Here is a 115,343-nt window from a genome sequence, read left to right as displayed (position 1 = left end):
CTATTTTAGGAGAAAGTATAGAAAAAGAAACTATATTTTCATGTGTACATCTAAATATTGAATCTAAAGAAATCATATCAGATATTATTTTACAAACCTTTAAAAATAATAAAAAGCCCTTATTAGTAATTCAAGATTTAACGACGCACTATAATAATTACCAAACGACTGCTCAAGTAAGAAATGAATCGGTTATTAATTCTCAAATCCTTGAACTTAAAAATACTTATTTAAAAGAAAAAGAGGCTTTTAAAAATACATTTATTGCTAATTTTAGTCATGAATTACGTGATCCTTTAACCGGTATACTTACATTTTCTAATATTTTAAGTAAAACAAAATTAGACCCAAAACAGAAGGATTATATACAAATTCTTAACTCTACTTCTAGTTTTTTAAAGAAAATGATTGATGACATTTTAGATATTTCTAAAATTGAATCGGGTAAACTAGATTTAAGTATCGAGCCTTTTAATTTTAAAAAACTGCTAGACGAAATAAAATTTAATTACACGATTAAGGCTAAGCAAAAAGGTTTAGAGTTCAACTATAATTACGATCATAAATTACCAGAAGTTATTGGAGGTGACGCTAAACGTTTAAGACAGGTAATTACTAATTTATTAGATAATGCTATTAAATTTACACATAATGGTAGTGTAACATTTAATGTTTCTCTAAACCAAATAAGAGCACAAAAAGCTAGTATACATTTTGAAATTATAGATACAGGAATAGGTATTAAAGAAGAAAATTTTGAAGATATTTTTACCAGTTTCAATCAAGTAAATAAAAATGAATCGTACAAAGGAACTGGTTTAGGTTTAGCTATTGTAAAATATTTGGTAGAATTAACAAATAGTAAAATTAAGGTCGTTTCAAACTATGGTAAAGGGTCAACTTTTTCTACAAATATAAATTTCATTTCAAATCCTTCATTAAAAGTTACTAAAGAAATAGACGCAACTAAAGTTGTGTTTAATCCTTCTAAAAAATATAATATTTTACTTGTAGAGGATTCAGAAATCATTCAATTATCCGTACTTAAAATACTTGCAACTCGTGGTCAATTTTTCTTAGATATTGTTTCTAAACCAGAAGAAGTACTAACTAGAATGGTAGACTATGATAATGAAGTAGATCTTGTTTTAATGGATATAAAACTTAAAGAACATAGAGGAGACGAAATAGCTAGACAAATAAGAAAACTTCCTGAACCTCATCAAAGAAAAGTACCAATTATTGCTATGACTGCTAAAGTTTTTAAAGAAGATTTAAAACTATATAAAAAGGCAGGAATTAATGAGGTGTTGAAAAAACCTTTTGATGAAAATCAGCTTTTAGAAATAATTGCAAAACACTTAGAATAAGCACTTTTCCTCTAATCTATACTATTATAAAAAAAAGTGTATATTTATTTAGTATAATAAATATCGCTTGTTCCTTAATTAATGCTTACTAACTACAATTTTTTTCACAAAAAACAAACAAACCAAATACTCTTAATTAACAAACAAGGTATCATAATTGACTCTGAATCTGATTTGTTTATTGATAGTAAAGGAAAACACTTAAGTGATTTACATCCTTTTTTTGATACTATTATCCCTTTATTAAATACCACAAATAAGCAATATAATTTTGATTGCATTAATCTAACTATTGGTAAAAACACACGAACTGTAGATGGCATTTTAAATACAGAGGATGAACATGCAGTTTTCGTTTTTCAAGATTTAACAGAACAATATATACTATACCAAAAAGTCGCGCAGCTTAGAAATGAAGCAGAAATAAAATCGCAACTTTATTACCATATTAATTATTTACTAAAAGAAAAGGAAGCTTTTAAAGATGACTTTATTGCTAACTTCACTCATGCAATAAGAATGCCTGTAAATACAATAAGTGGTTTTACAGCATTATTAGAAGACTCAAATTTAGAGCAAAGTCAACGTTATAATCTGAATATAATTAAGAATACAAATGAAAAACTAAGAGTTATGATTAATGAAATTTTAGATATTTCTAAAATTGAATCTGGTCATTTCACTATCAATTCTATACGTTATAATTTATTAAATGAGTTCGACGAAATTATAAGCATATACACAAAAAAATGTGAGAAAAAAGGATTAAAACTCAATTATAAAATTGATGAAAAATGCCCTAAATATGTTATTGCAGATAAATACAGATTAGCTCAAATAGCTAGTAATCTTATTGGTAATGCCATAAAATTCACAGAACAAGGTAGTATAGATTTAAATGTAGTATGTAAAACATTAACTAAAGATAAAGCTACTATTCAATTTAGTATTACAGACACTGGTATTGGTATTGAACAAGATCAGCTAGAAGTTATTTATAAAAGTTTTTACCAAGTAAGTAATAAAATAAGAAATGATGGTTCTGGTTTAGGTCTTGCCATTGTTAAAGAATTAGTAAATGCACTAGATGGAACTATTGAGGTTAATAGTACGTTAGGTGAAGGCACAACCTTTACTGTTACTTTAGATTTTGAAATTGACAAAAATCAAAAAGAAGATAAGCATATTACAAAAACTAATAAAACAACAGCTAATTATGAATTTAAAATTCTTTTGGCTGAACCTTCAAAAAGAGATCAAGCTATATTTTTAGAGAGTGTAAGTAAGTCTAAAAAATTCGATGTTGTAATAGTAGAAACAGGAGACGACGTTGTAGAAGAACTTCATAAACAACCATTCGATATCGCTATTTTTAACCTTAAACTGCCAACAATGGACGGTTTGGATACTGCACGTTATATAAGACATTCAGATTTTGAAAATTTTAAGCAAATTCCAATAATGATCTTATCTAAACATCCTTCTAAAGAAGAAGAACAATATTGTAAACAAAGAAGAATAAACAGTTATTTAGGAAAGCCATATGATAAAGATGTGCTCTTAAGAAAAATTAAATATTTGATAAAAAAAAAGCAAGCTAATTAAAGCTTGCTTTTTTTTATAGTATAAATATACTATCTATTCATTTGTTTAACTTCTTCAATAAAAGTATCTAAATCAACACCGTTACTAACTAAAGTTAATGCTTTATCTACAACATACTTTGCATTTTCAGGATTAAAACCTAAACCAACAGCTATTTTTCTTAATAAAACCTCTTCGTGATCACCTTTAATATGATCTACATAAACCATACGAGATAAATCGAATAAACGCTCTAAACGTCTATCGTAAGATGTTGGAGGATTAATTGGATGCGACTGATAATTTTTTAAAATCTCAGCATAATTAGCCTCACTAATCTCTAAATTACGCGCCAAACGGTCTAAAAACGCTTTCTCATCATCGGTAATAATTCCATCATCCATTGCCACTCTAACTATGGCTGCAAAATGGTCTTCATTACGCTTTTTAAATCCGCTATCAAATAAATCTGAAAATGACATATATCTTTTAATTTTTTAAGTGCCGCAAAGATAGTTAAACTTAAAATCTTTTAAAATTAAAAAGGGCTTTTTTTGGGCTTTCATTCTGCTTCTTTTTTAAAGAAGTATAACACTTCCTCTTCTACATTCAGTGCTATAAATAATTATAACAATACTTCAATCTCTAATAACTATTACTATCGCTATTTCTTAAACTGGAATTTAATTTAGAAATCAAGAATTCTAAATCAAGAATTACCAATTCATAATTCTATAACTTATATTTGCTATCCAATACAAAATACGTGAGCAAAACACTAATCTCGCAAACTTATTTAAAGTCTTTGCAACTGCAAAAACTTCAGGATTCTATTACCCAAACACAAGCTTTTAACAAAACTCAAGACAATGCAAAATCACATTTAAAAGGTCTTGTTGGGTCTGCATTATCATTTGTTGTAAGTGAAAGTTTTAAAAATGCACAAAAGCCCTTTTTATTAATTTTTAACGATAAAGAAGAAGCTGCTTTTTACCTTAATGATTTTGAACAATTATTAAATACAAAAGATGTATTATTCTATCCTGGAAGTTACCGCAGACCATACCAAATAGAAGAAACAGATAATGCTAACATATTACTTCGAGCCGAAGTATTAAATCGCATTAACTCACAAAAAAAACCTGCACTTATAGTTACTTATCCAGATGCTTTATTTGAAAAAGTAGTAACGCGAAAAGAGCTAGAACGTAATACATTAAAAATTAATGTAGGTGACGATTTAAATATAGATTTTGTAAACGAAGTGTTATTCGAGTACAAATTTAAACGTGTAGATTTTGTTACAGAACCAGGAGAATTTTCCGTTCGCGGTGGTATTGTTGATGTATTTTCTTTTTCTCATGATGAACCTTATCGTATTGAATTTTTTGGAGATGAAGTAGATAGTATTAGAACATTCGATGTAGAAACGCAACTCTCTAACGAGCAAATCAAAAAAATAGGTATTATACCAAATGTTGAAAATAAATTCTTAGAAGAGTCTCGTGCCAGTTTCTTAAAATACATCGCGCAAAAAACAGTAATTTATACTAAAAATATAGATTTATTATTTTCAAGAATTGATAGTTTTTTCATTAAAGCGGAAGATGCTTTTAAAGAGTTATCGTCAGATTTAAAACACGCAGAGCCAACAGAATTGTTTTGTAATTCAACAATATTAAAAAAGCAATTGTTAGACTTTAATGTTGTAGAATTTGGTAGTGATTCTTGGCTAAGTACTAAAGAAAACATTGTATATAATACAACACCTCAACCTTCATTTAATAAGCAATTTGATTTATTAATAGACAATTTAAATAGTAATCATAATAACGGTTATAAAAACTATATTGCTTGTATAAGTGAACAACAAGCTAAACGTTTTCATGATATTTTTAATGATGTAGAGCAAGACGTACATTACGAGACTATTATTATCTCCTTATTTCAAGGGTTTATAGATCATGACCACAAAATAGTATGTTATACAGATCATCAAATTTTTGAACGCTACCATAAGTTTCACTTAAAAAATGGCTATGCAAAAAAGCAAGCTATTACTTTAAAAGAATTAACCAATCTAGATATTGGAGACTATGTAACACACATAGACCATGGTATTGGGAAATTTGGAGGACTTCAAAAAATTGATGTAGAGGGCAAAAAACAAGAAGCCATAAAATTAGTTTATGGAGAACGAGATGTACTTTATTTAAGTATCCATTCTTTACATAAAATCACAAAATTTAATGGTAAAGATGGTAAACCTCCAAAAGTATATAAACTTGGTAGTAAGGCATGGAAAACATTAAAACAAAAAACCAAAGCTCGTGTTAAGCACATTGCTTTCAATTTAATAAAACTATACGCTAAGCGTAAACTAGAAAAAGGCTACCAATATAACCCAGACAGCTATTTACAACATGAATTAGAAGCCTCTTTTATATACGAAGACACACCAGATCAAATTACTGCTACTGCAGATATAAAAGCAGATATGGAGAGTGAAAGACCTATGGATCGCCTTATTTGTGGAGATGTAGGTTTTGGTAAAACCGAAGTTGCTGTTCGTGCTGCTTTTAAAGCTGTAGATAATGGTAAGCAAGTTGCTATTTTAGTGCCAACAACTATTTTAGCATTTCAACATCATAAAACATTTAGTGAGCGTTTAAAGGAATTCCCTGTTACTGTGGATTATGTTAACCGTTTTCGAACAGCCAAACAAAAACGTGAGACTTTAGAAAGACTTGAAAAGGGTCATGTAGATATTATTATTGGTACACATCAATTAGTAAATAAAAATGTAAAATTTAAAGATTTAGGACTACTCATTGTAGATGAAGAACAAAAATTTGGAGTTGCTGTAAAAGAAAAATTAAAAACATTAAAAGATAATGTTGATGTATTAACATTAACGGCAACACCTATTCCAAGAACCTTGCAGTTTAGTCTTATGGCTGCCAGAGATTTATCGGTTATTACAACGCCACCGCCAAATCGCTATCCTATTGAGAGTAATGTTATTCGTTTTAACGAAGAAGGCATTAGAGATGCTGTAAGTTATGAAATACAACGTGGAGGTCAAGTATTCTTTATCCATAATCGTATTGAGAATATCAAAGAAGTAGCTGGTATGATTCAGCGCTTGGTCCCAGATGCAAAAATTGGTATTGGTCACGGCCAAATGGATGGTAAAAAACTAGAAGAATTAATGCTATCTTTTATGGATGGTGCTTTTGACGTTTTAGTAAGTACTACCATTATTGAAAGTGGGCTAGATGTACCAAACGCAAATACTATTTTTATTAATAACGCGAATAATTTTGGTTTAAGTGATTTACACCAAATGCGTGGTCGAGTAGGTAGAAGTAATAAAAAAGCGTTCTGTTATTTTATTACTCCAGAATATTCTGCAATGACAAATGATGCTAGAAAACGTATTCAAGCATTAGAACAATTTACTGCACTAGGTAGCGGCTTTAATATTGCAATGAAAGATTTAGAAATTCGTGGCGCGGGAGATTTATTAGGTGGCGAACAAAGTGGTTTTATAAATGAAATTGGCTTTGATACTTACCAGAAAATATTAAATGAAGCTATTGAAGAACTTAAAGAATCTGAATTTAAGGACTTATACGATGAAGATATTGAAAATAAAGAATACGTAAAAGACATAACTATTGATACCGATTTTGAATTATTATTCCCAGACGATTATGTAAATAATATTGCCGAAAGATTAAACCTATATACGCAGCTTAATAATTTTAAAACAGAAGAAGAATTAAAGACTTTTGAAGCTGAACTTATTGATCGTTTTGGAGAATTACCAACGCAAGTTGTAGACCTTTTAAATAGCGTGCGTTTAAAATGGATTGCCACTAAATTAGGACTTGAAAAGGTTATTATGAAACAAGGCAAACTAATAGGCTACTTTATTAATGATCAACAAAGTAGCTTTTACCAAAGTCCAAATTTCACAAAACTATTACAGTATGTACAAAAAAATCCAGCTGCAGGTAAGATGAAAGAAAAGCAAACTAGAAATGGTTTACGATTATTACTTACCTTTGAGCGTATTAAAACAGTAAAACAAGCCTTAAAAGCACTGGAACCAATTTTGGCTTAGTTTTTGTCTTAGTTGAATAAAAAACCATTATAATGACTAAAAAATTACTTTTTGTATTCGCTATTTTACCAGCTATGTTATTTGCTCAACATAGCGTAAAAGGTACTTTTTCTCCTGCAGATCAATTTAAATTTGCTTTCTTATATCGCGTTACAGCAGAAACTTCTCTTTTTGTTGGTAATGCAGATGTTGATGAAAACGGGAAATTTGAAATAAAATTAGACTCTACAGCTGTTCCTGGAACCTATCGTATTGTATATGCTCAGCCTCAAAATGAATATAATTTCGATTTATTAGTTAACGGAAAAGAAGATGTTGAACTTTCCTTTGATTTAGAAAAAGGACTAAGTTTTCAAAAATCTAACGAAAATAAAATCTATAAATCTTATAATAGAAGTATTGCTTTAGTGAATAAAAGTATACGTAACTATTACGGTTCTGGTGATACAGACAAAAAAGGATTTTCTAAAATATTTGAAGTTTTAACTAAAACGCAAAATGAATTTGAATCTGCTTCAAAAGGCATGATTGCTAATCATTTTATAAAAGCCTGCAAACCATACATTCCATCAGAATATGAAGATGTATTAACATTTTCAAAGAACATAAAAGACAATTATTTTAAGAATATAGATTTTGGAAACGAGCAGCTTCAAAATTCAAATTTTTTAATTAATAACTCTATTAGTTACGTCTTCAATTTTGTTGATAGGAACAATCCAAATCAGTCTTATCAAGATAATCTAGATATGCTTATTAAAGCCATGGGAAATAACCCTAAGGTTAAAAAGACTATATTAGAAATTTTATGGAATAAATTTGAAGGCGAAAAAAATGAAGTTTCAGCTAATTATTTAGCCTCTAAATATTTACTTCCTATTGCTAAAGCAGAGAATGACAAAGAGTTAATAGATAATTTAACGTATTTTGAAATGTCTTCTATTGGAAAAATAGCTCCAGATTTTGATATTGAAATAAAAGACAAAAAGGACAAAATAAAAAAGACAAAATTAAGCGAATTAGATAATGCAGAAAACTACTTAGTTATATTTTGGAATTCTACCTGCTCACATTGTTTAGATGAATTACCTATATTAAAAGAATATGCTGCTAGTTTAGAAAAAGGGAAATTACAAGTTGTTGCAGTAGCGTTAGACAATGATAAATACCGTTGGAAAAACATGACGTATGATTACCCAGATTTTTATCACGTATATGGTGAAGGCAAATGGGAAAACGAAATTGGGAATAGATACAATGCTAAAGCAACACCAAGCTACTTTGTTTTAGATAAAAACAAGACCATATTAGCTAAACCTTATGATTTTCCAGAATTTAAACCGTATTTTGATGGTTTATTAGAACATAAAAAAGAAAACTAATTATAAAAACCCAAATATTATGAAAAATATTTCAAAATCATTTTTAAGTGTTCTTTGTTTGGCAATAGCTCTGCTAACGACAACACTTACTTCTGCTCAATCAAAATCTAAAGAAAAAGATTTTGTTATTAGTATTAAAAAAGATGCACAAAATATGACTCTTAGATGTATTAGAGGTTGTGCATGGACAAATTTAGAATTTGATTTAAATTCAGTTAAAACAGTTGATCAATATGGAACCGTTTCTGCAGATTCTAAATCACAAAACCAAGACCCTAAACTTGCAAGTTTTCAATTTAGTATTGACTTTGTTAATGGAAAATTTGTTTTAAAAGGCCTTAAAGGGACTGCATGGAATACATTAAATTTTGAATCAGAAATAATTAATAAAGACGGTGTTTTACCTAAATCTTAATATTTTAATTAACACAAAATAAAAAGCGAAGTAAATTTTACTTCGCTTTTTTTGTATTCTAAAGCAGTTATTTTTTATCCACAAACACTACAATTTAAAATTGTACGCTCAATGTATAAGCTAGAATATTAAATATTATAAAGCACTATTGTTTTATAAATTTTTTATTAATAGTATGATTATCCGTTTTAAAATTTATAAGATATAAACCTGCCGTTAAGTCCTCAACGTTAACTTGAGTAACTCCTTCATTTATATCTATTTTTTTTACAATTGCTCCTGTTATAGCATGTATTGTTACCGTTTTTATTTTTGCATTATTATCCGTTTTCCAATTAAGATTATTTTTTACTGGGTTTGGATAAATACCTGTATTTGATAAAGCAAAAGAATCAGTAGATAAAGCAAAATCATAACCAACTTGTATATCATCAACTCCTATACCTTCTCCTCCAAAAAAACGTACTTCAAGAGAAACATTTGAAGGGTTTGAAAAAGTTGGAAGATCTAGTGTTATCTCTGTCCAATTATCGCTAACATTAAATTCACTACTAAACTCACTACTAGTTGTTCCATCACTTACTATAATAGCTAAATGATTTCCTGCTGACCACCCTAATGTAGAAGTCTTATAATACTTTAAGCGTAATTTCACAGGAGATGTTGCAGAAGAAGTATTTATTGCTGTTGTTGTTATAGCACCTTTATTATAATAACCTCCACAAATTTCTGGGTTAATAGCCATAAATTTACTTGAATTTTGACTAATTTTAAAATCAACGTTAGTACTATTAAAATCTGTAACAATACCTCTGCCTAAATCTCCACATCCAGGAGCTCCTTCAACAATTGTTGTTGCTCCTGAAACTGAACCATCTCCAAAAGAAGTTGATAAAGTAAATGTAGGTAATGGACTTACAGTGGTTTCAAAATCTTCTTCAAAAAAAATAGTTTGTGATAAAGCCAAATTTGTAAATAATAAAATACTGCATACTAGTATTTGTTTTGTAATTCTTTTCATAATAATTTCAATTAATTTTTCAAGCAAAAAAAGAGTAATTAAAATATTATACACTTAAATACTATCTTTCAAATACTTTATAACGCCTTACAAAAACTTACAAAATACCGTAATTACCTTATTTTCAGATCAATAATTATTTATGAAATTAAAGAAATCTTGTTTGTCTTGAGTGCAGTTTAATTTTTTTCTAAGCCTTGTTTTTGCAACATCTATAGAATTTATTGATTGCTTAGTAATCGTAGCGATATCTTTAGTAGAAAGATTGAGTTTTATAAACGCTGCAATGCGTTTATCATTAGCAGTAAGATCTGGAAAATCTTTTAATAGTTTGCTATAGAAATTTGGATTAATAGCATTAAATCTATATTCAAATTCTGTCCATAAATTAGTACTTTGTCTAAGTTTAAGTTCAGAAATTAAATCGTTTATTGCTGTTTTAGATTTTACTGAAGAAGCTCCTAATTGTATTTTTTTTAATGCAGTAACGGCATGTTCTAATGCTGTGTTATTTTCTGTTAGTTTTATATTATTAGTTAAAAGCTCTTTATTTTTTAATTCAACATCTGCTTTGAGTAGTATTGTTTTATTTTGGAAACTTACTTTCTCATTTAAAGTTTTTACTAATGCGTTCTTCTTTCTTATATAAAGTAATAATAAAACACATATAATAGCTAAAGAACAACCTATAATAAGTAATTGAGTAAAACGAGAGTTCTTAGTTTCTATTTCTTTTTGCTTTTCAATGATTTCAAGTTGTTTTTTTTGCTCTATAAAATTAAGTCCTTCTTTATATTTTATATTTGAATTACGATTAGCTATTAAGTTAAGGCTATCTATTGCATTTACGTAACCTTCATGATAAGTCAAGGCTTTTTTAAAATCGTTTTTATTTTTATAATATTCACTTAATATATATTGAGAAACTTTATAGTTTTCCCAGTCTTTTTCTTCTTTAAAAACAGCTCCAATCTCTTTTATTTTTTTTAATGATTCTAAATCATTTTGACTTGATATTTTAGCAGAATAATACCTAATTTCGGTATCATTAATAAATCTTTTAAGTCCAGTTTTATGAGCATACTTAATAGCTTTTTCATAAAAATAAGAAGCTGAATCCATTTCTTTTTCAATAAATGCATATACACTAGCTAGATTCATATAGCTATTAGAAATAAGCTTATTATCTGTATATTTTTCTGCTATTACAATAGCTTTTTTTAAATAATATTTAGCTGAATCTTGACCTCTCATGAAATTTATAGTGCCAATACTTGACCATAAATACGCCGCAACGTTAGAACTGTCCTTTATCTTAAGTATTTTAGATTTGGAAAGGTTATGAAATTTGGAACTTTCAGTTTTATTGCCTAGACTATAATTTACGTTACCTAGATGGATTTCTATTTTAGCCTGTTGAAGACTATCATTAAATTCTAATGCATCGCTATAAGCTTTTGAAAATTTATCATGTGCATTTTTATATTCAAATGAGTTTGATAATACAATACCCCATTCAATTAAAATTTTACTTTTTAAATAATTTAGGCTTTGTGATTCTACTTCCAACAGCGCTAATTTAAATGCTTGTTCAGCAGCAATTACGTTACCATTATTTGCAAGTGTTTTGGCTTTATCAACAGCAATACGAATCTCATCATTATCTATATCTCTTTGACAAAAACTATAATTAATAATTAACAAAAAGAAACAAAAAAAATAATTTTGCAACTTAAATAGTATTTTTTCTTTTTTCATAAACTTAAACATATGCATTTTCCAAGCTTAATCTTTACTTAAAAAAACCAGTTGTTTTTTTCTAGTCTTTAATTCTAACTAGTCATTAAAAATGATAAAACGCATCTTCTAAATGCTCTATTGTAAAGTTTTTACCATCTTTTACGATAGCAATAATATCAAAACGCACTTCAACATCTAAACCATTTACAGTAACATATTCATCTACTGCTTTTACAAGACGCTGTATTTGTTTTGGCTTTACAAAATCTTGAGGGTTTCCAAAATCGATTGTCGATCTTGTTTTTACTTCTACAATAGCTAAAGTCTCTTCAATTTGGGCAATAATATCAACTTCGGCTTTATCAAAACGATAATTACGTTCAATAATGTCGTAGCCTTTTTTTAATAAAAAATCGGTAGCGAGTTGCTCTCCTTTTTTCCCAAGCTCATTATGATGCGCCATTTTAATTATTCTTCAAAAACAATAGTACTTTTTTCTTTACTAACTTTTAATTCTATTGTTCGCCCTAAAATCATTGCTCGATTATCTTTTTCATGACCAGCAGGCATATTAAATACTATAGGAAAATCATATTCAGATAAAGCATCCAAAATAAGCTGCTCAACGCTTGTACCCCATAGTGTTGTATTCTTTCTCAACTTACTCATATCTCCCACAATAACACCTTTACAATTATTAAAATAACCTGCACGTTTCATACTTTGCAACATACGATCAATATGATATTTATACTCTCCTATTTCTTCTATAAATAAAATTTTATTGTCTACATCTAAACTAGTCTTAGAGCCTAACATGGTATGTAGCATTGTTAAATTTCCTCCTATTAATTGCCCTTTAGCATTACCAACTTTATTATACTTAGAGCCTTTTAAATTGTACTGTAATGGTTTTCCAAAAATGGTTGATTTAAAAGTTTCTATACTTTCTTTAATTTCATTTAGATCTTTTGTTAAACTTACGCACATTAAAGCATGAATACTCTCTACGCCTTTAGTATGAATTTGATTATGTAAAGCTGTAATATCACTATAGCCAATTATCCATTTAGGGTTTTCAAGAAATTTACTATAATCTAATTTATCTAAAATTCTAACTGTACCATAGCCACCACGTGCGCTCCAAATAGCCTTAATATTAGGGCTGTCTAACGCATTTTGAAAGTCTTCACAACGCTCAGCATCTGTACCTGCAAAATGATTGTCTTTACTAAACACATGTTTTCCTATCAAGACATTTAATCCCCAGCTTTCTAATAATTTCTTTGCTCTTGCGACTTCATCATTTCTATTTTTTAAAATCCCTGAAGGCGCAACAATAGCAATTGTATCGCCAGTTTTTAAATATTGAGGTTGTATCAATTCGATATTATTTTTTTGTGATAGTGATGGTTGTCCTGAAACATTATAATTTCCAAAGAAGAATACAATACAAAACAAGCATAAAATAAGCGCTTTATTAATCATATTGTAAAAATACATCAATTTATTAAACTGTTAAATAGTCATATTCATTTCAAAAAAATAAACTTTTTGATAGTTTCAAAGTCCTAAATGTAAATAATTTACGTATCTATTTTATCTGCTTATACTAAAATAGCAGATAATTAAGTTATCAAATAACTTGTTTTCTCTAAAACCAACGCAATTAAATTGCGCCTAAAATACTAATAGCCTATGCAAACTTCGACTTCTTGCAATACGAGTAGCCTTTCAGTCTATGTACCTAGTGCAGCTAATCCATGGAATGCTGAAAAGGCAAATCATTTATACCGAAGATTACATTTTGGAGCATCTAAAACAGAAATTGACGCTGCTTTAACACAAACTCCAGAAACCGTTATTGATGCCATTATTGACAATGCATTAGCAATGCAACCTACTCCCGATCCTTCTTGGGCAAATATGTCATATCAAGATTATGAAGACGCAGGTTTAGATCCAGATGAGCAAATACAAAATAATCATGATGAAATTAGGTTAGATGCCTTTAATCGTTTTTTAAACGATGGGCTTTTTGCGAGATTAACTCTGTTTTGGAGTAATCATTATGTAACTGAATTATCAGAATACTATTGTTCCAGTCAACTTTTTGAATATTATAAAACATTACAAACGTATGCTTTAGGTAATTTTGAAGATTTTACTAGGGCTATAGGTACTACTGGAGCCATGCTAGTTTATTTAAACGGTCTTGATAACACTGCTAATAGTCCTAATGAAAACTATGCTAGAGAATTATATGAACTTTTTACTTTAGGTGTTAACAATGGTTATACGCAAACAGATATCGTAGAAACAGCTAAAGCGCTTACTGGTTATAATGGATGGAATGGCTACTGTGCTCCTATAGATTTTAATACTAATACATTTAATAATACCAATAAGACTATTTTTGGGCAAACAGGAAATTGGGGCTATGACGATGTTATCAATATTCTATTCCAAGAAAAAGCACCTTTAATTGCAAATTTTATATGTAAAAAACTATATAAATACTTTGTTAGTCCTAATGTAAATGACACTATTGTTTCTCAAATGGCTAGTGTCTTTGTAGTGGATTTTAATATTTCAAATGTGCTTAGAACTTTATTTAAAAGTGAACATTTCTTTAATACTTTAAGTTTAGGCACTCAAATTAAAAGTCCTTATGATTTAACTATTAATTATTTAAAAATTACTGGCTTTTCAATAACAGATGAGTTTAAAAGTAGCCTGATGTATTTATCTGGTGTTGCTGGACAAAATTTATTTAATCCAGTAGATGTTGCTGGTTGGCAAGGTAATCATGATTGGATTAATTCAAGTACGTTAACCGGAAGATGGGAAATCATGCAATATATGATTTGGCAAACTTGGAACGAAGATCCAGAAGCGCTTAGAACATTTGCTCTAGAAACTGCTGGAGATATTAGTGACCCATATATTATTACAAAAGCGATTATAGATAGGTTTGTTCCAAAAGAATTACATACCCTAACAGATTATGATATTGCTACAGATATTTTTAAATATAATATCTCTGATGGCTATTATGAAGACAATATTTGGTCCTTATATTGGCAAGAAGCACCGTATCAAGTAGTACTCTTGTTACTTCACATTATTCAAATACCAGAATTTCAAATTAAATAACAAAGACTATGTGCGATACTCATAAAAAACCACAAACAAAAGCAGAAATTCATGTGCAAGAACATAAAAAATGGAATAGACGTTCTTTTTTACAAGCTTTAGGATTAGTTGGAGGCGGAACAATGATGCTTGGAGGAACACCAATAACAGCATCTAAACCATCACCATTAGCAGCTGCACTAAGTCAAAGTGAAAGTGATCGTGTTTTAGTATTAATAAGACTTAAAGGAGGAAATGATGGATTAAATACTATTGTTCCTTTAGATCAATATGGAGAATATGAAATGCTAAGACCTACAATAAAACATAATTTAAATGATTTATATAATTTGTCTTCTAATGTTGCAATGCCAAATTATATGACAGAGCTGCAAACGCTTTGGGGTAATGGAGCTATGAAAGTTGTGCATGGTGTTGGTTATGAAAATGCTAGTCTATCGCATTTTAGAGGATCTGATATTTGGGCATCTACAGATGCCGAAAACACAATCGCTACTGGTTGGTTTGGCCGTTATTTTGAAGGCCTTTACCCAGATTATATTGTTAATCCTCCAACTATTCCTGCCGCTATTCAAATAGGTAGTATAGGTAATTTAATTTTTGATGGTAATGATAATAATTATGCGTTTTCTGTTGCAAATCCTAATCAATTAGAAACCATTGCACAAAATGGGACATTACACGATATGAGTAGTCTTCCTACTTGTACATATGGCGAGCAACTAGGATTTATACGTGGGACTACAAATACAACATTTACTTATGCAGAAACCATTCATAATGCTTACATAAGTTCTTCAAATGATGTTAATTATTTACCTCAACGACTAGGTAAGCAATTAGCTAATGTTGCTAGAATGATTAAAGGAAACTTAGGCACAAAGGTTTATATGGTTACACTTGGAGGTTTCGATACGCACGCAAACCAAACTGTGAGGCAACAAGAAATATTAATGAATTTATCTAATTCAGTTAAATTATTTTTTGATGATTTAGCAGTTACAGGTCATGATCAAGATGTATTAGCTATGACTATTAGCGAATTTGGAAGACGTCCAGATGAAAATGGTTCTAATGGTACAGATCATGGTGCAGCAGCTCCATTACTTATGTTTGGACCAGGACTTCAAGGTAACGGCTTTATAGGCAATCATCCCAGCTTAACAACTCTAGATGATAATGGAAATTTAATTTATAATGTAGATTTTAGAGAAGTTTATGCTACCGTTATGCAAGAATGGTTATGTATTAGCCCGACAGTTGTTAATCAAGCCTTACTAGGGCAAAATTATAACACCTTAGATATAGGTTTTGCTTGTAGTGCTCTAAGTGTAGACAATTTTGATACTGCAGAAGGTTTTTCTCATTATGTACTTATGGATAACAACAATACCATTATTAAATTCAAAAACCATAATACTCAACATATAGATATTAAACTTTATGATATTTTAGGCAAAGAAGTTACTACCCTTAAAAATGAATTACTATTCCCTGGCGAATATAGTTTAGATGTAAAAAAAGAAGCGCAAACTAGACTAAGTAACGGACAATATATTTATCGCATTTCTATAGGAAATCAAAATTATAGTAAGTCTATAATTCTAAGATAAAAAGCACTTCTTTTATTTTTTAAAAGCCTTTAGTTATCTAAAGGCTTTTTCTTTACAATAACTTCAGCTAAAATCCTTAATTTTACGGCTTCAAAAGAACAAAAGATGTCAAAAAGATATACAATTACTGCAGCATTACCATATACTAATGGCCCAATACATATTGGGCATTTAGCTGGTGTTTATGTGCCTGCAGATATTTATGCACGTTATAAAAGATTAACTGGAAATGATGTTGCTTTTATTTGTGGAAGTGATGAACATGGCGTTCCAATTACTATTAAGGCAAAAAAAGAAGGTGTAACACCTCAAGATATTGTTGATAAATACCATGCTATAATTAAACAGTCTTTTGAAGATTTCGGAATTTCTTTTGATAATTATTCGCGTACGTCTGATAAAATTCATCATGATACAGCATCAGAGTTTTTTAAAACATTATATGATAAAAACGAATTTGTAGAAGAAGTTTCAGAACAATTGTATGATGCAGAAGCTAATCAGTTTTTAGCAGATCGTTTTGTTATTGGTACTTGCCCTAAATGTGGCAATGAAGAAAGTTATGGCGATCAATGTGAAAAATGTGGTACTAGCCATAATGCAACAGATTTAATTAATCCAAAATCTGCAATTACAGGAAATGTACCATCTTTAAAAGAAACAAAACATTGGTTTTTGCCATTAAATAAACATGAACAATTTTTAAAAGAATGGATTCTTGAAGGTCATAAAAAAGACTGGAAACCTAATGTATACGGACAAGTAAAATCTTGGATTGATGATGGTTTACGCCCAAGAGCAGTTACAAGAGATCTAGATTGGGGAATTCCTGTTCCTGTTCCTGGTGGTGAAGGCAAAGTATTGTATGTATGGTTTGATGCTCCAATTGGATATATCTCTGCTACTAAAGAATGGGCAGCAAGAGAAGGTAAAGATTGGAAACCATATTGGAAAGATGAAAACACCAAGTTACTTCATTTTATAGGTAAGGATAATATTGTTTTCCATTGTATTATTTTTCCTGCAATGTTAAAAGCTGAAGGTTCATATATCTTACCAAATAATGTTCCTGCTAATGAGTTTTTAAACTTAGAAGGGAATAAGTTATCTACATCTAAAAATTGGGCAGTTTGGTTACCAGAATATTTACAGGATTTCCCAGACAAACAAGATGTATTGCGTTATGCATTAACAGCAAATGCACCAGAAACAAAAGATAATGATTTTACTTGGAAAGATTTTCAAGCGAGAAACAATAATGAGTTAGTAGCTATTTTTGGAAACTTTATTAATAGAGTGGTTGTTTTAACAAATAAATACTATAATGGTATAATACCTACTCCAAGTGAGTTTTCTAAAGTAGATGAAGAGACATTAGCTGCAGTAAAAGCATATCCAAAAGTTATAGAAAGCTCGTTAGAACGTTACCGTTTTAGAGAAGCTTCTCAAGAATTAATGAATTTAGCTAGACTAGGGAATAAGTATCTAGCAGATGAAGAACCATGGAAACTAGTAAAAACAGATGAAGCACGTACACAGACTATTATGTATGTTGCATTACAAATAGCAAGTGCCTTGGCTACGCTATGTGAACCTTTTTTACCGTTTACATCTTCAAAACTAAAAAATATACTTAACGTCAGTTCGAGTGATTCGACTCAGGAGAATAGTCTCGAGAACACTTGGGCAGATATTTCAACTAAAGACATTTTAATACCTGCAAGCCATCAAATTGCAAAAGGAGAATTATTGTTTTCTAAAATTGAAGATAAAGAAATACAAGCACAATTAGATAAATTAGAAGCTAGTAAAAAAGCTAATGAAGCAGCAAATAAAGCAGTAGAACCTCAAAAAGACACAATTACTTTCGACGATTTTACAAAACTTGATATTCGTGTTGGTACCATTTTAGAAGCAGAAAAAATGCCTAAAGCTAAAAAACTTTTAGTCCTTAAAGTGGATACCGGTATTGATGTAAGAACAATTGTATCTGGTATTGCCGAAAGCTTTACAGCTGAAGAGGTAGTAGGTAAAAAAGTAACTGTATTAGTTAATTTAGCACCAAGAGCATTACGTGGCGTTGAAAGCCAAGGGATGATTTTAATGACAGAAACACCTGAAGGCAAATTAGTATTTGTAAATCCCGATGATGCGAATGTTTCTAATGGATTACATATAAGTTAAAAAGATATAAATAAATTATAAAAAGGCCCAAATAACAACTATTTGGGCCTTTTTTTATTCAATTAACATTTTTACTACAGGTTCTAAATACATATTACTTCCAGATTTGCCTAAACGTATTATAATAATATTTTCTTTTGGAGAGACAAAAATAATTTGACCAAGTATTCCTAAAGCATAAAAATCTTCTGAACAATTATTACTATACCATTGGTATTGATAACAATCATTTTCTTTATTTCCTATTACAGATTTCTCTACCCAATTTTTAGACACTATTTGCTTACCATTAAATTTACCTTTATTTAAATATAATCTCGCAATTTTTGCTAAATCTATAGCTGTTGTATTTAAGCAACAGAAAGCTTTAGTATTTCGTCTTGTTTCGTCATCTATACTCCAAGTTGCTGGGTTTTCCATTTGTAAAGGTTTCCATATTTTTTCTTCAAGATATTTCCCTAATTCTTTTTTAGTAACACGCTCTATAGCTATCCCTAGTAATGTTGTACAAACACTTTGATAATTATGTACAGTACCTGGATTATGTTCAAATTTCATTTTTTTAATTTGTTGAATTTGATTTGTACCATAATACAGTTTGCTAACTTCATCAAAAGGACTACTATAAGTTTCCTCAAATTTTAAACCTGAACGCATATTTAATAAGTGTTCTAGTGTTAGCTTATTAAACATTTTATTGGCTTCAGATAATTCTGGTATATATTTAGTGATAGGATCGTTAACATTTTCTATTCTGCCTTCATCTATAGCAATTCCTAATAGTAATGAGGTTACAGATTTTGATACCGAGAATATGTTAGAAATAGAATCTCTTTTATAACCTTCAAAATAGTTTTCTGAAATAATACTATCATTTTTTATAATGAGATACGCAGTAGTTTCTGTTTGTTTATCTAATACTTCTTTTATTCGTATACGTTTATCTTTTTTTATTACTGTTAACGTATCTATCCGTTTAGCGTATTTAGAATTTGTTCCATCTTTAAAATAAAATGTTTCTTCTCCTGTATTAACTTCTGTATATGGGAAAATTTTATGATCATCAATATCTGCTTTATAATATTTAATCATGCGTCCAATATGACAAGATTGAAAGGATAAAACAAACAAAGAAATAGTTATAATAAAGAGAAATAATACTGACTTTTTTAACATTTTTAAAATACATTTTTAGTTTTTAATGCTTCAAATGTATTAGACTAAAAATTCTTAAGGCACAATAAAAACTGGTATTGTGGCGAAATGTTACTTGTTTGTGGTTGGTTGTAACTTATTTTTTATAGCCATTTGTAAATTTCTAGAAACTGGAATAACATTTCCAAAGCCTAAATCTAAAAACAGTTTTTTATTTTCTGTTTTAAACTGAATAAAATGTAACTTATTTATTAAAAATGAACGATGTGTTTTTAATAATTCAGGAAAAGACTTTTGAACTTCAGAAATTGTTCCTCTCATTAATTTTTTATGAACTACATTATTTTGAATAAAATTAACTTCTATATAATTATCTGACGATTGAATAAATAATAATGATTCAAATTTTAAAGTTATAAAATCGTTTTTCCCTTTTCCTTTAATTGTTATCTTATTACTTACATTTTTTTTATTATATAATTTTCCTAGAATTATTCTACTAATAATAACAAAAGGTAATATAATAGTAACTGCTGGTAAATAAATCCATTTAAAATATTGAAAAAAAGAATACGTCTCAGGATCATTATTAACAATAACAACGTTATAAAATAAAAAATTAATAAAGGCACCAATGCCAACTAATAATATTAAAAAAGCTAACTCATTTATAAACAGCCATTGTTTTCTTTTTCTATAAATAATAGATTGATACACTAAAGGAATACTATAACAAACACCTTGTATTAAACCATAAATTGGTAATAAAAATATTTTCTCTTTTTCAGAGAACTTATTTATATCAAAAGGCTCAGAAAAGTATAAAAATAAAAAGACCCAAAATATGAGGCCAAAAGCAATCCATAAATGATTTTGTAGCTTAGAATGAAACGGATAAATTTTATGCATAAACTTTATTTCTCCTATCAAATCTAATAAACATATATAAAAACACAACTTAGTAGAACTGTATTATTGAGGTTTAATCTCATACTTTTTTGTTATGTAATCTATTAGATTTTTTAAACGTGGCTTAATCAATTCTGGTCTAGCCCAAGCAATTTCATGTCCCGTATTTGGTATTGTAACTATTTCAATATTATTAAACTGTTTTTTAGTATAATTTATATTGCCATAAGGTACAATATCGTCAACATCTCCATGAATATGTAAAACAGGAACGTTTACCTGTTTCCAATCGTTTTCTATTAATTGTAATTCTTTAGCATGCACTGTTTTTTCATCGCCAGCAACACGATACCCTGTTGGTACCAACCAACGCGTAATCCACCATTGCGTTAATCTTGATCCCCAAATTTTCTTTTCTTGCTTTGGATCTATAGCAGGCGATATCATAACCACACCTTTTACATTTTTATTAACAACTGCCAATCTAGCTGCTAATGGACCACCATAAGAAGATCCAACTACAATAACATTTTCCAGTTTATACTCATTAATTAAACTGCTCATAATACGAGCTTGTTTTTTAATAGAAGCCATTTCATCTCCAAAATTAGAATAGCCGTATCCAGGTCTATCTATAGCATATAGATTAGCTTCTTTAATAAAAGAAGTGTCATTTAAATAGCCATTCCATGCAGATAAAGAACTTGGAGAACCATGAAAAAATACCAGATTTACATTCTTTTTAGAGGCTTTAACTTCTAGCACTCTAATTTTAATATCTAAACTATCTACAGTATGATAAGAAAGTTGATTTGGAATTTCTTTTTTATTGAAATAATTTTTTATTTCAGCATCCGAAGAACGCCATTGTAACACAGTACAAGATGAATTTAAAACAGCTATAAGAAGTATTAAAATGCACTTTGTTAAAAAGCGCCTAGATGTTTTAAAATAGTAATTTTTAGGCATTCAAAATCTTATTTATCGTTTTAAAATAATAAAAAGCTGCTTGTTTACTAATTAATAATTAGTTTTTTAATCTCTTGTTTATCATTTATATCGATCGCTTTCAATAAATAAACACCTTTTTTAATATTAGAAACATTCATTTTAATAATACTTTTATTAAAAGTATGTATTTCTACTCGCTTGCCAAATTCATCAATAATTTCTATCGTTTTAAGCTTATGTGTTCCCAAAATAAATAAATCTTCTTTAACTGGGTTTGGGTAAAATTTAAATACTATTTCTTTAGATAGAAGCTTTTTTTTCTCTTGAGAATAAGATTTATTACACACAACTACAACAGAAACAATAAACAGTATTTTTCTCATATCAATTATATATTTTGTTATAAAAGCAGGTATAATAATAACGAGAAGTAAAATTATTAATTATACAACAATCAAAATATGTGTAATCCTTCTCCAACAAAACATGTCTTTAAGCCAATAATTAAGTCCGATTATCTATTAAGCTCGTATATATCATTAAATTATAAATTGATCATTTTCTAAGAAACTATATTAGACTTAATAAATTAATTCAAAAAAATAAACATGAAAAAACTAATGCTTTTCATATTTGCTATCACGCTTTTTAATTGTGGTGCATCAAAGACTGTACGTCTTTCAAAAAAAACAATTAAGGGACAATGGGTTATGAATTCTATAAATTATAGTGAAGCAGGAACTTATAATGTTACTTTATTAAACGACACGACAAAGGAATGCTTTGAACAAAGCACATGGCAATTTATTCCAAATAATAATACTGGAACATATAATATTGTTAATGACAATTGCTCTAATGGTGAAAGAAACTTCATTTTTACTATTAAAGAAGTAGATGAAACTACAGGGCTTTATAGTTTTCTTTTAAAACCAACAAATGCTAAGGGCAAAAGTGAAACTAATCAAGGTTTTAGATTAAAGTTATCTACTTTATCTGAAACAAATATGCAATGGCAACAAACAGTTTCTTTAGAAGGTAAACCTTTTACAATTAATATGAACTTTTCAAAATTATAATAACTATGAAATCTATAATAAATAAACCTATAATTACTTTATTTTCATTACTTCTAATTATAAATATATCCAGCTGTAATGCAGTAAAGAATGCTAATAACAAACAAAAAGGGGCTGTAATTGGTGCGACTGGAGGTGCTATTTTAGGTGCTATAATAGGCAATAACGTTGGAAAAGGAGGCAATGGAGAATTAGGCGCTGTTATTGGAGGCGTTGTTGGTGGTGGAGCCGGAGTACTTATTGGAGCAAAAATGGACAAACAAGCTCAAAAAATAGAAGAAGAAATTCCTGGTGCTGTAGTAGAACGTGTGGATGATGGCATTGTTATTACTTTCGATGAGAATAGTGGTGTATACTTTGATACTGCTAAATATAATATTAATGCTGCCTCTCAAGAAACTTTAAATAAATTAACAGGTATTTTTAGAGAATATCCTGACACTAACATTTTAGTTGTTGGGCACACTGATAGTGTTGGTAGTAATGAAAACAATATGAAGCTCTCAAAAAACAGAGCATATGCAGTAACAAACTATCTAACAGGAAAAGGATTAAGTAGTGGTCGTTTTACAACTAATTGGTTTGGAGAATCTCAACCAATACATGATAATACTTCTGCTTCTGGAAGAGCAAAAAACAGAAGAGTAAACGTAGCTATTCTTCCAAATGACAAAATGATAAATGATGCGAAAACACAATCTGGAGGAAATTAAATATTTTTTAAATTTTTATTCGAAAAATTAACGAGAGTTAAATATATTACAAGACCTTATTATTAATAAATAAGGTCTTTTTTTATGCTTTTAAAATACATTATATCACATACACAATTAAAAGAATCTTCTGTAAAAAATACAATAGATTTATTAAACGAAGATTGTACCGTACCTTTTATTTCTCGTTATAGAAAAGAACGTACTGGGAATTTAGATGAAGTTCAAATTGGGGATATTGTAAAATTTAAGGAACAATATGAAGCTTTAGAAAAACGAAAAACCACCATAATAAAAGCTTTAGAAGAGCAAGCCGTTTTAACTGAAGAATTAAAACAAAAAATAGAATCTTGTATAGACTTAACAACTCTTGAAGATTTGTATTTACCATACAAGAAAAAAAGAAAAACTAAAGCAGAAACTGCTAGAAAAAATGGTTTAGAGCCATTAGCAAAAATAATAATGAGTCAAAATGCTAACGATGTAAAGTCAATAGCTTTTAAATATGTAAAAGGAGAAATTACAACTACAGATGATGCTTTACAAGGTGCGAGACATATTATCGCAGAGTGGATAAATGAACGTACAGATATTCGAAACAACTTAAGAAATCAATTAGAGCGACATGCTCAAATTTCTACCAAAGTTGTAAAAACAAAAGCTGAAGATGAAAAGGCTCAAAAATTCAGAGATTATTTCGATTGGTCTGAAAGTTTACAACGTATTCCGTCGCATAGATTATTAGCTATTCTAAGAGCAGAAAATGAAGGATTTATTCGCGTTAAAATTGAGATTGATGACATTCGTGCTTTAGAACGTATTGATAATAAAATTATAAGAAGCAATAATGCTTGTGCAGACCAAATAGAATTAGCCATTTCTGATGCTTATAAACGGTTGTTGTTTCCATCATTAAGTAACGAAGCACTACAAAATGCTAAAGAAAAAGCAGATCAATCTGCTATTGCTGTTTTTGCTAAAAACTTAAAACAATTGTTATTAGGTTCTCCAATAGGTGAAAAACGTGTTTTAGCTATAGATCCAGGATTTAGAACAGGTTGTAAAATTGTATGCCTAGATGCCCAAGGCACATTATTACATAACGAAACCATATATCCACATCCACCAAAAAGTGATAGTATTGGTGCAATAAAAAAAATAAGCTCTTTAAGTGAAGCTTATAAAATTGAAGCCATTGCTATTGGAAATGGTACAGCTTCAAGAGAAACAGAAGCCCTAGTAAAAAAAGTGCACTTTAAAAATAATGTCGAAGTGTTTGTTGTTAGTGAAGCTGGAGCAAGTATCTATTCTGCATCAAAAATTGCTCGTGAAGAATTCCCCAATTACGATGTTACAGTTCGCGGTTCTGTCTCTATTGGTAGACGCTTACAAGATCCATTGGCAGAGCTTGTAAAAATTGATGCTAAATCTATTGGTGTTGGACAATACCAACACGATGTAGACCAAAACAAACTACAAAAACAATTGGATGTAGTGGTAGAAAATTGTGTAAATGCTGTAGGTGTAAATATTAATACAGCGAGTACTTCTCTTTTAAGTTATGTTTCTGGAATTGGTCCAAAATTAGCAGAGAATATTTTTAATTATAGAAATGAAAATGGTGTTTTTAAATCCAGAAATGACATAAAAAAAGTACCTCGCCTTGGAGGTAAAGCTTTTGAACAAGGCGCTGCTTTTTTAAGAATTAAAACTGCAAAAAACCCTTTAGACGATTCTTCAGTGCATCCAGAAAGCTATAAAATAGTTGAAAAAATGGCAAAAGATGAAAATGTCTCTATTTCCGAATTAATAGGAAATAAAAATATTCTTCAAAAAATAGATTTAAAAAAATACTGCACAGAAATCGTTGGCCTACCAACTTTAGAAGATATTATTAAAGAGTTAGAAAAACCTGGATTAGATATAAGGGAACAAGCAAAAGTATTTACATTTAATCAAAATATAAAAACAATTACCGATTTACATTCTGGTCAATTGTTACCAGGAATCGTTAATAATATTACCAATTTTGGTTGTTTTGTAGATGTAGGTATTAAAGAAAGTGGCTTGATTCATGTTTCTAATTTAAGTGATAGCTTTGTTAAAGATGTTAACGAGCATGTGCATCTACACCAGCAAATTATAGTAAAGGTTTTAGAAGTAGATGTGGCAAGAAAACGTATACAATTGAAACTGCATAAATAGATGCTTAAAATAGCATACCATCCAATATATAAACATCCATTACCAGAAGGTCATCGGTTTCCAATGTTGAAATACGAATTACTTCCTGAGCAACTCCTTCATGAAGGTACTTGTATCTCTAGTAATTTTTTTGAACCAGAACGCATGCTAAATGAATCTCCTATTTTGGCAGTTCATGATCCTGACTATTTTTACGATTTACTTAATATCACATTAGATAAAAGAGCAGCAAGGAAAATAGGGTTTCCGTTAAGTGAAATTTTAATTGAACGTGAAATTATTATTGCAGATGGCACTATAAAAGCTAGTCAATTTGCTATCGCCAATGGTATTGCCATGAATATTGCAGGAGGCACGCATCATGCTTATACTAACCGTGGCGAAGCCTTTTGTATGCTTAATGATCAAGCCATAGGCGCAAGGTATCTTCTAAACAAAAAATTAGCAGAAAAAATATTAATTGTAGACCTAGATGTTCACCAAGGCAATGGCACTGCAGAGATTTTTCAAGAAGATACTTCTGTTTTTACTTTTTCAATGCATGGCAAACACAATTACCCTTTTAAAAAAGAACAAAGTGATTTAGATATTGCTTTAGATAATGATACTTGTGATGAAGAATACCTTTCTATTTTATATAGAACACTACCAAAATTAATACAAGAACAACAACCCGATTTTATATATTATTTAAGTGGTGTCGATATTATAGCCTCTGATAAATTGGGTAAGCTTAGTTTAACAGTAGAAGGTTGCAAATCAAGAGATCGATTTGTTTTAGAAATCTGCAAGTCCTATAATATTCCTGTTATGTGTAGTATGGGCGGCGGCTATTCTCCAGATATAAAAACAATAGTAAATGCACATGCTAATACCTATAGGTTAGCGCAAGAACTATTTTTCTAACTTTATTTCCCAATTATTACAATTTCGCTTCCATTTATTACACAACCTATTAATTAACAATAAGATACACTGTATATTTGTCTTGTTAAAATGTAAGAAATAAGATATTAATACACACTACTTATGTATAGCAAAATAGAATAGTTAGTCCCTTAAACTGTTTTATATTTTTAATTGGTTAGATAGCAAAAAAGCCACTTGATATATATCGAGTGGCTTTTTTAATGTATTAATATCAGTTTGAGTGAAATTCTGTTAAGAGTTTTGTGTGAGCCTTTTGATAGACTTAAGATGACTAGTATTTCATTACTAAAAACTATTCTCGATACAATTTTTCTCCATTTTAATACGAAAAATCGCTAGAATTGACGTTTTTATAGTATATCTAATATTAATCTAACTTAGGTAAATAATCGTTCTACTTACAAAGCTTGAAGAAAGACAAAGCCCATTACCATACAAATAAATGGCAATGCTATAAGCAAAGCCAAATTGTACTTTGGGGATTTCTTTTTATTGAATCTAGCATTCATTACTTTTCTTGTTTTACCATTATATTTTATCCAGTTTTTAATATGCAAACCTATTGAGGTTAGTATAAAAAGAATCCAAGTTTTATCACTGGACATAGTCTCAAAGTTCATTTGACTAAAAAAAGCCGCAAAAAAACACCCTAATAAAAAAACTAAGGCTATTTGAAACAAAGATGTATAGACTAAAGCTAATGTGTTAGCTTTTTGTTTAAAACGTGCTTTATATCGTGTGAAAATGAAATAAAAAATTTGATCGAAAACTGTCATGCACTAAAAGTAAAAAACCTGCTAGTATTTACTAGCAGGTTTTTTCAATATTTTACTGAAATAATATTTATTACATTCCTGTAACCTTGATATCATCTATATGGTATCTTGTTTCTGCTCCGCCAGCTGCACCTAAATATTTAAATGCAACATGAACATCTCCATTTAAACATGAGATATTAATATTTGATGCAACAAAATCACCAAATCCACTATCTCCAATTGGAATGTTTGCTTCAAGCTCAATCCACTCAGTAGTAGTAACATCTCCTGTAAAGTTTTCTGTGATGAAAGCTGTAAGAATTTTTCCTGTTTCAAAATTTGAAGATACTTCAAAACTTAATTCTTCATTAGTAGAACCATCTAAATTGATTGCAGGTGTTACTAACCATGCTTCTAATGGGTTTTCACCAGTACCAAAAGCAGAAATTTTCATATAGGTATCTCCACTAAATGAGTTGTCTTCATAACGCTCACTTCCTCCAGATACATTAATATTTGTCCAACCTAAAGCATCTAATTGTGCTTCATTTGTAATTGATTGGAAGTCTTCGTTAAATATTGTAACCGCTGTAGATACTGGATCTGTACATTCTAATACTATAGGATCACATCTATCTGTATTTGAAAAATTAATAGCATTAGTATCATTAACAATTAATACACTAAAATCGTCTCCAAAATCTCTAGAATAGATTCCTTCAATAGTACCTCGTCCACCAGCTAAAGGAAATGATTTAAAGTCTGCAAACGTACTTGTTTGTAATGAAATTGTAGAACCTGTCTCGCAATTCTCTATAGTTCTAAAACCATCAAATTGATCAGTAGATTCTCCAGCATAAGTATTAGTAGCTTCTATTGCTCCTTTAATAAATTGTGCATCTGAAATTTGAATTAAAGTATTTTCATCGTCTTCAGATAAATCTGCAATCGCAACCATTTTAGGAGAAATAGTAGCAACTTCTTGATCTCTAATTACAAAATCTTGATATTCAAAAGGCTCTAACTGCCCTAATGACGTTCCATTTGCTTTACCTAGTGTAAGTACTCCATTAGATTCACCTACAGCTAAACCATTAAGTTTAACATAAACCTTACGCCCATAGTTATAGAAATTACTAAGGTCTCTTACATTGATTTCAACTTTTATACCTTTTCTAGGGTCTCCAGCTAAATCATTTTCATCTGTAGTGTTTTGAATAATAATTTCTTCAAAGAAATTTCCTGCTGCATCACTAGAGATTACATATCCTTCAATATATAAAGGCGCATCAAACTCCCAAGTACCAACATCATCTCCATCTGCTTGCGCATCAGCAAATCTAGAAGCTACAGCTGCAAAAGTTGTTTTTGTTCCCAATGTTGAAATATCTACAGCTGGCACCAATACTTCTGGCACAGTATAATCATCATCTTCAACACATGAATTTAAAAATAGCATAGTTACTAAACCAAGTGCTAACGCTAAAAATTTATTTGTTTTACTCATAACTTTATTTTTTTTGAGTTCGTGAATGCAAAGCATTTCACAATTTAATGTTTTAATTATAATTTTTTCTTTTTCTTTTTTTAAAATCTGTAATATACGTTTACGAAGTAGTTTGCACCACGACCATACCAGTATTTAGAACCAAATACTCTTTTTGGGTTACTTCTATCATCTCTAATTGCTCTATAATCGGCCGTACGCCCTTGCTCAAAACCTCCTGTTCTATACTGTTTATCTAGTAAATTCCCTACACTTGCAAAGAAACCTACAAAGTTTTTTCCAATTTTCCAAGACTTACCACCAACTAAGTTAATTACCATATAATCATCAAACTTTTCTTGACGTAAAAGTTCTCTTGCTACTTCTGGGTCGTAGTCTGCAAACGGTAATCCGTCTTCATCTTGATAAAATTTATTTGAACGCGCTAATGGGCTAATGTCTACATAAGCGTTAGAGAAAAAGTTTGCTGTTGCCCCAAACCACCAGTAATCTGGGTCACGATATTCGAAACCTACGGAGTAAGCACGTTGTGGTCCTCCTGCTACTTTATAATCTTTTAAAGAGGTTTCGTATATTTCACCAGATCTATTAATATCATTTCCATCAACATCTGTATCAATAAAATCTTCAGATGTAGATGTTACATATACAAAAGGATTATTATCGTAAGTAAATTGCCCTACAGAAGCAGCGCCTTTTAATTTAATAGTTGGTGTTATTTGTGCTTCTATACCTAACTCTGCACCTACATGCTTTTTATTGGCATTAGCTACTGTTTCTTGTATAAACCCTGTTGTAGATCCTTGCGTAAAATAAAAAGAGACTTCGTTTGCATCTTCAATCTTTGTGTAGTACCCAGTTAATCTAGCTTTTACTATTGATGAACGGAAAATATAGCTAATATCTGCTGAACTAATTTTTTCTTCTGTTAATTCGATATTTCCTAATTGTTGTCCTTGAAAAACACCCACATAATCATGACTCTCTCTAGAGTTAGTATAGGTATTTCTAATAGTTGGTGCTTGGGTAATATAACCTCCATTAACATCTATTAAGTGTTTACCAGATATTTTATATGTAAACCCTGCTTTAGCACCAATGCCTGTAAAATCTAATTTATCTCCTTTTCCTGAAGAGTTATCTAAAGTAATCTCTCCTGCTGCATTACGTAACACCTGATTTTCGTTTAAGAAAACACCTTCTCTTTGGTAATCTGTTTTTGTTAAACTTCCTGCTAAATAGAAGTCTACTTTATTATACTTAAATTGAGCTTGCGCAAAACCAGATAACTCATTTGCATCTATTTTAAAGTGATATCTAAATTTATCTCCTTCTTGTGCTATTCTATTTGGATTTAATAAATCGAATTGGTTTTGACTAAATGCATCTACGTTAGAAGCTCCAACTGTACTTCCTAATAAATCAATAATTTCTGCAAAATTATCAGAACGTAAACGCCTGTAATTAACACCTGCATTTAAAATAATGTTTTCATTTAATTCTGTATTAAATATAGAGTTAACTGTTAACGTTTTATCATCTGTTCTATCTTCATATAAAGCATATGCAGCTGTATTTCCAGACAAATTTCTAGAATCATTGGCTATAAATAAGTTATTCCAATTTAATTGCCCATCATTTAAAAATTCTTGTTCAGACCCATAAGCTCCTGCGAAATCTGGTCCATCGTCGTCTGCTAAATAAAAACTTGGTAAGTTCTGGTAATATGCAGGACTTGGATTAGCTCCAGAAGCATTGTCTATACGACTGCTTCCTCTTTGTCCAAATTGGTATGCTACATTAGTATTTAATGTGGTTTTAGATGAGATATCCCAAGTGTGGTTTAACATTAATATAGGCTCGATTACCTCTCTTACTCTTGAATTTCTTTTTTTCCCGTCTAAATACCCCCAAAACTCGTTGTATTTAATACCTTTTAAATCGTAAACTTCTTGTGTATTTGCAGAAGAACGTCCTCTTCTGTTTGGTGCGTATATTGATGTGAAGTTTAAGCTATGATTATCATTAATTTTCTTTTCAATAGAAGCAAAGAATGAGTTAGCATCATAAAGTGTTCCATCCTGAAAACCTTCATTACCCCAACGTCTTCCAGCCATGATAGTATATGCCCAACCATCTTTCATTAATCCTGAAGCATAGCTAGCCATTAAACGATTTGTATAACTTCTATTTGATGAAGAATACGTTACACGACCACCTTCTCTATAATTAGAAGCTTTGGTATTAATATTAGTTGTTCCTAAGATACCACCAAAATTATATGCCGATGGTGCTAAACCTGCTGTAAATTCCTGGTTACGAACCACGTCGTTTAATCCTCCCCAGTTACCCCATTGCGGTCTACCAGTATCGAATTTATTCATTTCAATACCATTAATTAGAACGGTACCATTGTCTGAATCTAAACCTCTTACCCTAAAAAACGAAGAACTAAATTCGAAAGCTGCAGTTCTTTGAAACACATCTCTTGACGCTGATAATAACCCGGAGATATTATCTGAACCGGCATCATCGTCACTTAATTCATCTTCAGAAAGTGTAATAGTAAATAAATCTTCCTGACTTCCACGATCTACTTCAAGGGTCATATCTTGAATATCTACTGTTCTTCCTTCATTGACTACAATAGGATATCGTTTAGTTAAAAACCCTATTTTTTCAATTTTTAGCATTTGCTCACCAAGAGGTACTGGTGTCGCAAACTTAAACTGACCTTCACTGTCAGTCGTTTCTGTTTGTCCTGTTTCTTCAACAGTGATTGTAACATCTGGAATGGGTTCATCTGTAACAGCATCTTTAACGCTTCCTTTTACAACTGTTTCTTGGGCAACAATTGTAAAGACAGAAAACATTCCGAATAAAAAAATAAAAAAACCTTTTTTCATACTTGAAATTATAGTTAATAATAGTTTACACGTTAAATATTTATTATTTAAGGCTTGCAAAGGTACATTATTTATTAGAAAGATTTACCTTTGGCAAGCATTTTGTATGCTTGCATAATATAATTTAACTTTTATACTAATGAAAAACCTAAGAACTTGGCTATCAGTAGCTTTAATTACTGCTTTTATAAGTTTAAACGCCCAAGAGAAAAAGAAGTTTAAAATACACACAGTAGCTTTCTATAACGTTGAAAATCTATTTGATACGGTAAATGACCCCGAAAAAAACGATGAAGCCAGCCCAATGATGGAAATTCAAGCTGATCGTGAAGAAATTTACAAGAAAAAAGTACATAATATGGCTCGTGTAATTTCTGATATTGGTAGTGATACTTCTGGGAATTCTCCTGCAATAATAGGATTAGCGGAAATTGAAAATGTAGATGTTGTTGAACATTTAGCGAATGATCCGCTTTTATTAGCTAAAGATTATGGTATTATACATTTCGATTCGCCAGACAGACGAGGGATTGATGTAGGATTGATGTACCAAAAAGATTTATTTCAACCTATTAATAAAAGTACACATACTTTAAAAATATATGATGATACTTCTAGAAAACGTATTTATACTAGAGATCAATTATTAGTGTCTGGAAAATTAGATGGAGAACTTATCCATGTTATTGTAAATCACTGGCCGTCGCGTCGTGGAGGAGAAGCAAGAAGTCGCGCAAAACGTGTTGCAGCTGCAAAGTTAAATAAACGCATTATAGACTCTTTACAAGTTATAGACCCTTATGCTAAGATTATTACTATGGGTGATTTAAATGACGATCCTACAAATGCTAGTGTAAAAGATGTTTTAAAAGCGAAGCGTAAGAAAAAGAATGTGCCCCTTAAAGGAATATACAATCCAATGATTGATTTTTATAAAAAAGGGTTAGGTTCTAATGCTTATAGAGATGCTTGGAGTTTATTTGACCAAATTATGTTGACAAAACCATTTATTGAAAAGGGTTACGATTCTTTTAAATTTTATAAAGCAGGTATTTTTAATAAAAACTATTTAGTAAACAAAAAAGGACGCTATAAGGGCTATCCGAAACGGAGCTTTGCTAATGGTGGTTTTACAGACGGTTTTAGTGACCATTTCCCTGTATATGTTTATTTAATTAAAGAAGTGAAAGAATAAAAACATTCTATAAAATATAAAAAAAGCGATTCTAAATTTAGAATCGCTTTTTTTATATTATAAGGCTACTTACAGCTAATTAAACCATTGGTTCCATGGTAATTTTACAATTACCAAAATTAAAGCGATAGTATAAAATATAGCTAATGGTTTTAATTTACCTGCAGAAGTTAACTTCTTTTTGTGTTTAGAATAACCTATAGTAATTAATGCAACAGCTATAATCATTGTCAAAGGATGTTCTACCGCATTAGAACGTAAAGCAGAATTACTCATCACTTCTTTCATAGTATTCTCTCCAAAATAATCTGAAGCAAACCATAATATTATACCAATTAATAATTGAATATGTGACACAATTAATGTAAATAAGGCTATTCTAAAATCTTTTGCCTCATACTCTTTTTTACCAAAGTGTTTTATTAAAGCATTTGCTGCTGCAATTATCATCATAAAAAAAGCTAAATAAGCCCAATATGAGTGTAACATTTTTACTGTTGAAAGCATAGTTTATATATTTAAAGTTAGTTGTTATACCAAATATAATATAAAATGAATTGTATAGAATTGAAATTTATTTCGATTTATTCAAGGCATAAAATTTAAGTATAGTATTTGCTATAGTTCAATTTTGTAACGACGAAGAAATAGAAAATAAAATTAATTATTAGGCTTATTTTATGTTGTATTTGGTATTAAACAAATGTAATAATTATTAGGCATAAAAAAACCGCTTCAATTGTGAAGCGGTTTTTTAAATGATATTTTTTATTGGTAAACCCAAACGCCACCTTCTTTAATGACTGCAAAATCTTCAGTCCCTGTAGAACCATTATATATTGCTACTGTAACAATATATTTTTGAGCTTCTTCAGCAGAAGGGTTTAAGTTATTAAGCACAATATTTAAAGCTTCTAACACCATTGGATTTGTCCATTCGGCTGCATTACCAACACGTCTTTCAAAGTTTCCAAAATTAGACATACTTGATGTTGGATCTGGGTATTGAGTACTTAATGCTGCAACAATTGCATCATAGTCTCCAGGTACTAATGTATACCTAATAGTATTATCTGGCACCCATTCTCCATTATCAAAACCAAACTGTAATGTAGTTGCAATAATATCTGTATCTCCTACCCATTCTCCATTAGTATAAGTATAAAGATTTCCTTGTCTACTAACACCTCCATCAAAGAACTTATAAATAATATAGATTTCATCTTCCTCTTGAGCAAAAGGATATTTAATATTTAAGAATGTAGGCAAATAGTTTTCTGGCACAACACTATTACTAAAATTATCAAAACGACCTGGCTGACCATTATTTTCTCCCATAGAATCATAATCTGCAGAACTTAAATAGTATACACCATCAGTTAATTCCCATTCCGAACCTGAGTAAGTGTAATATTCTCCTAAATTTTCCGTATTCCCTTCAGCGCCAGCTATTCTAATTGAAAAAGATTGAATTCTCCATCGTGGAGACACTATATCTGTTGATGTATATTTAAATGCAACATGAATAGTTTCACCATCATATGCAGAAAAATCATAATTATCTGAAGTAACAAAATCACCAGATTCTGTTTTATCAATATCAAAAGCTGTCCAAGTTGCTGTTGATAAATCTGAACCAGTAGTATAATTAGTAGATACCATAACATCAAATTGATCTGCTGTACCACCAAATAAACTAACTCTTTGAGTTATTTGAAATTTTAAATCAGATTCGCCTGCCAAATTAATTTCTGGAGAGATTAACCAGTCTTCATTAGCTACAGCTCCTCCAGCGAAACCTGAACCTTGAGCATTATCTGGACCTTCTGTCCATCCTTGAGGTCCAGCAATATCAATATTTTCAAAATCACCAAAATTTGTAGGAAAAACAGCTTCATAAATATTACTAAAACCTACGACAGGAGTTTCTGTATATTGTCTAAAAGTAGCTAAAGCTATTTGATCTGCTACTGGAGTAGTAATTTGAGCATCTAAAATTGCTGGTAAAAAATCTTCTGGTGTTTCATCTACATTGAATGCAAAAATAACATCTGCAAAACCAGGGTAATCTGCATTTTGTAAATTATAAGTATCAGATGTAATAAAATCACTAACACCTTCTGCGTCTCCTACAAATAGATTATAACCAACATTTACTGTTGATCCTTGTCCATAAGTTGGATATAAATCTGATAAAAAAGCTGGTAAAGCTAATTTTGCAGCATCCACTGTTTCGAAATATGTTACATCTAAGTTTAACAAATCCTCATTTAAATAATCATCTTCAACTAATGTATAATCTACATTTCCTACAATAGGATTAGCTTCAGCATCAATCTCATTATTGATATCTTCAATAGGATTACAACCAGTAATGATTATACCTAAAACAATAAATAAATAAACTATTTTTTTCATTTTTCTTTTTTTTAAAATTTAAGTTTAGCACCAACACTAAATGTTCTTCCGAAACCATAGTATACTAATGCTGTTCTAGAATTAGAGCCAGCTCCATCTTGAGCATCTGCAATATATTCTGTATCAAAAATATTATTAATTCTTCCTGTTAACTTTGCCTCAAAAGGTCCAAAATCAAAACTATGAGATAAAGCTGTATCAAAAATACCATAAGCTGGTACTTTCCATGCATCTGGAGCTCCTTCTACACCTCTATCACTTGGATCAAAATCTGCATATAAGTTAGCAAAATAATTATAATCTACAGACAATCTAGTTTTTGGTGTAAACTTATAATTAGCCCCTAAAGCCATAGTTGTTTGAGCTGCATCACCAACATGTAAATCTTCTATAAAAATATCTACTGTATCAACTAAGTTTTGCTCTTCATCACGAATTTGTACATTCTCAACATTATTTTCCCATCTCCAATCTCCTAAAGACACCATACCAGTTATATTAAGTTTATCTGTTGGTTTGTATACAAAATCAACTTCAATACCCTGGTGAATAGCATTTACACCTAAAATATTAGCTGTAGCTCTAGTATCATCTGGTTGTTGGAAACTTACTGTTTCTGTTCTATCTCTCCAAGCCGTTCTGTATAAGTTAACATTAGCAGATAATTTTTCTCCTCTAAACCCGTAACCTAATTCTACACTAAAAATCTTTTGATTTTCTGCATCTGCATTAATGTTATCATTACTAAAATTTTGAAATACAGCATCAAAATCTGCTGCTTTTTCAAAATAACCAATATTCATAAAGACGTTATGGTTTTCATTTAAACGATAGTTAGCCCCACTTTTTGCGCTATAACCTAAGAAATTATAATAATCTGTTTCCTGTAATGGATCAGTATCTAAATAGTTAAAATAATCTATTCTCTTGTAAGATGTGTTAGATGCAGCTACAGATAAAAAAGTATTAAATTTTTCATTAATATCATATTCTGCCTGAGCAAATACGCCAAACCACCCTACTAAACCATCATTATAGTAATTAATTTTATCGCCAACTTGAGCAATTCCTAATGGATTATTTTCATTAGATCCTGCATCAGCATAGTATCTACCTCCTAATAAATCTGTTACTTCTTGAAAGTGTATTCCTTTGTAGTTTCTATAATCTACACCTCCTAGCAACACTAAGTCATCTGTTAAATCTGTCTTTAAAGTAGATAATACTCCATACCAATTATGGTCATTACGAGATGCTCTTAATATTGTTTCTGAACCGTTAGCTCCTAGAGCTTCGTTTTCATCTACAATTACATCAAAGTTTATAGGTCCATAAAGCCCTGTTCTATATGGGCTAACTCCATCTATACCATCTGGGCTAAGCTGAAATTTATTAACACCTCTAATACCGCCTCCACCACCAGATCCAAACGACACGTATGCAGCTGTAGATAAAGATGTTTTATCACTGATATCCCAATAGTGATTTAAAGAAATTTGTGGCTTGTGATAAAAGTTATCTTCTTGAAAAGTTACTTGACCATTTTTATATCCCCAGTCAGAATTAAATTTTCTTCCTCTTTCACTATTTCTATACGTTTCTATTAAGTGTCTATTTTGTCTCTGACCATGACGCTGCTTAGCACCAAAAGCTGTAAAAGACAGTTTATGATCTTCATTAATTTCTTTAGATAAGTTTACGAAATATGATACAGAATTAAACTGGGTTCCATCTACATAACCATCTCCATCTGTTTTTGCGGCAGATACTGTTGCTGCAAAACCATTTTCTAGTAAGCCTGTAGAATATGTTAATCCGAATTTTTTATATCCATCATTTCCTAATGTAGAATATACATTACCTCCAGCTTCAATATCTGTTGTTTTTGAAATAATATTAATTGTTCCTCCAACTGAAGGTACTGCTACTTTAGATGCTCCAAGTCCTCTTTGTACTTGCATAGAACTTGTTACATCTCCTAATCCAGCCCAGTTACTCCAGAATACACGACCATTTTCCATATCGTTAACAGGAACACCATTAATCATAACTGCAACATTTTCTGAGTTAAAACCACGTAAATTAATACGTCCATCTCCAAATCCTCCACCTGCTTTAGTAGCATAAACTCCTGGAGTAGATTTTAAAACTTCTGGAAATTCTTGAGTTCCTAATTTTAATTCAATGTCTGCAGATCTAATTGTAGATACTGCAACAGGCGTTTTTCTATCTACTGCTACAGAAGCAATAATATTTACTTCTTGTAATCCAAATTCACTTGGCGCTAAACTAACTTCTCCAAGATTAGTATCGCTTGTTATTGTGAACTCTTGCGTTAAATACCCTACATAAGAGATTGCTATTTTAGTTTCGCTTGCGTTTGTTGTTAGACTAAAATTTCCGTCAAAATCTGTAGAGACTCCATTAGAGGTTCCTACTTCAATAACGTTAACACCCGGTAAAGGCGTGTTTGTTTCTGGATCTAATACAGTACCTGTTACTGTGCTTTGAGCCATTGTAATTGCAGAACATAGTAGCGTGACTGCAAAAAAGAAAAATTTGAAATTGTTCTTCATTTTGTTAAATTAAAATTGATTGGTTTAAATTTTCGGCAAAAATACGAATAAATTATGCGCGCATATTAACTTAAGGTTAACATATTTTTACATCTATGAAGATAACAACTAAATTACTGATAATAAGACATTAACAAACAAAGCTATTAACAAACCTTTTAACATTATTTATCTTATTTTTTTAAAGAATTCTATAAGATTTTGTGTTGAAGCATCATGATTCGCAATAGTGTTAAAATCAAATTCATTTAAAATTTCACTAGCTAATTGCTTACCAAGCTCCACCCCAAATTGATCATAACTATATATATTCCAGATAATTCCTTGTACAAAAATTTTATGCTCGTACATAGCTATTAATTTTCCTAAGCTTTCTGGCGTTAGCTTTTTTATAAATATAGAATTAGTTGGTTTATTACCTGCAAAAATTTTAAAAGGAGTCAGTTCTTCAATTTTATCTTTAGAAAGGTTTTGACTTTCTAATTGTTTTACAACTTCTGCTTTTGTTTTGCCATTAAGCAAAGCTTCTGTTTGTGCTATATAGTTAGAGATTAGTTTATCTTGATGGTCCTGATTACCATGAAGGCTTTTTCCAAATCCTATAAAATCTGCTGGTATTATTTTTGTTCCTTGATGAATAAGTTGAAAAAAAGCATGTTGAGAATTCGTTCCTGGTTCTCCCCAAATAATAGTTCCGGTTTGATAATTCGTTGGTTTCCCATTCCTATCTATACTTTTTCCATTACTTTCCATTATACCTTGTTGTAAGTATGTGGCAAATTGGTTTAAGTATTGAGAATACGCTATTACAGCTTCACTCTCTGCTTTAAAAAAATTATTATACCAGATTGTTAAAAGAGATAATATTACTGGAATATTAGACTCGAAATCCTCAGTTTTAAAATGGTTATCCATCTTATTAGCTCCATCTAAAAGGCTATTAAAATTATCATAACCAACTGCCAAACTAATAGTTAATCCTACAGCACTCCAAAGTGAAAAACGACCACCTACCCAATTCCACATTGGGAAAATATTAACCTCATCTATACCAAATGCTTTTACTTTTTCAATATTTGTAGATACTGCTACAAAATGTTTTGCAATAGCTTCTTGAGAACCATGATTTAGAAACCACTCACGAATTGTATTCGCATTAGATAGCGTCTCTTGAGTTGTAAATGTTTTTGAAACTATTACAAAAAGTGTTGTTTCTGGGTTAAGTTTTTTTATCACTTCATTGACGTGATCTCCATCTACATTACTTACAAAATGTGTTGTTAAATGATTTTTATAATATTGAAGTGCATCTACCACCATTGCTGGTCCAAGATCACTTCCTCCAATACCTATATTTACAACATCTGTGAATGCTTTTTCTGTATAACCTTTTCTTGTTCCGTTAACAATATTACTTGTAAAAGCTTCAATTTTTGTTTTAACTTCAAAAATCTCAGGCATTACATTTTCACCATCAACTAAAACAGTATCTGTTTTTTTTCCTCGAAGTGCTGTATGCAATACTGCTCTTTCTTCAGTTTTATTAATTACTTCTCCGTTATAATAAGCTTCTATAGCATCTTTTAATTTTACTTCATTTGCTAAACTTAAAAGTAATTTAAAAGTTTCTTCTGTTATTCTATTTTTAGAAAAATCAATATAAAAGTCTTCCCATTCTATAGTATAATCATTCGCTCTATTTTTATTTTTAGCGAATAAATCTTTCATTTCTAAATCCTTTACCGATTTAAAATGTTCTTCTAATGCTTTCCAAGATTTTGTAGTTGTTGGATTAATAGATGGTAACCCCATTTAATATTTTTATGTTAAAAGTTTATTATCTCCAGATTTAATTAATAAACTATCATTTTCTATTTTTTCAATACGAGGCATAGGATAATCTATAGTATCTAGCTGAATTTTTAATGGTTTTATATACTCTAGAAATTCAATTTTTAAACTATCTGAAATTGGTTTTGCTTCTGGTAATTTTTCTTTAAACGGATCTACTTGCCTTCCATTCTTCCAGAAACGATAACACACATGCGGACCAGAAGTATTTCCTGTCATTCCTACATAACCAATAACATCTCCTTGTTTAACAAAATCCCCTACTTTTGCTTTTCTACTTTTCATATGCAGATATTGTGTAGTATATGTATTATTATGCTTTACTTTAACGTAATTTCCATTACCACCTCTTCTAGCAGACTCGACAACTGTTCCATTTGCAGTAGCCATAATTGGCGTTCCAATACTAGCAGCAAAATCAGTTCCTTTATGTGGTCTCACTCTATTACCATACAAAGCAATTCGTCTTTTCAAATTGTATCTTGATGATATTCTACTAAAACTAACTGGTGCTTTTAAAAAAGCACGACGTAAATTTTTAGCTTCCTCACTAAAATAATCTCTTATTCCTAAAACCGAATCTGTTTCAAATTCGAAAGCATAAAATGGTTCTTTATTATGCTCAAAATAAGCTGATTTAATCTCGTGAATACCAGCATATATAGAATCGTCTATATATTTCTCTGTATAAATAACTTTAAATTTATCGTTTTTTTGAAGTCTAGAAAAATCAATAGTCCAAGCATAAATATCGCTCATTTTTAAAGCTAACATAAATGGTTTTCCTTGATCATCCATCGCTTGAGAAATATTAGAAGTAATGATTCCTGAAGCTTCTTTTTCTATATACTTTATTGGCTTAGTGCTAGTATAGGCTTTAATAGAATCTTGAAAATCAATTACAACATACTTTTCTTTATTTGGCTGATATATAAAACACTTTGGCTTTTGCAATGAATCATTAGAACAGAGTAATGTATATGGCTTACCAATTTGTAGTTTTCTAATATCAAAGCTATCCTTTGATTCTTCGGCTATTTCAAATATTTTAGGGTAACTAATATTATTGCGCTCTAAAATTTGCCCAAAACTATCCCCAGATTTAATAGTATCTCTTTTAACAACATAGTCATTAAGGTTAAAACCAAATTCGTAAACATCCTCAGGTTCATCAACTAAAACTGTATCTAAATTTTGTGGTATTACAACATCTTCTTTACAGCTAAAAGCTGTTATAATACAAAATAGTAGTATTAAATATTTTTTCCCCAATCTTCCAATTCTTGCTTGCTCCATAAATCTGGAAAAAAGATTCTTCTTTGATATTTTGGATGCATATATTTTACCCATTCGCTTCCTCCTGTTGCTTCAGCTGTTTTTCCACCAATATTTAGATAGTGATTTGCTGTATTATAATGTGCCATTACCCAAGTAATATTTACTGTGTAGTCATAATGACGCATTGCTTTTACTAAATCTTCATCTTCTCTAACCTCTTGTGGTAGTTTTTTGAAAATAGTCCACAAATTATGAGTGTTAGTGAATTGTGCAAATCTAATAAATTCGTCTTTGTATTTCTCTTCAAAAGCTGTTAATAAATAGCTTTTCTTTCCAGTTTTATAATCTTTTCCTGCTGCTTGCCAATATAAATGCTCAAAAGCATGCTCAAAAGGCGTGTTTCTATCTATGGTTTCTCTAAATCTATTATCTATTAAATTAATAAGCTCTGTTGAAGCAAATTCAATTTTACGATATTGACCACTTTGAAAACCACTAGCTGGTGTTAAGGTATTTCTAAACTTGTTATACTGTTCAACGTCCATACCATCCTTCATAACAGTAAAAGAAGATGTTAACACATCAAAATAACGGCTAATCCTCATCATTTTAGTTTCGAAAAAAGCAGCTGTCATATTTTCTTCATTTGCTACTTGATCTATTTCCCAGAGAATCATTTTAAACAATAACTCATTGACTTGATGGTACATTAAAAACACCATTTCATCTGGTAATGTTGTACGCTGTATTTGAAGGTTTAAAAGCGCATCAGTTTGTATATAATCCCAATAAGTTATTGGTTTACTATGCAACATCCCATCTAAGTGAATGTTTACATTTTGATCTATCGCTTTGTATTTTTCTTCTAGTTTCTCGGTTAATTCTTGGTCTATACTCATTAGTTTTCGACAATAATTTTAAATGGATATTTAAGTCCTTTCCAAGCCACTAAATCTGCTCTTAAAGAACCAACAGCCAAATCTGCTTTGATACGTAAAGGTATCTTATTTTTATCTTTTGTAACCCAAAGTGTTAAACTTTCTTCTTCTTTAAAAACACGTCCTGCCATAACATAGGGTCTAAACATTAGTGATTCTACTTTCTTACCATTTTTTAACTTAACAATATCTTCTCCTAAATATTTAAGTTTAAAACCATAATTCTCTTCATCAAAAAACATATTTGTTTTTATTTCGTCTCCAGGTTTTAATGTCTCGATATCTATATTATTTCTTAAATAATAATACATAGAGACCATATCTTGTACGTTTGGCTCTGTATCTATTGTTTTTTTACTATTATATTTTTTATTGTGAACAAAAGCAGTTCGCTCTTTATGATTAAACTTAATTTCAATGTCTTTTTTATGTCCTCCTTCATCAATTTTTCTAATAAATTTATAAGGAATAATTTTATTAGCGTCAAAATAACTTTCGTATCTATCTTCAACCTTAAAAAACCATTTTATTGCTCCTGTTGTCCACCCTTTTCCAACGACATGAAATACTGGTTTACCATCAAGTTGTTTTTCTTTAACAGAAAGTGTTGCGTTACCCGCTTTCATCCAGCCACTATAACTCATCTTAAACTTAAACCATTCTCCAGATTTAAAAGCACCCACTTGTGCAGATGATAAATTGAAAGCAAAAATTGCAATCATTATAAATGTAAATTTTTTCATAGTCAATGTGTTGTTATAAACAACTTTTAAGCTGAATATTTATTGTTCTATCTAGTAGATTACAATTACTATTCCAAAAATATAAAACAAAAAAACACCACAAAGCTTATTCGTAGTGTTTTTAGTGATTATTTAACTTAAGATTTACAAAGTACCTCTTTTTGCCTGTTCTCTTTCAATAGACTCAAACAATGCTTTAAAATTCCCTGCTCCAAAACCTTGAGCTCCCATTCTTTGAATAATTTCAAAAAATAATGTTGGTCTATCTTCTACAGGTTTAGTGAAAATTTGAAGTAAATAGCCTTCTTCATCTGCATCTACTAAAATAGATAGTTTTTGAAGCTCTTTAATATCTTCTTTCATCATATCCATATGCACTCCTAATCGTCTAGGTATATCATCATAATATGCCTGCGGCGGCGGCGGCAAAAACTCAACACCTCTAGCTTTTAACTGTGCTACAGTTTTAATGATATCATCTGTTGCAACAGCAATATGTTGTACTCCAGAATCTTCGTAAAAATCCAAATACTCTTCTATTTGAGATTTTTTGGCAGCTTTTGCTGGCTCATTAATTGGGAATTTTATACGTCCATTACCATTACTCATCACTTTACTCATTAGCGCTGAATATTCAGTATGGATTTGCTTATCGTCAAAAGATAAAAAGTTAACAAAGCCCATAACATCTTCGTACCATTTAACCCATGTATTCATTTGACCCCAACCAACATTTCCAACCATGTGATCGATATATTTTAAGCCTACTGGCTCTGGATTATAGTCACTTTTCCATTCTACAAAGCCTGGCATAAATGCCCCATTATAGTTCTTACGCTCAACAAACATATGTACTGTTTCTCCATAAGTATATATTCCAGCTCTTACAACTTCACCAAACTCATCCTTTTCAACAACTGGTTCCATATAGGATTTAGCACCTCGTTTAGTGGTTTCCTCATATGATTTTCTTGCATCATCAACCCATAAAGCAACAACCTTAACTCCATCTCCATGTTTTACTATATGATCGTTTATTTTAGATTGGCTATTTAACGGGGTTGTTAAAACCAAACGTATTTTATCTTGTTTTAAAACATAACTAACAGAATCTTTAGATCCTGTTTCTAATCCTCTATAGGCATAAGACTGAAAACCAAATGCTGTTTTATAAAAGTGTGCAGATTGTTTTGCATTACCTACATAAAATTCTACATAATCTGTTCCTAATAATGGCAAAAAATCTTGTGCCTCTTCAAATATTTTTTCTAAACCGTAGTTTACTGATTTTACTTCTTTTTTACTCATGAGTAATATATTTTGATATTCCATGTCTATTTGGAATACGATTTTTAATAATTAAATGGATTCCTGTTTCTATCAGAAATAATATATTTTAGGTTAATGCTCTAACCATGATTTATAGTAATCTTCATCAGCAATTTTCATAGCTTCTTCAGTTACCATTAGCGGCTTAAAAGTATCCACCATAACAGCCAATTCTTCAGTTTCTGTGTGACCAATACTTCTCTCTGTAGCTCCAGGATGTGGTCCATGTGGAATGCCTGCTGGATGCAATGAAATATGACCTTGATCAATATCATTTCTACTCATAAAATCGCCATCAACATAGTACAAAACCTCATCACTATCTATATTACTATGATTATAAGGAGCTGGAATACTTTGCGGATGATAATCGTATAAACGAGGTACAAAACTACAAACTACAAAAGCATCAGTTTCAAAAGTTTGATGTACTGGTGGTGGTTGATGAACTCTACCTGTTATAGGTTCGAAATCATGGATTGAAAATGCATAAGGATAGTTATATCCATCATAACCTACAACATCAAAAGGGTGTGAGGCATAGACCATGTCAAAGATTTCATCTTGTTTTTTTATTTTCATTAAAAACTCACCAGACTCATTATTTGTCTCTAATTCGTATGGTCTGCGAATATCACGCTCACAAAATGGAGAATGCTCTAATAATTGGCCAAACCAATTGCGATAACGTTTTGGCGTATAAATTGGTCTTCTAGATTCGACTATAAAAAGTCGATTATCTTCAGTATCAAAATCTATTTTATATATAATTCCACGAGGAATTAATAAATAGTCACCATATTTAAAATCAAGGTTACCTAAATGCGTTCTTAGTTTCCCCGAGCCCTTGTGGACAAAGATTAACTCATCTGCATCACTGTTTTTATAAAAATAATCTTTAGTAGATTGTTTTGGCGCTGCTAAAATAATAGTACAATCTGTATTTGTTAAAACGGCCTTTCTGCTTTCTAAATAATCATTTTCTGGTTTTACTTGAAAGCCTCTAAAACGATAAGACTGTATATGATTTTTCTTTGCAATTTTTGGAGCAACACTATATTGTTTTTTAATTTGTTTTACTTGCGTTGGTCGTTGTTCATGATACGAGTTTGTACTCATACCATCAAAACCAATGGTTCCAAATAATTGCTCGTAATATAAAGACCCATCTTTTTTTCTAAATTGAGTGTGTCTTTTGGGTGGAATATTTCCTAATTTATGATATAATGGCATAATAATTCATTTTATAATTACACAATAGATTAACTATCAATTATTTAGAATCATTCAGGATTTCTTTTAATAAGAAATTTTAAGAAGGTTAATATGTCTTGCCAATAATATTTCATTACAATACAAATATCGTGATTTTTTTGCAGTTACAGAAATGGTTTTAAAACCAAAAACTATTTGCACTATCTATGAAACTTTTATTAATAATTCCGAAAAAAGTTATGACTCTACTTTTTTAATAGAATTATTTCTTTTTTAGTATGACTCAATATTTTATAATATATACTATTTAATTGTAATACATTTTTACTTATGTTACACGGAACAACTATGGTTTTATGCCTATCATTTACTGCTAACTCAATAGTTTCACAGCTTTTATCATTTATAAATTTAAAGAAATGCCTATATCTCGCAGGAGGCATTTCAAAATAAGTTGTACTTCTATATATTAAAGCTCCATTTGGTAAATCTTCTGAACTTAATTCATAAGCATGAAACCACACTCCTTCTGGGAAATTATTCTTTACGCTTTTATCACAATTGAGTATTAAAAAAAAAGAAAAAAATATGAAAATTCGCATAGTTTAAATATAGTTACGCTAATTTAATAAAATAACTTTATGAAATACTTATTTATCTTTACTTTACATTTTTTAGGTTTAGAGTATAAGTTTCAAATTGGTATTACTAGCTTTAAACCTGCATTGTTTTATCATGGATATTTGTGGCGTACACAACAATTTAATAACGCCGAAACGTTTTCTAAAACTTTAATTCTTCCACAATTCACCACTAAGATTGAGTTTAATAATAGTGAGAAACTAAATTTTAGATATCGATTAAATGCACGTTTTTCTGGCGCTAATCAATTGGCAAATAATTTTGTGCTCTCTAGTTTTAATAGTGTTTATAGAGGCAATAATCAATTAGAGAACCAATTATATCACACAGCCTCTTTAGGCTACTATAAGTTTAGTTTATTTAGAGGTATAAATTTTAATATTAACACTAGTTATAATAAACGTATAGAAACAATTAAAACTACTACAGAACTTAATGGTATAAAATCGTTTAACACACCTATAGGTTTTGACCAGCCAGAACAAAACTTTAGCATTAGTAGTAGACTAACAAAAAAAATTAATAAAATACGTTATAAACTAAGTAGTAGATTCACTTATAATGATTACTTTCAGTTATTAAATGATGACGTAAACCTTAATATTTCAAAATCTATAACTTCCACTATTGGTTTAGAAACCTTGTTTAAAAATTTACCAAATATTGAAATAAACTACACTAAAGATTTTAATAATTACAAGACTCAAAACACAATCAATAAATTTGAAAATGATCGTTTAGAAATTAATTTAGAATATGATTTCTTAAAGGATTTTATCTTTAAAGCTGATTATACTTTTGATAATTACAATAATAAAAACCAAAACATCAATAATACTTTTGATACGGCTAACACCTCTTTATTCTATCAAAAAGAAGATAGCCCTTGGGGTTTTGAGATAAATGCTACTAATTTATTTAATGTGAGATTTAAACAGAAAAACTCTTTTAATTCTTTTTTAGTTAGTGATAGCAGAACTTTTATTCTCCCTAGAATTGCAATGTTAAAACTGAGTTACAAACTGTAAGTCAATATATTAATTCTTTTAATAAAGTTTCTGCTAAAACCAAAACCCAAGATTAAAGAACCAATAGCTTTGTTTAGATTCTGGAGAGTAAGAGTATCTTGCCTCCACAGGGCCAAAAAAAGTTTCTACCCCATAACCTAATGCATAACCAGAATAATCTGGTAATGAAAACCAATCTATATCTTCTGAACTAAATAAATTATTTTTCGCATTTGCATAATTTGCAGAAGCCAAAATATGTTGCTTTTTAAAAAGCTCAAAATCTAAATTTATTGTCGCTTTTAAGAAACTATTTGAAGACACAGATAAGTAATCTAAACCATAAAAAGATTTAAAGTTATTAATAAAGTTATTTCCATAACCTCCTAAGACAAAATTGAAAGGCATATCGTCTCTTTCATTAATTGAAGTTCCAGCTTCTAATAAAATATTACTACTAAATTTTGATGAAAAACTATAGGCATATCCTAATTCTGCCTGTATCACCGAAAATTCTTTAAAATTGTTATTAAAGTCTGAAGAGTATAAATAAAGATGAAAATCACTATTAAAATAAAATCCCTCTTTAGGGTAGTGTTTATTATCAAATGAATCATATTTTAAATTCCCGTAAGCACTTAAATAATCACTTTTATCAAATATTGTTTTATTTTGATCACTAGAAGACAACACTGTTTCAGTAGTAATTTTATAGCGTTTATGTTCTAATCCAAATATTAATGACAAATCATTTTTATATTGTGTTTGCACAAATACTTTATTAGTTAAATCTGATACTTTAACACCTAATTTATTTACTCCTGCACTCTCCAATTGTTCTGGTGATAATAATATTGAAGCTGCCACATCTGTTTCAAATTCATTATATCTTGACTTTAAACCGTAACTCCAATAAATTCCTTTATCTACATAGTATTCAAAATTATATCTTACATTATCTCCTGCTATTAAATCTAGAGACATAATATCACTTTTAAATAGGAATTGTTTTTTTGTAATATTAGCTAATAACGCGCTTTTATATAAACCATCGTAATGCAAACCAAATTTTAATGATGTTGTCTTTTTTGTTTCTCTAACTTCAGCATTAATATTATAACCTCTAACTCCTTCTTTAGTTGCTGGCTGTAACTTATATGTAAAACTATCAAAGTTATTGGTTGCAACTAAATTATTTGTCCCACTAATAAACTTATTATAACTTATTTTTTGACCTGGTCTTAACTTTAATTTCCCTATAACATAAGACCTAGTATAATTATTTAGTCCTTTTATATTTATATCGAGTATTTGTAAACTATCTGGAACTTCATGGCTTTTAAATTTAGGTTTTTTTAAAATTTGTCTTTTTGCCAATTCTTGTAATTCATATGTTTTTAATTTAGCAGCTATTACTCCATTCTCAACAATTTCTTTAGCATAATCAAAAGAAACGACATTAAATTTTGTAATATCCGGCTTAATATAAATATCTGTTTTTGGAGCTTTAATTTTCATGTCATTTATAGTACGAAAATTATTAATTTGAAATAAAATTTCTGGAGCTGAAGACAAGTCCAATCTATTAGATAATCCATCTTGCACATCTACTCCTATAATAATATCCATTCCCTTTGCTTTAAGCTCATCTAAAGGATAATTATTTGTAACTCCACCATCTATTAATAATTGATCATCTATTAAAACCGGTTGAAATAAAGAAGGAAATGCGCCACTAGCTTTTACTGCTTGTGCTAAGTTTCCTTTATCTAATAGTACAGGCTGACCATGTTCAATATCTGTAGCTATACAGAAAAACGGAATAGGAAGTTTACTAAAATCTTCTACTTCATTAACATGCATGGTTAATTTAGACAACAAGTTAAAAGTGTTTTGCCCTCGAGATAATGCTGAAGGCAATTTAACTTCAAAATTATTAAACGGAAGTATTACAGCGTATTTTTCACTATTCTCTCTTTCATAAAATGTTTTTGCCGCTCTTGGAATATCATCGTTAAGAATTTTATCAAAATCTACAACTCTAAAAATTGAATCTAGTTCTTTACCAGAATACCCTGAAGCATATAAAGAACCTACAATAGCACCCATACTTGTTCCTGCAATATAGTCTACCCTAATCCCTAAACTATCTATTACTTTTAATACCCCAACATGAGCTAATCCCTTTGCTCCACCACCACTTAATACTAAGCCAACCCTAGGCTCTTTCTTTTTTATTTCTTGACCATAAACATTAATATTTATAGTTAATAATAGTAAAATTACGATTATAAATAATCTCATTTAATCGGTTTCGTTTTTATGATAATAGCTATATATTTTTTCTGCTCTAGAAACACCAACAACATTCTCTAATTCATCTAATTTAGCATTGGCTATTCGTTTTGCGGATTTAAATACTTTTAATAAATCTACAATAGTTTTTTCACCAATTCCAGGAATAGTTTCCATTTCTGTATTTAACGCTTGTTTGCTTCGTTTATTTCTGTGATGTTCTATTCCAAATCGATGCGCCTCATTTCTTAACTGTTGAATAATTTTTAGTGTTTCGCTTTTTTTATCTAAATATAATGGAATTGGATCATTTGGGTAAAATAATTCTTCCAAACGTTTTGCAATTCCGATGATTGCAATTTTTCCTCGTAATTCTAAAGCATCTAAACTTTTTAAGGCAGAAGACAATTGTCCCTTACCTCCATCTATAATTATAAGTTGCGGCAAAGGCTTTTCTTCCTCTAATAATCGTTTATACCGTCTATACACGACCTCTTCCATAGAAGCAAAATCATCAGGCCCAATAACTGTTTTAATATTAAAGTGTCTATATTCTTTTTTACTTGGTTTTCCATTTTTAAAAACAACGCAAGCTGCCACTGGATTAGTACCCTGAATATTAGAATTATCAAAACATTCAATATGTCTTGGCTCTTCGCTTAATCTTAAATCCTTTTGCATTTGAGCCATAATTCGCTTCACATGACGATCTGGATCTGTAATTTTCACTTGTTTAAATCGCTCCATCCTATAATACTTTGCATTACGAATAGATAAATCTAAAATATGCTTTTTATCTCCTAATTGTGGTAATGAAATTTTCACATCATCGCCAACATCTACTTTAAAAGGCACATAAATTTCTTTAGAGTTTGAATTAAACCTTGCCCTAATTTCTATAATAGCTAGCTCTAGTAATTCTTTATCTGTTTCTTCAAGTTTCTTTTTTATTTCTAATGTATGTGACCTAATAATTGAGCCATAAGAAATTTGAAGAAAATTGATATAACCATAGCTTTCATCACTAACAATAGAAAAGACATCTACGTTACTAATCTTAGGATTAATTATAGTAGACTTTGCTTGATAGTTTTCTAAAACCTCAATTTTTTCTTTTATTTTTTGAGCTTCTTCAAAATGCATAGCTTCTGCCAAATCTTTCATTTGCTGTTTAAACTGGCCTAGAGATTCTTTAAAATTTCCTTTTAAAATCTCCCTAATTGCTCTTACATTTTCATGATAACTTTGCTCTGTTTCTAGCCCTTCACACGCGCCTTTACAATTACCTAAATGATACTCTAAACAAACTTTAAATTTACCTTCTGCTACTTTTTTTTGAGATAATTGATGGTTACAATTACGTAAAGAATATAACCCTCTTATTAAATCCAGTAAGGTTTTTACTGTCTTCATACTAGTATAAGGACCAAAATATTCGCTTCCATCCTTAATCACTCGTCGTGTAGAAAACACTCTAGGAAAACGTTCTTTTTTCACACAAATCCAAGGGTATGATTTATCATCTTTTAATAAGACATTATATCTTGGTTTATATTTTTTAATAAGATTATTTTCTAATAATAAGGCGTCTTTCTCTGTTTCAACTACAATATGCTTAACATCTACAATTTTTCTAACTAAAACTCTGGTTTTACCATTCTCATGGTTTTTGGTAAAATACGATGTTACTCGTTTTTTTAAATTCTTTGCCTTACCTACATAAATAATATTCCCTTCGGCATCATAATACTGGTATACACCAGGAGATGTTGGTAGCGTTTTTAGTTGTATCTCTAAAGCGGTTTTACTCATTACTTCAAAGGTATATTAAATAGTAATATTGAAAAAATACATTAGGTTAATTTATTATATTGCAAAAACAACTAGACACCACAAATGAACATAGTTATTCTTTCCAGAAACGCAAACTTATACTCAACAGATCGTTTGGTTGAGGAAGGCGAAAAAAGAGGACACAAAATTGAAGTTATTGATCCTTTGAAATGTGATATCATTATTGAAAAGGAAAAACCTACTATTTATTACCAAGATCGTTATTTAGATTATGTTGAAGCTATTATTCCTAGAATTGGTGCTTCTGTAACTTTTTATGGCTGTGCTGTAGTTAGACAATTTGAAATGATGAATGTCTTCACAACCGTTACTTCTGATGCAATTTTACGATCACGCGATAAACTAAAAAGCTTACAACGCTTGAGCAAAGCAGGCATTGGAATGCCAAAAACTGTATTTACAAATTATTCTAGAGATGCAAGAGAAGTTATTCAACATGTTGGTGGTGCTCCAGTCATTATAAAATTATTAGAAGGCACCCAAGGTTTAGGTGTTGTTTTAGCAGAAACTAAAAGTGCTGCAGAATCTGTTTTAGAAGCTTTTAACGGCCTTCAAGCTAGAGTTATTGTACAAGAATTTATAAAAGAAGCTAAAGGAGCAGATATACGTGCGCTTATAGTGGATGGGCAAGTCGTTGGCGCTATGAAAAGACAAGGTTTAGAAGGTGAATTTCGTTCAAACCTACATCGTGGTGGCAGTGCCAATATTATCAAATTAAGTCACGAAGAATTAAAGGTAGCTATAAATGCAGCCAAAGCTTTAAAGCTTCCTGTTTGCGGAGTAGATATGTTACAATCTGCAAGAGGTCCATTATTATTAGAAGTGAATTCTACACCAGGATTAGAAGGCATTGAAAGTGCTACAGGACGCAATATTGCTAAAAGTATTATTGGTTTTATTGAAAAAAACAAAAAATAAATGCTGACAAAAAATAAAAACGATTTACATATTTTAGGTGAAACTATAAAACTTGGCGAAAGCAAAGAAGTAAGCTTTAATCTAGCAAAACTACACACTCACACACCAGTTGACGTTCCCGTTATTATTGAACGTTCAAAAAAACCTGGACCTACTATGCTATTTACTGCTGGTATTCATGGAGACGAAGTTAATGGTGTAGAAATTGTAAGGCAGATTATAGCAAAAGGGATTAACAAACCCAAAAGAGGAACTACGATTTGTATTCCAGTGCTAAATATTTTTGGCTTCATCAATATGGAACGAGAGTTTCCAGATGGACGTGATTTAAATCGTGTATTTCCCGGAAGCAAAGGAGGTTCTTTAGCCAGTAGAGTGGCAAATCAATTAATTACCGAAGTTGTTCCTCATGCCGATTTTGTTCTTGACTTTCATACTGGAGGCGCGTTACGTTTTAACGCTCCACAAATTAGAATAGCAAAAGGCAATGAAGATTTTGATATTGCTGCCGAAATTTTTGGAGCACCTTTTGTTCTTTATTCTAAAAACTCTAAAAAAACGTTTAGAAGCGCATGTAATACTATGGGTATTCCCATTTTATTATTTGAAGGCGGAAAGTCTTTTCATATAGATAAAAATGTTACTAACACAGGTGTTAATGGTGCTAAACGCATTCTTAATCATTATGGAATGTTATCTAGTAAATTTAATGTTTCGGAGCCTAAAAAAAGATGTGTTTTTATAGCGGAAAGTAAATGGATTCGAGCCAACTTTTCTGGAATGTTTAAACCTTCTATTATTATTAATGAAAAGGTAGAAAAAGGACAAACCATAGGAAACATAACCGATCCTTATGGCAAATTCAATCATTTTGTAAAAGCAAGTAATGATGGCTTTATCATAAATGTAAACGAATCACCAATAGTATATCAAGGTGATGCTTTATTTCATATTTCAACAAAATTGGCTTAATAAATTTAAAAATGACAAAAGCTCAATTACGAAAAAAATACAAAATGCTTCGTGATTCATTATCTAATGAAGATATTGATTCGTTAAGTATGGCTATTGCTAATCAACTATTACAAGTAGATATTTGGAACTTTAATTTTTATCATCTTTTTCTTTCTATTGAAAAGCAAAAAGAAATCAATACAGATTATATATTAAATATTCTATCTGGAAAAGACAAGAACATTGTAATTCCAAAAAGTGATTTCACAACCTTTACTCTGCAAAATTTTTTACTTACTGACTCTGTAAAAATAAAACTGAATGAATATAATATCCCTGAACCTGTTGATGGTATTCCTATAGAAGACTCAAAAATAGATATTGTCTTTGTTCCTTTATTAGCATACGATAAAAAAGGCAATCGAATAGGTTACGGAAAAGGCTTTTACGATAATTTTCTAGCTAATTGTAATTCTAGCACCTTAAAAATCGGCCTTTCTTTTTATGAGCCTGAAAATGAGATTAAAGATGTCTATCCTACAGATATAGCTCTTGATCTCTGTATTACCCCATACAAAATTTATAAGTTCTAAACTTCATTTCATCGATTAAATGTAATTTTTTATCGTTTAAATGTAATTTTTATTATATTTGAAATTCAAACCCCAAATTACCGCTGTTACAGAATGATAAAGAACACACTATTTAAAAACGTAATCAACGATATAGATATTGGCTATTGGGAACTATATGACAATACCAGTAACTGGTCTGCTGCCTTTATAAAGAAGTTAGGCTATAACCCTGATGATGTAGAAATTAAACTAGATTATTTTCTAAATGATCTTATTCATCCAGATCAAAGAGATGCTTTTAGAGATAATTTTTTTAATTTAGTAAGACACTATTTAGACTTTAAACAAGAAATATCTATTAAATGTAAAAATGGAGAGTACAAAGAATTCATTTGTATTACCAATGATAACCTACCTGTTAATGTTCACGGCGATTCAAAAGTTATATTTTTTAATGAGAAAAAATATATAACAAATAAAAAAGTAAAAAAAGACAATTTTTACTACCAAGAAAGCGCAGAAATGACCTCCACTGGTAGTTGGTATGTAGATTTTAAAAAGCAAAAAAGCTATTGGGATGACCAAACAAAAAAGATTTTAGAATATCCTGAAGATTATACTCCTTCCTTAAAAGACTCTTCTCAATACTATGCGGAAGACCATCAACAATTAGCAGCAGATTGCTTTTTTAAATGTGCAATGGCTGGCAATCCTTTTGATACAGAAATTAAAATGCTAACATCAAAAGGTAGAGAGTTTTGGGCAAAAGCTATTGGTAAAGCTGTATACAATGACGACAATGAAATTATTGGTATACGTGGCGTATTCCAAGATATAGACGAAGAAAAATCTAAAGCCATTACGCTTCAAAAAACATCTGATATTATTGCTTCGCAAAACTCTAGGCTTTTTAATTTTGCGCATATAGTATCTCATAATTTAAGATCTCATTCAAGTAATTTATCTTTAATCACTCAACTTATTGATGATGTAAATTCTATAGAAGAAAAACTTGAACTAATCACTAGTATTAAAGATATTTCTGAAAGTTTAAATTCAACTATAAGCCATTTAAATGAAGTTGTAACAATCCAAACCCAAACAGATCAAAACAGAGTTGAAGTTTGTCTTGAAATGACTATGGCTACTGTTAAAAAATCAATAAGTAGAATTATAAGGGAAAGTAATGCTACTATAAATGTAGATTTCTCTCAGGTAAAATGTTTACCATATATTCCTGCATATATGGAAAGTATTGTTTTAAATTTGTTAACCAATGCAATTAAATATAAACATCCAGAGCGCGACCCTGTAATATCAATTAAAACTTATATAAAAGATAAAAAAACGTATCTTGAAGTTAGTGATAATGGTATTGGTATTGACATGGATAAGTTTGGAAAAAAACTATTTGGTATGTATAAAACCTTTCATTATAATAAAGATGCTGTAGGTATTGGATTATTTATCACAAAAAACCAAATTGAATCCTTAGGCGGTCAAATTTTTGTAGAAAGTGAGGTAAACAAAGGAACAACATTTAAAATACAATTCTAATAATCAATCTACCCTAACCATAATATGAAAACTTCAACTGTTGAACTAGCATGCATTATAGATGATGATAGCGTATATGTTAATCTAGTTAAAAAAATAATTGAGACTAAAAAGCTTTGTGAAAATTTACTAGTTTTTAGTGATGGTAAACAAAGTATAGAATATTTTGAAGCTATACTCCAAAATTTAGAAGCTGAACAAATTCCTGAAATTATTTTCTTAGATTTAAATATGCCAGTAATGGATGGATGGGAATTTTTAGAACGTTTTACTAAAATTAAAAATAAGTTAGATAAAGCAATTACACTATATGTCGTTAGCTCTTCTATAAACCCATTAGATATTAATCGTGCAAAATCATTATCAAGTGTGGAAGACTATCTAATAAAACCAGTAAATATATCTGAACTAGAAAGCATCTTTACTAAAACCGCATAACCTACAATCACAATAATCTACTATTATAAGCATTAAGCGTTTCTTATTATTTAGGAAACGCTTTCTTATTAAAGAAAATTAAAATCCCAAAGCCTATACTTATTGCAACATCTGCAATATTAAAAACTGGCTCAAAAAACACAAAGTTTTTACCGCCATAAAAAGGCATCCATTCTGGCAAATTACCTTGCCATATTGGTAAGTATAACATGTCTACAACATTACCGTACAGCATACTATCATAACCACCATCTTTAGGCAAAAACTGGGCTACTTGCCCATAACTATCGCTAAATGAAATACCATAAAAAACTGAATCTATAATATTCCCCATAGCACCAGAAAATATAAACACTAAAGCTAAAACCAGTACTTTTGAGGCTTCTTTTTTAATTGAAGACACCAACCAATACCCTATACCAAAAATGGCAATAACTCTAAAAAGCGTTAAACTAAACTTTGCTGTTCTATCACTTATAAATGGGATAATATCACTTAGTTTAGTTCCCCAAGCCATGCCATCATTTTCAACAAAGTATATTTTAAACCAACTAAAAACAGTAACAGAATCATGCAACTGGAAATGAGTTTTAACATAAATTTTACTAATCTGATCGATTAGTAAAATAACAATTATAAATAATGACGCTTTTTTTAGAGACATAGAATATATTTCAAACAAAAATAGAATTATTTTTCAGTTTAAATAACGCTAAAACAAATACAAAAGTTGTTTAATATATTTGAAAATAACAAACGCTTCAATAAAAATTGAAGCGTTTGTTATTTTTTAAAAATAGTGAAAATATTATTTCTGCATATTTTTAGCCTCAATACTTAATGTAGCATGAGGTACTAATTCTAATCGTTTAGGATTAATTAATTTCCCTGTGACACGACATACTCCATATGTTTTATTTTCAACTCTAATTAATGCATTTTTTAGATCTCGAATAAATTTTTCTTGCCTAATTGCTAATTGCGAGTTAGATTCTTTACTCATTACCGCACTACCTTCGTCAAATGCTTTAAATTGAGGAGAAGTATCTTCGGTCCCATTATTATGATCATTCATATAAGCACTTTTTATTAACTCTAAATCGTGTTGAGCGCTTTCTATTTTTTCTAATATTATTGATTTGAATTGAGCTAATTCTTTATCTGAATATCTTACTGTGTTTTCTACTGACATATTATGCGTGTTTTTTAATAGCTAATTTGGTATTTATTATATCGAACACAACTTCTATACCATTATCTATTTGATCAACAATTTCAAGACTATCTGTTAATGTTTCTGCCTTGATATATTCTAAATTCGTTTTAACAGCTTGCGTAATTAAATCATCTTTTTGTAGTTGCACACTAATTCTATCTGTTACTTCAAACCCTGAATCTTTACGTAAGTTTTGAATACGATTTACGAGCTCACGAGCAATCCCTTCTTCACGTAATTTTTCAGAAATAGTAACATCTAATGCAACAGTAATAGAGCCTTCATTTGCAACAAGCCATCCTTCGATGTCTTGAGATGTAATTTCAACATCACCGAGTTCTAAAGTAATAATTTTTCCATTACAATCGACATCTATAACCCCATTTTGTTCAACTTTTTTAATATCCTCAGAATCAAATTTCTGTATCTCACTAGCAATCAGCTTCATATCCTTACCAAAACGTGGCCCTAATGCCTTAAAGTTAGGCTTAATCTGCTTTACCAAGATATCTGAAGCATCTTCTAATAACTCTATTTCTTTGATATTTACCTCACTTTTAATCAAATTCTCTACTGCTTGTATCTCTTCTTTAAGTTCAACAGAATCTACAGGTATCATTATTTTCTGTAATGGCTGACGTACTTTTATCTTTTCTTTTGCTCTTAACGATAATACTAACGATGATATTGTTTGAGCATTCTCCATTTTTCTCTCTAAAGACTTATCTATATAATTTAGATCTGCATTAGGAAACTCTGCCAAATGTACACTTTCAAACTGTTCTGTTTGTGTTGTTTTTGTTAAGTCTAAGTAAAGTTTATCCATAAAAAATGGTGCTATTGGAGCTCCCAATTTTGATATGGTTAACATACATGTATATAATGTTTGATATGCAGAAATTTTATCTTGTTGATAATCACCTTTCCAGAAACGTCTTCTACTTAAACGTACAAACCAATTACTTAAATAGTCTTGTGTAAAATTAGAAATTGCACGTGCCGCTTTTGTTGGCTCATACTCTGCATAATACTCATCTACTTTTTGAATTAATGTATGTAATTCTGATAAGATCCACCTATCAATCTCTGGTCTTTGATCTAAAGCAATATTTTTTTCTGCATAAGTAAACTTATCTAAATTAGCATATAATTGAAAGAATGAATACGTGTTGTATAATGTTCCAAAGAACTTACGTTTCACCTCTTCTATACCATCTAAATCAAATTTTAAATTGTCCCAAGGGTTTGCATTAGCAATCATATACCAACGTGTGGCATCTGCTCCATAAGTATCTAAGGTTTCAAATGGATCTGTAGCATTACCTAAACGTTTAGACATTTTCTGTCCGTTTTTATCTAATACTAAGCCATTAGACACTACATTTTTATAGGCTACCGAGTCGAAAACCATAGTCCCAATAGCATGTAATGTATAAAACCAACCTCTGGTTTGGTCAACACCTTCTGCAATAAAATCTGCAGGATATGCCTTTTTATCGTCAATTAATTCTTTGTTTTCAAATGGGTAATGCCATTGTGCATATGGCATAGAACCAGAATCGAACCAAACATCTATTAAATCTGCTTCACGCTTCATTGGTTGTCCATTTGGAGATACTAACACAATCTCATCAACAATATTCTTGTGCAAATCTAGCTTTGCATAGTTCTCTTCGGAATTGTTTCCGACTTCAAAATCTGCAAAAATATCTTCAGCTAAAATACCTGCCGAAACTGCTTTAGCCATTTCAGCTTTTAGTTCTTCAACTGAACCTATACATATTTCCTCCTTACCATCTTCTGTTCTCCAAATTGGTAATGGGATTCCCCAATAACGTGAACGCGATAAATTCCAATCGTTTGCATTTGCTAACCAATTACCAAAACGACCAGTTCCAGTAGATTTTGGTTTCCAATTAATAGTAGTATTTAACTCGTGCATACGACCTTTAACGTCTGTAATTTTAATAAACCAAGAATCTAATGGATAGTATAAAATTGGTTTATCTGTTCGCCAACAATGTGGATAGTTGTGCTTATATTTTTCAACCTTAAAAGCTTTGTTTTCATTTTTTAATTTAAGAGCTAACCTTTCGTCTACACTTAGATATTTTTTTAAATCAGCAATAACTGACTTTAAACTTTCTTTTTGCTTGACTAGTTCTATCGCTTCCTCTTCTTCTTTCAAATATTCAGCTTTCACATATTCTCCTGCAAAACCATATATATCATCTTTAACTTCTAATCTAAAACGACCTTGCAAATCAACAAGTGGCACCAAATTACCATTATCGTCTTTTACCAGTAATGGTGGCACTTCTGGCATTGCTTGCTTTGCAACCAAAGCATCATCTGCACCAAATGTTGGTGCCGTATGTACAATTCCTGTACCATCTTCTGTTGTTACAAAATCTCCAGAAATAACTCTAAAAGCATTTTCTGGATTATCATTAGGTAAAGCATACGGTAATAATTGTTCGTATTTAATACCTACAAGGTCTTTCCCTTTAAATTCTTTTACAATGTAAAATGGAACTTTCTTATCACCATCTTTATATTCCAATAATTCTGGCTTGGTTTCTACTTTATTAAACTTACCATCAAATTGCTTATTTACTAAAGCTTTTGCCAAAATCACATTCATAGGCTTGAATGTATATTGATTATATGTTTCTACTAATACGTAATCTATTTTTGGTCCAACTGTTAATGCGGTATTACTAGGTAACGTCCAAGGTGTTGTAGTCCAAGCTATAAAATGAATATCGCCTTCATTTTGTAAAAAATCTGGCAATGTTTCGTTTAACGCTTTAAACTGAGCTACCACTGTTGTATCTGTTACATCTTGATATGCTCCAGGTTGATTAACTTCATGTGAACTCAATCCTGTTCCTGCTTTTGGAGAGTAAGGCTGAATCGTATAGCCTTTATACATTAAGTTTTTAGTATAGATTTCTTTTAACAGCCACCAAACACTTTCCATGTATTTTGGTTCATAGGTAATATATGGATCGTCCATATCTACCCAGTATCCCATTTTTTGAGTCAGATTATTCCAAATATCAGTATAACGCATTACTGCTTTACGGCAAGCTGCATTATAATCTTCTACAGAAATGGTTTTACCAATATCTTCTTTGGTAATCCCTAATTCTTTTTCTACACCAAGTTCAATTGGTAATCCATGTGTATCCCATCCAGCTTTACGCTTTACTTGAAAGCCTTTCATAGTTTTATAACGTGGAAAAATATCTTTTATAGCACGTGCTAAAACGTGGTGTACACCTGGTAAACCATTTGCACTTGGTGGTCCTTCAAAAAACACATATGGTTCTGCATTTTCTCTAGTAGTTACACTCTTTTCGAAGATATCATTGTCTTGCCAATACTTAAGAATTTCTTCTGCTACGTTTGGTAAGTTAAGTCCTTTATATTCAGGGAATCCTGCGCTCATTTTTTCTAATTTCTTATAAGAAATGCGAAATTAAGGAATTTTGAGAAAAAAGTGAGGTTTATTGGGCGGAAATGGTTAATCTTCTACTTTCAATTCAAATTTTGCTCCATCTGGCAAATCTTTAATTTGTCTTGCTAAATCTCCACTAAATGAAATTAATTCTAAAAAAGATATCTTACCTAAGTTTTCAGCCTCATATTTTCCACCTAATACTCCTGCTAGTTTTAGACAAAATTTTTCTTCTTCTTTTAATTCTCCTAAATAATCTTTTGAGAAATCTACTAAAGTTTTCATTTCCCAGTCTTCAACAAAATCTTTATCTTTTTTTAAAATTTCATATTCCGTTAAATCACTAGATATGACTGAAAATTCTAATTCCTCAGGGCAGATTCTACATATCCACCCTTCTTCTGATAGAAAGATAATATTTCCAAAATCATTTATATCTATAATTCTTTTTGGAATTTGATTAGTCCAACTCCAACTTTCTTTGATTGCGTCAATAATCATGTAATTATTTTTAAACTATAAAATCAACCAAATCTTCAATCTTAGAAATCAATTGAATTTTAATAGCTGTATTTTGAAGAGAGATCTTATTATATTTTGACACAAAAATGGTTGAAAACCCTAATTTTTCAGCTTCTAAAATACGTTGCTCCACACGTTGTACTGGTCTTATTTCTCCAGATAAACCAACTTCGGCAGCAAAACAGTAATTTGCTAATAATGCTTCATCTTCATTAGAAGATAAAATAGCTGCAACCACTGCTAAATCGATAGCTGGATCATCAACAGTTATTCCTCCTGTTATATTTAAAAACACATCTTTTGCACCTAAACGGAAACCTGCTCTTTTTTCTAGAACAGCTAAAAGCATATTTAGTCTTTTAGCATTAAACCCTGTAGCACTTCTTTGCGGCGTTCCATAAACAGCTGTACTTACTAATGCTTGTACTTCTATCATTAATGGACGCATACCTTCTAAAGTTGCAGCGATAGCATTTCCAGAAAGTTCCTCGTCTTTTTTTGATATTAATATTTCACTAGGATTACTTACTTCTCGCAAACCAGAACCTTGCATTTCATAAATACCTAACTCACTGGTAGAGCCGAAACGATTTTTTTGAGCTCGTAAAATTCTAAACACATGATTACGATCACCTTCAAATTGCAAAACAGTATCTACCATATGCTCTAATATCTTTGGCCCTGCAATGTGACCATCTTTGGTAATATGACCTATTAAAACAACAGGCGTATTAGTTTCTTTAGCGTATTTAATAAGTTCTGTAGTACATTCCTTTATTTGCGAAATACTACCGCTAGATGATTCAATATAATCACTATGCAATGTTTGTATAGAATCTATTATAACAATATCAGGTTCTAAAGCTTCAATTTGCTTAAAGATATTTTGAGTCTTAGTCTCTGTAAGAATATAACAGCTATCATTATTAGGGTTAATACGCTCAGCACGCATTTTTATTTGCTTTTGACTTTCTTCTCCAGAAACATACAATGTTTTATACGGTAGTTTTAAAGAAATCTGCAATAACAAAGTACTCTTACCTATTCCTGGTTCTCCTCCTAAAAGTGTTAATGAACCAGGTACTATGCCACCTCCCAAAACACGATTAAATTCTGCATCTAAGGTATCTAATCTAGCTTCTTTAGAGGAATCAATTTCTTTTATTTTTAAAGGTTTCGAAACACGCTTAACGGTATTTGAAGGTGTTTTCCAATCGCTCTTTTCTGGCTTTTGAATAACCTCTTCAACAATAGTATTCCACTCTTTACATGCTGTACACTGCCCTTGCCATTTCGCATATTGCGTACCGCAACTTTGACAAAAAAAAGTGGTTTTTATTTTAGCCATTAATATCCAAAATCTGCTTTAATCTGCTCAGATAATTCTAAAACGTGATCTTTAGTAATACCACCTATCTCTTCTAAAATATATGCAGATTGATATGTTTTCATAGCTTTTTTAGGCTTTCCCGTTTCTTCGTAAAAACGTCCTAAATAATAATTTCCTAACAATGTGTCTGGATATTCCTTTCTTGCTAATTTACCTAACGGCTCGAAATATTCGAATTTTTCTGTTTTTTTAATCGCAGCAGCAATAGCTCTAAAATCATTAACTAAAATAGGTTTTTTAATCCCAAAAAGATCTTCAATCATTCTATACTTCTCAACTAAATAATCTACTGGAGAGTCTTCTAATTTTAAAATAGATTCTTTATACTCTTTCTTTGAAATTGGTCTAAACACAAAGAAAATATCCTCTAAAGCTTGCGGAATAGCATGTGCAGGAAGTGCATAATGCGAAGGCCCTATGAAATCATTAAAACTACTTAATACATTTTTATTATCTACACCTTTAATGGCATCATTTAAAGCCTTTGTTCCTTTTTGAATTGATTTCACATCATTATCTGAAGTTGCTAAATAATAGAATGTTTTATTTTCAATTTTAGGCAACTTTTCAGTTAAAAATGTTGTCATATCTGCAGCTAAATCTGGACTTATAGCTACATATGCATTAAATAAAGGGTTCTCTTTTAACAAGTAATAGTTAATAAAGTTAGCTGTAGTACCATGCCCAATTGCTACCTTAAATTTTTCTGTTCTATATGTTTTTTCAATAAATGGAATAAGCTCCATACTTATAAACTCAAAAAATGCTGCACCAGTTTCTATTGGTAACGAATTTTGTTCAGAATATAAATTATCGGCATCTCGTTTACCATATTGATTTACACCAACTACAATAGCTTCTGGAATATCTTCCCAATACGATGCATAATCTACATTTCCCGAAACTATTTCAAACATATAGTCACCATCTAAAACTAAAATAATAGGGTAACTTTTATCTCCTTTATCATAACTTCTAGGTAATTGAATTTTAATGTCTCTAGCCTCTCCTAATCGAGCTGAATTAAAGTTCTTATAAGTTGCTTGGGCACCAATAAAATGTATCGATATGAAAAAAACGAAAAGGTAAATAATACGTTTCATAGTAGGGTTTTTAAAATTAGAAATGCAATGTACAAATTATTTCTTTCTATTATAAATAGGAAGGTAAAGTAATGATAAACCGCCAAAAAGAATAACCAATGCGGTTTGTGAGGTCCACATTATCCATCCAAAAGCCCGACTTGGGTTTTCAGGTAAGTTAAACAATAAAAAAGCTAAAACTATAGCTTCTGGATATGAACCAATACCTCCATTTGTAGCAGCAATACTAAAACTAGCTAATATAAAAGCTATTAAAATAGCGCCTAATGGTATATTATTTAATTGCGGGATTGCAAAAGTAGTTACATAAAACATCAATACATACATACCCCATATAAAAAAAGTGTGAAAAATAAACGGCCATTTTTTCTTCATTTTAAAAATACTTAATGCGCCTTCTATTAATCCGTTTACAAAACTCTTTATTTTAACAGCTATTTTAGAGTTGCTTTTTTTTATATAAAATATAAAGAAAAAGATTAAAATTATTAAGCCTAAAAAACCTATAATTATTTTAGATGGATTAAAACGTTCTACTAAAAAGTTATAAATAAAATCAAATTCCAAAAACAAGGTTATAGATATAATTAGTATCATTACTAACACATCTGCTATACGTTCTGCAACTATAGTTCCAAAGCCTTTTTCGAAAGGTACACCTTCGTAGTTAGTTAAAATTGATGCTCGTGCTACTTCACCTGCTCGGGGTATAGTATAATTTATTAAATAAGTAGCAAATACTGCCATAAAGCTATTACCAAATTTAATTTTATAACCAAGTGGTTCTAGCATAAAAGTCCAACGGTAAGCTCTTGATAAATGACTTAAAAAGCCTAAAAACACTCCTAAACATATGTATACATAATCAGCAGACTTAAAATAGCTTAATAATTCTTGAAAAGATAGTTTTGAAAGAGAATACCATATTAAAAAAACTCCCAATAAAATTGGGAGTGAAATTTTTAATATTTTAAGTATCGATTTGTTCAATGTTTACTTTAATAGATTTGTTGCTTCATCGGGAAACACCAATGAAGGTTTAAATACTTTTGCCTTTTCAATATCCATAAAGCCATAAGTAATCAAGATTAATACATCTCCTGGAGAAACCAATCTTGCAGCTGCACCATTTAGTGTGATTTCTCCACTATTCCTTGGCCCCGGAATAGCATAAGTTTCTAAACGCGCTCCATTATTATTATTTACAATTTGTACTTTCTCTCCTTGTATAATATTAGCTGCATCCATTAAATCTTCATCAATAGTTATACTACCAATATAATTAAGGTCTGCGCCGGTTACTTTTACTCTATGAATTTTAGATTTTACTACTTGTATTTGCATGGTGCAAAGGTAATTAATTTAGTGCTAAATTATCTATTAATCTTATGTCATCTGCATAAGCAGCAATAAAAGCACGATAGGTTTTAAATTTGGATTTTCTTTTTACTGGCTTTAAGGTTTCAATGTCTGCAATAATAAAATATTCTAATTCTAATAGTTTATGTTTTGCAAATTGTTTTTCAACCCATTCCGTTACTTCATTAGCACTTTTTGTGCCAAACTTTTCTTTTGCATCTTTTAATGTTTTATATATAAAAGGCGCAGCAATCTTATAATTTGGTTTTAGCCTAGTATTTCTTGAACTCATAGCTAAACCACTTGTTTCTCTATGAATTTTACATCCATTTACTATTACTGGTATATTATACTTTTCAACTAGTTTTTTAATGATAGCCAATTGCTGAAAATCTTTCTCTCCAAAATATGAGTTATTTGGTGTTACAATCTCAAATAATCGCTTAACTATAGTTCCAACTCCATCAAAATGACCTTGCCTAAACCTGCCTTCCATTTCAAATTCTAATCCATCGAAACTAAAATGTTCAGCTTTCGCATTATCCCCATATATATCTTTAACACTAGGCGCATAAACGATAATATCTTTAGAAACCGTTTTCAATAGCTTAACATCTTGATCTAAAGTACGTGGGTATTTTTTTAAATCTTCAGCATTATCAAATTGTGTTGGGTTGACAAAAATACTAACAACACAATAGTCATTATTAGCCAATGCCTCCTTTACCAAAGACAAGTGTCCATCATGTAAAGCACCCATTGTTGGGACAAAACCAAAAGTGATTCCTTTTGCTTTTTTTTCCGAAATATGCTTTTGGATTTCAGTTTTATTAGAAAAAACAGTCATTTTTTAATATAAAATTAACGCGTGCAAACTTAACATATTAGTCGCAATCTGCATAAATTTTTGTACTTTTGCGTGTTTTTTATTTTGATTTTTCCATATAACAATGCTCTTAAGTGAGTTTTTAAGGTGAAAAAACAAGAAAAAAAGAAAGATAAAGGCAAACCTAGATAGCCATAAATAAATCTATTAAAACTAACGTATGAAAGATAAGAGAATATTATATGTATCATCTGAAGTGGTTCCATATTTACCAGAAACAGAGATTTCTTCAATGTCGTTTGAAACTCCAAGAATGGTAAATCAACAGGGTGGACAAATTAGAATATTCATGCCTAGATATGGAAATATTAATGAAAGAAGACATCAATTACACGAAGTGATTCGTCTTTCTGGTATTAATTTAGTAATTAATGATTTAGATATGCCATTAATTATTAAAGTTGCCTCTATTCCTAAAGAACGTATTCAAGTTTATTTTATAGATAATGACGAATATTTTAAAAGAAAAGCAACGCTTACAGATGAGGATGGAAACTTATTCCCTGACAATGATGAACGTGCTATTTTCTTTGCAAAAGGAGTTATTGAAACTGTTAAAAAATTAAACTGGTCTCCAGATATAATTCACGTTCATGGTTGGCTTGCATCCTTACTACCATTGTATTTGAAGCAATTTTACAAAGACGAACCTTTATTTAACGAAAGTAAAATTGTAACTTCTGTATACAATCAAAGCTTTGATACAACGTTAAATGAAGACTTAATTAATAAAGTTGCATTCGATAATATTGACAAAGACGCTATTAAGGTATTAGAAAAACCGACATACAACAATTTAATGAAAGTAGCGATAGACCATTCTGATGCATTAATTATAGGGTCTCATGAAATGCCTAAAGAATTAGAAGATTATTTAAAGGACTCTGAAAAACCTGTTTTAGACTTTAAAGAAAAAGATGAGTTTGCTGAAGCTTATACAGAATTTTATAATACCAGCGTTTTACAATAAAGGTTCTTTTTAACTAAGAAAGAATTAAAAAATACTATGAAAAAAACAATTAAAAGTCTAAAATCTATAGCATTACTTGCCTTGATTTTAGTAGTCACAATTGCATGTGACAAAGATTTTGCTAATATAGATAGCAATATAGAAGGCATAAAGAATTTTGATGCTACAAGTAGAGTTTTCCCTTTAGTAACTTACACACAATCTGTAACACCATACAATCCTTCTGGTAATCCAGATATGACTGGAGTACAAACAACAGAGCTCTCTACAAACTTATTAGGTGTATATAAAGATCCAAACTCTGAATTTGGTACAACATCTGCAAGTATAATTACTCAAGTTATTCCAAGATTCTTTGGCCCTGATTTTGGAACAGATCCTGTTCTTGAAGGAGTAAAACTAACAGTTCCATACTATTCAATATTAGAATCAACAGATGATAATGGAGCTAACACTTATAGCTTAGATTCTATTTTTGGTAATCCAGAGGTTGCTTATAAACTATCTATCTATGAATCTAAATATCTAATAAGAGATCTAGATCCAAATACAGAATTTGAAGAACAACAATTTTATTATTCTAATGAAGAAGAATTGTTTTGCAATCAAATTGGTCAACTATTATATGAAAGCACAACCGCAAATCCTTTTAGACCTAGTCCTCAAGAAATTCTTGTTCTAGATGATGATGGTGAAGTTTCACAACGCTTATCTCCTAGATTGGAATTAGAACTTTTTAATCCTAATTTACCAATTGATGATCCTACTAATGCTTTTTTACAAAATTTATTTTTTAGTGAAGAAGGTAAAGCAGCTTTTGACAATGCAAATGGTTTTGTTGATTATTTTAGAGGTCTTATTTTTAAAGTTGAACCTATAACCAATGATGGTAGTATGATCGTATTAAATTTTGGTTCTAGTGAAACAAACATTATAGTTGACTATACTAATGAAGAAGAAATAGCAGGTACTGCTCTAGGCAGCACTGAGTTCACCTTAAACTTTAATAGAAAAAGAGTTAATACTTTTAATACTACTGGAGTTACCACAGATTTAAACGGAGACGCTATAAATGGTAATGAAAATTTATACTTAAAAGGTTTAGATGGCTACATGGCAGTTGTTGATCTATTTGGAGATGAAGAAGCAGAATTTAGAAGTAAAAAAGACAAATGGTTAATTAATGAAGCTAATTTAATTTTTCATGTTGATGAAACAAAAATTACCGACAATGAAAATGAGCCGACTAGACTATTATTATTCGATTTAAAAAACAATGTTCCTGTTGTAGATTTTTTCTTAGATGGCTCTACAAATACAACAAATCCTAATAATTCTAAAATAGTTCACGCTGAAGCATTGAGTGAAGGAAAATATAAGTTTAGAATAACAAACCATATTAATAATATACTAAAAAGAGATTCTACTAATACTAAATTAGGATTATACGTGAGTTCAAACGTTAATTTATCTCAAAACTCAAAGATTCAAAACGCAGTTGAAGACGAAGACGATGAAACTGTACTTAGCTTAATCCCAACTAGTAGCATCCTTCAAGCAAAAGCAACCATTTTACATGGAAATCAATCTTTAACAGTTGATAAACGTCCCGAATTTGAAATCTTTTATACAGAACCAGAAAACTAATCACATATGTGCGGAATTGTAGGATATATAGGAAAGAGAGAAGCTTACCCAATTATATTAGAAGGCCTAAAACGTTTAGAATATAGAGGTTATGATAGTGCTGGAATTGCACTTTATGACGGAAACTCTATTCAACTATCTAAAACAAAAGGAAAGGTAGTAGATCTAGAAAATCGTGTCAATAATGAAATAGAAACAACAGGTTCTCTTGGAATTGGTCACACTAGATGGGCGACTCATGGCGTTCCTAATGATATTAACTCACATCCTCATTACTCAAACTCTGGTGATTTAGTTATAATTCATAATGGAATTATAGAAAACTATGCTTCAATTAAAAAAGAATTAATTAAAAGAGGTTATACTTTTAGTTCTGAAACTGATACTGAGGTTTTAATAAATTTAATTGAAGACGTAAAAAAGAACGAACAAGTTAAGTTAGGAAAAGCAGTACAAATAGCTCTTAACCAAGTTGTTGGAGCATACGCTATTGCCGTTTTTGACAAAAACAAACCAGACGAAATTGTAGTTGCAAAATTAGGAAGTCCGTTAGCTATAGGTGTTGGTGAAAATGAATTTTTTATCGCAAGTGATGCTACTCCTTTTTTAGAGTATACTAAAAAAGCCATTTATTTAGAAGATGAAGAAATGGCTATTGTAAGATTAAAAAAAGGTGTTAAAATAAGGAAAATTAAGAATGATGCATTAGTAGATCCTTATATCCAAGAATTGCAACTTAATTTAGAACAAATCGTCAAAGGTGGTTATGAGCATTTTATGCTTAAAGAAATCCACGAGCAACCAAATGCTATAAAAGATACTTATAGAGGGCGATTGAATGCTAATAAAGGTCAGGTTAGAATGGCTGGTATAGATGACAATCTTGAAAAGTTTTTAAACGCTAATAGAATTATAGTAATAGCTTGTGGAACATCTTGGCATGCAGGTCTAGTATCAGAATATATATTCGAAGACTTAGCTCGTATTCCTGTTGAAGTAGAATATGCTTCAGAATTTAGATACAGAAATCCTGTTATAACTGAAAATGATGTTGTTATTGCTATATCGCAATCTGGTGAAACTGCAGATACTTTAGCAGCAATAAAACTTGCTAAATCCAAAGGAGCATTTGTATTTGGGGTTTGTAATGTTGTTGGTTCCTCTATAGCTAGAGAAACTCATGCTGGTGCTTATACTCACGCAGGTCCTGAAATTGGAGTAGCATCAACAAAAGCGTTCACAACACAAATTACTGTTTTAACACTTATTGCTTTAAAACTAGCAAAGGAAAAAGGTACTTTATCTCATTCTGAGTTTCATCTCCACTTGCAAGAATTAGAATTAATTCCTGACAAGGTGCAAAAAGCATTGCAATCTGATGCTCATATAAAAGTTGTTGCAGAAACATATAAAGATGCCAAAAACTGTCTTTATCTTGGTAGAGGTTTTAATTTCCCTGTTGCACTTGAAGGCGCATTAAAATTAAAAGAAATCTCATATATTCATGCAGAAGGTTACCCAGCTGCAGAGATGAAACATGGACCTATTGCTTTAATTGATGAGCAAATGCCTGTATTTGTTATTGCAACAAAAAAAGGGCACTATGATAAAGTGGTAAGTAATATTCAAGAAATTAAATCAAGAAAAGGTAAAATTATTGGTATAGTTACCGAAGGAGATACAGAGGTTAAAAACCTTGCAGATCATGTTATTGAAGTTCCAGAAACACTAGAACTTTTGACACCTCTTTTAACGACTATTCCATTACAATTATTATCATATCATATCGCTGTAATGCTCGATAAAAACGTTGATCAACCAAGAAATTTGGCAAAATCAGTTACGGTTGAGTAATCAATTAAGCTGTTAAATTTATTGGCGTGATTCTCGAATAAGCATTTATCACTAGTGTTTTTTGTGATTTAGATAAATATTTAAGGTTTTTTATTAGTTATTTTTATTATGCGCGCATAATTTATCTTAACTTTCTTTTAAGATAGACCCAAATAACGTATATTGCCTGCAATAAATTAACTAAATCAAAAAAATGAGAACAATCTTATCAATTGTATTGTTGTGTTTTTGCGGAATTACTTTCGCCCAAACAACAATATCTGGTACTGTTATGGACAATAATGGTATACCTATCCCAGGCGCAAATCTTATTATTACAGGAACCTCTTTAGGTACTACAAGTGATTTTGATGGTGCTTTCGCATTAGACACGAGTGAAACACCTCCATTTACATTACAAGCAAGTAGTGTTGGCTATTCGACTGAGAGTATTGAAGTAACAAGTAATAATCAAGTATTAAACTTTGTTTTAAACGAAGGTAGTATTCTTGATGAAGTTGTTATTTCTGCTTCAAGAACTCCAGAACGTATTTTTGAATCTCCAGTAACCGTTGAACGTATAGGTTTAAAAGAAATTAAAAACACAGCTTCTGCAGATTTTTATGACGGATTAGAAAATCTAAAAGGTGTTGATGTAAACACAAACAGTTTAACCTTTAAATCTGTTAACACACGTGGATTTGCAACATTTGCTAATACACGTTTCATGCAGTTAGTAGATGGTATGGACAATTCAACTCCTGCCTTAAATTTCCCTATTGGAAATTTAGTTGGTATGATAGAAACTGATGTTTTAAGTGTTGAATTACTTCCAGGAGCATCTTCTGCGCTATATGGAGCTAATGCATTTAATGGTATACTATTCATGAGAAGTAAAAATCCTTTTGAGCACTCAGGAATTAGTGGCTATATAAAAAGAGGTATTACATCTCAGGAAGCTGCTGGCGATAACCCTTATACAGATTTAGGTATTAGATTAGCTCACAAATTCACAGACAAATTTGCTGTAAAAGTGAACTTTGGTTACTTAAAAGGTACAGATTGGGCTGCGACTAGTGAAGTTGATAGTGATAGAGTTGGAGGAACAAGAGCTACTAACTTAAATTATAATGGTATTAATGTCTATGGTGATGAAGTTTCTACTAATATAAGAGCAGCATCTGGCTTAGGTTTCATTCCAGATGTAGAAGTAAGTAGAACTGGTTATAATGAAAGAGACTTAACAAATTATAATGCTGAAAGTGTTAAAGCAGATTGGGGATTATATTTTAGACCAATTGAAGATAATAGTTTAGAATTATCTTATGTAGGAAAAGTAGGTACAGGTTCTACAATTTACCAAGGAACTAATAGATATAATATTAACGGATTCTTCCAACAACAACATAAATTAGAAGTAAAAAACGATAACTTCTTTGTTAGAGGATATGTAGTAGGTGATAAAGCAGGTAATTCATATGACATGGTTTTCACTGGTATTAACATTAACCGAGCTTGGAAAAGTGATACTGATTGGTTTGGAGATTACATTGGAACCTATGCAGGTATAGAATTAAGTGGAAACCCTCTAGGTTTAACAGAACAACAAAAACATGATGCAGCAAGAGCAGCAGCAGATACTGGTCGTTTTTTACCTGGAACAACAGAATACAACAATGCTTTTGAAGCAAGTATTAAAGATCCCGATTTAAGTAGAGGATCAAAATTTCAAGATGCTTCTAAATATTACCATGCAGATGCTAATTACAACTTTAGTCATTTAATTGATTTTGCAGATATTCAAGTTGGTGGTTCTTACAGAAACTATAACTTAAACTCTGGAGGAACAATCTATACTGATGCTGACGGAGAAATTAGATACTCTGAATATGGTGTTTATACTCAAATTCAAAAAGATTTTGACATAACTGATGATATGGAACTAAAAGTTACTGCTTCTGGTCGTTATGACAAATCAGAATTATTTGATGGATTTGTTTCTCCTAGACTTTCTTTAGGCTTAACTGTAAATAGGGATCATAATATTAGAGCATCTGCTCAAACTGGTTTTAGAAACCCTACAACTCAAGATTTATTTATTGGTTTAGATGCAGGTAGAGCTATTTTAATAGGTTCTGCTGAAAGTAATTTAGATAGATACCAAAGAACATTCCCAGTAAGTTTAGCAGGTCAAGCAATTCCTGGAGAAAACATTCCTGCTACAGTAACCCAAACTGGTACTGCCGCTTATGGTGACACTTATGTTGCAACTTCTGTTGATGCTTATCTAGATTCTGGTAACGAGAGTGACCTAGTTGTAACTAATGCTGAATTGGTAAAACCTGAAAAGGTAACATCTGTAGAAGTTGGTTATAGAGGTAAATTTGACAAACTAATTGTTGACTTTAGCACGTACTATAATAAATACGAAGACTTTATTTCACAAGAAGTAGTAAGATCTACTTTTTATGGGGTTGCTGGAAATAATTTAGCTGTTCAAGCTATTGATAATGGAGATTACCAGACATATAGTGCATACACAAACTCTGATGCGGATGTAGCCTCTTATGGCGCTTCATTAGGCTTATCTACTAAAATATTTGGAGACTATGATATAGGTGGAAGTTATACGTTTACTAAACAAGATTTCGATCAAGCTTCAGATCCTGGATTAATGACTAGTTTCAACACTCCAGAGCATAAGTTTAAAGCTACTTTTGGTAATACTGATTTATTTAAAAACTTTGGATTTAATATAGCATACAGATTTAGTGATGATTATTTCTGGGAAGCAACATTTGGAAACGGTGTGGTTCCAGAATTTCATACGGTTGATGCACAAATTAACTATAGAGTTCCTAGTTTAAAAACAACAATTAAAGCTGGTGCTACAAACTTAACAGGTACAGAATATTTTACAGCCTTTGGTACTGGATTTATTGGTTCGCAATATTACCTTTCATTAACAATTAATAACTTATAATAATGAAAACTATAAAAAACATAAAATACGTTTACTTAATTGCTATAGCATTAGGTTTTACGGCTTGTAATGATGAAGAAGATTTTATAGATGCTCCTGAACCTGCAATAACATTACCTGCTTTAACTGCAGGAACTGCTAATTTTTCAAACTACGTTGCTGTTGGAGCTTCTTTCACTGCTGGATTTACAGATGGCGGACTATTTATCGCTGGACAAGAAGATTCTTTTCCAAATACATTATCAAAACAGTTTTTAGCAGCTGGAGGAGGAAGTTTTACTCAGCCTTTAACTTCAGATAACTTTGGTGGTTTAGCTTTAGGTGGTAATAGAATACAAGATCCAAGATTAGTATTTGGTGGTGCAGGTCCTGTACCATTAGAATCTGTAATTGGACCTGTAACTGTTGGAACAGATTTACTTGCTCCTCCAACTGGACCTTTTAATAATCTTGGAGTCCCTGGAGCTAAAAGCTTTCATATGATTGCTCCTGGGTATGGTAACATAGCAAATCTTTCTGCTGGATTAGCAAACCCATATGCAATACGTTTAACTGGCACAACTCCAAATGCTTCTATGGTAGAATTAGCTGTTGCACAAAACCCAACATTCTTTACATTAAGTGAAGTTGGTGGAAATGATGTATTAGGTTATGCTACTTCTGGCGGTGATGGTACAAACCCTATTACGCCTTCTGCAACTTTTGATTTTGCATTAAATACTATGGTTACTGCATTAACAGCAAATGGCGCTAAAGGTGCAATTGGTAATGTTCCAAACATTACAAGTTTATCACACTTTACAACAGTACCTCATAATCCAATTCCTTTAGATGCAGCTACAGCTGGTGCCGTAAATGGTGCATATGCAGCATACAATGGTGGATTACAAGCAGCTCTTGCTGGTGGATTAATTGACGCTGCTGAAGCTGCTAAAAGAACTATTAACTTTGTAGAATCTGCAACTAACGCAGTTGTTATAGAAGATGAATTTTTAACAAATTTAGCAGCTTTAGGATTACCTAATTATAGACAAGCTACAGCTGCAGACTTATTTGTATTGCCAGCCTCTTCTTTTATAGGAACTGAAGCTGTACCAGGAAATCCATTGACAGTTAATGGTGTTGCAATTCCATTAGCAGACAAATGGGTATTAACACCAGAAGAACAACAGGAAATAGCGACTGCTACTGCAGCATACAATGCTACAATTTCTTCTGTTGCTTCTAGCAATAATTTAGCTTTAGTTGATTTAAATAGTATTTTAGATCAAGCAGCTACAACTGGAATTGATTTTGATAATTACGACATGAATACTAGTTTAGTATTTGGAGGATTAGTAAGTTTAGATGGTATTCATTTAACAGCTCGTGGCTATGCTTTAATGGCAAACAGCTTCTTAGATGCTATTGACACTACATATGGTTCAAATTTTAGAGCTTCTGGGAATGTAGCAAAAGCCGATGATTTTGGTGTTGCATATTCACCTCTATTACCATAATAAATACAAAATAATATATTTTAAAACGCCTTCAAATTGAAGGCGTTTTTTTATGTTTAAAAAAGCTAGAAAAACAACTTTTATTTTAAATTAAATCACCTATCTTTGCACGCGAAAACAAATCGTGTTTTCAAACAATTAAATAGCATAATATTAAATAGATAAGTAATGTCAAAAGTTACAGGTAAAGTTGCACAAATAGTAGGTCCAGTTATCGATGTAGAATTCGGAGCAGGTACTGAACTTCCAAAAATTTACGATTCATTAGAAATTAATAGACCTGATGGTTCTACTTTAGTACTAGAAGTACAATCTCACATTGGTGAAGATACTGTACGTACTATTGCAATGGATTCGTCTGATGGTTTAAGTAGAGGAACAGAAGTTAACGCTACTGGTGCTCCAATCCAAATGCCAATTGGTGGAGATGTTTACGGACGTTTATTTAATGTAATTGGTGATGCTATTGATGGTTTAGGTGATTTACCTAAATCTGGAGATGCAGGTCTTCCAATTCACAGACAAGCTCCAAAATTTGAAGATTTATCAACTTCTACAGAGGTTTTATTTACAGGTATTAAAGTAATTGATTTAATTGAGCCTTATGCAAAAGGTGGTAAAATTGGATTATTTGGTGGTGCTGGTGTAGGTAAAACTGTATTAATTCAGGAGTTAATTAATAATATTGCTAAAGGGCACGGTGGACTTTCTGTATTCGCAGGAGTAGGAGAAAGAACTCGTGAAGGAAATGATTTACTTCGTGAAATGTTAGAGTCAGGAATTATCAAATATGGTGATGACTTTATGCATTCTATGGAAGAAGGAGGTTGGGATCTTCAAAAAGTAGATAAATCTGCTATGAAAGATTCAAAAGCTACTTTCGTATTCGGACAAATGAATGAACCACCTGGAGCACGTGCTCGTGTAGCCTTATCGGGTTTAACAATTGCTGAATATTTCCGTGATGGAGCTGGAGATGGACAAGGAAAAGATGTACTTTTCTTCGTAGATAATATCTTCCGTTTTACACAAGCAGGTTCTGAGGTATCTGCATTACTTGGTCGTATGCCATCTGCCGTAGGTTACCAACCTACATTAGCAACAGAGATGGGAGCAATGCAAGAACGTATTACTTCAACTAAAAAAGGATCTATTACATCTGTACAAGCGGTTTATGTACCTGCAGATGATTTAACAGATCCAGCACCGGCAACAACCTTTGCTCACTTAGATGCAACAACAGTATTATCTCGTAAAATTGCTGAGTTAGGTATTTACCCTGCTGTGGATCCATTAGATTCTACTTCAAGAATTTTAACGGCTGATATTTTAGGTGATGAGCACTATGACTGTGCACAAAGAGTAAAAGAATTATTACAACGTTATAAAGAATTACAAGATATTATTGCCATCTTAGGTATGGAAGAATTATCTGAAGAAGATAAAATGGCTGTAGGTAGAGCAAGACGTGTACAACGTTTCTTATCACAACCATTCCACGTAGCAGAACAGTTTACAGGTATTCCAGGTGTATTAGTAGATATCAAGGAAACAATTAAAGGATTTAATATGATTATGGATGGTGGTTTAGATCACTTACCAGAAGCAGCATTTAACCTTAAAGGTTCTATTGAGGAAGCTATTGAAGCTGGAGAGAAAATGTTAGCTGAAGCTTAATCATAAAACAAGAGAATTATGTATTTAGAAATTGTATCACCAGAAGCTACTTTATTTAGCGGAGAAGTAACTAGTATTGCTGTTCCTGGTATAAATGGTGAATTTGAAATGCTTAAAGATCACGCTCCTGTTGTTTCTTTATTAAAAGAAGGACATGTAAAAATATATGGAGATATTACTTTAGAAGAAGAAGTTGCTGATAAATTTACAAAAGCAGATAAAAGTACTTGGTTAGCAATTAATTCTGGTACACTTGAAATGAAAGATAATAAAGTAATTGTCTTAGCAGATTAGGTTACAAATTACATACAAATAATAAAAAAAATGCTGAATATTAATTATTCGGCATTTTTTTTGCTATTATGTAATAAAAAAAGCACTATGAAACTCTTCTCAAAAATTGCATTAGGCCTAATTTTGGCTTTACCTGTAACTAATGTTTCAGGACAACAAATAAGCGCACAAGTCTTAGAATCTACTATTCTAGTTAATAAGGCTTCAACAAACAACTCAAGGAATAATGTAAAAGGATCTCCTTATTTAAATGATACTTTTACAGCAGCAACAATAAAACCTTTAAATAAAACTTACCTAGTGAGATATAATGCTGTTGATGATGAAATGGAAGTGCAACAAAACTCAAAACTTTTAATTCTAAATAATAATGTAAAAGACTATGTTATTATTTATAACAATACTGGAAAAACGCTAAAGGTCTTTGAAAATTTTAAAAATAAAAAAAATGGTTTTTATGTAGTTTTAAAAGAGACTCCTAATATCTCTCTATATAGAAAAGACAAAAAAGTATATGTAAAAGGGAAACAATCTTCACATGCCTCATTACCAGACTCTCCAAATGAATACAAAAGCTCTGATAGTAAATACTATATAAAAATAAACTCTTTAGGCGAATCGGTAAGAAACATACCAAAAAATAAGAAAAAATTTGCTGCTCTATTTCCAAAAGATAGTCAAAAGGAAATTATAACAATGCTAAAGAAAAATAAGATTAAACTCTCAAGAGAGAATGATTTAATAAAACTTATGGATTTAATTAACAATTATACAAACAACAAGTAAAAGTTAATCTAATATTCTTAATTATAAGTTCGATATATTTCATTTTTGCTTATATATCGAACCTATAATTTACTTTAAAAGCTATCCCCCAATTTGTTCTTGCAATATCTTGGTTATAATTATCTGTAACAACTAAATAAACATAAGATAGTGGTTTATATTCCCATTGTAATCGACTATTAATATTAAAGTTATCTCTTTGGGTATTATATTGTAAATAAGTTGTCCAATTTAATCGGTTATTAAAAAATATTTGGCTTGTAAACCTACCTAAATGAAACGTTTCTTTTCCTAATTCATTTAAATCAATAGCATTCACATCATAAGATGCTTCTAGGTTAGCAAAAGGCAATAATTGATAGTTTAAATATACGCCTCCAACTGTTCTATTTCCATTAAAATAGCGTCCTTTTTGAATATTAAATCGATAACGAAATTTTGTGTTATTAGCGGAATTAAATCCAACTTTTAAAATCCCAAATTGATACTTATCTGGCACTAAAGCATTCCCATTACCTAAAGGATCAAATCCATACTTAAGGTTTATTACATCGTAATTTAACACAAAATAAACAGCTGATAAGTCTTTAAAAAATACTGCAGAATTAAAAAAATGCGAAGATTGAGTAATATCTCCATTCTTATCCAAATATGTATTATTATTATAATTTATATAACGAACAGAGTTTAGCGTTTTAGATTTTTCATAAAATTTTTGAAATTCAATTCCAGCTGTAGTTTGAGTATAAGATTCACGTATTACAATATTATTAATGGCATCATAGTTATAGAGTCGTGGTGTAAAGCCTACTTCTGTAATAAAATTCTTCTCTACATTTTTTATAGATACGTTCCATTCTAATCCTCGTTTATTATACCAAATACCTGCATTATAAAAGTTATTATCTCCAGAAATATCATCATTAAAACTTTTACCATAATTTACTAAGCCTATCCATTTATTGTTATTGGATTTATAATTTAAATTAAAACCTGCAACACGATTATAAACATCTAGAAACTCAAATTTATCTGTTTCTTGCTTGTTCACTATATAACCAGTTGTTGTAAAGTTTTTTGACAATTGATGTTCTGCTACCAAAACACTAAAATTTTGCGAGCTAGTAACTTCATTTTTATCGGACTGCGCATTTAAAATACCTATTCTACTCTTTGATGTTATATTTCCAGATAGTTTTAATCCAAATTGGACATCACTATTTGCTCCAATACGTCTAGAATAAAAAGGATTAACACCACTTACACCTAAATTGGAAAACAAATCTGCATTTTCTAAAAAGAAATTTCTTCGTTCTGGAAAAAATACTGAAAATCGGGTCAAATTTGTGACTTGTTGATCTACATCAATTTGAGAGAAATCTGGATTTATTGTAGCATCTAATTTTAATGATGATGTTAAATTATATTGTACATCTAAACTTGGTTTAAATGTTATCTCATCTATATTTTTAATAACTTCTTCTTGATAATTTGTAGTTATAGCTGGCGTTATAGTAAAACGACTTGTCGCATTTTTTGGGAGTTTTTCTATTTTAAATTTTTCTGTAAAACGTAAATCTAAATTCGCATAATTACGTTTTACATTCTTCAAAATCGTCCAAGAGTTATTCTTAATATCTCTTACATAAAACTGAACCCCAAAAACATCATTCTCTTTATTAAAATTTAAAGCTTTTAAAGGAATCGCTATTTCATATTGCTTTTTGTTACCATTTAAAAATGTCTTTGCCTGCCAAGTAGCATTCCAACTAAAGCTTAAATTATAACCGCTATTACTTCTACCAACTAAACCATCTGTTAAGTTTCCTAAAGAATTAACTGCGAACAGGTATCCATTTTGTTCTTGATTTTGAGTATCTAAAACCATAACAAAGGCATCACTAAAAACGATAGACACATCTCTTTTTAGTGTGCTAACTTGTGTTTTTGAAGTACTATCATTATAAATAGCATGAACGTATAGGTGCTCTCCATTATGAAATAGTTTTACTGAAGTTTGGTTTTCTGCCAATCCAATATCTGTTGGCAAATAATTGTAGAAACCTGTTTGTTCTTGTAATTGTCCCCAGACCGCTTCATCTCTTTTACCATCTAAAGTAATTTCAGATTCAATAAAAGGAATTATTCGCTCTTGTGAGAAACTATTAAACACCTGTAATAAGGCAAAAATGCAGAAAATGTATTTCATATTAGTTACTCTTTTCATTATCAACTCTAGTTGCAGTTTTACTTATAATATTCCAACCATTTTTTGTCTTTTTAAGAAGAAAGAGATCTATATAAACCATCTTCTTTTTTGGAAAAGAGATTTCAACTTTAGCATTAGCGATGTCTTTAATAACTTCAATTGCTAATATTTTACCATGGCGACCATTGAACTTTCCGTATTCACTATTTTTAAAAAAAGCAACATACGCTTTAGGTGTAAAAACATTAAACTCTCCTTCTTTATTGGTTAAATATAATGTTGCGTTTTCACTGAAAGCACTCTCTAACATTTTTAATTTGTTATATGAGCTTCCTTCTATATAATTCTGAAGTGTTTTTTCAATCATTGCACATTCGGACTGTGCAATTGCAAATTGAAATGTAAAAATTGTAAATAATAATACGATGTAATTTTTCATGATGAATTGTTTTTAGATTTAATACAAATCTTAAAAACCAATAACAAAATGATGTATTAGATTATAATTGAAATGTCCAAGATTATAAAACTGGAGAAAAAGGCTATGAATATTGCTTCTTATATTCTAATGGTGTTTGCCCTATAATTTTCTTGAAAGTAGCATAGAATGTAGATTTCGATGAAAATCCAGCTTCAAAACCAATAGCTTCTAATGTATAGTGATTATTTTGAGTAAGTAATTGTTTAGCCTCTTCTATTCTATATTCATTTATAAATACTGCAAAGCTTTTTCCTAGATTGTCATTCAATAATTGTGATAATTTGTGAGGTGAAATATCTAACTCTTGAGCAATGTCTTTTAATTTAATATTAGCGTTTTTGTAAAATTGTTTCTTTAACATTATTTCATCTAATGTTTTTACTAATACGCTTACTTCTCTTTTTTCAATTTTTTTAGACTGATACTTTTCTGGGATATCTCTAAAAATATTGTCTCTATTATTTCTAAATAATAAGAATATTAATAAACAATAAAATACTACAGAAAATGTAATAGTACCTACTAAATACAGATAAAAATATCCTATAAGATAAGCTGAATATATTAATACATTCCCAATAAAAACAACAATCAACCACAACTCTGAGGTTGTACATTTTTCACCTCTATTAAAGAACTTTTTAAAAATAGCTTTAAGAATAACACCAGATAAAAGAATATAGATTCCCCAAACAGCATAAATAAAATGGACTGTATATTGGCTCCAAAATGCCTTGCTAGTTTGATACGGTTTTATAATACCCACTAAAAGAATAAAAAGGAATAAAACAGCAAAATGAATTTTCCATGATTTGGGAATTATTTTTGTGTTTTCTACAGAAGCCTTTAAGTAGTAATACAAAGATATTCCTATTAAAAAGCAAGCAGATAAACCTATTTGAAGAATTAATAAATTACGCTCTGCCGGTTCGGTAAAAATAACATAGACAGATTTTCCAATTCTAAGGCTCAAAAATAAAAGGAGTAATCCTAAAAAGAAATTCTGTACTCGTTTTTGCTTACTAAAAAACAAGAAATAAAAACTAGCTAAAAAGCCATTAAAAACACCTATAGAGCATATAAAAAACAATAATGGATTGTCAAATTTCATTTTCTCTTAAATAATAATTATAAAAATGCTATTGTTTTAACCAAGCTTTTCTTTGTTTCAATATATTTTTTTTCGCATTTTTTGAAATGCTAATTGTATATGTTGGATCTGATGTTAACGTTAATTTTGTGGTTCTAGTTTCTTTATTTCTAATATAGTCAATAACTACTGTTTTGTTTTTTGAAGCATTAATTATAGATTGAAGAGTGTTTTTCTTATCTAAGTTAACTCCATCTATGCTTAGTAATTGATCTCCTTTCTCTAACCCAGAACGATAAGCTGGCGATCCTATTTTTACATTTTTAGAAATGCTATTTTTATTTAACGAAATACCTGAAAAATTAACCTTAGTATCTTGTTCAATTTTTAATCCTACAGTTTTAAATAATGCTTCATAATCTGGCATCTCACTTTTATAAATATACTTTTCAAAGAATCTATTTCCAAAAGTTTCACCTGCATATGTATTTAATAAGTTATTAAGATTTTGAACAGTATAAGGGATTTCTGTTTTCCCGTAAGTATTCCATACAATCTTCATATAATTATCTAAACTCAACCCTTTTTCACGTAATGATAAATCTAATGCTAAGCCTAAAACACTTCCGTAAGAATAATAAGAAATAAATGTATTATCTCTATTTACTGGATCTATTGATGATGCCGCATCTACAAATGGGGCTTGATAGCTCATTTCAATAGGATTAAAAAACTGCCTTGCTGGCGAGTTCCACACATAATTAAAAGTTCTATTTAATCCTGAAACATATTCATCTGGTGTAATAACTCCAGCTCTACATAAAATAAGATTAGTATAATAACTTGTAAAACCTTCTGCAAACCAAAGCTCTCCACTCATATTTGCATCTTCAAAATTAAAAGGCTCAAGAGATTTTGGGCGAATACGTTCTACATTCCAAGCATGAAAAAACTCATGAGAAACGGTTCCTATGTTTCCTTTCATTCCGCCTTCGGCCAAACCTTCTTTATCTGTTAAAATAGTAGAGTTTCTATGTTCCATTCCATCTCCACTTACATTACCAATATAACAAGCTAAAAAAGTATATTTATTATAATCAAACTTTGGTAATTCTCCATAAACAGCTTCTTCCGCTATTACAATTTTCTTTACTTTTTCAAAATAAGTGTCTAAATCTTTTTCTGTCCCTTTGTGATGTAACACAAATTCAATGTCTTGATTTTTAACTGTAAAAGTTCTTTTACTATAATTACTAATCTCTGTTGGACTATCCATAAAATACTGCAAATTAGGAGCTGTATATGTTGTTCCCATTTTTAGAGGTAATTGTGTTGCTACTTTCCAGTTTAAATCTGTTCTTGGTTTAAAAGTTATCTCCATTGGACTCTCACTTAATTCTGGAGCAAACATAAATGTTGCTGGAATGTTAAGATGAGCATGTGTTTCGTCAATTTGGCTATAAGTGCCATCTGCTCTATTTGCAAACAAAGTATAAGAAATATTTACTGTTTTATCGTGATTTAAAATTTCCCATGCTTGTGGGTTTACACGTTTTATTTTTAATGCTTCACCTTTGCTGTTAAAAGCTTTTACATTATATACATTCTTAGCAAAATCATGAATAGCATATCGCCCTGGCGATGTACGACTCATTTGCATTAAAAGAGAATTCCCTTCTAGGTTTGTATATGAAATATTAATATGTGCTTCGTGGTGTACCGCATTTTCAAAACTTATAGAGTATGTTATGTTTTGAGCAAAAATAAAAGTTGCAAAAAAGATGGCAAGGATAGAAAAAAGTGACTTCATTTTTTTAAATAATAATATGTTACAATATTAATTATACTTTTTTAATAACATTAGTCACAATACCCCAAATTAAAAAATTATTTTCTTCTGTAATATTTATAATAGGATAATCTGGGTTTTCTGGCTGCAACCAAACTTCTCCATTTGATACTCTTAAACGTTTTACCGTGAACTCTCCATCTAAAAAGCAAACTGCTATTTTATTGTTTTCAGGTTCTAAACTACGATCTATAACTAACAAATCGTTATCATCTAATCCTGCTCCAATCATAGATTGCCCACTTACTCTTGCATAAAAAGTAGCCTCTTTATTCTTTACCAATTCTTCATCTAAAGACAAACGATGTTCTTTAAAATCTTCAGCTGGGGAAGGAAATCCGGCAGAGATTCCTGTATCGAAAAGTTGCGCTGCTGCGCCTTCAATAGTTTCTGGTGTAAAGAACGTTAGGTTTCCTTGTTTGTGTGCTATCATTTTATTTTAATAATATCGTTAATATTTGTAGTATAGCGTGGTGATAACCGCTCTTGACGCATTTTCCATGTACGCTTTAAGTCTTGATTCCCTAATTTAATTTTATAATCTCCATATTTAGAATTTAGACTATCTATAGATTTCATTAGTGGTTTATGTTTAGGGTTTTCATTTTCAAATAAATTCATTTGAAAATTATCTGTTGGTACTAACCCAGTTACAATAACTCCAGCACGTTTATACTTTATACCTTGCTTAAAGATAGACATTACTGTCTTAACAGCACAATCACTAATTACTAAAGATGAATTTGTAGGAAATGATAAATTAATTTTTTGGCTAACGCGGTGCTGTTCCATATCTTTTTTATGCCTGTCACTACTTAACATCACAATAATAACATAACAACTTGAGCCTTGTTTTCTCAATTTTTCAGCACAACTTGTTGCAAATGTAGATATACGTTCTTTTATATTATCAATATCTGAATAGGTATATTCAAAACTTCGTGTAGTTGCAATTGCTTTTTTATCTTTTAATTCATCTAATTGTAAAGTAGGGACACCTTCTAAATCTCGTTTTAACCGTAATTCAATAACCGAAAAATTGTTTTTTACCCACGTATTAGATAATTGTGTAAAATCGTAAGCTGTTTTACACCCTTTTAGTTTTAATCGTTTTGTTAGACCTCGACCAATACCCCAAACAGCTTCAATTTTAATCCATTTTAAAGCTTTTATTCGCTTCTCTTCACTATCTATAACATATACACCATTTGTTTCTTTCGGAAATTTTCTAGCAATTTTATTTGCCACTTTGCTTAACGCTTTGGTTGGCGCAATACCAACACAGGTTGGAATACCCGTCCATTTTTTTATGCGTGTTCTAATTTGATTCCCATAGTCGTTAAAATCGTAATGCTTAAAACCTTTAAACTCTATAAAAGACTCATCTATACTATAAACCTCAACATCTGGTGTAAATTGTTCTAAAATAGACATCACGCGACTACTCATGTCTCCATATAAAGGATAATTTGAAGACAGCACTTCTATACCATTAGCCTTGCAAAAAGAGTCCCATTTAAAAATAGGAGCTCCCATTGGCAAGCCTATAGCTTTTGCTTCGTCACTTCGTGAAATTACACAACCATCATTATTACTAAGAATAGCAATTGGCTTCCCTTCTAAATTAGGGTTAAACACACGCTCGCAAGAAGCATAGAAATTATTACAATCTACTAGTGCAAACATATGTGTAAATGTATTAAAAAATATAAAACATTTGTTATATTCTTAGGCTAATAATTTCCCATAATTGATTATTAGAACTATATTTTTTTAGAGTTTCAAAGCCTACTGCTTTGTGCGCATTTAAAGAGCGTTTATTTTTAGTATCCACTTCTGTAATAATAGCATCAAAGTTGCTTTTTAATTCTTCTGCCATATAATTATACAACCCTCTAAAAACACCTTTTCCTCTTACACTTTTATCCACACACACTTGCCCCATTACTATATAATTTGAAGATCTACTTTGTTCTTTAATTACTTTATCAATTTCATTAAACATTGGAATTAGTAAAGGAATGTCTCTTTTAAAATACTGAAGCATCGATAAAGCATAACCTACAACTTTATCATTGTTTTTTGCTATACAATGCGCACAACTCTCGTTCATCTTTTTTAAAATATCGAAATCATGTTCTAGTGTTACAAAACCTTCCTTTACTTTTTGCTCCTCTGAAATTGAATGGCGTAGGTTTTCTTCTTGAAGTTTTAAAATGGCCTTTAATTCTTCGGTAGTTTTAACTCTATGATATGTAATACTAGTCTTCAATATATTCTAAAATATCACTTGGTTGACAGTCTAATGCCTTACAAATTGCTTCTAAAGTAGAAAACCTTACTGCTTTTGCTTTTCCAGATTTTAGTATGGATAAATTTGCTGTTGTTATACCAATAATTTCAGCTAATTCCTTACTCTTCATTTTGCGCTTAGCAAGCATTACATCTAAATTTACAATTATTGGCATCGATTATATTGTTAGTTCGTTTTCTTTTTTTAACTCACTTGCTCTTTCTAAAATCTTACTAAATACTATTAAAAACAAACCAACTATAGCAGAAAAATAAAGAGAATATAAAAAATCGTTATTCTGCTCAATAGTACTAAAGGTTGCATTAAAAACATTAATAAGCATATCTATACTAATTGCAAAAATGCCTATTACTCCAGAGAGTAAAATTAACCGTCCAGATTTTTTAAATAAATTTATTTTTTTGATTGAAAAACTACCATCTAATGTTTCAAAATTTAAAACCTTAATTAAATGATAAAATCCAATAAAAAACAGTCCTTTAGAAATTAACTTAATAACAATAGTTACTATAATTAAAGAGGTTATATCTTCAGAAGAACATTCGTTTATGTAGGACAAATCGTTTTCCATTATGGCAAACATATTTTTTATTATTAGCAGTAAATAACTTCCACAAAAAACAAAAAACAATGCTTTAATAATTAATTTAAGGCTATTTATTTCGTTTATACTCTTCATAATTATATTGTTAGTTCGTTTTCTTGTTTTAAATCTCTTGCTTTCGAAAAAACTATGCTAAATAATTTAAAAAACAAACCTATAATAATTAAGAAAAGAAACATATAAATCTGTGTATCTATTCTTATCCAAATAATACTATTTAAATACCATTGCGAAATTAAATGCACAAGCAAAGCTGTTAATCCAACATAAATAAATATAATACCACATGCTCTAAAATGTTTTGTAATAGTTTCAGAAAAATAATCTCCTGTCAGTAATAATGGAATCGTTTTTCGCAAATGAAAAACACCTTTTACAAAAAAGCCAAAAGCAATAGCTAGTATAGTAAAGAATATAGACATTGCTTTATCTTTTACAATAAAATCTTGTACTTCTATCGCGCCTTCCGGTAGTAGATCTGAAAAACCGAAATATAAAATACCAACTACAATGTAAATAAACAAGGATAATAATAGCAGTACAAAAAAGACATCTATTAATTTTTTAAGTAGTTTAATTGTTTTCATAAATAATTATTGTTTAACGATAACAAATATAATTAAATTATTGAAAAACAATAATTATTTATTAAAAAAAGATAATATTATTTTAATTACATGCTTTAAATTGATCTAAAAGCATTGATTATATTTGAGTAATGAAAGATGAAAACATCATTGCAATAAAAGAAAGTAACAGACCTATCTGGCAAATTCCAGTTGCAGCTATTTCCTTTACTATTGCCTTTGGTTTAATACTCACCTTTATTCTATTTGTGTTTTTTAAAATGGAATACTTTAGAATATATGCAAACAATATCTCTTTTTCTATTTATTTAATTATAGTTGGCATATTTTTTAGCTCAAGAAAACATATATATATAGACATAAAAAACTCAAAATTTAGAGCTACAAAAGAAGTTGGCCCAATAAAGATTGGACGCTGGATAACTATAAATAATTATGAATATGTTTCAATATTTACTGACTTAATGCAAGACGGCAGTCTAGGTTTTTGTGTAAATTTGTGGTGCGATAACAACCAGCATTTTACTTTATATACAGAAAATGATTTTGAATTAGTAGTAGAAATGGCTTACGATTTATCTGAAAAATTAAATATTGACTTGCTAGATGCTACTATTCCTAATAAACAGAAATGGATAGACAAGGAAGAATTAAAGCAAAAGTTTAAATGAATAAACTCCCTATAAAACTTTTACAAAAGCTACAAAATCGTCAAACCGAAAATGCCTTACGTAACTTAGGTTCAGAAAACAATTTAGTAGATTTTTCATCTAACGATTATTTAGGGTTCTCTGCTAATGAAGCAATATTTAATGCTGCTCATAACCATTTAGTCGCTAATAACATTAAGCAAAATGGTGTTACAGGCTCGCGTTTACTTACAGGAAATCATGACTTATATAATATGGTCGAACAACAGCTTTGCCATTTTTACAATTGCGAATCTGCTTTAGTTTTTAATTCTGGTTATGATGCTAATTTGGGGTTTTTCTCTTGTGTGCCGCAACGTGACGATATTATTTTTTACGATGAGTATATTCATGCTTCTATTAGGGATGGCATTACAATGAGTAATGCTAAAGCTTATAAGTTTAAACATAATAATCTAGAAGATTTAAAAGATAAAATGCTTCGCTATATAAATGAAGATGGCGAAAAATACGTTGTTACAGAATCTGTATTTTCAATGGATGGAGACACTCCTAATTTAAAAGCAATATCGCAGCTATGTAAAAAAAATACAGCACATTTAATAGTAGATGAAGCACATGCCATTGGTGTTTTAGGCCCTACTGGTTCTGGACTAATCAAAGCCTTAAAATTAGATGTTTTTGCAAGAATTATTACTTTTGGTAAAGCATTAGGATGTCATGGAGCTGCAATTATAGGAAGTGATTTATTAAAACAATATTTAATTAATTTCTCTCGCTCTTTTATATATACTACCGGTTTATCACCTCATAGTTTAGCTACAATTAAATTCGCTAATGAAGAACTTGAGAAAACGTCTCAAATAGAAGTATTACATGAAAATATTTCATTTTTTAAATCTGAGATCAATAAACTTCAGTTAAAAGACAAATTCATAGAAAGTAATTCTGCTATACATTGTTGCATTATTCCTGGAAATGATAAGGTAAAAACTATTGCAAAAGCATTCCAAGAAAATAATTTTAATATTAAACCTATTTTATCTCCAACGGTTCCTAAAGGACAAGAAAGACTTCGCTTCTGTTTACATTCTTATAATAGTAAGGCAGAAATCTCTCAAGTATTAAACTTACTTACTACCTTTGTATAAAATGACTTCATTTTATGATAGACAACTATACTATATTAGCCACATTTCCATATTCTACTGAAGCTCAAATAACAAAATCTAAACTGGAAGCAGAAGGCATTAGAGTAATGCTATTAGATGAAAAAACCATAGATTCTGATCCTTTAATTAGCCAAGCAATTGGAGGTGTTAAACTATTAGTTTTTAATGAAGATTTAACCGAAGCTTTAAAGATCTATAATAGAATTAGAGCTTACGAAAAAGATAAAAATGGAGAAAACATAGTTTGCCCTAATTGCGAATCAACAAAAATATTAATAGCAGAACCTACACGTAAAAACATCTTTTATATGCTATTCCCTTTTTTCGAAAAAACAAAACACCGTTGTAACGTTTGTAATACTACTTTTTAAATGAACACTTATTTTATTACAGGAATCTCTACCGAAGTAGGAAAAACTATAGCTTCTGCTATTATAACAGAAGCACTAGAAGCAGATTATTGGAAACCTATTCAAGCTGGCGAATTAGATAATTGCGATACAAAAAAAGTAAAGCAATTAATTTCCAATAATAAATCGCAATTTCACGATAATGCATTTTCTTTAAACACCCCAATGAGTCCTCATGCAGCTGCAGACATAGACAATGTATCTATTAATATAAAAAAAATAACAGTTCCAAAAACTAAAAACAATTTAGTAATTGAAGGTGCTGGTGGATTACTAGTCCCATTAAATAATGATAACACTATATTAGATATTATTAAACCAAACTATAAAATTATTGTCGTCTCAAGACATTATCTAGGAAGTATTAACCATACACTATTAACGGTAAATCTATTAAAAGAAAAAGGACTAGATGTTGCTATTATTTTTAGTGGTAATGAGCATAAAACAACTGAAGATATTATAAAAAAAATGACAAATGTTCCTGTTATTGGTCGTATTGAAGAAGAACCATATTTTGATAGGAATGTTGTAAGAGAATATGCTGAGTTATTTAGAGAGAAATTATGAGTATAAAGGAAAGAGATAAAAGGTACATTTGGCACCCGCTAAAACAGCACCAGCTTCAACCTGAAAGTTTAGCTATTGTAAAAGCCAAAAATTGTATTTTAACTGATGAAGATGGCAATGAATATATAGATGCTATTGCGTCATGGTACACTTGTATGTATGGCCATTGTAACGATTATATTATAGAAAAAGCATATCGCCAAATGCAGCAGCTAGACCAAATTATGTTTAGCGATTTCACCCATGAACCTGCTGTAAAACTAAGTGAAGAGCTTATTAAAATTCTCCCACAAGGTCAAGACAAAATCTTCTTTAACGATAATGGCTCAACTGCAGTAGAAGCAGGTATAAAAATGGCTTTACAATATTATTTTAATAATAACGAAAAGCGTTCAACATTTATAGCTTTTGATAATGGTTTTCATGGCGATACTTTTGGAGCTATGAGTGTTTCTGGATTATCTGTATATAATGGACCATTTGAAGATTTTTTAATAGATGTTAAACGTATTCCAACTCCAGATGGCACTAACGAAAATCAAATATTAAATCTTTTAAAAAATTATATATCAGAATATAATATTGCAGGGTTTATTTACGAACCTTTAGTACAAGGTGCTGCAGGAATGAAAATACATGATAGTAATGGCCTAAATGCAATTTTAAAAGTTTGTAAAGCACATCAAATATTAACTATTGCAGATGAAGTAATGACTGGATTTGGTAAAACAGGGCGTTATTTTGCTTCAGATTATATAGAAACCAAACCAGATATCATGTGTTTAAGTAAAGCCTTAACTGCTGGATTGGTTCCAATGGCTATTACTTCATGCTCTCAAAAAATTTACAACAGATTTTTAAGTAATGAAATGGCAAAAGGTTTTTTTCATTGCCATACCTATTCTGCAAATCCTGTTGCTTGTGCTGCTGCTATTGCTGGAATTGAATTATTAAACTCTAAAGACATTCAAGATAATATTAGTAGAGTTTCAGAAGCACATCGTAATTTTAATTCGCGTATTAAAAATCATCCTAAAGTAAAAACGTCCAGACATATAGGTGTTATCTTTGCGCTAGATCTTAACACCAAAATGGAACGTTATGGAGATTTAAGAGACAAACTCTTAAAATTCTTTATGGATAGAGGCGTTTTTCTAAGGCCATTAGGTCAAACTATATATATACAAACACCTTATACTATTTCGGATAAGCAATTGGACAAAATTTATCAAGTTATAGAAGATTCATTAGAAATCGTCTAATGAGTCTTCTGTTTCAAGTTGTAGTAAATTAATAATTTCTGTTTCTCCATCTATTTTCACATAAAGCTCTATGTAAGTCCATTCATCATTTATCTTTTCAGCTTCAACAACGATATTACCTTCGTCTTTTGGTCCTTTTATTGGAATCGTAAACTTAGCTTCACTTGTACCATTATTATACGTAAAATCTGTACTTCCCATACCATTTTTCTCAATTGGCGAGCCTAAAAACTCAATAACTTTTTCGTTTTCAGTTGCTTTAGAAAGCGCATGCATATAGGTCTCCGAACCTGTTATAGTATCTGAAATTTTAAAAACAGCAAAGCCAACAAAAACAACTACAATAATAATCATTGTCAAACAGCCTCCTCCAAGTACCCAACCCCAATTGCGACTAAACCAACTTTTACGTCTTATTTCTTCCATAATTTTTAATGCTTTATGTTAAAATTCAATATGATTCTCTAATTAAAAAACAACAAATCTTTTAAAAACTCCCAATTTGAAAATATTGCTGAAGCAACAATAAAAGTAACAACAAAGGTCATAGCTGTTACCATTATTTTTGAATATTCTTTTTTTGTTAATGTTTTTTTCATTTTTATTATGTCTCGTTAGATGTTTCTAAAATTCTAATTATATGTATTTCTTTTCTAGAATTCGTTACATTAAAAAAAATTATAACTTATAATTCTTAAACTAATAGGAGTTAAAAATGATAAGACTTATTTTTGCCTCAAATTAAAAAGGCTGTGCTAAAACCAATATCTATAACTGCTATTTCATCAATTTCTCCTCTAGGAAAAACACAAGAAGAAGTTTGGGCAAACTATAAAAATGATGAGCATTGCATTTCTGAAAACAATGGACATTTGGTTTCAGAATTGTCAAAAAATAGTAAAACAGCAATTTCTAAGCTTAAAAATTCAGATTTAAAATACAAATCATTAGATAATTCTGTTTTATTCGGAATCTATTCTGCAAGACAAGCAGCAGAAAAAGCCGGCTGGAAACTACGAGACAATTTTGGAATTAATATTGGCTCTTCTCGCGGAGCAACCCAATTGTTTGAAACATTTCATGAAGATTTTTTAAATAGAAATAAAGCTAAAACATTAAGTTCTCCAACTACAACATTGGGAAATATTTCTTCTTGGATTGCTCATGACTTACAAACTAAAGGACCAGACATTTCACACTCTATTACTTGTTCTACCGCTTTACACGCTATGCTTAATGGTGTTGCTTGGTTGCAATCTGGGCTCTGTGATAAATTTTTAGTTGGTGGTAGCGAAGCCCCTTTAACACCATTTACTATTGCACAAATGCAAGCATTAAAAATTTATGCTAAACAACATAACGACTTTCCATGTCGTGCATTAGATATTAATAAAAAACAAAACACAATGATTCTTGGTGAAGGCGCTGCAATGTCTTGTTTGGAATCTGGAAATAAACCTAATGCTTTAGCTAAAATTATTGGTATTGGTTATGCAACAGAAGTTTTAGAACATAATGTTTCTTTATCTACAAATGGAGACTGTTTTGTAAAGTCTATGTCTATGGCATTAGGTGATTTAAACCCTGATGATATTGATATTATAGTTACACATACACCTGGTACAATTAAAGGCGATTCTTCAGAAATTAATGCCATTAAAACAATTTTTAGCGATAAAACACCTGCGTTAACTACCAACAAATGGAAAATTGGACATACTCTGGGAGCATCTGGTATGTTAAGTGTAGAAATGGCTGTTTTAATGCTTCAAAAACAGGAATTTATTTCAACACCTTTTATTGAAACAACACCTCCAAAAAAAATAGAACACATTATAATTAATGCTGTTGGTTTTGGCGGAAATGCAGTAAGTATTTTACTTTCTAAATAAAACTAGATCTTATTTACTTAATTTATTTATTTTTATTTAACTATTGTTTCTTTAAAATCGTTTTTTGTTCTACACGCCCATCATTATAATTCTTATATATACTATATAATCCAGAGTTTAACTCCTCAATTAAATTTTCACTATTAATTTCATCTGAATCTTTAGGTATTATATTTACATTAGTGTTTAGAACTCCATCAAGAAAATGTATTATTTTCCCTCCATTTGGACTCAAATTATTGTTATTGTAACATTTTCTAGGCTGTGGATTATTTAGTTGAAGAATGCGAATAGCCGTATGATTATTATGCGGAATAGGTGAGTCATAATCCACATCATAGGATTCTAATACACCTCCATACCAAAAAGAAATATCAGAGTAATCTGATGGCTGATTATATACTTCAGCTTGACTACAATCTACAAACTCATAATCAAAACCATATTGAAACAAAGGTGGTTTTGTAACATTTGGGCCTGCAAGATAATATTCTCCCTTAAACGGCTCGTAAAGAATTGAAACTGGATTGTTGGCTATGAGTGTTAAACCATCTGGATTATCTTTCATGTATTCTATATAGCCTCTCATAACTGCTATTTGACCTATTGTGAATTCTTGTTGACAACCATGTGCATAGCTCATAAAATTTTTGACCGGAGGCTCAAGACCCTGATAATCATAAGGAAATCCAACGGGGTCTGTAGCTCCGTATGATCTATAAGTACAATCATCTGGCCACCAAGCCATTCCCTCTGGAGCTGCATTAGTATCGACAATCCTGTCTCCATTGGTATCTGCATTAAAATGAATAGATGATTCAAATCTTGTTACATTTTCAACACTACTATTATTAAGCCCAGTAAAGAAAACATGCCTTAAACTAAAAAAATGTCCTACTTCATGAGCCATTATGTAATGCGTATCTATACGATAATGAGGTATCACTATCGTACCAAATTTCCCTTCTGGTTGTGGCTTAAAATAAGCTGCAGCTCCATTAATCTCCTCCACAGAATAAATATTGATAGCACCAAGTTCATGCGTTCCTAAAGTAGAATCAAGGTAATTTACAAAAACAGCTTCCTCACTACCGTTATCAGGACCTTCATCAATTATCAAGAATTCAGACTTGTTTAAATTTGAAATCCCTTCATATTTAAAAAAAACATTAAACGCATTGAAATTCTTATTGAGATAAGCAATTATGTCCAATGCTTCAATCTCAGACAAAACCGTATTATTCGTCCCATCAGTTTCGTTTACATCATAAAAATATACCTTAAGTACAAATTTCTCAAGATCGGTAAAAGATTCCTTACTTGCTCGTTGGTTCACTTTTGTAAAAACTTCTGAATAGAAATTATTTTCTATGTCATTAGCTCCGCACCAATCACTCTGTCCCAACATAGAGAAAGAGTTAATAATAGTTAGAAAAACAGTTAGTTTTTTCATTTGTTATTTTGTTTTAAAATTCATTCACAGATAGACTATATAGTCTGACCACTAACACTTTAATCGAAAATAAAAAATTACTTAACTATAACAAATAGCAATTGTATATGCGCCTAATAAGGATTCAAATTCGCTCCTAACAATTTCATATAAGTTATAAACTTATTAATGGTAAAACGTCTTTATATATAACCACTTTTTTTGTTTGTCGGTAATAATTATATTTACAATAAATCAATCGTTTTTATGAAAACCATATTTAAGTTCTTTTACCTTTCAATATTCTTTATAACAGCTTGTAATAATGCACAGCAAGACTCTAAAATTTTTGATCAATTTGAATCAAAATTTTACGAAATAGATGGCTATAAAATTAATGTAGAACTAAAAGGTTCTGGAGATCCTATTTTCTTTTTACCTGGTGGACCAGGAAATTCTCATGATTATATGCAAGGCAATTTTGGCCAGTACTATAAAACAAATACAGTAGTCTTTTTCGACTGGTTAGGCCGCGGAAAAAGTGACGATGCCAAAAGTCCTAGCGAATATTCTGTTGAAGCTGATGTAGCACTAATAGAAAAACTTAGAAAACTTCTAAAATTTAAAAAAATATCTTTGGTTGGCCACTCTTATGGTACAGTTCCTGCACAAGCCTATGCAATAAAATATAAAGACAATGTAGATAAAATGGTCTTAATTAATGGATTTCATAGTGGAGCGATGTGGCAAGCAAACTGTGATAGCTATAACCATTATGCTAAAACACATTTTCCAGAAAAATGGAAGAAAGTAGATTCGCTTCGAGCATTAGGTTACGTCTCTAGCGATCCAGAATTTATGAAAGTCTATGGAAGCTTTCCAACAAAATACATATACTACCATAACACCAAATTAAAACAAAATTCTCCTAAAGAAAAATACCGTGGCTGGGCCAATGATGTATATGTTTCTATTATAGGTAAAGATGGTGATTTTGATGTTTCTGGAAGTATGATAAATCAAGACTATAGAAAAGAACTTAAAAATATAAAAGCGAAAACATTAGTTATTGCTGGACGTTATGACGGTGTATCAACACCAGAATTTGCAGTACAATACAAAACCTTTATGCCAAAAGCTCAGTTTGAAATGTTTGAAAACAGTGCCCATAATCCATATTTAGAAGAACCAAAGAAGTTCTATAAAATTTTTAACACATTTATTAATGAATAAAATAGTATACAAACGAAAAGTACCTATAATGAAATTCATTTTTGGAATAGGTTTTTTCGCCTTAGGAATATCTTGGGTAGCAGGAGGTAGTCTTTTTGGTTTAATCATGGCAGGAATGGCTGTCTTTTTTTTTCATACAGATGGCACTGAAATGGATTTAGAAACTAAAACCTATCGTAATTTTATCTCCTTATTTAGTTTCCGTTTTGGAAAGTGGAAAAAGCTACCGGAAATTGAATATGTCTCTATTTTTAGTACAACTGAAACTTCTACTATTCGTGCGGCAAGTGCCGAAACAAACATAAAAAGTGATATTATCCAACTCAATTTATTTTACAATAGAAATCAAAAAATAACAGCTTATAATACAACAGATAAAAAAGACGCATTTAAAGTAGCAAAAGAAATAGCACAAATATTAAATATTGATATTTTAGATGCAACAGAGCCAGAATCTAAATGGTTATAACTATTTTTGAACCCAATAAAGAGACAGATTTTTTATGAGCGAGATAAAACACAATTGGACAAAAGAACAAATACTAGATATTTACAATAAACCATTAATGGAATTATTATATGATGCTGCTACAATTCATCGTAAGCATCATGATCCAAATACAGTACAAGTAAGTACATTATTATCTATTAAAACTGGTGGTTGCCCAGAAGATTGTGGTTACTGTCCACAAGCTGCAAGATATCATACAGATATTGAAGGCAACGATTTAATGTCTGTTCAACAAGTAAAAGCACAAGCATTACGTGCAAAATCTTCTGGAAGTTCTCGTGTTTGTATGGGAGCAGCATGGCGTAATGTAAAAGACGGCGAAGAATTTGATCAAGTTTTAGAAATGGTTAGAACCATTAATAAACTGGATATGGAAGTCTGTTGTACTTTAGGTATGATTACAGAAAACCAAGCACAACGTCTTGCTGAAGCTGGTTTATATGCCTATAATCACAATTTAGATTCTTCTGAAGAATATTATAAAGAAGTTATATCTACTCGTGGTTTTGAAGACCGATTAGAAACTATAGACAACGTTCGTAAAACCAATGTAACAGTTTGTTCTGGTGGTATTATTGGTATGGGAGAAAAAGTAGAAGATAGAGCAGGAATGCTAGTCGCACTATCTACTTTAAACCCACAACCTGAATCTGTACCTATTAATGCTCTAGTAGCCGTTGAAGGTACGCCTTTAGCAGAAGAAAAACCTGTGTCAATATGGGATATGATACGAATGGTAGCTACAACAAGAATAATCATGCCAGAAACACAAGTGCGTTTAAGCGCTGGTAGAACAGAAATGAGTCGAGAAGGTCAAGCTATGTGTTTCTTTGCAGGAGCAAATTCTATTTTTGCTGGAGACAAACTATTAACAACACCTAATCCAGATGTAAATGAAGACATGAAAATGTTTGAATTATTAGGATTAAATCCACAAAAACCTTTCATTAAAAAAATGCAACCTGAAACGGTAGAAGCGCAAGATTCTCAATTTGAAGCCTTAGGAGAAAAACCCAAATGGTCTAGACCTGAGCATAAAATTGAGCGTAACGAGACAGCCAAACAACAAGCAAAAGCTGTTAAATAAAGCGCAATTTTTAGAATACTATTTTAAGTTTTTGAGCGTTTTTTTAACTTTACGAGCAAAATTTTTAATATTTGAAACTTAATCTTCAAGACATTCCACGCGTAAAAACAATCTCGAAAGATGTTTTTATTCGCGATTATTTTAAACCTCAAAAACCTGTGGTTATTGAGCATTTTATTGAAGATTGGCCAGCACATTCTAAATGGAATCTAGACTATATGAAAACTATAGCTGGTGATAAAATAGTCCCTTTATACGATGATAGACCAGTAGACTACAAAGATGGTTTTAATCAACCTCACGAGAAAATGAAAATGAGTGATTATATTGAATTGCTCAAAAATGAACCTACAAAATTTAGGATTTTCCTTTGGAATATTTTAAAAGAAGTACCTCAACTTCAAAAAGATTTCACCTATCCTGATTTTGGTTTACGCATAATGAAAAAGCTTCCTATGTTATTTTTTGGTGGAAAAAATTCGCATACTTTCATGCATCATGATATTGATTTCGCTAATATTTTTCATTTTCATTTTGAAGGAAAAAAACAATGCATCTTATTTGATCAAAAACAGAATAAGTACTTATATAAAATCCCATATTCTTTAATTGTAAGAGAGGATATTGATTTCTCAAATCCTAATTTAGAAAAGTGGCCAGCGTTAAAAAATGCTATTGGATGGAAATGCGAACTTAATCATGGTGAAATTTTATATATGCCAGAAGGTTATTGGCATTATATGAAATATATCACCCCTGGATTTTCAATGAGCTTAAGAGCTATTGCTAGACACCCAAAAAACTTAAGCAAAGCTATTTACAATGTTTTTTTTATGCGTAATTTTGACAACTTAATGAGACGCATAAAAGGCCAAAAATGGATAGATTGGAAAAATAAAAAAGCAATAATAAATACAAATAAATAAACACATGAAAAAAATAATAATATTAGTAGCATTTTGTTCTACTTTATTAAGTTATGGACAAGCTTTCAATGGCAAAGGAGATCAAAAAATTTCTATTGGAGCTAATTTACAAGAAAACGCTTCTGGATTAAGTCTTAGTTATGATTATGGCTTGGGTGAAAACATTTCGGTAGGCGTTATAACTGCTTATGCATTAAATACAAGTGTACCTAATGCAGATTTTGTTGACCGCTATGATATTAGAGCAAGGTTTAATGCAAATCTAGGAAGCATTATAAATGTTAGTGACGATTTTGATGTTTATCCAGGCTTAAGTTTGGGGCTGAAAAATTTTGGAGGCCACTTAGGTGCACGTTACTTTTTCTCTTCTGGTTTTGGAGTCTTTGCAGAAGTTGGAACTACTTTAGCAAAATACGAATCTAAAAGCCTAAGATTAGATCAAACCATACACAATCAATTTGTTGGAAACATAGGGGCAGTTTTTAACTTATAATCAATGTCTTTATACTAAAACTAAGTATGATTACTAATAGAATATAGAAGATAATCAATTTATTTTATCTTTAATTCAAAAGCTAGACAATAATATCTTTATTTTTTATAGCTAGATCTATAGTTCACGTTTTATTATTTTGATACACACTTAAAACAATCTATTTAATTAAAAGGAGAATCCTTATTTATTATAAGGATTTTAAGTGTAGGTTTTTTCTCTATTATATATAGTTTAGCTACCTATTTAACTAACACAATTAATTATTAACCACTACAAAATCAACTATTTAATTTAAAAAAACACGCTTTTATCTAAAATCATTAATTTAAATTATCTACATTTGTAAAAAGCCCCCTACATATGAAAGCCATTAACCTACTTTCAATTACGCTACTCTTTTCTATAGGATTTGGGTACGGACAAACGATTCTTTCTGCAGGCGATATTGCTATTACCGGATTTGCTTGTGACGATCCAGATAGAGTACTATTTATTTGTTTTAGAGATATTGACACAGGAACAGTCATTAAATTCACAGATAGAGGCTGGATTTTACCTTCTAATCTATTTAGAGATGACCCAACAAGAGATGGTACATTAACATGGACTGCCACCACAAATCTATTGGCTGGTGAAGAAATAGAATTAACAGATACTGCTGGGGTTTTTAGTGCTAATCAAGGTACAGTAGTAGAAACTCAAGATTTTGATTTATCTACTCTTGGAGATCAAATATTGGTTTATCAAGGATTAGATACCAGCCCAACATTTATTCATGCCATTCATATGGATAATGCAAATGGAGGATGGAGCAATGCAGTAACCTCAAGTACTTCTGCATTGCCAACTGGTCTTACAGATACTGTAAATGCCATTTATATGGGAGAGATTGATAATGGTGTTTTTATTTGCTCTCCAGTATTAGTAGAAGGCTTAGCTGCTGAAGTACAGACTCAAATTGCAGATATCACAAATAATTGGTTTTTTACTAACGCGCCTGTTTCCGGGGCTTTAGGAGGTATATGTACATATAATTTTTGTTTGGCTCCAACTGTCTGGAATGGTTCTTCATGGTCTAATGGAGTTCCAGATACAAGAACTTCGGTAGAAATTAATGGTGATTATAATACATCAATTCATGGTGATTTTAGTGCTTGTAGTTTAATTGTAAATGATACTTATACGGTCACTGTGGAAAATAACAACTATATAGAAGTTGAAAATGACGTAACTAATAATGAAACAATAATAGTTAAAACTAATGGAGCATTCGTTCAAAATAATAATAACTCATCTTTCACAAATGTAGCAGGGACATCTACAGTAACAAAAATAACAGCTCCAGCTGAAGACTGGTTAGAATATACTTATTGGAGTTCTCCAGTTTCTAGTGAAACTATTGGAAGTGCGTTATCACCAGCAGCTACAGGTAGGCGTTTTAGATTTCAAGCCGAAAACTTTAGAGATAGCGCTGCCGAGACCAATAATGACAATGTGCTCGTTAATGGTTTTTACGATGATGAAGATGATAACGGAAATGATTGGTTATGGTTAGCTGGTAGTGAAATCATGCAACCTGGAATAGGATATGCTGCAACTTTATCTACAACATCATTTACTGGACCAGGAAGTCAAATTGCACATACCTTTTCTGGGGAGTTTAATAATGGAGTTATTCCAGTAACCATTTATAGAAATGATACAGAAACCAATGATAAAAACTGGAACTTTATAGGTAACCCATATCCTTCGGCAATATCTGTAGCAGATTTTCTTTCTGAAAACACATATAACGCTTCAACTAATCCAACAGGAACTCTTGATGGTGCCTTATATTTATGGTCGCATGAAAACCCACCTGCAAGTAACAATAATGGCAACTCTTTTTATAATTTTAATCAGTCTGATTATGCAATGGTAAACGGAATTGGCGGTACTGCTGGTGGTGATAATAATGGAGATGGTATCGTTGATGCTTTAGATGAACCCAATCCTTATATTCCTTCTGGTCAAGGTTTTTTCGTTGAATATCATAACATGGGAAGCAGCACAGGGTCTTCAACTAATGGTGATGGGGATACAATTACAGAAGGTATCGTTACTTTTAACAACTCTATGAGAAATACTGGTAATAATAATCAGTTTTTTAGAACCTCTAACTCGACTAATGAAGCTAATAAATTGTGGCTTTATTTAAGTTCTGACACGGGAGTATCCAGTCAGATATTAATTGGTTATATAAATGGAGCTACAAATAGTTATGATGGTGCTTTTTATGATGCGACTAGAAATAGATCTATTGGTAATAATACATTCTTATTTTTTACTATAGAAAACAGTGATTCTAATTATGCTATACAAGGTAAAGCTCCAGAAAGCTTAACACTTAATGAAGTCATTCCTATAGGATTATATACCACTATTACAAACCCTGTTATTTATACGATTTCAATTTCTCATTTTGAAGGTGATTTTTTTAATAATAACAACATTTTATTAAAAGATAATTATAATAATGTAATTCACAACCTAAGTAGTTCAAACTATAATTTCTCATCTAATAATGGTGAGTTTAAGGATCGTTTTGAAATAGTCTTTAGAAATGATACTCTAATTGTGGATGATTCAATTACTTCGAATAATATATCAATAATTGAGCTTCAAAATAATAATATTAAGTTTACTGTTCCAAACTCGACAACTATAAAAAATATTAGAATAATAAATGTATTAGGTCAAAAATTATATGAGTTCTATGGAAGTCAAAGCTCAGAAATTTTAAATTTATCAAACCTAAGTTCTGCGCCTTATATCGCTCAAATTACATTATCTAAAGGAAAAGTTTTTTCTAAAAAATTTATTAAAAAGTAAACTTAGCTTAAAAGTTTATTTACTTTATCGTAAACTAAATGTGGTTCCCAACCACGATATAATAGGTAGTCTACAAGTTTCTTCTTTTTTTTAATTGTATTAACTTCGCGAATTAAATCGGCTCTTTTTTCAGCTAAATCATTAAGCGTTTTTATATACTCTTCTTCAGATATCTCCTTATGAGCTTGCTCTATATTAAATTTAGAAATTTCTTTTTTCTTTAATTCAAGTGTTAAACGACGGCGACCCCATTTTTTAATATTAAACTTTCCTCTTACATACATTTTAGCAAAACGCTCTTCATTAAGGTAATTGTGTTCCAAAAGATGTACTATAATAACATCTACCGCTTCTGGTATCATACTCATCCTTTTTAACTTTTGCCTTACTTCTTGATGACAACGCTCTTGGTAAGCGCAATAATGCTCCATTTTTTTTATAGCTTGATCTACAGTATAGGTTTTATTATTTTGATACATACTTCAAAAATAAGCTATTAATTTAAAGGGAAAACCTTATTTCTTTTAAGGGTTTTTAGTATCATTTTCTTCACTATTATATATAATTTAGGCTATCTAGTGTAGATAGCACAAATATTTAATCTATAAATCATTCAACTCCTCCCGATTTATTAGACTCTAAAATGCCCCTTAATTATGAAACAAATAAAATCACTTTTAATTGCATTATTCTTTTCTTTTGGATTTGTGTATGGACAAACAACTCTTGCTGCAGGTGATATAGCTATTACAGGTGTGAACTCAGACAATCCAGATCAATTTACTTTTGTTTTATTAACAGATGTATTAAATACTACTCAAATTAAATTTACAGATAATGGGTGGCAAACTTCTGGAAGTTTCAGAACTGGTGAAGGTATAATAATATGGACTGCAACTTCAGACTTAACTTGTGGTACAGAAATTACTATAACAGATAATAGTCCATATTCTGCTTCAATAGGTACAGTTACAGATAGTAACCTCTTTTCTTTTGATCTTAATGGTGATCAAATATTAGCATATCAAGGATTAGAAACTTCACCAACATTTCTTTATGCTATATTTTTTGGTGGTACTAATGGTTGGACTAATGCAACTACACCTCTAACTTCTGCTGTACCAAATGGCTTAACAGACACAATTAATGCATTATATATAGGTGATTTTGAAAATGGAAACTATAATTGTTCTACTGTAATTGATACTCCTTTAATACTTGCTGCAGTTTCTAATGCTACAAATTGGACCGTAAATAATACAAGAATAACCAATTTAGGAGGCTGTTCATATAATTGCCTTTTATGTCCATCTACTGTTACTTGGAATGGCACTTGGACACCTTCTATCCCAGATACTAATTCTGAGGTTATTATTGATGCAGACTATGATACTGCAACTATTGGATTAGGTAGTTTTAGTTCTTGTAGTTTAACTGTTAATTCTGGTTTTACTTTAACGATTAACAACAACCATACTATTGAAGTTGAAAATGATGTCACAAATAATGGTACTATAGCAATTGAAACTAACGGCTCATTTGTACAAAATAACGACAATGGAATTTTCACAAACCTTTCTGGAGCCTCATCTACGGTAACAAAAATAACAGCTCCTGCTGAAGATTGGCTAGAGTATACGTTTTGGAGTTCTCCTGTAGTTGGTGAAACTGCCGGAAATGCTTTATCTCCAGCTGCTGCTAGTAGACGTTTTAGCTTTCAAGCCGAAAATTTTAGAGATAGTGCTGCCGAAATAAATAATGATAATATACTCGTTAATGGTTTTTACGATGACGAGGATGATAATGGAAATGTTTGGTCATTAACAGGAAGTAGTGATGTTTTGCTACCAGGAATAGGTTATGCTGCGACCTTATCTTTTACTTCGTTTACTGGACCAGGAAGTCAAATTGCACATACCTTTTCTGGGGAGTTTAATAATGGTATAATACCTGTAACTATATATAGAAATGATACAGAAGCTAATGATAAGAATTGGAATTTTATTGGTAATCCTTACCCTTCAGCAATATCTGTAGCCGATTTTCTTTCTGAGAATGCATATAATGCCACAACTAATCCTACAGGAACTATTGAAGGTATTCTATATTTATGGTCTCATCAAAATGCACCAGCAAGTAACAACAATGGTAATTCCCAAAATAACTTTAGTCAATCGGACTATGCCATGGTAAATGGTACAGGTGGTACCGCTGGTGGCGATAATAATGGAGATGGAATAGTGAATGCTTTAGACGAGCCTAATCCATATATTCCTTCTGGTCAAGGTTTTTTTGTCGAATACCATAACATGGGAAGTAGTACAGGATCTTCAACTAATGGTGATGGCGATACAATTACAGAAGGTATAGTTACTTTTAACAACTCTATGAGAAGTACAGGCAATAATAATCAGTTTTTTAGAACCTCTAACTCAACTAATGAAACTAATAAATTGTGGATTTATTTAAGTTCTGATACGGGAGTATCTAGTCAAATTTTAGTGGGGTATCTAGATGGGGCCACTAATCTTAATGACGGTGCTTTTTATGATGCAACTAGGAATAAATCTATAGGTAATAACACGTTCTTATTCTCTACTATAGAAAACAGCGATTATAATTATGCGATTCAAGGTAAAGCTCCTGAGAGTTTAACTCTTAACGAAGTTATTCCCTTAGGCCTATACACAACTATAACTAATCCAGTAATTTATAGTATATCAATTTCTCATTTTGAAGGTGATTTTTTTAATAGTAATACTATTTACTTAAGAGATAATTACAATAATGTAATACATAACTTAAGTGACTCTAACTATAATTTTACTTCTAATAGTGGTGACTTTAGAGATCGTTTTGAAATCGTTTTTAATGCTAATAGCTTAAATGTAGATGGTTTTGAAATATCTGCAAATAATGTCTCAATTATAGAACTTCAAAACAATAATGTTAAGTTTACCGTTACAAATTCGGAAACAATACAAAATGTAAAAATATTTGACATATTAGGCCGGGAATTATATCAATTTAAAGGAAACTCAAGTAAAGAAACTTATAATTTATCTGGCATAAAATCGACACCGTATATTGCTCAAATTCTATTATCAAATGGAAATATAATTGTTAAAAAAGTTATAAAAAGATAGGGAATTATATTAATCGTAAAAATACAATACAACTCAATTATACTTCTTTTATCGATATATAATGTATTACATCGAAAATCAAGACGCGTTACGTCGAAAAAATAATACTTTAATCGATTATTACTCTATCTTTAAGGCGTTGATTAATAGCAAAAATCATTCCCTTATGATTTATAAAAAATATTTACTATTTTTAATAGTACTCTTGTGTGCGTGCCTAAAAAGTAATGCACAACTATCTGCCGGTGATATTGCCATAGTACAATATAATGCTGATGGTACAGATGATTTTTCATTTGTAGCTTTAACAGATATAGCCGTAGGAGAAGTTATTCACTTTACAGATAATGAAGAAGACACTCTTACTGGAGGCGAAGGTACCATATCTTGGACTTCACCTACAGGTGGTATCTCATGTGGTACAATTATTACAATAACCACTACACCAAGTGCTAGCGCTGGAAATGTTACAGAAACAAACGATTTAAACTTTAATGGTGATGGCGATTCCCTTTTAGCTTATCAAGGTACTACCGCCACACCTACATATCTAGCTGCTTTAGATAATGATGGTGCTGCCCCAGATACTTGGGGAAGTGCTGCCGCAGGTAATTTACCAGCAGGTTTAACAGATGGCTTAAATGCCGTTTCTTTATCTGAAATAGATAACACTGCTTACACTGGAACTTTTTCAGGAACAACCGCTGCCATTTTAGCATCAATAAATAACTCTGGGAATTGGACAGGTAGTAATACCGTAAACCAAACAGTTGGTGGTCCTTTTACAATATCAGATTGTGGTGGCTGCACACCTACTCACACTATTACAGGTTTTTCTCCTATATCTGGCCCAGGTTTAACTCAAGTTACAATAACAGGTTCTGGTTTTACTGCAACTAGTACAGTTGATTTTAACGGAACAGCAGGAACTGTTACTTTCGTTGACAGTACAACTCTTATAGCTGAAGTTCCAGTTGGAGCTTCAACTGGAACCATAACTGTTACCGAATCTGCATGTGGATTAGATTCCGCAACAAGTTTTCTTTTTCTTGATGATGATTGTGGATCTGGAGGTATTTCAGCCAGTTTTACAGATTTACTTATTTCAGGTGTTTATGATGATCAAACAGATTCATGTCATTATATAGAACTCTTAAACCCTACAGCAACAGATATTGATTTATCCACATATACTTTAGGTATCGATAATAATTTTACTTTAGGCTCTGCAGTTCCCACTACTGGGTTTAATTTAAGCATGGCATTAACAGGAACTATAAGTGCTGGTAGCACTACTATGATTATATTAAGTTCTGGTGCTTCATGCTCTAGTTGCGCTACAATCACACCAGATTTGTCTTTTTCTGGCGGCGGTCTAAATGATGAAGATCGTGTTGTTTTAGTTAATGGTTCTACAGCTCATGATGTTTGGCAAAATCATACTACTCCAGGTGTAGGTTTTAATCTTGGTTATGTTTTTACAAGAGCAAATACGGCAACAGCTCCATCTACAACTTTTGCTTTAGCAGATTGGAGTTTTGATGGTGATGAAGATTGTTTTGGTTTTGCAATTACCAGTACTCCATCTCCAACAATAGACACACAACCTCTAGATGTTGATAATTGCAATTCTTTTTCTACAAGTATTTCTGCTACAGCAGGAAATGCTGGCGCTTTATCTTACCAATGGAAATATAATGATGGCACTTCTACTGGATGGTTAGACGTAACAGCTGCTGCATTTAGTCCAAGCATAGTAGTTGGTGAAACTACCACCAGCTTATCAATTGATGGCTATAATTTAGATGGTTATCAGTTTTACTGTGAAGTCACCGAGACAGGACTATGCGCAATAGCATCAAACGCTGCGCAAGTAACTATGCAAAATACAGTTTGGAATGGTACTACATGGTCTAATGGCGCTCCAAATTTAACAACTTTAGCTGAAATTGATGGGGATTATAATACTTCTACAAATGGTGATTTTAGCGCTTGTAGTTTAATAATTAACAGCTCTTATACTGTAACAGTAACAAATAACAACTTTATAGAAGTTGAGAACAACGTAACTAATAGTGGTACTTTAACTGTGGAAACCAGTGGAGCATTTGTTCAAAATAATGATAGTGCAACTTTTACAAATAGCACTGGAGCTTCGTCTACAGTTACAAAAATAACAGCTCCTGCTCAAGATTGGTTAGAGTATACCTTTTGGAGCTCTCCTGTTATTGGTGAAACTGTTGGAGGTGCTTTATCTCCAGCAGCTGCCAGTAGACGTTTTAGATTTCAAGCTGAAAACTTTAGAGATAGTGCTGCTGAAATGAATAATGACAATGTACTTGTTAATGGAGTATATGATGACGAAGATGACAATGGTAACGATTGGTTATGGCTTGCTGGTAGTGAGATATTACAACCAGGAATAGGCTATGCTGCCACCTTATCAATTACTTCATTTGCTGGATCTGGTGTTACACATACGTTTTCTGGAGCGTTTAATAATGGTGTTACTCCAGTAACAATTTATAGAAACGATACAGAAACTAACGATAAAAACTGGAATTTTATAGGCAACCCTTATCCTTCTGCAATATCTGTAGCAGATTTTCTTTCTGAAAACTCATACGACGCCTCAACGAATCCCACAGGTACTCTTGAGGGTGCTTTATATTTATGGTCTCATCAAAACGCACCAGCCGATAATAATAATGGAAACTCTCAAAACAACTTTAGTCAATCTGATTATGCTATGGTAAATGGAACTGGCGGTACTGCTGGTGGCGATAATAATGGAGATGGTATAGTAGATGCTTTAGACGAACCTAATCCATATATTCCATCTGGCCAAGGCTTTTTTGCTGAATATCATAATATGGGGAGTAGCACAGGCTCTTCAACTAATGGTGATGGTGATACAATTTCCGAAGGCACAGTTACTTTTAATAACTCTATGAGAACTACAGGTAATAACAATCAGTTTTTTAGAACCTCTAATCAAACAAATGAAGCAAATAAATTGTGGTTGTATTTAAGTTCTGATACGGGAGTTTCTAGTCAAATTTTAGTTGGCTATTTAGATGGTGCTACTAACCTATACGATGGTGCTTTTTATGATGCTACAAGAAATAGATCTGTAGGGAATAAGACATTTTTATACTCAATTATAGAAAACAATACTCTAAATTATGCTATTCAAGGTAAAGCCATTGAAAGTTTAACACTTGACGAAGTTATTCCATTAGGACTATATACAACAATAACGAATCCTGTAATTTATACTATTTCTATTTCGCATTTTGAAGGTGAGTTTTTTAATACTAATACGATCTATCTAAAAGACAATTATAATAACGTAGTTCATGATTTAAGTAATTCTAATTATGATTTCGCCTCAAATGATGGAGAATTTAGAGATCGTTTTGAGATCGTTTTTAAGAACAATAATTTAAGTATTGATGGTTATGATATATCTGTAAATGACATCTCAATTATAGAGCTTCAAAACGATAATGTTAAATTTACCGTTCCTAATTCTGTAACTATACAAAAGGTTAAAATATTTGATATTTTAGGTCGTGAACTTTATCAATTATACGGAAGTGCAAGCACTGAAATTTATAACCTACCTAATTTGAGTTCTGCCACTTACATTGCTCAAATTTCTTTGTCAAATGGAAAAATAATCACTAAAAAAATGGTTAAAAAGTAAATTATAAGTATAAATAATTTACTTATTTATTATTTTATAAATCGAACTTTAGTGAGGTTACTAAATTTCTTCCTGGAGCAGCTATTCCAGATGAATATGTTTTATAACGTTGATCTGTTATATTCTCTAAAGCCACCGTTAATGTTGCTATTGAATTTAATTGATATTGAGCTCTAAAATTTAAAGTATACCAAGAAGGCGAGTACGGGTTTCCATTCTCATCTAAAGCATAAATATAATCTTTTGCTACTTCTGAAGGTGCTAAATTATAAAAAGACAGCTCTCCATTATAATCAATAAAAGCATCTGCTTTAAGTTTCTCTTTTTTCCAAATAAGGTGAGTGTTTCCAAAATTTGGAGCTACGTGCCTAACGGGAACTTCAACACCTTCGGTTTCATCTATTCCTCCAATAATATTATATTGTGAGGTTAAAGATAAGGCTTCAGATATATTAAGTTTGGCGCCAACTTCAAAACCATATATCCAAGATTTAGAAGCATTTTGTATAGATTGGACATCGCTTAATTCTCCATTATAAATAATTTGAGTTTCTCCATTTAAATCATCATTTCTTCTTACTAGAGCATTATCTAAATACGTATAATAAACACCAGTATCTAAAATGAGTAGATCATCAAAATTAAGTTTTAATCCCAACTCACCGCCATAAGCGTATTCAGGTTTTAAGTTATTATTTGGAACTACAACAGATCCTGGTTCTGAGTCAAAAACCTTACCTATATCATCTATATTTGGAGCTCTAAATGCCGAAGAAAAATTAAGTTTCCATTGAAGCGTTCTATTTGGCATCCAGCTAATTCCCGCTGTACCAGTTAATGCCTCCGAATCATTTTTAGAAGTATCAAAAGGTAAATTTAAAAAAGTATTATTTTCAGTAAAGTCTGCTTTAGAAATAACTTTATTATAGCGTAAACCACTTTGAAAAACGAACTTAGCGTTTGGTTTATACTTTAAACTTAAATAAATAGCTGCAGATTGCCAAGTTGCTCCATCTGGGTATCTAGAAACCGCATCATTTATTTGATTAGTTTCAATATTTTCTTCAATAGCTTCAGAATTAACTTTATTATATACATATTCTAATCCATAGAATAATTTTGTCTTTTTAGTCATAGATTTCTCTAAATCTAAATTAAAAGATAGTGCATCTACACGTTCTTCTTTCTTATTCCTTATTGTACTTTTAAAATCTCTATCTATGCGACTCTCCTGAAAGTTTTGATATGCAGCTGTTGCTTGAATTTTATCATATAAATTTGATCTACTACTTAATTTAGTCACATTTAAATTACTCATAAACCAACGTTGGGGTCCATAAAACCATTCGGCAGATCTTAAATCATTACCTCTATATCTAATTAACCTATCATATCTTGGATTATTAGACGTGGCTGTATAAAATAGTCCTAAATCAAAACTTAAATTATCTTTGGGCTCATAACGCACTTTCTGCATCATATTGATTTGATTGTATCCTGTAAATTTTTGTATTAAAGGATTGTTATTAGAAACAATAACATCTTCTTCATTATTAGTTACCACGAATTCAGGACGCAAATAATCTTCTGGCCCGTGCTTACCCATTCTTAAATCACTAAAATCTGTATAACTAGCGTTGGTGATAAACGCCCATTTTTTAAAACCATAGTTAAAACCAATATGGGCAGTTTTTTCTTTACTAGCCGTAGCGTATCTTAATACGGCCTGCGTTTTATAATAACTAGAATCACTATAAGATAATTGTGGTTTTTGAGTATAAAAACTCATAACTCCACCAATGGCATCACTTCCATAAATTACAGATCCTGCTCCTAATGAAACTTCTGTGTTTTGAATAGAAAAAGGGTCTATAGATATAACGTTTTGTAAATTTCCTCCTCTAAAAATAGCATTATTCATTCGCACGCCATCTACAGTAATAAGTAGTCTGTTAGTTGAAAAACCTCTTATCATTGGACTTCCGCCTCCTAGTTGACTTTTTTGAATATATACTTGCCCTGTGCTTTCTAAAAGATCTGCACTGGTTTGTGGATTCGAAAAAGCAATAGATGCAGCATTAACGCTTGATATTTTTTTAGGAATATCTCTCTTATTTTGTTCAAATTTAGATGCAGAAATAACAATTTCTTCTAAGCCTTGAGCGTTGGCTATTAAGTATACTGTGAAATTTTTTATTTTAGTTTTTTCAATTAAAAAAGGAGTATATGAAATATGCTTTATATACAATAATTCGTTATCATTAAAGATATCTAAATTAGTACTTCCCTTGAAGTTTGTTATAACACTTTTAGATTGATCTTCATTATAAATAGCCGCTCCAACTACTGGCTCTAATGTCTTTTTATTTAATACTTCAATGTTTTGCGCTTGCAAAATAGTAGTAATAAAAAAAGATAGCAGTAAAGTATATACTAATTTTTTATTTTTAATTAAAGACCTCATTAAATATTTGTAACGATTTTGGTTTTTTAAAACTGCCCAAATGTAATTCAAAATACAGTAAAATCATTCCTAAAAAGGATTGTCTTTGTTTCGAATTTATTTTCACTACTTCTAAACCATCAAATGTTGTGCCCAATAATTGTTTTAATAATGTTAAATTTTCACTAGAAATACAATACTTACTATTACTGTCATATTGGAATTCTCCATCTTGCAAGTTAAAAAAAGGAGCCTCAATTTGCATAGTATCTGGATAAAAACCTAAATATTTAGATAAATTTAAAAGAAAAAGAAGATGAAAATTAGAAAAATGCTCATTAGCATCTAACCATTGCAGTGTCGTTTCTAAATAATTATAAAGTGAGTCATTCTGCTCTTCTTCTTGTAATGCATTTGATAAAACTTCGGCTACAAATAAAACTATAGCGCTTTTTAAAACATTTGTATGTAAACTAGAATATAGATGATTGACCTTTACTTCTTTTACATATTGCAAACCTCTAGATTCTTTATAATCTGTAACAAGTTGTAATTGAGTAAGTAACTGATAGTATGCAATCTTAGAACCTTTTTTTGATTTTAAAACTCCTTTTAGAAGGTAACTTACTATACCTTTTTTTTGAGTATAACATTTTATAATAAGATCATGGTCTTTGTATTTAATTTTAGAAAGAACAATGGCGTTTGTAGCTAAAATCATTATCGCACAATCATTACTTTTAAAACTTTAGTTTCTATAGAATCTAAATCTGTAAGCATAATTAAATATACTCCAGAAGCCACAGTAACATTGGCTAAATTTTTACCATTCCACAATGCAGTTCCACCATCTACCTCTAAATTATAGCCTTTAAATTTTGCATTGGTCCTAGATTCTGCCTCTGTAACTAAATTACCTTCAATATCAGTAATTTTAATATTTACATTATCTGTTAGACCTTTTATCTTTATTTTATCATTATTAACATTAAAAGTTGGACGTACTGGATTTGGAAAAACATAAGCGTTTGCCAATGTCTCTTCTGGCTTTGAGGTTTCAGACTTAAATGCTACTAGGCCTTTTTCTGTAGCAAAATATACAATACCATTAACATCATCTATAGCAATATCCAATATGTCATTAGATGGCAAAGGTGAATTATCTTTAGTGAAATGAAAAATAGTTTCTTGTCCATCTGAAGACAAATAGTATGCTCCTGTATCTAAAGTCCCAATCCATTTATTATTAGACCCATCAACTTCAATATCTGTAATATATTGTTGAAAGAGAAGTTCTCTAGGCGTACCATCATCTAACACTACAATATTAGACGCTTGAAAACCAGGATTATCAAAAAACTCTGTCGTATTATATATAACTCTTAAACCACGATCTGTTCCTAACCAAATATTATTTTGTTGATCTGTTTCAACTGTCCATGCTTTTTCTGAAGGCATACCAAATTCGATATCTCTAATAAATTTATATTCTCCATTATTCTTATTATAGCCAACAATCCCATAATTTAGTGTAGAGAAAAATATCTTATCGTCACCTACAAATGTAATATCAGAAAACCCTAAATTACTTCCCGCAGGATTGATTATACTTTCTAAATTAAAATCTTGCCATTGTCCATCTCTAAATCTATTTAAAGCATTGTTTGTTCTTCCATTTAATACCCAATATACACCTTGATCATCAAAAGCACTAGCAAAAACAAAATAACTAGTTCCATTATAAGGTACTATAGTACTATTATCTTGAAAATAATGAGTATCAACTAATCCATCCTTAATAACAATAACTCCATAAACAGAAGAGCTTATAAAAACTTCATTGGAGTTAAAAGGATTAATTGCTATATAAGATAAAGCCCAAGGAAATGGTACTAACTCTAAGAAATCATCATAAGGAATATTATCCCAAGTCCCATCAATAAAATGACTAAGTCCAGATTTCCTTACAACTTCTCCTGTTGCATATGGGTTGAAAGTTACTGAGTGACCTCCATGAGTTCCCCATATTTGACCTCCTTGTGTATTAACTTGAAAAAATCTATTTAATAATGGACTTTCTGGATGCACCTCTTCAAAAATAGCAGTGTCTGTAGTAGTAGTCTTTAAAATTCCATAACCTTCTCTTCCGAAAGTGTTATTATATATACCTCTAGTTCCTACATATATTTCATTATTTGAATTAAAAATCGCTGCTGTAAAAATTGTATCATACTCTTCATTTGTAGCTACAAATGCAATAACATCTAAATTTTCAGGATTATATATGTAGACTTCTTTCTGTGTCGCAATTATTAAATTATTATTACTTCTCCTAGTATCTTCAATATTATTACTATATACAGCTACTTGAGAAACCACGTCATTAGTAATACTATAAAGTCGATTATTAGTTCTTGTAGCATATAGTTTATCTTCAATACTAACAATTCCTAACCAATTTCCAGTAATAATTTGTTGCCATTGTGTAAAATCTATTAAATTAGGATTAGATACTAACGCTTTTTTTATACCAACTGCCGTGGCTGCATAAATAAACTCTCCAAAAACAGTAGTCTGATTTATTTTTATTTGTGAACCTCCATTTCCAATAAAATAAGTATCTCCAAACTCTAAATTATTATAATCATATAGTGAAATACCATAATCTGTAGAGATGTAGGCAAATCCATTATAAATCATAAAATGGTTAATTCTTTTCTCGTTTGGAGGAATTGTAGGTTTGTCAAGGATATCTACAACAGATAAAAAATCTCTACTAGACTCATTATAAACTTGCATAAAACCATTTTCAAAACCTATTAACAATAATCCATTGTCTTCTATATACTCAATACTCGAGATTGTTTCGCCAGACAAACCATTTATAGTAGATAATTTATCTATTTCATTGGTTTGTGTATCGTATATAAAAATTGCATTTTCTGCAGCTCCAAAAACTTTATCTTCGCCTTGAGAAACATCTTTTATATCCAAATATGAAAAATGCCCAGTCCATGATTCTGAAAAATCTTGAGAAAAGATTAGTTTTGGAATTATAAATAATACTATTAGTAAATATTTAATTCTTTTAGTCATAATTTAACTTTATAAAGATACAACGCGATTTCAAGCAAAAATATATACAAAACCTAAAAAAGCTTCCTATTAATAGGAAGCTTTTTTAATATAATGAAGTATTTATTATACAACACCTTGCGATAACATGGCATCTGCTACTTTTACAAACCCAGCTACATTGGCGCCTTTAACATAATCTATACTACCATCTTCTTGTTTACCATATTTTACACAAGACTCATGAATATCATTCATTATCTGGTTCAATTTAGCATCAACTTCTTCTCTAGTCCAATTATAACGTAATGAATTTTGACTCATTTCTAAACCTGAAGTTGCAACTCCACCCGCATTAGATGCTTTTCCTGGAGCAAACAACACATTCGCTTTTTGTAAAACTTCAATAGCTTCAGGAGTTGTTGGCATATTAGCGCCTTCTGCAACAGCCATAACATTGTTATTTACTAATGCTTCAGCTTCTTCTTTATTTAATTCATTTTGAGTAGCACAAGGTAATGCAATATCGCAATCTGTACCCCATGGTCTTTCTCCTTTATAAAAAGTAGCAGAAGAATATTTATCTGCATACTCATTTATTCTTCCTCTTTTTACATTTTTAAGTTCCATAACAAATGCTAACTTTTCAGCATCTATACCATCCTTATCGTATATATATCCTGAAGAATCAGACATAGTAACAACTTTACCACCTAACTCTGTAGCTTTCTCACAAGCATATTGCGCTACATTTCCAGATCCAGAAATAACTACTGTTTTACCCTCAAAAGAATCATTTTTAGTTGCTAACATATTCTTAGCAAAGTATACACAACCATATCCTGTTGCTTCAGGTCTAATTAAAGAACCTCCATAAGACATTCCCTTTCCTGTTAAAACACCAGTAAACTCGTTACGCAATCTTTTATATTGCCCAAACATATATCCTATCTCACGTCCACCAACACCAATATCTCCAGCTGGAACATCTGTATTTGCGCCTATATGACGAAATAATTCAGACATGAACGATTGGCAAAAACGCATTACTTCATTGTCGCTTTTTCCTTTTGGGTTGAAATCACTTCCTCCTTTTCCACCACCCATTGGTAATGTTGTCAATGAGTTTTTAAATACTTGTTCAAAACCTAAAAATTTAAGAATACTTAAATTTACAGATGGATGAAAACGCAAACCTCCTTTATATGGCCCAATAGCAGAATTAAACTCTACTCTAAAAGCTCTATTTACTTGAGTGTTTCCTTTATCATCAATCCAAGGTACTCTAAATATAATTGTGCGTTCTGGTTCTACCATACGCTCAAGTAACATTTTATTTTGGTATTGTGGGTTTTCTTCAATAAAAGGTATTACTGTTTCTGCAACCTCATGTACTGCCTGTAAAAATTCTGGCTCATTGCCATTTTTCTCTTTTACTAGGTCTAAAAATGCTTCAATTTTATTTTTCATGTATTTAAAATTATGACATTGTTATTTTTTAGTTTTTAACGACTACAAATATAAGATATCTTTAAAAATTATAGTTGTTTATTTTAAAATTCGCAAAATATTATTTTCTAATGAATGAAATTTAATTCATGCGTTTTATCTGTAATATTTGTTAGTTTATCGGATTTTTTTATATTTGTTGTCTTGTAATGCCTCTTAACCTGAACACAAATATGCTTAAAATTAAACATTTAGTACCGTTACTATTTATTTTACTAGCTTCAAAGGCATCAGTAGCACAATTAGGTTTCTCTCATGAGATAGGCATTATAGCTGGCCCGACTGCATTTAAATCTGATTTTGGAGAACGCTTAGATTTAGAAACTAATGCAGGAAATAGTGGTATAGGTATTGGTCTAGTACATTATATAAATTTTGCATATCGAGCAGATTGTAATTGCTATACTACAGACAATTTTTTTAATGATCACTTTAAGTTAAGAACAGAAATCTCATGGAATAGAGCTAAATTAGAACATATAGGCGAATGGGTAGATGCTTCAAGAACATCTATTGACGCAGATAGACTTAGAGCTCATAATGGTGTATCTAATAATTTAGATATTGGTATGCAATTAGAATATTTCCCATTAAGTATTCGTTCTTTTCAGGCTTATGCATATAAGCTTGCCCCTTTTGTTAGTTTTGGAGCACATTATGTCTCTTACAATCCTCAAGTATCGACTTCTTTCGGTAC

General features: G+C 30.6%; 93 protein-coding genes (2 of these 93 cut by a window edge). 42 read left to right on the top strand and 51 right to left on the bottom strand.

The window, feature by feature from the left end:
- Both Q0997_RS03850 and Q0997_RS03845 read left to right on the top strand, forming a co-directional pair.
- Nucleotides 1-1,370: the 3' portion of an ATP-binding protein gene (locus Q0997_RS03850; protein WP_299884756.1), read on the top strand. It extends 157 nt beyond the left edge of the window; the window shows 1,370 of its 1,527 coding nt (coding positions 158-1,527); its start codon lies off the left edge, out of view; it ends in the stop codon at nucleotides 1,368-1,370.
- Nucleotides 1,371-1,451: 81 nt separating this feature from the next.
- Nucleotides 1,452-2,975 (top strand): ATP-binding protein, encoded by a 1,524-nt coding sequence (locus Q0997_RS03845; protein ID WP_299884753.1) that lies wholly within the window; start codon nucleotides 1,452-1,454, stop codon nucleotides 2,973-2,975.
- A 29-nt stretch (nucleotides 2,976-3,004) separates the two neighbouring features.
- Here Q0997_RS03845 and Q0997_RS03840 read toward each other — a convergent pair whose 3' ends face one another.
- Entirely contained in the window at nucleotides 3,005-3,436 is a 432-nt protein-coding gene (locus Q0997_RS03840) for a TerB family tellurite resistance protein (RefSeq protein WP_299884750.1), read from the bottom strand.
- A 284-nt stretch (nucleotides 3,437-3,720) separates the two neighbouring features.
- On the opposite strand from Q0997_RS03840, the gene mfd reads away from it, so the two are divergent.
- Genes mfd through Q0997_RS03825 form a run of 3 tightly spaced genes read left to right on the top strand, consistent with a single transcriptional unit; the run spans nucleotide 3,721 to nucleotide 8,880 of the window.
- Nucleotides 3,721-7,083 (top strand): transcription-repair coupling factor, encoded by a 3,363-nt coding sequence (gene mfd, locus Q0997_RS03835; RefSeq protein ID WP_299884747.1) that lies wholly within the window; start codon nucleotides 3,721-3,723, stop codon nucleotides 7,081-7,083.
- Between the two features lie 32 nt (nucleotides 7,084-7,115).
- A complete protein-coding gene (locus Q0997_RS03830; RefSeq protein ID WP_299884744.1) occupies nucleotides 7,116-8,465 on the top strand; it encodes a TlpA disulfide reductase family protein in 1,350 nt (449 codons plus the stop codon).
- 19 nt (nucleotides 8,466-8,484) lie between these two features.
- Complete coding sequence (locus Q0997_RS03825; protein ID WP_299884741.1) at nucleotides 8,485-8,880, top strand: hypothetical protein; 396 nt, start codon at nucleotides 8,485-8,487, stop codon at nucleotides 8,878-8,880.
- A 145-nt stretch (nucleotides 8,881-9,025) separates the two neighbouring features.
- Here Q0997_RS03825 and Q0997_RS03820 read toward each other — a convergent pair whose 3' ends face one another.
- The 4 genes from Q0997_RS03820 to Q0997_RS03805 form a co-directional block, all read right to left on the bottom strand.
- Nucleotides 9,026-9,901, bottom strand: coding sequence for a T9SS type A sorting domain-containing protein (locus tag Q0997_RS03820; protein ID WP_299884738.1), 876 nt, complete (start codon nucleotides 9,899-9,901; stop codon nucleotides 9,026-9,028).
- A 129-nt stretch (nucleotides 9,902-10,030) separates the two neighbouring features.
- A complete protein-coding gene (locus tag Q0997_RS03815) occupies nucleotides 10,031-11,659 on the bottom strand; it encodes a hypothetical protein (RefSeq protein WP_299884736.1) in 1,629 nt (542 codons plus the stop codon).
- 85 nt (nucleotides 11,660-11,744) lie between these two features.
- Nucleotides 11,745-12,104: a YraN family protein gene (locus Q0997_RS03810; protein ID WP_299884726.1), complete on the bottom strand. Its 360-nt coding sequence runs from the start codon at nucleotides 12,102-12,104 to the stop codon at nucleotides 11,745-11,747.
- A 5-nt stretch (nucleotides 12,105-12,109) separates the two neighbouring features.
- Nucleotides 12,110-13,129: an LD-carboxypeptidase gene (locus Q0997_RS03805; RefSeq protein ID WP_299884723.1), complete on the bottom strand. Its 1,020-nt coding sequence runs from the start codon at nucleotides 13,127-13,129 to the stop codon at nucleotides 12,110-12,112.
- Between the two features lie 210 nt (nucleotides 13,130-13,339).
- Here Q0997_RS03805 and Q0997_RS03800 point away from each other — a divergent pair, with 210 nt between their 5' ends.
- The 3 genes from Q0997_RS03800 (at nucleotide 13,340) to metG (ending at nucleotide 18,594) form a co-directional block, all read left to right on the top strand.
- Nucleotides 13,340-14,797 carry a DUF1800 domain-containing protein gene (locus Q0997_RS03800; RefSeq protein WP_299884721.1) on the top strand — a complete coding sequence of 486 codons (1,458 nt, stop codon included), beginning with the start codon at nucleotides 13,340-13,342 and terminating at the stop codon, nucleotides 14,795-14,797.
- An 8-nt stretch (nucleotides 14,798-14,805) separates the two neighbouring features.
- Nucleotides 14,806-16,410: a DUF1501 domain-containing protein gene (locus Q0997_RS03795; RefSeq protein ID WP_299884718.1), complete on the top strand. Its 1,605-nt coding sequence runs from the start codon at nucleotides 14,806-14,808 to the stop codon at nucleotides 16,408-16,410.
- A gap of 72 nt (nucleotides 16,411-16,482) precedes the next feature.
- On the top strand, nucleotides 16,483-18,594 hold the full coding sequence (metG, locus tag Q0997_RS03790) for a methionine--tRNA ligase (RefSeq protein ID WP_299885510.1): 2,112 nt from the start codon (nucleotides 16,483-16,485) through the stop codon (nucleotides 18,592-18,594).
- A gap of 54 nt (nucleotides 18,595-18,648) precedes the next feature.
- Here metG and Q0997_RS03785 read toward each other — a convergent pair whose 3' ends face one another.
- The 4 genes from Q0997_RS03785 to Q0997_RS03770 all read right to left on the bottom strand — a co-directional run bounded on the left by Q0997_RS03785 (nucleotide 18,649) and on the right by Q0997_RS03770 (nucleotide 21,992).
- Entirely contained in the window at nucleotides 18,649-19,770 is a 1,122-nt protein-coding gene (locus tag Q0997_RS03785; protein ID WP_299884715.1) for a serine hydrolase, read from the bottom strand.
- A 90-nt stretch (nucleotides 19,771-19,860) separates the two neighbouring features.
- Nucleotides 19,861-20,658 (bottom strand): LytTR family transcriptional regulator DNA-binding domain-containing protein, encoded by a 798-nt coding sequence (locus Q0997_RS03780; protein ID WP_299884713.1) that lies wholly within the window; start codon nucleotides 20,656-20,658, stop codon nucleotides 19,861-19,863.
- 63 nt (nucleotides 20,659-20,721) lie between these two features.
- A complete protein-coding gene (locus Q0997_RS03775; protein ID WP_299884710.1) occupies nucleotides 20,722-21,627 on the bottom strand; it encodes an alpha/beta hydrolase in 906 nt (301 codons plus the stop codon).
- A 47-nt stretch (nucleotides 21,628-21,674) separates the two neighbouring features.
- Nucleotides 21,675-21,992 carry a T9SS type A sorting domain-containing protein gene (locus tag Q0997_RS03770; RefSeq protein ID WP_299884707.1) on the bottom strand — a complete coding sequence of 106 codons (318 nt, stop codon included), beginning with the start codon at nucleotides 21,990-21,992 and terminating at the stop codon, nucleotides 21,675-21,677.
- Nucleotides 21,993-22,217: 225 nt separating this feature from the next.
- On the opposite strand from Q0997_RS03770, the gene Q0997_RS03765 reads away from it, so the two are divergent.
- The 4 genes from Q0997_RS03765 (at nucleotide 22,218) to Q0997_RS03750 (ending at nucleotide 26,512) form a co-directional block, all read left to right on the top strand.
- Nucleotides 22,218-22,688: a lipocalin family protein gene (locus Q0997_RS03765; RefSeq protein ID WP_299884704.1), complete on the top strand. Its 471-nt coding sequence runs from the start codon at nucleotides 22,218-22,220 to the stop codon at nucleotides 22,686-22,688.
- A gap of 5 nt (nucleotides 22,689-22,693) precedes the next feature.
- Complete coding sequence (locus Q0997_RS03760) at nucleotides 22,694-23,401, top strand: OmpA family protein (protein ID WP_299884701.1); 708 nt, start codon at nucleotides 22,694-22,696, stop codon at nucleotides 23,399-23,401.
- A gap of 84 nt (nucleotides 23,402-23,485) precedes the next feature.
- Nucleotides 23,486-25,606, top strand: a complete 2,121-nt coding sequence (locus Q0997_RS03755; RefSeq protein WP_299884698.1) for a Tex family protein — start codon at nucleotides 23,486-23,488, stop codon at nucleotides 25,604-25,606.
- A complete protein-coding gene (locus Q0997_RS03750) occupies nucleotides 25,607-26,512 on the top strand; it encodes a histone deacetylase (protein ID WP_299884695.1) in 906 nt (301 codons plus the stop codon).
- 422 nt (nucleotides 26,513-26,934) lie between these two features.
- Here the strand turns inward: Q0997_RS03750 and Q0997_RS03745 are convergent, their stop codons facing one another.
- From Q0997_RS03745 to Q0997_RS03735, 3 genes are all read right to left on the bottom strand, one after another.
- On the bottom strand, nucleotides 26,935-27,312 hold the full coding sequence (locus Q0997_RS03745) for a hypothetical protein (protein WP_299884693.1): 378 nt from the start codon (nucleotides 27,310-27,312) through the stop codon (nucleotides 26,935-26,937).
- A 70-nt stretch (nucleotides 27,313-27,382) separates the two neighbouring features.
- The gene (locus Q0997_RS03740; protein ID WP_299884690.1) at nucleotides 27,383-28,801 is read right to left on the bottom strand and encodes a DUF5689 domain-containing protein; all 1,419 of its coding nucleotides are present in this window, start codon (nucleotides 28,799-28,801) and stop codon (nucleotides 27,383-27,385) included.
- An 80-nt stretch (nucleotides 28,802-28,881) separates the two neighbouring features.
- Nucleotides 28,882-31,707 carry a carboxypeptidase regulatory-like domain-containing protein gene (locus Q0997_RS03735; protein ID WP_299884688.1) on the bottom strand — a complete coding sequence of 942 codons (2,826 nt, stop codon included), beginning with the start codon at nucleotides 31,705-31,707 and terminating at the stop codon, nucleotides 28,882-28,884.
- A gap of 139 nt (nucleotides 31,708-31,846) precedes the next feature.
- On the opposite strand from Q0997_RS03735, the gene Q0997_RS03730 reads away from it, so the two are divergent.
- Nucleotides 31,847-32,902 carry an endonuclease/exonuclease/phosphatase family protein gene (locus Q0997_RS03730; protein WP_299884685.1) on the top strand — a complete coding sequence of 352 codons (1,056 nt, stop codon included), beginning with the start codon at nucleotides 31,847-31,849 and terminating at the stop codon, nucleotides 32,900-32,902.
- A 75-nt stretch (nucleotides 32,903-32,977) separates the two neighbouring features.
- On the opposite strand, the gene Q0997_RS03725 is transcribed toward Q0997_RS03730, so the two are convergent.
- From Q0997_RS03725 to Q0997_RS03680, 10 genes are all read right to left on the bottom strand, one after another.
- Entirely contained in the window at nucleotides 32,978-33,409 is a 432-nt protein-coding gene (locus Q0997_RS03725; protein WP_299884683.1) for a hypothetical protein, read from the bottom strand.
- 261 nt (nucleotides 33,410-33,670) lie between these two features.
- Complete coding sequence (locus Q0997_RS03720) at nucleotides 33,671-35,320, bottom strand: choice-of-anchor J domain-containing protein (RefSeq protein ID WP_299884679.1); 1,650 nt, start codon at nucleotides 35,318-35,320, stop codon at nucleotides 33,671-33,673.
- Nucleotides 35,321-35,331: 11 nt separating this feature from the next.
- Nucleotides 35,332-37,896: a TonB-dependent receptor gene (locus Q0997_RS03715; RefSeq protein WP_299884676.1), complete on the bottom strand. Its 2,565-nt coding sequence runs from the start codon at nucleotides 37,894-37,896 to the stop codon at nucleotides 35,332-35,334.
- A gap of 168 nt (nucleotides 37,897-38,064) precedes the next feature.
- Nucleotides 38,065-39,708 carry a glucose-6-phosphate isomerase gene (gene pgi, locus Q0997_RS03710; RefSeq protein WP_299884673.1) on the bottom strand — a complete coding sequence of 548 codons (1,644 nt, stop codon included), beginning with the start codon at nucleotides 39,706-39,708 and terminating at the stop codon, nucleotides 38,065-38,067.
- A 9-nt stretch (nucleotides 39,709-39,717) separates the two neighbouring features.
- On the bottom strand, nucleotides 39,718-41,043 hold the full coding sequence (locus Q0997_RS03705; RefSeq protein ID WP_299884670.1) for a peptidoglycan DD-metalloendopeptidase family protein: 1,326 nt from the start codon (nucleotides 41,041-41,043) through the stop codon (nucleotides 39,718-39,720).
- Nucleotides 41,001-41,924, bottom strand: coding sequence for a tryptophan 2,3-dioxygenase family protein (locus Q0997_RS03700; RefSeq protein WP_299884667.1), 924 nt, complete (start codon nucleotides 41,922-41,924; stop codon nucleotides 41,001-41,003). The genes Q0997_RS03705 and Q0997_RS03700 overlap by 43 nt, the downstream gene beginning before the upstream one ends.
- Nucleotides 41,924-42,706, bottom strand: a complete 783-nt coding sequence (locus Q0997_RS03695) for a DUF3108 domain-containing protein (protein WP_299884664.1) — start codon at nucleotides 42,704-42,706, stop codon at nucleotides 41,924-41,926. The genes Q0997_RS03700 and Q0997_RS03695 overlap by 1 nt, the downstream gene beginning before the upstream one ends.
- 144 nt (nucleotides 42,707-42,850) lie before the next feature.
- On the bottom strand, nucleotides 42,851-44,014 hold the full coding sequence (gene hppD / locus Q0997_RS03690) for a 4-hydroxyphenylpyruvate dioxygenase (RefSeq protein ID WP_299884661.1): 1,164 nt from the start codon (nucleotides 44,012-44,014) through the stop codon (nucleotides 42,851-42,853).
- 93 nt (nucleotides 44,015-44,107) lie between these two features.
- Entirely contained in the window at nucleotides 44,108-45,268 is a 1,161-nt protein-coding gene (locus Q0997_RS03685) for a homogentisate 1,2-dioxygenase (RefSeq protein WP_299884658.1), read from the bottom strand.
- Between the two features lie 227 nt (nucleotides 45,269-45,495).
- Nucleotides 45,496-45,852 carry a hypothetical protein gene (locus Q0997_RS03680; protein WP_299884656.1) on the bottom strand — a complete coding sequence of 119 codons (357 nt, stop codon included), beginning with the start codon at nucleotides 45,850-45,852 and terminating at the stop codon, nucleotides 45,496-45,498.
- 39 nt (nucleotides 45,853-45,891) lie between these two features.
- On the opposite strand from Q0997_RS03680, the gene Q0997_RS03675 reads away from it, so the two are divergent.
- Complete coding sequence (locus Q0997_RS03675; protein WP_299884653.1) at nucleotides 45,892-46,920, top strand: hypothetical protein; 1,029 nt, start codon at nucleotides 45,892-45,894, stop codon at nucleotides 46,918-46,920.
- A 33-nt stretch (nucleotides 46,921-46,953) separates the two neighbouring features.
- Here the strand turns inward: Q0997_RS03675 and Q0997_RS03670 are convergent, their stop codons facing one another.
- Nucleotides 46,954-49,203 carry a patatin-like phospholipase family protein gene (locus Q0997_RS03670; protein WP_299884651.1) on the bottom strand — a complete coding sequence of 750 codons (2,250 nt, stop codon included), beginning with the start codon at nucleotides 49,201-49,203 and terminating at the stop codon, nucleotides 46,954-46,956.
- Nucleotides 49,204-51,006: an excinuclease ABC subunit UvrC gene (gene uvrC / locus Q0997_RS03665; RefSeq protein ID WP_299884649.1), complete on the bottom strand. Its 1,803-nt coding sequence runs from the start codon at nucleotides 51,004-51,006 to the stop codon at nucleotides 49,204-49,206.
- 84 nt (nucleotides 51,007-51,090) lie between these two features.
- Between uvrC and rimK the strand changes: the two genes are divergently transcribed.
- The 5 genes from rimK to Q0997_RS03640 all read left to right on the top strand — a co-directional run bounded on the left by rimK (nucleotide 51,091) and on the right by Q0997_RS03640 (nucleotide 55,490).
- On the top strand, nucleotides 51,091-51,966 hold the full coding sequence (rimK, locus tag Q0997_RS03660) for a 30S ribosomal protein S6--L-glutamate ligase (protein WP_299884646.1): 876 nt from the start codon (nucleotides 51,091-51,093) through the stop codon (nucleotides 51,964-51,966).
- Nucleotides 51,967-52,938 (top strand): succinylglutamate desuccinylase/aspartoacylase family protein, encoded by a 972-nt coding sequence (locus tag Q0997_RS03655; RefSeq protein ID WP_299884643.1) that lies wholly within the window; start codon nucleotides 51,967-51,969, stop codon nucleotides 52,936-52,938. It begins immediately after the preceding gene.
- 11 nt (nucleotides 52,939-52,949) lie between these two features.
- On the top strand, nucleotides 52,950-53,513 hold the full coding sequence (locus tag Q0997_RS03650) for a 5-formyltetrahydrofolate cyclo-ligase (protein WP_299884640.1): 564 nt from the start codon (nucleotides 52,950-52,952) through the stop codon (nucleotides 53,511-53,513).
- A 93-nt stretch (nucleotides 53,514-53,606) separates the two neighbouring features.
- Nucleotides 53,607-55,052 carry an ATP-binding protein gene (locus Q0997_RS03645; protein ID WP_299884638.1) on the top strand — a complete coding sequence of 482 codons (1,446 nt, stop codon included), beginning with the start codon at nucleotides 53,607-53,609 and terminating at the stop codon, nucleotides 55,050-55,052.
- A gap of 24 nt (nucleotides 55,053-55,076) precedes the next feature.
- A complete protein-coding gene (locus tag Q0997_RS03640; RefSeq protein WP_299884635.1) occupies nucleotides 55,077-55,490 on the top strand; it encodes a response regulator in 414 nt (137 codons plus the stop codon).
- A 46-nt stretch (nucleotides 55,491-55,536) separates the two neighbouring features.
- Here the strand turns inward: Q0997_RS03640 and Q0997_RS03635 are convergent, their stop codons facing one another.
- The 9 genes from Q0997_RS03635 to panC all read right to left on the bottom strand — a co-directional run bounded on the left by Q0997_RS03635 (nucleotide 55,537) and on the right by panC (nucleotide 65,390).
- Nucleotides 55,537-56,154, bottom strand: coding sequence for a lipoprotein signal peptidase (locus Q0997_RS03635; protein ID WP_299884633.1), 618 nt, complete (start codon nucleotides 56,152-56,154; stop codon nucleotides 55,537-55,539).
- A gap of 144 nt (nucleotides 56,155-56,298) precedes the next feature.
- Nucleotides 56,299-56,682, bottom strand: coding sequence for a TraR/DksA C4-type zinc finger protein (locus Q0997_RS03630; RefSeq protein ID WP_299884630.1), 384 nt, complete (start codon nucleotides 56,680-56,682; stop codon nucleotides 56,299-56,301).
- Nucleotide 56,683: 1 nt separating this feature from the next.
- A complete protein-coding gene (gene ileS, locus Q0997_RS03625) occupies nucleotides 56,684-60,160 on the bottom strand; it encodes an isoleucine--tRNA ligase (protein WP_299884627.1) in 3,477 nt (1,158 codons plus the stop codon).
- 75 nt (nucleotides 60,161-60,235) lie between these two features.
- The gene (locus Q0997_RS03620; protein WP_299884624.1) at nucleotides 60,236-60,670 is read right to left on the bottom strand and encodes a T6SS immunity protein Tdi1 domain-containing protein; all 435 of its coding nucleotides are present in this window, start codon (nucleotides 60,668-60,670) and stop codon (nucleotides 60,236-60,238) included.
- A 10-nt stretch (nucleotides 60,671-60,680) separates the two neighbouring features.
- Complete coding sequence (radA, locus tag Q0997_RS03615) at nucleotides 60,681-62,039, bottom strand: DNA repair protein RadA (protein WP_299884619.1); 1,359 nt, start codon at nucleotides 62,037-62,039, stop codon at nucleotides 60,681-60,683.
- Nucleotides 62,039-63,184 carry an alpha/beta hydrolase-fold protein gene (locus Q0997_RS03610; RefSeq protein ID WP_299884616.1) on the bottom strand — a complete coding sequence of 382 codons (1,146 nt, stop codon included), beginning with the start codon at nucleotides 63,182-63,184 and terminating at the stop codon, nucleotides 62,039-62,041. The genes radA and Q0997_RS03610 overlap by 1 nt, the downstream gene beginning before the upstream one ends.
- A 36-nt stretch (nucleotides 63,185-63,220) precedes the next feature.
- On the bottom strand, nucleotides 63,221-64,126 hold the full coding sequence (locus Q0997_RS03605) for a lysylphosphatidylglycerol synthase transmembrane domain-containing protein (RefSeq protein WP_299884613.1): 906 nt from the start codon (nucleotides 64,124-64,126) through the stop codon (nucleotides 63,221-63,223).
- A gap of 51 nt (nucleotides 64,127-64,177) precedes the next feature.
- On the bottom strand, nucleotides 64,178-64,528 hold the full coding sequence (gene panD, locus Q0997_RS03600) for an aspartate 1-decarboxylase (RefSeq protein WP_299884610.1): 351 nt from the start codon (nucleotides 64,526-64,528) through the stop codon (nucleotides 64,178-64,180).
- A gap of 13 nt (nucleotides 64,529-64,541) precedes the next feature.
- Nucleotides 64,542-65,390, bottom strand: a complete 849-nt coding sequence (gene panC / locus Q0997_RS03595) for a pantoate--beta-alanine ligase (RefSeq protein WP_299884607.1) — start codon at nucleotides 65,388-65,390, stop codon at nucleotides 64,542-64,544.
- 199 nt (nucleotides 65,391-65,589) lie between these two features.
- Between panC and Q0997_RS03590 the strand changes: the two genes are divergently transcribed.
- The 8 genes from Q0997_RS03590 (at nucleotide 65,590) to Q0997_RS03555 (ending at nucleotide 77,118) form a co-directional block, all read left to right on the top strand.
- Entirely contained in the window at nucleotides 65,590-66,399 is an 810-nt protein-coding gene (locus tag Q0997_RS03590) for a glycogen/starch synthase (RefSeq protein ID WP_299884604.1), read from the top strand.
- 36 nt (nucleotides 66,400-66,435) lie between these two features.
- Complete coding sequence (locus Q0997_RS03585) at nucleotides 66,436-68,046, top strand: DUF4270 domain-containing protein (protein ID WP_299884601.1); 1,611 nt, start codon at nucleotides 66,436-66,438, stop codon at nucleotides 68,044-68,046.
- 6 nt (nucleotides 68,047-68,052) lie between these two features.
- Entirely contained in the window at nucleotides 68,053-69,900 is a 1,848-nt protein-coding gene (glmS, locus tag Q0997_RS03580; RefSeq protein WP_299884599.1) for a glutamine--fructose-6-phosphate transaminase (isomerizing), read from the top strand.
- Between the two features lie 193 nt (nucleotides 69,901-70,093).
- Nucleotides 70,094-72,862, top strand: coding sequence for a TonB-dependent receptor (locus Q0997_RS03575; protein ID WP_299884596.1), 2,769 nt, complete (start codon nucleotides 70,094-70,096; stop codon nucleotides 72,860-72,862).
- A gap of 2 nt (nucleotides 72,863-72,864) precedes the next feature.
- Nucleotides 72,865-74,361: a G-D-S-L family lipolytic protein gene (locus tag Q0997_RS03570; protein ID WP_299884593.1), complete on the top strand. Its 1,497-nt coding sequence runs from the start codon at nucleotides 72,865-72,867 to the stop codon at nucleotides 74,359-74,361.
- A 168-nt stretch (nucleotides 74,362-74,529) separates the two neighbouring features.
- Nucleotides 74,530-76,038: a F0F1 ATP synthase subunit beta gene (gene atpD, locus Q0997_RS03565; protein ID WP_299884590.1), complete on the top strand. Its 1,509-nt coding sequence runs from the start codon at nucleotides 74,530-74,532 to the stop codon at nucleotides 76,036-76,038.
- Between the two features lie 18 nt (nucleotides 76,039-76,056).
- Nucleotides 76,057-76,332, top strand: coding sequence for a hypothetical protein (locus Q0997_RS03560; protein ID WP_299884588.1), 276 nt, complete (start codon nucleotides 76,057-76,059; stop codon nucleotides 76,330-76,332).
- An 87-nt stretch (nucleotides 76,333-76,419) separates the two neighbouring features.
- A complete protein-coding gene (locus Q0997_RS03555) occupies nucleotides 76,420-77,118 on the top strand; it encodes a hypothetical protein (RefSeq protein ID WP_299884586.1) in 699 nt (232 codons plus the stop codon).
- Between the two features lie 49 nt (nucleotides 77,119-77,167).
- On the opposite strand, the gene Q0997_RS03550 is transcribed toward Q0997_RS03555, so the two are convergent.
- The 10 genes from Q0997_RS03550 to Q0997_RS03505 form a co-directional block, all read right to left on the bottom strand.
- Nucleotides 77,168-79,327: a DUF5916 domain-containing protein gene (locus Q0997_RS03550; RefSeq protein WP_299884583.1), complete on the bottom strand. Its 2,160-nt coding sequence runs from the start codon at nucleotides 79,325-79,327 to the stop codon at nucleotides 77,168-77,170.
- 1 nt (nucleotide 79,328) lies between these two features.
- Nucleotides 79,329-79,766 carry a nuclear transport factor 2 family protein gene (locus Q0997_RS03545; protein ID WP_299884581.1) on the bottom strand — a complete coding sequence of 146 codons (438 nt, stop codon included), beginning with the start codon at nucleotides 79,764-79,766 and terminating at the stop codon, nucleotides 79,329-79,331.
- A 103-nt stretch (nucleotides 79,767-79,869) separates the two neighbouring features.
- Nucleotides 79,870-80,919, bottom strand: coding sequence for an AraC family transcriptional regulator (locus Q0997_RS03540; protein WP_299884579.1), 1,050 nt, complete (start codon nucleotides 80,917-80,919; stop codon nucleotides 79,870-79,872).
- A 28-nt stretch (nucleotides 80,920-80,947) separates the two neighbouring features.
- Nucleotides 80,948-82,708, bottom strand: a complete 1,761-nt coding sequence (locus tag Q0997_RS03535; RefSeq protein ID WP_299884576.1) for a M61 family metallopeptidase — start codon at nucleotides 82,706-82,708, stop codon at nucleotides 80,948-80,950.
- Between the two features lie 31 nt (nucleotides 82,709-82,739).
- Entirely contained in the window at nucleotides 82,740-83,180 is a 441-nt protein-coding gene (locus Q0997_RS03530) for a LexA family transcriptional regulator (RefSeq protein WP_299884573.1), read from the bottom strand.
- A complete protein-coding gene (locus Q0997_RS03525) occupies nucleotides 83,177-84,433 on the bottom strand; it encodes a Y-family DNA polymerase (protein WP_299884570.1) in 1,257 nt (418 codons plus the stop codon). The genes Q0997_RS03530 and Q0997_RS03525 overlap by 4 nt, the downstream gene beginning before the upstream one ends.
- 34 nt (nucleotides 84,434-84,467) lie before the next feature.
- Nucleotides 84,468-85,019, bottom strand: coding sequence for a GNAT family N-acetyltransferase (locus Q0997_RS03520; protein ID WP_299884567.1), 552 nt, complete (start codon nucleotides 85,017-85,019; stop codon nucleotides 84,468-84,470).
- Nucleotides 85,009-85,215, bottom strand: a complete 207-nt coding sequence (locus tag Q0997_RS03515) for a helix-turn-helix transcriptional regulator (protein ID WP_299884564.1) — start codon at nucleotides 85,213-85,215, stop codon at nucleotides 85,009-85,011. Before Q0997_RS03515 ends, Q0997_RS03520 begins: the two co-directional genes overlap by 11 nt.
- A gap of 3 nt (nucleotides 85,216-85,218) precedes the next feature.
- Nucleotides 85,219-85,740 (bottom strand): DUF2975 domain-containing protein, encoded by a 522-nt coding sequence (locus Q0997_RS03510; protein WP_299884561.1) that lies wholly within the window; start codon nucleotides 85,738-85,740, stop codon nucleotides 85,219-85,221.
- A gap of 2 nt (nucleotides 85,741-85,742) precedes the next feature.
- A complete protein-coding gene (locus Q0997_RS03505) occupies nucleotides 85,743-86,252 on the bottom strand; it encodes a DUF2975 domain-containing protein (protein WP_299884558.1) in 510 nt (169 codons plus the stop codon).
- 131 nt (nucleotides 86,253-86,383) lie between these two features.
- Between Q0997_RS03505 and Q0997_RS03500 the strand changes: the two genes are divergently transcribed.
- From Q0997_RS03500 to bioA, 5 genes are read left to right on the top strand one after another with little or no spacing between them, the layout of a single operon-like run.
- The gene (locus tag Q0997_RS03500) at nucleotides 86,384-86,923 is read left to right on the top strand and encodes a hypothetical protein (protein ID WP_299884555.1); all 540 of its coding nucleotides are present in this window, start codon (nucleotides 86,384-86,386) and stop codon (nucleotides 86,921-86,923) included.
- Nucleotides 86,920-88,053 carry a pyridoxal phosphate-dependent aminotransferase family protein gene (locus Q0997_RS03495; RefSeq protein WP_299884552.1) on the top strand — a complete coding sequence of 378 codons (1,134 nt, stop codon included), beginning with the start codon at nucleotides 86,920-86,922 and terminating at the stop codon, nucleotides 88,051-88,053. The genes Q0997_RS03500 and Q0997_RS03495 overlap by 4 nt, the downstream gene beginning before the upstream one ends.
- A gap of 14 nt (nucleotides 88,054-88,067) precedes the next feature.
- Nucleotides 88,068-88,445, top strand: a complete 378-nt coding sequence (locus Q0997_RS03490; RefSeq protein WP_299884549.1) for a DUF2007 domain-containing protein — start codon at nucleotides 88,068-88,070, stop codon at nucleotides 88,443-88,445.
- Nucleotides 88,446-89,054, top strand: coding sequence for a dethiobiotin synthase (gene bioD / locus Q0997_RS03485; RefSeq protein WP_299884547.1), 609 nt, complete (start codon nucleotides 88,446-88,448; stop codon nucleotides 89,052-89,054). It abuts the gene before it with no gap.
- Nucleotides 89,051-90,316: an adenosylmethionine--8-amino-7-oxononanoate transaminase gene (gene bioA / locus Q0997_RS03480; RefSeq protein WP_299884544.1), complete on the top strand. Its 1,266-nt coding sequence runs from the start codon at nucleotides 89,051-89,053 to the stop codon at nucleotides 90,314-90,316. The genes bioD and bioA overlap by 4 nt, the downstream gene beginning before the upstream one ends.
- Here bioA and Q0997_RS03475 read toward each other — a convergent pair.
- Complete coding sequence (locus tag Q0997_RS03475) at nucleotides 90,302-90,742, bottom strand: cytochrome c oxidase assembly factor Coa1 family protein (protein WP_299884540.1); 441 nt, start codon at nucleotides 90,740-90,742, stop codon at nucleotides 90,302-90,304. The two genes, bioA and Q0997_RS03475, sit on opposite strands and share 15 nt — an antisense overlap.
- 38 nt (nucleotides 90,743-90,780) lie before the next feature.
- A complete protein-coding gene (locus Q0997_RS03470) occupies nucleotides 90,781-90,915 on the bottom strand; it encodes a hypothetical protein (RefSeq protein WP_299884537.1) in 135 nt (44 codons plus the stop codon).
- Nucleotides 90,916-91,068: 153 nt separating this feature from the next.
- On the opposite strand from Q0997_RS03470, the gene Q0997_RS03465 reads away from it, so the two are divergent.
- On the top strand, nucleotides 91,069-92,208 hold the full coding sequence (locus Q0997_RS03465; protein ID WP_299884534.1) for a beta-ketoacyl synthase N-terminal-like domain-containing protein: 1,140 nt from the start codon (nucleotides 91,069-91,071) through the stop codon (nucleotides 92,206-92,208).
- Between the two features lie 40 nt (nucleotides 92,209-92,248).
- Here the strand turns inward: Q0997_RS03465 and Q0997_RS03460 are convergent, their stop codons facing one another.
- The gene (locus Q0997_RS03460; protein ID WP_299884531.1) at nucleotides 92,249-93,661 is read right to left on the bottom strand and encodes a hypothetical protein; all 1,413 of its coding nucleotides are present in this window, start codon (nucleotides 93,659-93,661) and stop codon (nucleotides 92,249-92,251) included.
- A gap of 246 nt (nucleotides 93,662-93,907) precedes the next feature.
- Between Q0997_RS03460 and Q0997_RS03455 the strand changes: the two genes are divergently transcribed.
- The 6 genes from Q0997_RS03455 (at nucleotide 93,908) to Q0997_RS03430 (ending at nucleotide 100,764) form a co-directional block, all read left to right on the top strand.
- A complete protein-coding gene (locus tag Q0997_RS03455) occupies nucleotides 93,908-94,873 on the top strand; it encodes an alpha/beta fold hydrolase (protein ID WP_299884528.1) in 966 nt (321 codons plus the stop codon).
- Nucleotides 94,866-95,342 carry a hypothetical protein gene (locus Q0997_RS03450; protein ID WP_299884525.1) on the top strand — a complete coding sequence of 159 codons (477 nt, stop codon included), beginning with the start codon at nucleotides 94,866-94,868 and terminating at the stop codon, nucleotides 95,340-95,342. The genes Q0997_RS03455 and Q0997_RS03450 overlap by 8 nt, the downstream gene beginning before the upstream one ends.
- A 34-nt stretch (nucleotides 95,343-95,376) precedes the next feature.
- Complete coding sequence (gene bioB / locus Q0997_RS03445) at nucleotides 95,377-96,471, top strand: biotin synthase BioB (protein ID WP_299884522.1); 1,095 nt, start codon at nucleotides 95,377-95,379, stop codon at nucleotides 96,469-96,471.
- A gap of 71 nt (nucleotides 96,472-96,542) precedes the next feature.
- A complete protein-coding gene (locus Q0997_RS03440) occupies nucleotides 96,543-97,397 on the top strand; it encodes a cupin-like domain-containing protein (RefSeq protein WP_299884519.1) in 855 nt (284 codons plus the stop codon).
- A 4-nt stretch (nucleotides 97,398-97,401) separates the two neighbouring features.
- On the top strand, nucleotides 97,402-97,890 hold the full coding sequence (locus Q0997_RS03435) for a DUF6646 family protein (RefSeq protein WP_299884516.1): 489 nt from the start codon (nucleotides 97,402-97,404) through the stop codon (nucleotides 97,888-97,890).
- 363 nt (nucleotides 97,891-98,253) lie between these two features.
- On the top strand, nucleotides 98,254-100,764 hold the full coding sequence (locus Q0997_RS03430; protein WP_299884513.1) for a T9SS type A sorting domain-containing protein: 2,511 nt from the start codon (nucleotides 98,254-98,256) through the stop codon (nucleotides 100,762-100,764).
- Nucleotides 100,765-100,766: 2 nt separating this feature from the next.
- Here Q0997_RS03430 and Q0997_RS03425 read toward each other — a convergent pair whose 3' ends face one another.
- The gene (locus tag Q0997_RS03425) at nucleotides 100,767-101,243 is read right to left on the bottom strand and encodes a regulatory protein RecX (protein ID WP_299884510.1); all 477 of its coding nucleotides are present in this window, start codon (nucleotides 101,241-101,243) and stop codon (nucleotides 100,767-100,769) included.
- A 177-nt stretch (nucleotides 101,244-101,420) separates the two neighbouring features.
- Between Q0997_RS03425 and Q0997_RS03420 the strand changes: the two genes are divergently transcribed.
- Together Q0997_RS03420 and Q0997_RS03415 are read left to right on the top strand one after the other, a co-directional pair.
- Nucleotides 101,421-103,910 (top strand): T9SS type A sorting domain-containing protein, encoded by a 2,490-nt coding sequence (locus Q0997_RS03420; protein WP_299884507.1) that lies wholly within the window; start codon nucleotides 101,421-101,423, stop codon nucleotides 103,908-103,910.
- 166 nt (nucleotides 103,911-104,076) lie between these two features.
- Complete coding sequence (locus Q0997_RS03415) at nucleotides 104,077-107,619, top strand: T9SS type A sorting domain-containing protein (RefSeq protein WP_299884505.1); 3,543 nt, start codon at nucleotides 104,077-104,079, stop codon at nucleotides 107,617-107,619.
- Nucleotides 107,620-107,653: 34 nt separating this feature from the next.
- Here the strand turns inward: Q0997_RS03415 and Q0997_RS03410 are convergent, their stop codons facing one another.
- The 4 genes from Q0997_RS03410 to gdhA all read right to left on the bottom strand — a co-directional run bounded on the left by Q0997_RS03410 (nucleotide 107,654) and on the right by gdhA (nucleotide 114,607).
- A complete protein-coding gene (locus tag Q0997_RS03410) occupies nucleotides 107,654-110,083 on the bottom strand; it encodes a TonB-dependent receptor (RefSeq protein ID WP_299884502.1) in 2,430 nt (809 codons plus the stop codon).
- Nucleotides 110,067-110,783 carry a DNA repair protein RecO gene (gene recO / locus Q0997_RS03405; RefSeq protein ID WP_299884499.1) on the bottom strand — a complete coding sequence of 239 codons (717 nt, stop codon included), beginning with the start codon at nucleotides 110,781-110,783 and terminating at the stop codon, nucleotides 110,067-110,069. Before recO ends, Q0997_RS03410 begins: the two co-directional genes overlap by 17 nt.
- The gene (locus Q0997_RS03400) at nucleotides 110,783-113,158 is read right to left on the bottom strand and encodes an ABC transporter substrate-binding protein (protein ID WP_299884496.1); all 2,376 of its coding nucleotides are present in this window, start codon (nucleotides 113,156-113,158) and stop codon (nucleotides 110,783-110,785) included. The genes recO and Q0997_RS03400 overlap by 1 nt, the downstream gene beginning before the upstream one ends.
- Before the next feature lie 105 nt (nucleotides 113,159-113,263).
- A complete protein-coding gene (gdhA, locus tag Q0997_RS03395; RefSeq protein ID WP_299884493.1) occupies nucleotides 113,264-114,607 on the bottom strand; it encodes an NADP-specific glutamate dehydrogenase in 1,344 nt (447 codons plus the stop codon).
- 212 nt (nucleotides 114,608-114,819) lie between these two features.
- On the opposite strand from gdhA, the gene Q0997_RS03390 reads away from it, so the two are divergent.
- On the top strand, nucleotides 114,820-115,343 hold the 5' portion of the coding sequence (locus Q0997_RS03390; protein ID WP_299884490.1) for a glutamate dehydrogenase. Its footprint extends 274 nt past the window's final position; 524 of the gene's 798 nt are visible here — the first part of the coding sequence; it begins with the start codon at nucleotides 114,820-114,822; the stop codon falls past the right edge of the window.

The organism is uncultured Lacinutrix sp., from assembly GCF_947500325.1.
Classification (GTDB): Bacteria; Bacteroidota; Bacteroidia; order Flavobacteriales; family Flavobacteriaceae; genus Lacinutrix.
Note: the sequence above shows the minus strand (reverse complement) of the source record. Positions and strands in the feature narration are given on the sequence as shown.

Bases quoted from the DNA above. Each gene is read 5' to 3' on its own strand.
- Q0997_RS03505 (WP_299884558.1), bottom strand. From the start codon at position 86,252: ATGAAAACAATTAAACTACTTAAAAAATTAATAGATGTCTTTTTTGTA.
- rimK (WP_299884646.1), top strand. From the start codon at position 51,091: ATGAACATAGTTATTCTTTCCAGAAACGCAAACTTATACTCAACAGAT.
- ileS (WP_299884627.1), bottom strand. From the start codon at position 60,160: ATGAGCGCAGGATTCCCTGAATATAAAGGACTTAACTTACCAAACGTA.
- Q0997_RS03560 (WP_299884588.1), top strand. From the start codon at position 76,057: ATGTATTTAGAAATTGTATCACCAGAAGCTACTTTATTTAGCGGAGAA.
- Q0997_RS03650 (WP_299884640.1), top strand. From the start codon at position 52,950: ATGACAAAAGCTCAATTACGAAAAAAATACAAAATGCTTCGTGATTCA.
- panD (WP_299884610.1), bottom strand. From the start codon at position 64,528: ATGCAAATACAAGTAGTAAAATCTAAAATTCATAGAGTAAAAGTAACC.
- Q0997_RS03755 (WP_299884698.1), top strand. From the start codon at position 23,486: ATGCTTTTAAAATACATTATATCACATACACAATTAAAAGAATCTTCT.
- Q0997_RS03415 (WP_299884505.1), top strand. From the start codon at position 104,077: ATGATTTATAAAAAATATTTACTATTTTTAATAGTACTCTTGTGTGCG.
- Q0997_RS03735 (WP_299884688.1), bottom strand. From the start codon at position 31,707: ATGAAAAAAGGTTTTTTTATTTTTTTATTCGGAATGTTTTCTGTCTTT.
- Q0997_RS03780 (WP_299884713.1), bottom strand. From the start codon at position 20,658: ATGCATAAAATTTATCCGTTTCATTCTAAGCTACAAAATCATTTATGG.
- hppD (WP_299884661.1), bottom strand. From the start codon at position 44,014: ATGAGTAAAAAAGAAGTAAAATCAGTAAACTACGGTTTAGAAAAAATA.
- Q0997_RS03725 (WP_299884683.1), bottom strand. From the start codon at position 33,409: ATGCTTTCAACAGTAAAAATGTTACACTCATATTGGGCTTATTTAGCT.
- pgi (WP_299884673.1), bottom strand. From the start codon at position 39,708: ATGGGGTTACCATCTATTAATCCAACAACTACAAAATCTTGGAAAGCA.
- Q0997_RS03795 (WP_299884718.1), top strand. From the start codon at position 14,806: ATGTGCGATACTCATAAAAAACCACAAACAAAAGCAGAAATTCATGTG.
- Q0997_RS03670 (WP_299884651.1), bottom strand. From the start codon at position 49,203: ATGAGATTATTTATAATCGTAATTTTACTATTATTAACTATAAATATT.
- Q0997_RS03785 (WP_299884715.1), bottom strand. From the start codon at position 19,770: ATGTTAAAAAAGTCAGTATTATTTCTCTTTATTATAACTATTTCTTTG.
- glmS (WP_299884599.1), top strand. From the start codon at position 68,053: ATGTGCGGAATTGTAGGATATATAGGAAAGAGAGAAGCTTACCCAATT.
- Q0997_RS03500 (WP_299884555.1), top strand. From the start codon at position 86,384: ATGAAAGATGAAAACATCATTGCAATAAAAGAAAGTAACAGACCTATC.
- Q0997_RS03455 (WP_299884528.1), top strand. From the start codon at position 93,908: ATGAAAACCATATTTAAGTTCTTTTACCTTTCAATATTCTTTATAACA.
- Q0997_RS03585 (WP_299884601.1), top strand. From the start codon at position 66,436: ATGAAAAAAACAATTAAAAGTCTAAAATCTATAGCATTACTTGCCTTG.
- Q0997_RS03525 (WP_299884570.1), bottom strand. From the start codon at position 84,433: ATGTTTGCACTAGTAGATTGTAATAATTTCTATGCTTCTTGCGAGCGT.
- panC (WP_299884607.1), bottom strand. From the start codon at position 65,390: ATGACTGTTTTTTCTAATAAAACTGAAATCCAAAAGCATATTTCGGAA.
- Q0997_RS03715 (WP_299884676.1), bottom strand. From the start codon at position 37,896: ATGAAGAACAATTTCAAATTTTTCTTTTTTGCAGTCACGCTACTATGT.
- Q0997_RS03675 (WP_299884653.1), top strand. From the start codon at position 45,892: ATGAAATACTTATTTATCTTTACTTTACATTTTTTAGGTTTAGAGTAT.
- Q0997_RS03515 (WP_299884564.1), bottom strand. From the start codon at position 85,215: ATGCCAATAATTGTAAATTTAGATGTAATGCTTGCTAAGCGCAAAATG.
- Q0997_RS03540 (WP_299884579.1), bottom strand. From the start codon at position 80,919: ATGAAATTTGACAATCCATTATTGTTTTTTATATGCTCTATAGGTGTT.
- Q0997_RS03820 (WP_299884738.1), bottom strand. From the start codon at position 9,901: ATGAAAAGAATTACAAAACAAATACTAGTATGCAGTATTTTATTATTT.
- Q0997_RS03810 (WP_299884726.1), bottom strand. From the start codon at position 12,104: ATGGCGCATCATAATGAGCTTGGGAAAAAAGGAGAGCAACTCGCTACC.
- Q0997_RS03410 (WP_299884502.1), bottom strand. From the start codon at position 110,083: ATGAGGTCTTTAATTAAAAATAAAAAATTAGTATATACTTTACTGCTA.
- recO (WP_299884499.1), bottom strand. From the start codon at position 110,783: ATGATTTTAGCTACAAACGCCATTGTTCTTTCTAAAATTAAATACAAA.
- Q0997_RS03685 (WP_299884658.1), bottom strand. From the start codon at position 45,268: ATGCCATTATATCATAAATTAGGAAATATTCCACCCAAAAGACACACT.
- Q0997_RS03435 (WP_299884516.1), top strand. From the start codon at position 97,402: ATGAAAAAAATAATAATATTAGTAGCATTTTGTTCTACTTTATTAAGT.
- Q0997_RS03490 (WP_299884549.1), top strand. From the start codon at position 88,068: ATGATAGACAACTATACTATATTAGCCACATTTCCATATTCTACTGAA.
- Q0997_RS03655 (WP_299884643.1), top strand. From the start codon at position 51,967: ATGCTGACAAAAAATAAAAACGATTTACATATTTTAGGTGAAACTATA.
- Q0997_RS03460 (WP_299884531.1), bottom strand. From the start codon at position 93,661: ATGAAAAAACTAACTGTTTTTCTAACTATTATTAACTCTTTCTCTATG.
- Q0997_RS03845 (WP_299884753.1), top strand. From the start codon at position 1,452: ATGCTTACTAACTACAATTTTTTTCACAAAAAACAAACAAACCAAATA.
- Q0997_RS03630 (WP_299884630.1), bottom strand. From the start codon at position 56,682: ATGTCAGTAGAAAACACAGTAAGATATTCAGATAAAGAATTAGCTCAA.
- Q0997_RS03470 (WP_299884537.1), bottom strand. From the start codon at position 90,915: ATGAAAAAAACATTAACAAAAAAAGAATATTCAAAAATAATGGTAACA.
- Q0997_RS03825 (WP_299884741.1), top strand. From the start codon at position 8,485: ATGAAAAATATTTCAAAATCATTTTTAAGTGTTCTTTGTTTGGCAATA.
- Q0997_RS03680 (WP_299884656.1), bottom strand. From the start codon at position 45,852: ATGCGAATTTTCATATTTTTTTCTTTTTTTTTAATACTCAATTGTGAT.
- Q0997_RS03760 (WP_299884701.1), top strand. From the start codon at position 22,694: ATGAAATCTATAATAAATAAACCTATAATTACTTTATTTTCATTACTT.
- Q0997_RS03475 (WP_299884540.1), bottom strand. From the start codon at position 90,742: ATGGAAGAAATAAGACGTAAAAGTTGGTTTAGTCGCAATTGGGGTTGG.
- uvrC (WP_299884649.1), bottom strand. From the start codon at position 51,006: ATGAGTAAAACCGCTTTAGAGATACAACTAAAAACGCTACCAACATCT.
- Q0997_RS03705 (WP_299884670.1), bottom strand. From the start codon at position 41,043: ATGGAGCAAGCAAGAATTGGAAGATTGGGGAAAAAATATTTAATACTA.
- Q0997_RS03620 (WP_299884624.1), bottom strand. From the start codon at position 60,670: ATGATTATTGACGCAATCAAAGAAAGTTGGAGTTGGACTAATCAAATT.
- Q0997_RS03640 (WP_299884635.1), top strand. From the start codon at position 55,077: ATGAAAACTTCAACTGTTGAACTAGCATGCATTATAGATGATGATAGC.
- bioD (WP_299884547.1), top strand. From the start codon at position 88,446: ATGAACACTTATTTTATTACAGGAATCTCTACCGAAGTAGGAAAAACT.
- atpD (WP_299884590.1), top strand. From the start codon at position 74,530: ATGTCAAAAGTTACAGGTAAAGTTGCACAAATAGTAGGTCCAGTTATC.
- bioB (WP_299884522.1), top strand. From the start codon at position 95,377: ATGAGCGAGATAAAACACAATTGGACAAAAGAACAAATACTAGATATT.
- Q0997_RS03555 (WP_299884586.1), top strand. From the start codon at position 76,420: ATGAAACTCTTCTCAAAAATTGCATTAGGCCTAATTTTGGCTTTACCT.
- Q0997_RS03590 (WP_299884604.1), top strand. From the start codon at position 65,590: ATGAAAGATAAGAGAATATTATATGTATCATCTGAAGTGGTTCCATAT.
- Q0997_RS03805 (WP_299884723.1), bottom strand. From the start codon at position 13,129: ATGATTAATAAAGCGCTTATTTTATGCTTGTTTTGTATTGTATTCTTC.
- Q0997_RS03450 (WP_299884525.1), top strand. From the start codon at position 94,866: ATGAATAAAATAGTATACAAACGAAAAGTACCTATAATGAAATTCATT.
- Q0997_RS03730 (WP_299884685.1), top strand. From the start codon at position 31,847: ATGAAAAACCTAAGAACTTGGCTATCAGTAGCTTTAATTACTGCTTTT.
- Q0997_RS03720 (WP_299884679.1), bottom strand. From the start codon at position 35,320: ATGAAAAAAATAGTTTATTTATTTATTGTTTTAGGTATAATCATTACT.
- Q0997_RS03550 (WP_299884583.1), bottom strand. From the start codon at position 79,327: ATGAAATACATTTTCTGCATTTTTGCCTTATTACAGGTGTTTAATAGT.
- Q0997_RS03635 (WP_299884633.1), bottom strand. From the start codon at position 56,154: ATGTCTCTAAAAAAAGCGTCATTATTTATAATTGTTATTTTACTAATC.
- Q0997_RS03775 (WP_299884710.1), bottom strand. From the start codon at position 21,627: ATGCCTAAAAATTACTATTTTAAAACATCTAGGCGCTTTTTAACAAAG.
- Q0997_RS03575 (WP_299884596.1), top strand. From the start codon at position 70,094: ATGAGAACAATCTTATCAATTGTATTGTTGTGTTTTTGCGGAATTACT.
- Q0997_RS03400 (WP_299884496.1), bottom strand. From the start codon at position 113,158: ATGACTAAAAGAATTAAATATTTACTAATAGTATTATTTATAATTCCA.
- Q0997_RS03740 (WP_299884690.1), bottom strand. From the start codon at position 28,801: ATGAGTAAAACAAATAAATTTTTAGCGTTAGCACTTGGTTTAGTAACT.
- bioA (WP_299884544.1), top strand. From the start codon at position 89,051: ATGAGTATAAAGGAAAGAGATAAAAGGTACATTTGGCACCCGCTAAAA.
- Q0997_RS03750 (WP_299884695.1), top strand. From the start codon at position 25,607: ATGCTTAAAATAGCATACCATCCAATATATAAACATCCATTACCAGAA.
- Q0997_RS03695 (WP_299884664.1), bottom strand. From the start codon at position 42,706: ATGAAAAAATTTACATTTATAATGATTGCAATTTTTGCTTTCAATTTA.
- Q0997_RS03645 (WP_299884638.1), top strand. From the start codon at position 53,607: ATGATAAAGAACACACTATTTAAAAACGTAATCAACGATATAGATATT.
- Q0997_RS03840 (WP_299884750.1), bottom strand. From the start codon at position 3,436: ATGTCATTTTCAGATTTATTTGATAGCGGATTTAAAAAGCGTAATGAA.
- Q0997_RS03800 (WP_299884721.1), top strand. From the start codon at position 13,340: ATGCAAACTTCGACTTCTTGCAATACGAGTAGCCTTTCAGTCTATGTA.
- Q0997_RS03495 (WP_299884552.1), top strand. From the start codon at position 86,920: ATGAATAAACTCCCTATAAAACTTTTACAAAAGCTACAAAATCGTCAA.
- Q0997_RS03700 (WP_299884667.1), bottom strand. From the start codon at position 41,924: ATGAGTATAGACCAAGAATTAACCGAGAAACTAGAAGAAAAATACAAA.
- Q0997_RS03420 (WP_299884507.1), top strand. From the start codon at position 101,421: ATGAAACAAATAAAATCACTTTTAATTGCATTATTCTTTTCTTTTGGA.
- Q0997_RS03425 (WP_299884510.1), bottom strand. From the start codon at position 101,243: ATGTATCAAAATAATAAAACCTATACTGTAGATCAAGCTATAAAAAAA.
- Q0997_RS03815 (WP_299884736.1), bottom strand. From the start codon at position 11,659: ATGAAAAAAGAAAAAATACTATTTAAGTTGCAAAATTATTTTTTTTGT.
- Q0997_RS03770 (WP_299884707.1), bottom strand. From the start codon at position 21,992: ATGAGAAAAATACTGTTTATTGTTTCTGTTGTAGTTGTGTGTAATAAA.
- gdhA (WP_299884493.1), bottom strand. From the start codon at position 114,607: ATGAAAAATAAAATTGAAGCATTTTTAGACCTAGTAAAAGAGAAAAAT.
- Q0997_RS03610 (WP_299884616.1), bottom strand. From the start codon at position 63,184: ATGAAACGTATTATTTACCTTTTCGTTTTTTTCATATCGATACATTTT.
- Q0997_RS03545 (WP_299884581.1), bottom strand. From the start codon at position 79,766: ATGAAAAATTACATCGTATTATTATTTACAATTTTTACATTTCAATTT.
- Q0997_RS03510 (WP_299884561.1), bottom strand. From the start codon at position 85,740: ATGAAGAGTATAAACGAAATAAATAGCCTTAAATTAATTATTAAAGCA.
- Q0997_RS03430 (WP_299884513.1), top strand. From the start codon at position 98,254: ATGAAAGCCATTAACCTACTTTCAATTACGCTACTCTTTTCTATAGGA.
- Q0997_RS03830 (WP_299884744.1), top strand. From the start codon at position 7,116: ATGACTAAAAAATTACTTTTTGTATTCGCTATTTTACCAGCTATGTTA.
- Q0997_RS03745 (WP_299884693.1), bottom strand. From the start codon at position 27,312: ATGACAGTTTTCGATCAAATTTTTTATTTCATTTTCACACGATATAAA.
- Q0997_RS03765 (WP_299884704.1), top strand. From the start codon at position 22,218: ATGAAAAAACTAATGCTTTTCATATTTGCTATCACGCTTTTTAATTGT.
- Q0997_RS03535 (WP_299884576.1), bottom strand. From the start codon at position 82,708: ATGAAGTCACTTTTTTCTATCCTTGCCATCTTTTTTGCAACTTTTATT.
- radA (WP_299884619.1), bottom strand. From the start codon at position 62,039: ATGGCTAAAATAAAAACCACTTTTTTTTGTCAAAGTTGCGGTACGCAA.
- Q0997_RS03530 (WP_299884573.1), bottom strand. From the start codon at position 83,180: ATGATAGCACACAAACAAGGAAACCTAACGTTCTTTACACCAGAAACT.
- Q0997_RS03570 (WP_299884593.1), top strand. From the start codon at position 72,865: ATGAAAACTATAAAAAACATAAAATACGTTTACTTAATTGCTATAGCA.